Origin of the sequence: Metabacillus sp. KUDC1714 (assembly GCF_014217835.1) — a bacterium.
GTDB classification, from domain to species: domain Bacteria; phylum Bacillota; class Bacilli; order Bacillales; family Bacillaceae; genus Metabacillus; species Metabacillus rhizosphaerae.
In genome coordinates this window covers 5,065,732-5,181,074 of record NZ_CP055263.1, presented here as the reverse complement: position 1 = coordinate 5,181,074, position 115,343 = coordinate 5,065,732, and the positions used below count along the sequence as shown (strand labels likewise).

The following is a 115,343-nucleotide window of genomic DNA, read 5'->3' as shown; positions in this document are numbered from 1 at the left end:
ATTCCATAGATGGTCTGGAGAATTTATGATGAAATTCGAACCTAATAGCAAATAGGAGAATGGGTAGAAAAATAGAAGCTATTTACTATCCTCTATGAACAAGAAATATTTTTTAGAATTCTCAAAATAAATCTTGTTAATAGGAATAAATAACTAGTAATATAATGTATATACTACTATTGACGGAGGTGAATTTACATGGAAAGTAAACCACTACATTATGATGGAAGTATTCAAAACGTTGATGTAATTGAAAGTGAAGTAAGAGAAGCATTTGAATTAACTGATGAAACGAGAAAAAATATAAGTGGGAATCCTTATATTAGTAACTAAATGAATTAATACTACATAAAAAGGGATGATACTTTAACTAGTACATCCTTTTTTTATATGCAGTTATGCTTGTTTGAATTCTTAATATAAATTTAGCTCGAATTAAATATATGTTAAGTGAAGATAAAGTATATATTCTAATTTAACTACACAAAATAGGATGAACAATCTTAGAAAGAAAGGGAGTACGAAATGACAAAAATATTGTACATAACAGCTCATCCCCATGATGATACTCAGTCTTACAGTATGGCTGTAGGAAAAGCTTTTATCGATGCTTACAAAGAAGCAAACCCAAACGATGAGATTGTGAATGTTGATCTCTATAAAGAAAATATCCCTCAAATTGATGTCGATGTTTTTAGTGGTTGGGGTAAACTTCAATCTGGAAAGGGATTTGAAGAGCTTTCACCAGATGAGAAAGCAAAAGTTAGTAGACTCTCAGAACTATGTGAACAATTTATTTCAGCTGATAAATATGTTTTTGTAACACCATTGTGGAATTTTTCTTTTCCACCAGTAATGAAAGCGTATATAGATTCAGTATCGGTGGCTGGCAAAACATTTAAATATACAGACCAAGGACCAGTTGGTCTTTTAACTGATAAAAAGGCTTTACATATACAGGCTCGTGGAGGAATTTATTCAGAAGGACCTGCAGCTCAAATGGAAATGGGTCACCGCTATTTAAATATTATCATGCAATTCTACGGAGTACCTTCATTTGAAGGCTTATTTGTTGAAGGTCATGCTGCAATGCCTGACAAAGCAGAAGAAATTAAAGCAAACGCAATTGCACGAGCTAAAGATATTGCTCATACTTTTTAAGAATGACTAACGGAGCCAACAATTGTTGGCTTTATTTATTGATGTTATTGATGGAGATCATATCCAGAAGATTTTCATTATTAGAAATCCAGATAAATTAAAGCATTTAAGGGAATAGGCCATAACCTCTAAAATCAACTTAATTCTTGTATAAAAGTTATTATCCCGATTATTTCTGAAGCATAATAATTATTGGCATTATAAGAGTTTTATAAGTACATTCGTGAAATAGTAATGGTGAACAATATTTAGAGTTAAGGAGTTGTTTAAGAAATGGGTGCAGTGGAACGGAATGGCTATAGGTTTGAGCCCGAGTATAGTGTCATTAACCAAAAAGGAGCTATTCATGTATATAACAAAGGAGAATTTCTAGAAGAAATAAAATTCACCTTTTCGGGAGAATTTCCTCAGCTTGAGCAAATTGAACAGCTAATTGATACCTACTGTGATCAACGGGAGATATAAATTTAGGTTAAAACTTTTTTGTAAATATTATCTATATGTACTAGAGTTAATCGAAGGAGATGTGTCTTCTTCGATTACACGGATTAGGATGAAAAACAAAGTAAACAGGAAATATAATAAGAGAAACACATATTTTATACGCTTACAATAAAAATGTTTTCGCTAACATGAATGTTTTTTCCGTTTTCAATGACTTTGTATTTTTTAGGTAACACATACATAATGAAAGGAAAAGCTGAAGAGGGACGGATAAACATGAAAAAAATGATTGAATTCATCTCAAACGGAATGAAACAATATGGCAAATCAATGGATAGTTATGGAACAGCCCTTATAAAAGTAAAAACGAGATCTTAAAGAATGCATTGTGTATCAAAGAACTACACAGCAAATTCAACTAAGAAATCATCTTGCTTACACTCATAAAACACATACTCTAAACATGAAAAGCAGTCTAAATCTAAATTTAGACTGTTTTTTTCTTCGTTCAGGAAATTAAAATTCTTGAACTGTGGATAAGCGCACGACATCCAGCGCCTAGCCCTCTAGGGTCTAGCTAATTTAGATTTGAAGGCAAAGAACGCCTTCTATTCTAAATTAGCTTAATTGCCTGAGACTGATCAAGGCGTCCTGAGCTTTTGTTCATATAAACATATCTTCTGATCAATTAATATGGGCAAGATTGATTAAAAACGGAATCAGCAAGCTGCCCCAAGCCATCGTAATCCATGCAGCAAAGATCATCGCAAGCGTGGAAAATGTCGCTTCTTGCTCACCGTATTCCATTGCTTTTGATGTACCAACTCCATGTGCACTCATACCTAAAGCTAAGCCTTTTGCAATTGGTGATTTTATCGATAACCATTTAATTTCAAACGGGCCAATTATCCCACCTATAATTCCAGTTAGGATAACAAAAATTGTTGTTAACGTTGGTAGACCACCGATTTCTTTTGACACTTCAATCGCAATCGGGGTAGTAATAGATCTGGGTATGATACTAATAATAAATTCAGAATTTAAGTTAAGCAACATTGACAAAGCGAAGGTTGAGAAGATCGCAACTAATGTCCCTACAGTTACACTTAAAACAATATTTCCGATATATTTTTTCACTAAGTGGAAATGTTTATAAATCGGGATGGCGAAAGCTACTGTTGCAGGTCCTAACATATGTGTTATCCACTTAGATCCTTGTGCATAATGATTAGCAGGTATATGAAATAAGTAGATTAAAATGATTATGAAAATAGGACAAATTAATAATGGGTGGAAAAGTGGAAAAGTCCATTTTTTATAACTGAATTTTGTAAGCTTGTAAATGATAAATGTGATAACCGTAAATAAAAGAATACTCATCCTGATACACGACTTTTTCTCTTATGAATAAAATCAGATGTATATGCAGTCGCAGCCATAACAATAAAGGTACTTAAGCCAATTAATACCACTGTTTCAATTCCTTGCCAACTTAATATCTCATCATAATTAACAATTCCTACTGCAGATGGAATGAAAAAAAGGAGCAATTCTGCTAATAACCAGTTGCCGCCTTTTTCAATCCATTCGAGTTTCACAATTTTAAAAAACAATGCTCCTAAAAGGAAAACCAATCCAATCATTGAGGCAGGGAGAGGGATTGAAATGAATGACTTCACAGTCGCACCAATAAAAAGAAACAAATGGATAAATAAAATTTGTAAAATAATTGTGATCATTTTCATATAAAAAATCCTTCCTTTACTGAGGAAGGAGCATAGTAAAAGCTCCTTAATAACCAGTTTGTTTTGGTTGATAAAGACATATTACTATGCTTTTTGTTATTCGTATAATACATAATTTTTATCGCCTGCATAACTTTTAGTTATAATGAAGCTCAAAGGAAAAATTCAATAAATGTTCTTGCTGCATAAGAAATATACTTATTTTTCTTTGTAATAACAGCTAAATTCCATGGTGTAACAGGTTCCAAATTCATAATTTTAACTTGCTTGTTCTCAACTCGATTACAAATGGATTCAGGTAAGATCGTTACCCCTAGATTTGCACCAACCATTTCAGACATAAAATCCCATTGCGAACTTTTAAATAATATTTTAGGCTCAAATCCTTCAGCAATGAATTTTTTCCACATAATATCATGTAGTGCAAAGTCCTCATGATAGAAAATAAATTCTTCATTCTTTAATTCATGTAAGTAGATGACATCACGGTTTGCTAGACTATGGTTAAAGTGGATTAATAATTTCATTTCATCCTCGACAATCGGATAGATGTTAAATTCATTTTCATCAACTGGAAGTACAGCCACCCCAAGCTCGAATTCACTCTCCTCTACACCTTTAACAACCTTAGCCGCTCCATATTCTGTAATATTAATTGAGATATTTGGATATTTTTTATGAAATTCCGCCATGACACTTGGAAAGTAAAGACTCCCAATAATTGGAGGTAATCCAATGCTAATCGAACCTCTTTTTAAACTAGTCAAATCATTTAACGTAATCGACATTTCATCGATTTGTGATAACACTTTTTGAGCATATTCCATCACAATGAAACCACCATCTGTTAACTCACTCGTTTTATTAGTACGGATAATGAGTGTCATATCTAATTCTTCTTCAAGACTTTTGATCATTTTACTTAATGCTGGTTGTGAGATATGTAATGCTTCAGACGCTTTAGTGATGCTTTTATGTTTAGCAACCTCAAGAAAATAGGTTAATTGCCGTAGCTCCAAGGAATGCACCTCCATATTTTATTATTTCAAAGGCTCTTTTCTAAGAGATTGTTGTTTTTGAACAAAACTGATTAGGTTGATTGGTACGGATATGCGAGACTCCTGTGGGAGTAGCGGGACAGATGAGACCCAGCAGGCGCTTCGCGCTGAGGAGGCTCATCGCCCGCCCCACGGAAAGCGAGCATCCTGGAGCGCCAATCAACCAACCCAATACTATTTTAAAAGCAACAAAGTTTGCGAAAACAGCCATTTCAAAAGAGACATGGTCCATCCTATTATAAAATAATTTCTTCAAATGACAATTTGATTATGGTGAGTCTATCAGAAATATGTGAGTTGAGCATAAACTTTTTATCATTCCCCACAAGCGAATAAGCAGTTTTATATGAAAGTGAAAAAGTTGAAATGAGAAAGAATAACACGACTTGAAATAGAACTACTAAAAGGAGTAGAAGACATCGAAGACAGGAATATGGTACTATGAATACAGTTTTAATAACAAATTAATGTAATACAACAATCAGTTTATTTATCATAGTGTAGGAGTTAGTAAAGTGAAGTATTCAGGAAGAATTTGGTCTCTAAGTATTTTGTTTATTTCCGGAATGGTTTTTAAAATCATTTCATATGTAAAATTTGGTTTTATTCCTTTATCTGAATGGTTGATAAATGCTATTTTTATCGTCCCTGTATGGTGGGTAGGATTACAGGTTGACAAATCGCGCTATTACGCTAAGGAACTAAAGGAAAAAGAGCAAGAATTGAACCAGCTTTTTAATAGTGTGGATGCAGTTATTTTCTCATATGACCTTCGTTCAAATCAGTTGATAGTTTCTTCAAAAGTGAAGGAATTATATGGTTTTTCATCAGATGAATTTGAACATAATTTCCAATTATGGAAAGAGGTTGTTTATCATGAGGATCTTGAACAAGTCCTTGAGTTTGAACAAGCGTTATTAGCAGGAAATGGTGGGATGAGCGAATATCGAATTTTACTTCCAAATGGTGAAGTGAAATGGATTCAAAAACGTATTACACCTATTTTTGATTCAAAAAGGAAGCTCATAAAACTAAATGGAATCGATATCGATATTAATGAACGAAAAAAAATAGGGGAATTACTTCATCATACCCAAGAACAAAATCGTAAACTACTTGTAAAGCGTTTAGAAGAAACCGAACAACGATATAAATCTTTATTTGAACATAATTCTGAAGCAATTTTTACATTTTGTCTAGGACGACATTTAATCGATGCAAATAAAGCCGCTGAAAATTTACTAGGTTATAGTTTGGAAGAACTCAAACATATGGATTGGGAGTCAATCATTGTACCAGAAGACTTCGATAAGTATATGGGGCATTTTAATAGTGTAAATCGAATTGAAACGAGGGAAATGAACTTATCACTGATCAACAAAGATGGGAGTATACGAATCGTTCAGATGAAAATGATTCCTATCATTACAGATAATGAATTTAACGGGATATTTGAAATTGTTAAAGATGTTACTGAATCAAAGTTAGCTGAGGAAATGATCAGAAGATCTGATAAGCTATCAGCAGTTGGTCAGCTTGCTGCAGGAGTTGCCCATGAAATCAGAAATCCTTTAACGACGCTTAGAGGTTTTATCCAATTTTTAAAACAAGATATTGATAAAAACTATATTGAGATCATGTTAACCGAATTAGATCGTATAAACATGATTGTTAGTGAATTTCTTATTCTTTCTAAGCCTCAAGGTATAAACTATCAATTAATCGATATAAAGCTCATCGTACAAACGATTGTTTCGTTGCTGGACACCCAAGCAAAAATCAGCAATGTCCAGATTTTATCAGATATAGATGTAGATCATTCGCTCATAACTGGTGAACCGAATCAATTAAAGCAAGTGATTATTAATCTCTTAAAAAATTCAATTGAAGCAATGCCAAATGGAGGAGAAATAACGGTGAACCTTAAGCAAACAGATCCTAATGCTTTGAGTATCGTTATTCAAGATCAAGGTATCGGTATACCTGCAGATCTAATTCCTAAACTAGGGGAACCCTTTTTCACAACAAAAGAGGAAGGTACAGGACTTGGATTAATGGTATGCTATAAAATCATTGAAAATCATAGGGGCGCGATTAATATTTCAAGTGAACCAAATAAAGGGACATCTGTTGAAGTATCTTTACCTATTAATTTTAGATAATGAAAAAGTTTAACAAATGGCTTTGTATTTAATTGAAAAAGAAGAGGATTCAAAATACAAGAAAAAGTATGCAACTGTTTGGAAAAAGGCTTGAAGAAATCCTGAGTTACAGGAACGTAATAATTAAAATCGGATGACTTCACGGAAAAATAGAGTTATCATATCTCAATGATAGGTTACGAAAAAATACTTCCTATCTAAACCATTTTTTCGTTACAACAAGGAGGCACATAACATGACAATGAAAAAAGCATTAACAATTGCTGGATCTGATACGAGTGGTGGTGCAGGAATACAAGCAGATTTAAAAACATTTCAAGAGCTTGGCGTATACGGGATGACTTCATTAACTGTCATTGCGACTATGGATCCGAAAAATCACTGGCATCATAGTGTATTTCCAATTACAATAGATGCACTAGAGGCTCAACTAGATACAGCCCTTTCAGTGGGAATTGATGCAGTGAAAACAGGTATGCTTGGTACAGTTGAAACGATTGAAACAGCAGCAAAGAGAATCAAAGAAGCTGGGCTAAATAACGTAGTCATCGATCCTGTTATGGTCTGTAAAGGAGAAGACGAGGTTCTAAATCCAGAAACAGCTGATGCATTACGAGAAGTAATGGTGCCACTCGCAACAGTTGTAACACCTAATCTGTTCGAAGCGAGTCAGCTAGCAAAAACAGGTCCAATCAGAACGATTGATGATATGAAAAATGCTGCAGTTAAAATAAATGAACTTGGTGCCAAATATGTGTTGATCAAAGGCGGCAGCAAATTACAGCACGAAAAAGCAGTTGATTTGTTATTTGATGGCAAGGAATTTAAGCTATATGAAAATGAACGAATCGACACGACTTATATTCATGGGGCAGGCTGTACATATTCTGCAGCGATTACAGCAGAGCTAGCAAAAGGAAAATCGGTATTAGAAGCAATTGATGTAGCAAAAGCGTTTATTACAGACGCGATTCGTCATGGCTGGAAGCTAAATGAATATGTTGGCCCTACAATGCATGGTGCCTACCGTTTGTATGGCGCAGGTCGTTTGGAATCAGAGCAGTTTGCAAAGTAAAAAGTTAGTTGAATAAAGTTGAAGCCTTAGTTCTTGTTCCAGGGACAAGGCTTTTTTAGTTGGAAATCTATTTTCTAAGGGTAACATCTATAGCATATTTCCTTTTTGGAGCAAATACACTTCTAAGTAGTTCATGCAATATACCAAAATTCAATATTCAAACAACAAATAAACCACTAACGAGATAAAGAACGATTGCAATAACCCCACCTATGGCGGAAATTTTCAGTTTATAGCGGGCATAATCAACAATAGACAAATCAAGAATCGATGCAGTTGTAATGGTCGTATCACCCAATGGTGAAGTTAATGCACCAAATGCGCCACTTGCAAAAACTGCACCAACAGTTAACGGGACTGAAGCACCAGTTGAAACAGCTAATGTCAATCCTAATGGCATAAATAATCCCCATGTTCCCCATGATGATCCAATAAAGTAACCGACAATTGAACCAATCAGAAAAATCGTTGCAGGTGTCATAAAAGCTGGTAAAAATGATCCTAAGGTTGAACTAATGAAATCTGAAAACCCTAGATCCTCAGCAGAAAGTGTTAGTGCCCAAATCAAAACGAGCAGACTAATGGCCTCCATCATTTGATTACCACCATCATAAAAATGATATAAAATTTCGTGTAATTGCTGTCTGCGTACAATGTAAAAAATAAACGTAATGATTAGTGTGATAAAAACGGCTAACAACATGACAAATGTTGCGTCTGCCATTGAAAGAGCTTCAAAAAGGGTTTTCGCTCCTTTAGCCATTCCATCCTGCCATAAAAGAAATAATGATAATCCTAGGAGTAAAAAGACAGGGATAATCAAATTCCACGGTTGTGCTTTAACCAGCGATAATTCTCTCTTAATTCCAACTCGGTGAAATTCGTGCTCATCTTCATCTACTTTAACGTTGCTTTTGGTGGAATCATTTGTTTTTTTAGTAGGATTCCAGAATGTTTGAAGGATTCCAATAACCAACATTACAATTGCAAAAAAGTTAAACAAAATGCTAAGTAAGAAGACTCGGTATGGCGACATTTCTAGTTGAAGCTCTTGAATGCCAGCTCCGACTAAAGATACCATAAATCCGACAAATGCCGTAGCAACTGGCAAGAGGACGATAACGGACTCGGTTGAAATATCCATTATCAGACCTACCTTTTGCTTTGATAGGTTCATTTTTTTGATCAAAGATTTGACGACAGGACCAATCATCATGATTCGAAACATTGGCATCATAAACGTAAAAGGGAGTGTAAGCCAAATTAGTTTCAACAATCCGCGCTCCGTCTTTATTCTAGTGCCAACCCATTCCGAAATCCCCTTAATGCCACCTGATATATTCATCATTCCTACAAGTCCGCCAAATAAATATAGAAACCCGATAATTTTAATATTTGTTTCTTCAGACAATGTAGTAACGATATATAAAACAGATTGTTGCGACCCCGCCAAAAAATCAGATTTAACAATCATCGAACCAACAAGAAGTCCAACTACAAGACCTGGTAAAATATTTTTTAGCCATATAGACATTGATATGACTATAAGAAATGGTAACAGAGAAAGCCAAGTATGTTCCAAAGTCTGTTCCTCCTAACTCTGTTACAATTTTTCCCGTTATTTGGTTTATTCATTCAATGAACTTAATTATGAATGGTTAGAATTGGATAAAAAAAGCTTGAAAAAATAAATTGTTGTCAGCAAGACACAGTATTAAAAAATAGTCTCTGAGAATGAAATGAGTCAACAGGAGAAAGTAATAATGAAGTCATAGAAATGAACTTATTAGAGGGCAGAAAAAAAACATTTTAAAGGAATAAGATCACCACATCTCTAAAGTGCGGTGATCTTATTTAATACATTGCCGAGCTGTTATTAATCTATGAATCTTTTATCCTTTTATTGTTTGATAAGGATCGATCGTCTGAATTGTACCATCTTCGTTATATGTTAATTCGGTATATTTCACACTACGCTTGTGGTTAACGCCACCTGATAAAGAGCAATCATGATAAAATAAATACCATTTATCCTCAAATTTAACAATGGAGTGATGAGTAGTCCAACCTTCTACAGGAGTTAGGATTTTTCCTTTGTACACATAAGGACCTTGTGGATTTTCGCTTATGGCATAAACAATACAATGTGTAGTTCCTGTTGAATAGGATAAATAATAATAGCCATTATATTTATGAACCCATGGACCTTCGAAAAATCTTCTGTCTTCATCACCAGCAAGGATTGGCTTACCATCTTCGTCAACAATTTTGATCTCTTGGGGTTTTCCTTTAAAACTTAGCATGTCATCACTTAATTCAGCTATTATCGGTCCTAAAGCAGGTTCTGATTCAGCAGGACCAACTGCATTTGGATCAAAGGTACCTGTTTGCCATTTTTCTAATTGTCCGCCCCAGAGACCACCAAAATAAACATATGCCTTATTGTTATCATCTACTAAAACAGCGGGATCAATACTAAAACTACCAGGTATGTAATTTTCTTGAGGTGTGAAAGGTCCAGCTGGGCTTGAACTTGTCGCTACACCTATTCTGAAAATATCATTTTGATCCTTTGCTGGGAAAAATAAATAATACGTGTTGTTTTTATAAGCTGCGTCTGGTGCCCACAATTGTTTTTTTGCCCAAGGAATATCTTTAAGGTGAAGTACTTCTCCGTGATCAACACATGCTGATTCAATATTATCCATGGATAGGACATGATAATCTTCCATAGCATATTGGTCACCATTATCATTAGATGGACCATCATGGTCAAGATCATGTGAAGGATAAATGTAGAGTTTACCTTCAAATACATGTGCAGAAGGATCAGCAGTATAAATGTGTTCAACTAAAGGATGATTAGGTTTTGTGTGTTTTTCCATGTTCTGTTCTCCTTATCTAGTAAAAACTGTAATAGTAAGCGCTTTATTCTATTATATCAATGTTAATCTATCATTCAATTTAAATTTGAATATAATTCTTAATTTTCTAGTCAAAAGCATAGCTAGTGAATAGTTTAAGGATTTTGAAGCTCCTAAGGGAAGAAGAGAGCAATCGTTAGTCAACGACTATTTCTTGTTGTAATATAAACTAGACGAAAACATGAAGTAGGAGTGGTTTTAGTGGAGATAGGTGTGAGTACTTTTGTAGAGACAACACCAGATGTACAAACTGGTGAAGTGATAAGTCATGCACAACGAATACGTGAAGTTGTCGAGGAAATTGTTTTAGCAGATCGAGTAGGACTAGATGTTTTTGGTGTAGGGGAACACCATCGCGAGGATTTTGCAGCATCTTCTCCTGCGGTCATCCTTTCTGCGGCCGCGTCACAGACGAAACGAATCCGTCTGACAAGCGCCGTTACGGTGCTTTCTTCTGCCGATCCAGTGCGTGTGTTTCAAGATTTTGCTACACTTGATGCGATATCGAATGGTCGTGCAGAGATAATGGCGGGCCGAGGTTCCTTTATTGAATCGTTTCCTCTTTTCGGGTATGAGTTGAAGGATTATGATGAGTTGTTTGAAGAGAATCTTGAGTTATTATTAAAAATAAGAGAATCTGAGAAGGTAACCTGGAGAGGTGGGCACCGACCGGCTATTAATAATCTTGGTGTGTACCCACGTCCAGTACAAAATCCTCTACCTATTTGGATTGGCAGTGGTGGTAATCAAGAATCCGTCATCCGCGCAGGCCTCCTAGGTCTTCCTCTGGTGTTAGCAATTATTGGCGGTAGTCCTATACAATTCGAGCCGCTCGTGCAGCTTTATAAAAAGGCTGCAACCCACGCTGGCCATGATCTATCCAATTTAACAGTGGCATCACATTCACACGGTTTCATTGCGGAGGATACCCAAGTAGCGGCCGATAAATTTTTCCCTTCAACCCAGCAAGTTATGAACAAGCTAGGACGTGAGCGAGGGTGGGGGCCATATCATCGATCAAGCTTTGATGCCGCGCGTAGCTTTGAAGGCGCCTTGTACGTAGGAGATCCGGAGACTGTAGCCGAAAAAATTATTCACCTTCGAAAGAACGTTGGCATTACACGCTTTATGCTGCACGTACCAGTTGGCACAATGCCACATAATGATGTAATGCAAGCAATTGAACTATTAGGTAAAGAGGTAGCACCAATGGTTCGAAAGGAAATTGCTAAATGGGAAATGGAGAGTGAATAAGTATAAGTACAATGGATGATCAATGCCGACAACTTTATATGTCGGCTCCATTTTTCAATTACGAAATAGCCTCCAGACACATAATAGTCACTATTTTCGCTTACTAGGTAAAGGAATGAACAGATTATTAATGAATAATTGTTAAAAAATGTCCGAGAAATCTATTTTTTGAAAATTATTATTTTTCGATTTAATACTATCGGAATAAAATAATGAATTCTTCCTATTTACTCCTCTTTAAAGACAGAACCTTTAACTACCAACACTAGATCTTTCTTTAAATAATCATCTATTGAAATAAAGAATTATATCAATACTCCGAATGACTTTTCTAAATTTTACAACATTTCACTTTCGTATTCTCACCTATATATGACTATGATAAGATCGTAAAGGTTTTGGAATAATTGATATGTTCATGAGAGATACGAGTCTATCTGACTAAATTGAACATCTCCAAAATAAGTATAAAATAAAACGATGAGGTGCGTAATGAAAGCGGTTAATCACGTCCGAAATGAAAATATGGATCTATTATTGGAAATATATAATCTAAAAATGACTTTAAGTGATTTGTACTCTAAAAAAGGTCCGGCTAATGGTGAATATATATCAATTTCAATTAAATTAGATTTGCTATTAAAACAATATATCGAAGAGAAAATGACTATGTTAAATGATGAATTGATAGAAATGCAGAAACAAAATGGACTCTCTGCTTCATAAGTCTTTTCTGCCGAGTATTGAACTAAAGGTTCTCTTTATAAATCTAAACAATAAACTCTCTAAAAAAGAGAGTTTATTGTCATTATGGAAAATAAACTATAGGTAAGTAACGTTAAGATAAAAACAAGGGAATAGGGATTGACAAATTTAACATAAATAGGGATTATTATGTAAACGTTTATAATAATTGTGAGGTTATGAAAATGAGAATAACGATAAAGGATGTAGCCCGTGAAGCTAATGTTTCCATTGCAACTGTGTCTCGTGTAATTAATCGTAAGGATAAAGTGAAGGAAGAGACTAGATTGAAAATTATGAAGGCTATTGAAAAACTCAATTTTATTCCTGATTATCATGCGAGAACAATGGTTCAGAAAAAAACAAAAATGATCGGTTTTATGCCACCTGAATTGGCTAATGGGTATTGGTCTGAATTATCGGATGTTATTCAAGATGCCCTTTGGAAAAAGGGATATGCTTTACTTGTTGCTTCTCACAACATGGATGAGGAAAAAATCAATTCGATCTTAGATCTTTTTCAAGAAAGAAATGTAGATGGGATTATCTTAGGACCTTTAACCTCAAGAAAGAATATTTACTTGGAAAAATCAATTGAAAACCTGCGTAACAGAAGGGTCGCGTTGGTTACATTACAAGGAAATAATATTCCAGGAATTACTTCTGTAGATGTTGATCATCTAGGTGGTGCAATGAGTGCAGTGCAATATTTAATTAATTCTGGACATGAAAAAATTGCCTATATTGGTGCTGTTAGTGCATCTAGAGAAAGAGAATTTGGGTATAGAAATGCGTTAACTTTTAATCATATTCCTATTAATGAAGAGATTGTTATTTTAACAGATTATATTGAAAACTTTACTGAATTTGGATATGAAGCAGCCGGTAAATTAGTTTCTAGAAAGAAGTTTACTGCAATTTTCTGTGGAAACGATTTAATCGCATTTGGAGTCATAAAAGCGCTAAAGGAAATGGGAGTTTTAATTCCTGAGGATGTTTCGATTGTTGGCTTTGACGATATTAGCTCTTCCAAGATCATTAGCCCGATGTTAACAACTATTAAGCAGCCAATCAAGGAGATCGGCAGTACAGTAGTGGATGTGTTATTGGATCAAATGAGTGCAGAAACAGGCAGTATAACAAAAAAAATTGTCCTTCCAACAGAGCTAATTATTAGAGAAACATAGGTTACTTGCTTCGATGTTTTATGCATTTTAAAACACTATTTTACTAAATGTAATAACATATCATATTTTCGATAAAAACGTATTGATAAAAGTGTAAACGTTTTTATTGATATTGCCTCTATTTATGCAATTTTACTTTTGTTTAAAAGAACAATCCCTAATAAAACGCTACTAAACTTACATATAAATGATAAATCCCCAACGTAAAAATTTACATTCTATTATTCTAAATCTAAAAATTAGTACATATCCTATTTCTAATCCACGTTAAAAACGCTAAAACAGCTGTTTATTTCAAAATGTAAACGTTTTTATTTTAGAGGCTGTTTTCATTGTGAATGTTGTTTTTGTACCTAGTTCTTATTTCATGGATTTAGCCTGCCATTTGTTCTTTTCATTTGGCTCTTTTCTAAGCGATTGTTGCTTTTATAACAATCTTATTTGGTTGATTGGAACGGATTGCGAGACTCCCGCGGAAATCGATCAACTTTCGCTGTAATCAAACCTCACCGCACTATTTGGTAAATAGCAACAAAGTTTGGCGAGTCAGCATTTCTTTTTCACACATCCAGTTAGTCGTACTCTAAAAAGATGTTAACAGCCATTCAATAAAAAGCTTATGTTATGAAATTTTACCCAAGGTAAAATTTTCAAATAATAAAAGTAAAAGGGGGAATTTCAAAGAGAAGTATTCGGGGTTAAAAAAGAGGAAGATGTTTTTATTTATAAAATAAGGAGTGAAAAAAGATGGGAGTTAGAAAAAGTTATTTATTTCTAATATTTCTTTTACTTACTGCTTTAACCATTGTGGGATGTTCAAGTAATAAAGCAACTGATGGTACCACGACTGAAGGAAATGATGATACATCTAAAGGTGATAACACAAAGGTTGTAACCCTTGATTTTTGGGATATGGTCTGGGGGCCACCTGAGTATATAGAAACTGCAAAGAAGCAAGTGGAAAAGTTTAATCAAGAACACCCAAATATACAAGTGAAATATCAATCAACTCCTTGGAGCAACTGGTATCAAACATTTAGTACAGCCATTGCATCAGGAACTGCTCCTGATATTAGCACTGGAGCTGGTTATCAAGCATTTCAATTTTATGACCAAGGCGCCATTTTACCAATTGACGATGTAATCGAGGAATGGAAAGCGGAAGGGAAACTAGAAGACTTCTTCCCTGGAACAGTAGAAACGATGAAATATAATGATCATTACGTAGCGCTTCCATGGGGATTAGATTTACGAGTTTACTACTATCGCAAGGACTTCTTTGAAGAAGCAGGTATTGAAGTTCCAAAAAACTTTGATGAATTGAGAGCAGCAGCAAAAGCATTAACAACAGATAACGGAAGATATGGAATGATTACACCAAGTGATACTGGTGGTACACACTACCTTTTCCAATTAATGCTTAATAATGGCGGCGGGATATTTACAGAAGATAGAAAAGTAGACTTTATGAATGAACGAAATGTTGAGGCATTAAAGCTCTACAGTGATATGGTTAAAGATGGTTCTGTAAATCCAGCAGGTGCTGGAATGGTTGGTGATGACGCAATTAAATCATTTGGTCAAGGAGATGCAGCGATCATTCTTGAAGGTCCTGGCTTTAAAAATAGATTTCCAGAAATGGATGAGCAAATTGGGGTAATGCCACCATTAGAGGGTTTTCAAGGTGATAAAGGTACAGTCATGTGGGTAAATAACTTGATGATCTATAAGGAATCGAAACATCCTGAAGAGGCAAAAATATTCTTGAAATGGTGGTCAGAAAATAGCTTACCACTATGGAAAGATGGAAACTTAGAACAATTATCAGCGCGTATATCCTTCTCTGAGGATCCATTCTTTCAAGATAATCCAGTTACTAAAATTGTTTATGATGAGTATGTTCCGATAGGAAAAACAACTGGGTCAAATTCTACTGGTGCCTTCCCAGAGTTAAATGAAATTGAAGGTGAGGGGCTAATGCAAAACCTAACACAGCGGCTAATAATGGGTGATGATCCAAAAGAATCGATGGGGATTGCCGATCAAAAAATAAAAGAAATAATGAAGTAAAAGGTATTAAATTATCTGGAATTTTAATGGAGGAGGAATGGTTCTACCATTCTTCCTTATTCAAAAGGAGGTCTGAGATTGGGTATACCTCAAAGTAAAATGGAAGAGACAAGTACTAGCAAGAAATTTACCACTTCAAGCCAAAAGCGAAGACGAAAAATCAATTGGTTGCCTTATCAATTTTTACTTCCTACGATTCTATTACTTATGCTGATCAACTTTTACCCTTTTTTAACAGGATTATTCTATAGCATAAGGGAAGGCTCTTTGATTCAACTGGAAGACTTTGTAGGTCTTGATAATTATATAAAATTACTTCAAATGCCTGAATTTTGGAATGCCTTGCAATTTAGTTTTCTCTTTGGATTCTTTGGGGTAGCAGGAAGTTACCTGATTGGACTGGTATTAGCAGTCTTATTAAATAAAGATGTTTGGGGAAAAGGATTTTTCCGAGTTGCCTTATTGGTCCCTTGGATTATTCCTTCTGTTGTTTCGATTGTAGGTTGGCGTTGGATGATTGGAGATCAACACGGATTAGTGAACCAATTAGTTGGATTTCTAGGCATGGACCCGATCAATTTTTTAGGAACAGAAAATGGGGCAATCTTTTCTGTTATTTTAATTAAGATTTGGAGAAGCTTTCCTTTTATGATGGTGACAATACTTGCTTCACTACAAACGATTAACACAGATTTATATGAAGCAGCAAAAATAGATGGGGCAAATAGATGGCAAAGTTTTAGGTTTATTACGATGCCATCAATAAAAATGATTTCAATTATTTGTTGTATTCTTATGACTATTTGGTGTTTTAATGACTTTGATACGATCTGGCTATTAACACAGGGTGGCCCAGTTAATGCAACTGAGAACTTAATCATCTTAGCCTATAAGTATACATTTACAAAAAGTGATGTAGGTATTGGCTCTGCTGTGTCCATTTTTAGCTTATTAATCTTGATGATCCTAGCAGTGATTATGTTGAAATTCCAAGAAAAGGATTAGGGAGGAAGTATGGAAGTATGGATAAGAACATAAGACGAAAAAAGACGATACTGTTTATATCTCTTACTCTTGTTTCCTTATTAGTAAATTTACCGATTATCACAATGATCATTAATTCCTTAAAAAGTAATTCAGAGATCCTAACGTCAAGCTCTTTCTTTCCACAGCAGATTACGTTTGAAAACTATCAGCATTTACACACAAAAACAATGTTTTGGACACAAATGGGAAATAGTTTTATCGTTACTTTTTTTGGTACATTGCTTAGTATTTTAATAGCTGCCTTTGCGGGTTATGCGATATCACGATTTAGATCCAAATTTCTAACAGGGTTTTCTAGACTTTTATTATTGTTACAAATGTTCCCAATCATCCTAGCCTTAATTCCTCTATTCATCATGTTCCGTAACCTTGGTTTAATCAACACACACTTCACAGTTATTTTATTGTACACAACGCTTCATTTACCATTTTCAATATGGATGTATAAAGGCTATTTCGATGCGATCCCAACAGAATTAGAAGATGCTGCTAGTATAGATGGTTGTACTGGTTTACAAACATTTTTTAGAATCATACTTCCTATATCAGGGCCAGGAATTGCTGCAGTCGCAATCTTTTCCTTTTTGTTTTCGTGGAATGAATACTTAATAGCTAATGTCTTTTTACGTGATGAACAATTAATGACAATACCAGTTGGAATCCAACTGTTTATGCAACAATATGGGACAGATTGGGGAAGTTTAACTGCAGCTGCAACGCTAACAATGCTGCCTGTTTTTATATTCTTCCTATTCGTACAAAAATACTTTATTGCTGGTAGTGCAGCAGGAGCAGTAAAAGGGTAAATCATCTGATCAAGCGAGGAGAGAGTATAATGACTAAAAAAATAAAGGTTGGTTTAATAGGTTTAGGTGAAGTAGCTCAAATTATACATTTACCAATATTAGAATCTTTGTCTGATCGATATGAGATCACTGCTTTATGTGATATTTCAAATCAATTATTACAGGTGATGGGTGAAAAATACGGGGTAACAAATTTATACACTGATGCGAAACAATTGACAAGGCAAGCAGATTTAGATGTGGTGTTTGTGTTAAATAGTGATGAATACCATACAGAATGTGTGATTTCTGCAATTGAAAATAAAAAACATGTATTAGTTGAAAAACCAATGTGTCTCACAAAATCAGATGCAGACGATATCATTAATGCTCGGGACAAATATGGGGTCCAAGTCATGGTTGGATATATGAGACGTTTTGCTCCAGCTTTTACAGAAGCTGTAGAAGAAGTAAAAAAGTTAAAGAAAATTAATTATGCAAGAGTTCGGGATATTATTGGTCAAAACAGTTTGTTCATTGAACAAAGTAGTAATGTCTACCGTTTTAATGATATTCCACAAGAAGCGATGACTGATAAGACAGATCGAGCAAAAAGAATGGTGTATGAGGCAATTGGTCAGGACGCTCCTAAGGAATTAGTGTCAGCCTATCGTTTACTTTGTGGATTAAGCAGTCATGATCTTTCAGCGATGAGAGAAATCATTGGTATTCCAAATAGGGTTGTATCTGCCTCTCAATGGAATGGAGGGCGTTTTATCAGCGCAGTTTTCGAATTTGATAACTTTTTTGCGACTTTTGAAACAGGGGTAGATAAATTGATTCGATTTGATGCTCATATTGAGGTTTTTGGGGAGAATAAACAATTAAAAGTTCAGTACAATACCCCATATATTCGTCACTTACCGACTACTTTACAAGTAGGTGAGACACTGAATGGAAATTATCAAGAAAAGATTAATCGTCCAACCTTTAAAGATCCATATACTATTGAATTAGAAAACTTTTATGAGGTTGTAACGAAAGGAATCGTTCCTAAAACAACTCCTGAAGATTTTAAAGAAGATTTAAATCTCTTTAGTCAGATTATTGATGCCTTGAAACAAAATAACGTGAATACCTTTATTCATAGATGACAAGAAAGAAGTTTGAAGATGGAACGAGTAAGTATCTCGTATTCTTTTATTAACCAACTCTGGTAAAATTTCTAATAATAAATAAATGGGCCTCCTTTAACTTTATAGGTAAAAGGGGGCTTATTTTGTATAAGGCTCTGTAAATGTTCACTGTTTGTTGATTTTTGCATTTTATTTATTGGATCTGAAAGAGTATGTCTTCACAAGGATTTATGAAAGTGTTTGTTGAACTAAATAACAGTAAATCATTGATTTGACAGATTAATTTATTTTAACAGAGGGAAAAGGAGGAAAGGACAATGAGTAAATACAAAGTATTGGTTACTGACTATACATACAATACTCTGGAGCCAGAGAGAGAAATTTTAGAAAAGGTAGGTGCGACACTGATAACAGCTCAATGTTCCACCGAAGATGAAGTGATAGAGGCTGCTCAAGGAGTAGATGGAATCATGAATCAGTATGCACCAATTTCACGTAAAGTGATAGATACCTTGCCGAACTGCAGAGTGATTTCAAGATATGGTGTTGGTTTTGATACAATTGATCTAAATGCTGCGACTGAAAGAGGAATAATGGTATGTAATGTGACAGATTATTGTATTGACGAGGTATCAAATCATGCCTTCGCCTTACTCATTGCTGGAGCGAGAAAGATTGTTAAGCATAATAAAGAGGTTAAAAGTGGGAATTGGGATTATAAACTAGGCGGACCTGTTTTTCGATTAAATGGTCGTACTTTAGGGTTGATTGGTTTAGGGAATATCCCAAAAGCACTAGCTAAAAAAGCACAGGCATTTGGTCTAAAGGTAATCGCCTATGATCCATATGTTCATGTTGAAACTGCAGAAGCCATAAATGTTGACCTTGTAGATCTTGAAACGCTTTGCCAAGAGTCCGATTATCTTTCAGTTCATGCTCCGTTGAACAATAACACAATAGGAATGGTAAGTGATGCAGAGTTCAATTTAATGAAAACGGAAGCATTTATTATTAACACCTCTCGTGGACTTGTCATTGATGAATCAGCATTAATAAAAGCCTTACAAGCTGGGAAAATTGCTGGAGCAGGGCTTGATGTTTTAGAAACAGAACCGCTCTCTAGCAATAACCCACTAATAAAAATGGACAATGTAATCCTAAGTCCACATTCAGCTTATTATTCAATAGAATCAGAATTGGAATTGAAACGAAAAACAGCTCAAAATATAGCAGATGCTCTAATCGGAAAAATCCCAAAATACCTTGTAAATAAAGGTGTATGTAAAAATAATCAATCAACATTCTAATCGATTTAGGAAAGGAGATTATGTATGTCAGAACAGCTTGATTATACGAAATTAATTGAACAAAGCGATTATCAGAAAAAAATGGCAGCTGAAAAATCAGTTGAATTAATTGAAGATGGAATGATTATTGGGTTAGGTTCTGGTTCAACTGTTTACTGGATGCTTAAAAGATTAGGTGAACGGGTGAAAGAAGGGTTGGTAGTAAAAGGAATACCCTCCTCTAAAAGAACAGCAGGATGGGCAGATGAATTTGGAATACCTTTAACAGGTTTTCATGAAGCAATGCAGCTTGATTTAGCTATTGATGGTGCTGATGAGATAGATGGGGATTTGAATCTCATCAAAGGTGGCGGAGGATCACTAGTTAGAGAAAAAATAGTCAATGCTGCGGCCAATCGATTAATCATCATTGCTGACAAATCAAAAATGGTTTCTCATTTAGGAGAATCAGCTTTACCTGTTGAAGTACTCCCTTTTGGATGGGAGATAACTGCTAAGCATATTTCTCAACTTGGCTGTGTAACCACATTAAGAAAAAAGAAAAAGGAAGTATTCATATCAGATAATGGAAACTATATACTGGATTGTCAATTTGATCATATAGCAGATCCTAAAAGTCTTCATGAATCGTTAAAGCTACTAGTTGGAGTAGTTGAAACAGGATTATTTATTGGAATGACTGAACAAGTGATTATCGGTGAAAACGAAACTATCAAAATCATTTATTCATAAATAGTGTAATCATGGCAATTATTTAAGATCATTTAAATTAGATGCCTGTCCTAAATTTTTCAAAGAATTATTAAATGCCTCTGATCTGTTAGTTAGTTCTTGCTCTAAATGTACTTCTTCCGTATTTGTATCCCAGATGCTAAATTTAATTGAATCTTGTTGAAATTCTTCCTTGTTGGTCATTTTTTTCACTCCTGATATTAGTTTAGTTTGGAATAGGTTGATATAATAGATAGTATTTTGCAAATAAAGGCATTTTATTCTAATGTTTTTTATTGAGTGTTGATAATAGTAAAAGGTTGCTGTTGTTTTTAAACGGCAACCTTTTATCTATTTACGGAGGATGTATATCCTTCAGGACGGATAGAATAATGATCTTTCTTAGTTACCTTGAGAAAAGGTTAATAATTAAGGTCTGAAGATGGAATGTTAAACGAAAAACCTTATGACCGTATTTATCTCCAAGCAAAAAAGTTTGTTTCCACAGTTTTAATTGTTACGATAGTAAGGAATTTTGATTAAGAGAGGATAAAGTAACATGACAAATATACAAATACCCGTATCAGTCTTAAATCTTGCACCTATTCGCGAAGGGCAGGGAGCTAAAGCTGCAATTGAAGCGGTGGTCGATTTAGCTCAGGCGACTGAGAAAATGGGCTATACACGATATTGGATTGCTGAGCATCATAATACACCTACACTCGTGAGTTCGGCTACTTCGATTTTAATTAAACATACATTAGAACATACAGATCACATACGTGTTGGATCAGGTGGGATCATGCTGCCGAACCATTCACCTTTAGTTGTAGCCGAACAATTTGGAACGATGGCAGCAATCTATCCAGATCGATTGGACTTGGGTCTTGGTCGAGCACCTGGAACAGATATGAAGACTGCAGGTGCACTTAGAAGATCACAAAATGATTCTGTCTATACCTTTCCTGATGATGTGAATGCCTTGCTAACGTTTTTTGGTCCTGAGGAACATCAAGGTTTTGTAAAAGCTTATCCTGGTGTTGATTCGAATATACCAATTTATATCCTTGGTTCTTCAACAGATTCAGCATATTTAGCGGCGAAATTAGGCTTGCCATATGTATTTGCTTCTCACTTTGCACCAAGATATATGGAAGAAGCAATCTTAATTTACCGTAATCGATTCCAGCCCTCCGAATATCTGGATTCTCCATATATGATGGTATGTTTAAATGTAATTGCAGCAGAAACGGATGAAGAGGCTAAGTTTGAATCAACAACGATGCAACAATTTTTCTTAAATGTTGTACGTGGTTCTCAAACTCCATTACGTCCCCCAGTTGAAAGTATGGATCACATTTGGAGTCAGCCCGAAAAAGAAATGGCAACATCAATGTCAAGCGTGACATTAATGGGTGGAAAAGATTCGATCCGTGAACAACTGTCACGTTTTCAAGAAAAATATATTGTCGACGAAATCATGGCTGTTTCGTATATCTATGATCCAGACAAACAAAAACGCTCTTATGAAATATTAAAAGAAGTCGTTGATGGTAAATAAAGAATGAATTAAAAAGAGGGTGACTCAAAAGGGTCTGACACCTCCCAACATTACTAATATATAGTAGCCTTTAACTTTTAAGGTGCTATATATTGTGTTGGAGGGGTCTGACCCTTTGGTTTTGAGTCACCCTCTTTTTGTCGGAATTTAGGTTGGGAAATAAAGGACCTCGATGCTAACTAGATAAATCTAGAGTATAATTAGGAAAGGGGAATATTAGCTAACAGGAGTACAGACAAATGGACAAACAAAATAGCAAATTCAGGTGGATCGTTTTTGCCACTGTATTGTTTACTTATTTTATTATTGTAAGTCAAAGAACTGCACCAGGATTAATTTCAGATCAATTGATGAAAGATTTCAATGTAACTGCGTCAACCATTGGTTTGCTTGCAAGTATACAATTTTTTGCATATGCTGGTTTGCAAGTTCCGATCGGAATATTATCTGATCGTTTTGGGCCTAATCTCTTTCTAATTGTAGGGACACTTCTAACTGGTGTAGGGACGTTACTTTATAGTCTAGCACCTAATGAATCTATTTTATTTCTTGCTAGATTAATAGTAGGAACAGGAGATGCGACAATTTGGGTGAATGTCGTTTTAATTTTAAGCCAGTGGTTTAAAGGAAATGAATTTATTAAATTGCTTGGTATGGCAGGAATGACTGGGAGCCTTGGGTTCTTGATGGCAACTGTACCTTTTTCAATTTGGATTGCCTTATCAGGGTGGAGAGCGTCATTTTTTACAATGGGAATCATTTTATGTCTTTGTGGAATTCTACTCTATTTCGTCCTCGTTAAATATCCAAAACGAATGGTCAAAAACAATGCTATAACGAGTTCATCTTCAGTTAAATCTGAGCATAAACGTGAGAAAACGCTTGTTATATTGAATCGCATTTTTTCGAATCAGCAAGCGTGGGCAGCATTTCTCTGTCACTTTGGTGCTGTAGGAACATATGTAGGATTCATCGGTTCGTGGGCAGTGCCATATGGCATGGATATATTTGATATGACACGTTCCGGTGCAAGTCAATTTATTATGATTGGCCTAATTGGTGCATTAATTGGTGCTCCTTTAACTAGTTGGATTTCTAGTCGCATGCAATCAATTAAAATACCTTATATTACTGTGCATTTGCTTATTTTTCTAAGCTGGTCTGCTTTTCTTTTATTTAGCGGAAAGCCGCCTCTCATTATCCTTATGGTGCTCTTTTTATTGATCGGATATGGAAATGGCGCAAGCGCCTTAACATTTGCTATTGTTCGCCAGTCGTTTGATGTAAAAGAGGTCGGTGTTGCCTCGGGATTTGCGAATATGGGAGGATTTTTAAGTGCCGTCCTATTACCAAGCTTTTTTGGAAAAGTATTGGATCATTTTCAACTTGCAGAAAGTAATGTTGGTTATCTTTATGGCTTTATGATCCCAGTTATCTTTTCAATGATTGGTTTATTTGGTGGATTTCTTATTAAGGAACAGCATCAGGAAATAACACAAACAAAGGAATTAAGCGTTTAGATGTTCTTTCACCAAGGATCTGTTAAAGCTTTAACGCTCTTCTTTTATATAAAATAAAAGGGGAAATACAGTGTAATAAAGGGACTTTTAGTATAATAGAAAGTTCCTTTTTTACAATCGTAATTTTAGGTAGATAGTAACAGTGTATACTTATCTAGTAAACTTTTTCAAAAAGCAGGAGGAATCGTAGTGGAACAAAAAACAAAGACAATATTCTTAGATATGGATGGAACAATATTAAATCATCATAATAAGGTAAGTATACATACAAAAGAAATCATTGATGCCATACGGAATAAAGGAATAAATGTTTTTATTGCGACAGGAAGATCATTTGATGAAATAGCAGGAGTAGTTCCTGAAGGCTTTCAAGTGGATGGATTCGTTACTTCGAATGGTATGGCGGGATACTTGGGGAAGGAAGTCGTTTTTGAACATTCTCTATCACTTGAATTGGTAGAACACGTTATTGAAAAAGCGAGAAAAAACAAGGTATACTATGAGCTTTTCCCATATGGAGCATCCCGAATGACGTTAAAACAAGATCAACAATATGTTGAGGATGAAATAAGAGAACCAAAGCCAGAGAGTGTGGGTATTAATGAGTGGCTTTCACGTAAAGAAGCGATTAAAGAAGAGATTGCTTGGACAGATACCATAGAGGGAAATCGATTTTCTAAGTTTTATTTCTTTGCGAGAACAAAAGAACATATAAATAGTTGGAAAAATGAGCTTGAACAATTAAAACGAGAAATCGATTTTTCTACATCTATATCTTCAGAACACAATGTAGAATTGATGGTTGCAAACGTAAACAAGGCAACAGGAATTAAACAGTTGTTAAAACATTTGGATTTGTCTGAGGATGGAGTTATGGCGATTGGTGATAGTGACAATGATATCCCGATGCTACAATTTGTTCCTCATGCCGTTGCAATGAAAAATGCACCAGATCATATCAAAGAAATAGTTGATGAAGTAACAGATTTTACATGTGATGAAGATGGGGTATATCATTATTTAAAATCGAAATTTAACCTATAACTATCAATCTATTGGGGGACAGTCCCCAATAATCTAGTGGAAATGGGTATTAATGTTTAAATTTTTATTGAACGATTGGAAGAATATTACCGCTACCTGAAGTGGTTCCATTATAAGGTGGAACTCAACCACTTTAGGTATTTTTTTTCGCCCATTTTCACATATTGTCCTAAGTGATGAATTTAATAGTAGAAAGAACAAGGAATTATAAATCCAATGGAGAATACAAATATACATAGTTGTAAGTGCTTTCAATTTCGATAGTCTAAACAATTAGGGGGATTGGGATAAATGAAAAAGACCGTCTATATTACTGGGGCAGACAGAGGATTGGGGCTTGCTCTGTCAAAGGTTTTCCTTGAATCAAATTTTAAAGTGTTTGCTGGACGTTATATGCCGGATTGGACTGAGCTTGATGAATTAAAAAAGGAGTATGATCAGGACTTAGACATTTTTACGTTAGATGTAACGGATCAAGAATCTGTTAATGAGGCCGCGAATTATATAAACAGAAATGCTGGTCAATTAGATATACTTATTAATAATGCAGCGATTTACAAAGACCGTTCTGAGGATATTTTCGGTGAGTTTGTTTATGAGGATATGATGAAGCTTTATGATACCAATGCATTAGGTCCGTTGCGTGTATCAAAATCTGTTGTCCCATTATTAGTAAAAGGCACTAGTAAAATCTTAGCGAATATTTCATCAGAAGCTGGTAGTCTTGCAGATTCTTGGAGAAAAAAAGAATATGGCTATTGTATGTCAAAATCTGCATTAAATATGCAATTAACGATTATACAAAATCAAGTGGCGGAATATGGGATAAAGGTTTTAGCTTTTCATCCAGGTTATGTGAAAACATATATTATGGGTGATTTCAATCATGATGCAACCATTGATTCATCAGAATCGGCAACTGGAATTATGAAGGAAATATTGAAAGCACCAGCAATTGACGAACATATGTACATAGATTATCAAGGGAATAAATTGAATTGGTAGGTGAGAGGAAGTTGAAGAAAATTGTCGCATTACTAGGAGATTACTGGCATGCTGCAGATGATGCAAAGGCTGGTTTAGAAGCTGCATTGATAAGATTACCAATCAAAGATGAAATTGACCTACAATACATAACATATAAGGAAGTTTCACAAGTGCTTAGTGATAGACCAGACTTATTTATCAATGCTAAAATGGACCAACTAAACCCAAGGGATGAACAGGTAATTACTTGGTTAACCGAAGAATTGGATACGAAGCTCGTAAACTACGTAATAGAGGGAGGAAGTGTCCTAGCTTGGCATGCTGGAATGGCTGGATATTCGAGCGAAAGCAACTACATTCATATGTTGCGTGGATATTTTAATTATCATCCACCAGGACTTCAAGAGGTTACATACATGTTGAAGGATAATGAAAAAAGTGGAGAGAATACATTTTTCCTTTCAGATGAACAGTATTTTGTCCACTGTGATAAAGCAAATACAGAAGTTGACCTGTGGAGTACAGGTATCGATGGGGATTCGATCGCAGCCTGGAAGCATTCCTTTGGCAAAGGGAAAATATGCTGCTTTACACCAGCCCATACAAGAGAAGGGATGGTTAATGAAAACGTCTCAAGTTTGTTAGCAGAAAAAATAAATTGGATGTTATCTTTGTAGAGCATGAAGATGTTTTATTTTTAGAAAACCCAAAAACAAATGCAATGGCGTGTTTGTTTTTGGGCTTTTTCCTGTTATTGGTAAACCGCCATTAACCAGTTAATTACTTACTGTTCTTTTGATTGTCGTTTGTTTTGAATATATTCTTTGAAACAGCATTCAGCTTATTTAAAAACCTATTGAAACCAAAGCCAACAAAGAACGCAATGCTTATATGGGCATAAGGGGTGTTCTCATATTCTGTGAATTCAATTGAAAAGATACCACTTTGGATAATTGTTACAGCAACGACAGCTGTTCCTGTTGCAAAAATTGGATAAAAAATGTACATAATCCACTCTCGATAATCTTTTAATTCACCTTTCATATAATGAGAGCAAAACATATAAAGGTGTCGCAATGAGCCCCCAATTGCACCAGCGAAGAAATAATACAAAAAGATTTCTATATCAGAAATGAATGGCAGCGATTGTTCAAAAGTCCCCACCCATAATCCACCAACAGCTAAAAAGCTCCCAAAAAACAAGAATGAGAGATAAATCAGTATGACTGTCTTTAACCATCTCGTCACTACATCACCCCCAATTTATCCTATGAGGTTATGAAGGTGGGCGTGACAATTTCCAAGATTTGCATTTTAACCTAGAAGCCCCTATGAATTTGTCAATTTTGTAAGTTTGGTACACTTAATCTAGGAAGTGGAGCAATAAACCCAGAGGGGAATTTTTCAAACGAACATTGGTTAAGTAGTATTGGTTTAGCTAGTATAATATAACAAGAAGCGCCAAATGTTTTGGCGCTTTCTATTAATAGGTCAGGAACACTGAACCGAGTAAATAATTACACTATTTTATTTTTATGTATCACATTATTAACATCATGTCTTACCGTTTTATGACCAGCTCTTGTGCCTTTTCCAATAGCTATAAGCATAACGTCTAAATATCTATCAGAAATAGTTAAAGCCTCCTTTAGATTTTTAGAATTATAACCTGACATAGTGATCGTTTCAAAACCTGCTTCATTTGCTAATAAAATTAATGACATTGAAGCAAGACTTACGTCTCTAGTCAATTCCAGCTTCAAATCTTCATGTGATTTATCTGCATAGTAATTAATGGCAGCATTCGCAAGAAAATCTCTTAATGCCTCATTAAAATAACCTGCTTGATACCCTTCTTCATGTATCTTAATGATATTATCCTTATCAAAAGCTTGATAATCACCCAACATAACGATTAATACAGAGGCTTCAACTACTTGTTGTTGATTAAATGCTAAAGGTAACAATGAATCTCGTAATTTTGGATCTTCAATGATTAAGTATCGAGTGGCTTGAATATTATTTCCATTAGGAGACTTAGTTGCACTTTCAATTAAAGTAGTGATAATTTCAGAACTAATTGTATAATTTGGATCAAAATGTCTAACGGAACGTCTTTTTCTTAAAATGTCTTTTACACTCATTCATATCAACTCCGAAGATTTTATTTGTTGCACCTTTTATTATAGTGGGCAATAATTAATGAGAAAATAACGCACATTAATGTGGGTTAGCCACTTTTAAGTACCTATATAGGAGGAACAATAGAACATGGTTAAATATAATACTGGAATAAATATTTTTATGAATATAGTAGGCGGAAGATGGAAATGCTTAATTCTCTTTTACTTAAGTCAAAAAGCAACTCGAACAAAAGAATTTTATGAGTTAATGCCGGGAATTACACAAAAAGTCTTAACAGAACAGCTGAAGCAGTTGGAAAGAGATGGGCTTGTCTATAGAGAAGTTTATAAAGAGGTACCACCAAAAGTTGAATACAGTTTAACCGAGTTAGGTAACTCGTTTATACCTGTTTTAAACACGATGTGTACATGGGGGAATGAGTATGCAATTGTAAGAGATATTGATCAAGATGCACAAATTTGTTGTAAACATGATCAAAGATGAATGCCATATATTTGCCTTCTATAATAAGGTGAATTTATTGTGACAAAAAAACTATCCTTTTGTCTCGTGACCATTTTTGTCACATTAAAGCCTTTAGCGTAGTTTACTAGAGTATTATTATGTAAATTAAAGTATAAAAGGTCGACTTCTTTTTTATTAAAGATAAAAATACTTTGTTAGTTTAAAGAAAAATGAGTGGATCATTATAGGTTTGGATGAGATTGCATACATATATATAAGAACATAAAACAGAGGGAATGGATAAAATGAATGAAGAGTTAATAAAAAATGCTGATGCATGCTATCGGCTAGCTGAGCAGAAGGCGGCACAATATTTTAAATCACTTTCTGAGCAGCTCATGCAAAAGAGCTATGTTCCTACCCTAACAAAAGATTTCCAATCCTGGAAACAGAACCATATTCACCATACATTTTTATCCCTATTTTCGCGTAGAACAAGAAAACCTGATTCCAAAGGGTATCACAATTATATCCAATGGCTGAATTACACAGGTAAACTAGATAATTATCTAGATCGAAGCATTTCATATATTTTCATGCGTGATTTGGGCAAAGCCCTGGACTCACCTGATACACAAAAAAGTATTCAGCGTGTAGTTGATAGTTTAAAGAATCACCTGACTCGTTCAACTGTAAAAGAACAAGGGGACAAAACTGAGACGGTTAACATGGCATGGTTGTACCGGGAGGCTCAGAAGGAGGGCATTGAGTCCACTTTAATTTGGGTGCTAAACAAATTAAAGACAGTTTCCGCCAATATTCCTAAGGGAATGGATGCTGAGCAAGCCCAAAGAAAATTAATTAAAATCATTGCTGGGGTAATTATGCACGAGCTTGAAGAGATGAGCGCTGAGATATCGCAGGAAGAACGGACTCAGAGACTACATAAAGCAATAAGGATAGGTTATTCCTATGGTCTGACCTATCCGTTCATTGACGATCTTCTCGATGCCAAAATCTTATCTGATAAAGAGGAAAAACAATATTCCGATTTAATACGTACCACTCTAATTACTGGATCTGTGCCTGAATTGGGCGAGTGGACCGGAAAAAACATGGATTTGATCAGATATATTCATTCAGAACTCCGCGACGCTTTTGAGTATATTAAGGGACATCAGCCACTAGAGACTAGAAATAATTTTCTGGAGCAATCCTATGTGTTTTTTAATTCTCAGGAAGTGGACCGCGTAAAGGATCTGATAAATCCAAATTATACTAATGAGGAGCTTTATCTTCCTATAATTTTAAAATCCTCTTCGTCGCGATTGATTGTCCGTTCAGTAATCAATGCTACAGAGGATGAGGGATTTGACAATCGTACTTTCTTTTATGGTATATACAACCAGCTTGCAGATGATTTTGCAGATATGTTCGATGACATGCAGGAAGGAGCAGTAACACCTTATACTTATTATATGAAATACCATGATAAACGTTTGGATCTAATAAACCCCTTTGAATTATACTGGACGGTTATATTCAATTTGATCCATAACGTATATCATTCAGATCCCAAAACTTGTGAAGTAATTTTGGATCGTGCGATAAACGGTTTGAAACGCTTTAAAGAAAGAATGGGAACCAAAAAATACAATGAAGTGATGGAGCTATTCGCTTCTGGAAACCCACAATTCAATCGGGTTATTCAAAATATGGTGCGAAAAGCGAATGATGTGGATTTTTTTGATAAACTGCTCCGAGATCATATAATGACCATTCTGAAAAATGAACGGAAAGAGCGGGAAGACTTTGTAGATACGATCGAAAACGTACGCATACAGATAAACAACATTTTAAAAATCACTAAAACCGATCATGATTCTTTTATGAAAGAACCGATCATTGATGCTGCAAATTACAGCCTTGAGGGTGATGGAAAGCGATTGAGGCCCATCATAACTTGGATCATGGGCATTAAGGAATATGGATTAAAACGTTCAGCAATTGTACCACTTTTAAGGTCATTGGAATATATGCATACTGCATCACTAATCTTCGATGATCTGCCTTCCCAGGATAATGCGTCCATCCGTAGAGGACGTCCAACCCTACATCAGGTATATAACATTTCAATAGCGGAATTAACAGGTCTCTTTTTGACCCAGAAGGCGATTGGGGAACAAGCTTCTCTTGACCAGTTTGATGCGAAAACGGTGCTTAAATTGATTCAATATTCAGCCCAAATAACAGAGGATATGTGTAAGGGACAAGCGATGGACTTGGATTCCAAAGGGATACAATTAACACTAGATCAATTGAATATGATGAGCTTTTATAAAACTAGCATCGCATTCGAAGCTTCGCTCATCATGCCTGCTATTCTCGCTGATGCACCAGAATTGGAAATTGAACACTTAAGAAAATTCGCCTACCATGCCGGCATTGCATTTCAAATAAAAGATGACCTGCTTGATGTTGAAGGGGATTTAACTTTACTTGGCAAACCAATTGGAAAAGATGCTGAGAACAACAATTCGACTTTTGTGTCAATTTTAGGTGTAGATGGTGCAAGAAAAGCGATGTGGGAACATTACTGTCTAGCAATAGAAATGTTGCAAGAGGTGCCTCGCAATACCACTTTTCTAAAGCATTTATTGAACTATATTGTGAACCGGGACCATTAATTAGGAGTTTGTTCTAAATGGTTTTACCACAATTCTAAGCCTATTCCTTTTGGAAAGCGGGCTTTGAATTGTGGTGTTTTTCTCTGTGGAACAATATATGTGAATCAAGTTTTTTCGAGGAGTGACAGACTCGTAAAACGAACATTGCCGACTACAATCCCACTTAAAATGATCACAACTCCTAGCCATTGTGAAAAACTTACAAGTTCAGCTAAGATAATCGCAGACATTATTACAGCTACTGGAAGCTCAGATGCAGTTAAGATCGTGCCAAGTCCTGGACCGATATGCGGCATACCAATAGAAAATAAAAGCGGTGGTAAAGCAACACCAAATATACCAAGAAATAAACCATACGGTGCTACCCCGATTAAGACAGGTAAATCAAATAAAAACATTGGTGGGTATACTAAAAGTACGACAATTAAACCACCAGTGGATAAGAAAGCACTTTTAAGGATTGGTGAAGTATCATTTCCAACAGAACTACTGAGAAATATAAAAGTTGTAAACGTCAAAGCCGAAAGTAACCCCCAAGCTGTTCCTTGTAAAGATAGAGCAACTTCACTCTTTGCAACTAAGCCCGCAGCTAGAATTGAGCCGATAATAAGAAATCCGATTGCAATGATTTTCCCTTTCGTTGGTATTTTTTTATAAAAGATCCACTCGAAAAGTGTGCCAATCCAAACAAATTGAAATAAAAAAATGATTGCTAGAGAAGCATTAAGAGTTTGTAGCGCTTGATAATAAAACACACCTGTTAAGCCAAATGGAATTCCGGATAATAATAGTTTGATAGCTTGATTTAAAGATGATTTTTTCTTTTTTGTAAAGATAACTAGCGTCCATGTAAGTAATGCTCCAAATAAATATTGGCCACCTGTTACTTCTGTCACCGAATAACCTGCCGAATACGCAAGTTTGACAAATGTAGATAAAACTCCATAACAGCATCCACCTAAAAAAACAATTAAAGCATATTGCCAAGTTTTCATTCATTCTTCCCCTTTCTTAACACAAAAAAGCCACACAATTGTCAGTTGACAATTGTGTGGCGAAAATAGAGCTAACTCTAGAAAAATCCACGTCCAAAAAGGTTTTATTATTCAAGTTATATAAAAGTATAAGATCAACACAGCCAATTGTCAACGGCTTCTTTTAGTGCAACTCTATATAGCAAGATGCCACGAGTGAAGCTGACAAGACCTACTTTTAAATGCGACAAGTTTCTGAGGTTTAATAACTAACTTATAAAAAATTAAGAATAAGTAGACTGAATGAAAAAAGGAAATAAACTATCCGGGCGTTTGCTGAATTAATAAAGTATTTATAATCAATTAACATTAGCTAAATAAAACTATGTTAACTTTAAATTGTAACGATGAAGACAACAATATTCTATTGAGTATAGGGTGTGTTAGATAATATGGTTACTAGAGTGGGCATAAGTTTTTTACTTATAATGGTACATTTCTACTTGGTTTGAGTAGCATCTTAAATCTTTTCTACCAGTTGTTTAATTGCCGAGGGTAGCAATATTTATCTACTGTATATTTCCCTCTTGTACAAACGGAGCAGGGATTTGAACATTTTATAAATTGAATAGTTTTAAGTTTTATATAGCATCTCTTTGTATTGAGGGATGCTTTTTATTTTTGTCAAAAATAAAAAGATATTTCCACAATTGAACTTTTTTTGAGATAGTTAAGAGAAACACTATTGAATCCAAGGCTTTTAATTAGTAACAATATCTTATACAGTATTCATAGTATAAATCTTTGTTTGATTATCAATATTATTAGAATCAAATTGATCTAACATTATGGCTGTTTTCGCAAACTTTGTTGCTTTTAAAATAGTATTGGGTTGGTTGATTGGCGCTCCAGGATGCTCGCTTTCCGTGGGGCGGGCGATGAGCCTCCTCAGCGCGAAGCGCCTGCGGGGTCTCATCTGTCCCGCTACTCCCACAGGAGTCTCGCACCTTCCGCACCAATCACCCTAATCTGTTTTGTTCAAAAACAACAATCTTTTAGAAAAGAGCCAACATTATTAAGTAAGTAGAAATTCATTAGGAAATCAAATACTAAGGAGTTACTTTGATACCCCTTAATATTTGACTTTTAAAAAAAGAATTAATTAAAAAAGGAAGAATTTGATGAAAAGACCATTATTTTATTTTTTATTAGTAACTCTTATTTTAGTAGCCTCTTCTTTTTATCTCTTGCATAAGAAAGATATTAAAACACCAGATTCTTATATTCAGAATAAGAATACTGATTCAGGAAAGGAAATTAATACGGAAACATCTGAGAAGTCTCGAAAACAAGCAACAGATAAAACTTCTACTGCTACATTGTCTGCTATTGGTGATATTCTCATTCATGATCGGGTATATAATCCAGCACATGTTGCTAACGGACAGTATGACTTTATGCCTTTTCTTACACCGGTTCAATCTTATTTAGGTGAAGCAGATATTACTGTTGCCAACCAAGAGACGATGATTGGAGGTGTGGAGATAGGTCTTTCGACATACCCCTCGTTCAACAGTCCACATGAGGTGGGAGATGCATTAAAAGAAAGTGGTGTTGACCTTGTGACACTGGCAAACAATCATACGTTAGATCGTGGGGAAGAAGCGATTCGAAATGCGATTCAACACTGGAATAAGATCGGTATGCCTTATGTAGGTTCATACGTTTCATCAAAAGATAAAATGAAAATTAGAACGATAGAAATGAACGACATTATATTCTCATTTTTAGCTTATACATATGGTACGAACGGTATTTCAGTACCAAAGGATAAGCCGTACCTAGTGAACTTAATAGATATGGAGAAGATGAAACAAGAGATACTAGAAGCAAAAGAGTTATCTGACGTTGTAGTTGTTAGTCTTCATTTTGGGCAAGAATATCAAAGGTTACCGAATGATGAACAGAAGAAATTAGCACGTCAAACTGCAAATGCTGGTGCAGATATTATTATTGGACACCATCCTCACGTTTTGCAGCCGATGGAATGGATTGAAAGAGCAGACGGAAAACGTTCATTTGTAGCTTACTCACTAGGCAATTTCTTTTCCGGACAAAAAGGGGACTATAAAGATATCGGTGGTATTTTGCAGATTAAAGTTGAAAAGGTAGAAATAAACGGTGAAAGTATAGTTAAGTTAAATAACCCTTCATTTATCCCAACTTTTGTAGGTGAAGATTATACTGTGTCCCCTCTTAAAAAAGTGGCAGGTAAAGAGGCAGTATATAAAGTAATAATAAATCATATGAAGCAATGGTTGCCAGAGCTAAAGGTTCATTAATCATTGAAGAGAAGGATGAAAATACATTTTTGGTATCATTTTTATTTCTTTCACAGTTTCTACGGCACTGTAACTAACCGAACAAAATATTATAGAAAATACTTAAATATTCCGTTAAGGGCGTTTATCAGTAATGAAGATAAGCGTTTTTTTTTATAGAAAAAAGATTGAGTGAACGTCTAGATTTTAAATAATTGATAAAGATGCAGTTTAACATAACAGACTTCAAACAAAAACAGTTTACAACGTGCAGTTTAACAATCTACGAAAATTGGAAAAAAACATTCCCTTATTGCTCTAACAGCCTTTTACGATATGCCGACGGATTCATCCCATAACTAGTAGTAAATTGTTTTGTAAAATAGAAGGGGCTTGCAAAGCCTACTTCATTTGCGATCTCTGAAATGGGTAACTGGGTGAATTCTAGTAGTTTTGCTGCATGGGCCAATCTCATTGATAAAAGTGTTGCCATAATCGATGTGCCGACTTGTTCTCGGAATAAGTGAGATAGTCGTGAAGGGGAGAGACAGACTTGATCAGCTAAGGATTGAATTGTATGCGCCTCTCTTAACTCTTCATTCAATAAATGAATAACCTGTTGCACTCTGTAATCTATTTTGTTTGCTTTTGTTGTTTGTAGCCATTGATTGATAGCCAATAAAATTTCTTCAAGTGCATTCATCGATAACTCCAAAGAAAACTCTTGAAGCAACCGATTATCACGAATCATTCGCTGAAAGCTATTATTAACACGATCTTGTAGCTGTATATCATTAATTGGAAAATAGATAAAGCCTTTTGTTGTTTCAGGAAGATTGAGTAATTCTATCCAAGTTGGTCTTGGAAGAAAATGAGCCCAATAGAATTCCCAGTGATTGTTATTAGATCCATATTGATGAGCGGTTTTTGGTTTTAAAATAGCTAGCTCACCTGCTTTTACATGCTGTTCATGACCATCCACACTAAACAAACCTTTCCCAGAAAGAGTAAATGTTATTATCCATTCTTTCGCTCCATTTGATCGAGTGACCTTGTATTCATTTGACTGATGATAATGATCTGAAAAAAGAACCCCAGGTGATGAAGCATTTTTAAAAATAGCAGGATTGTTAAGGTTTATAGTCATTCTCTCTATTCCTTTCATTTTGAGATCTCTTATAATTTAATTATAGCAATTATTAATAAAAAAGAGGTGGATGATGGTGGAGAATATTACTGAGGCACAAAAAGAACAGTTTGATTCAGATGGATATTTGATTGTAAAAGGACTATTTTCAAGCGAGGAAATTGAGCAGTTAAAAAATCGGTTTATGCAAATACATTCCGAAGGACCGATACCAGGTTATTTTTCACCCCTTTCCGAGGAAGATGCAAAAGGCGATATATTGAAGATGTATCCAAGGATCATGCATCCTCATAAAATTGACTCACTATCTATGAAGTACTTGTTGGATTTAAGGCTATTCTCAATTCTGACAAAACTACTTGAAGAGGAGCCACTTGCAGCACAAAGTATGTTCTATTATAAGCCACCAGGTGCAAAGGGGCAGGCACTGCATCAGGATAATTTTTATTTAAAGATGGAACCAGGAACATGTATAGCAGCCTGGACCGCAATTGATCCATCTAATGAAGAAAACGGTGGACTTTATGTTGTTCCTAATTCGCAGCATGCTGAAATCCAATGCCCTCATAGAGCTGACCCAGAGAAATCGTTTACTCGTGAAGAGGTCGATATACCTGATGGGCTAAAGCCAATACCTGCGATCCTGGAGCCAGGCGATGTGTTGTTTTTTAATGGTAATGTAATTCATGGATCTTATCCAAATACTTCAAAAGACAAATTTCGCAGATCGTTTATTTGTCATTATGCAGGGATTTCCACCACAAAAGCTGGAAATTTCTACAAACCACTATATAAACAGGATGGTACGCCTGTTACGGATATTGAAACGACTGAATCGAATCCATGTGGTACAGAATTTACCCAAGCGGAAATACATTAACCTACATTAGGAAAAGGTGGAAAGATGAAAAAAATAAATAATGGAAGCAGTGCTCCACCACGATTAGATATTCAACAATCATGGTGGGCGATGAATGGGATAGGAAATGGCGTACGAGAATGGATAACAGAAGAAAAGGTAGAAAAAATTGCCGAAGCAGGATTTACAGGGATTAATGGTTTTCTTCCACCTCAAGAAAAACAGGAGGAGTGGCACAACTTACTTGAAAAGTATCAGCTTAGCTTTAGCATTTGTGCTTATCCTTGGAATCGTGAAGAGTTATCAACTCTTTTAAAGCAGGCACAAGACTTTGGCGTTCAGCATGTTAATTCACAAGTGATGGATAGTTTTGTCATCGGTGAAGAAGCGGTACAGCTACTAAAAGAGTTAACAGAGGAAGCTGAACGGTTTGGTACCACTCATTTTGTAGAAACACATAGAGGAAGAATTACACAGGACTTGTTGCGAACAGTAGATTATGTGAAAGCGATTCCTAATTTAAGTCTCACAATTGATTTTTCTCACTATGTTGTCTCTGGTGAGATGGTCGGGGATATCTTTAGAGCAGAGCCGTTTTTTAATGAATTGTTACAACGATGCGGATGTATTCATGGGAGAGTTTCAAATGGAGAACAGGTGCAAGTGGATATTGGACCAAATGGAGAGCATCCGATGTTGAATCGATTTAAAGGCTGGTGGAAACAAGGGATGGAAAATTGGCTGATGGATGCGAAAGTTGGAGATATTTTCCCATTCGTATGTGAATTGGGTCCACCAGGATATGCAATCACGAAAAACAGCTATAGTAAAGGGAATATGGAGGAAATTTCCGATCGATGGGAGCAATCTTTATTACTAAAACGAATTGCCGAAGAACAATGGGCAGAATGTGTGCAAGGGTTAGCGGAATAGATAGTAAATTTTATATATAGAAACAAAGAAAAACGAGTGTAAAATCAGAATGAACTGTACCCCATCAAATAGACAATTATAAAAAGAGTAGACATAAGAGGTGACTACATTATTAGACGAGACTGCTGAAAAAGTAGACAGAAATGTTGAGGGATGGTGCTACTATTAGAGGTAAGTTACGATAAATTCAGGTATGGTTTTACTGAGATCTAAGTGTAATAAATAAAAGCAACAATCTTTGAATATAAAAAGATTGTTGCTTTTATTATGAAAAGAAGACCTTTAGACTCGAATTAATAATACGGTGATATCATGAAGTAGACCAATACACCAGTGAAGCTTACATAAAGCCAGATCGGCATCGTCCATCGAGCAATTTTCCGATGCTTGTCTACCTGCATATTCAAGCCCCTGCCTAGCGTAATAAGTGCAAGTGGCACAATTGCTGCCGCAAGGAAAATGTGAGTGATCAAAACAAAATAGTAGATACTCTTTAATAATCCATCTCCGCCATAGCTAGTTGATTCAGCCATTGAATGATAGGTCAAATAACTAATGCAAAACAAAAATGTTGTCGTGAATGCCGCAATAATAAAACGGCGGTGCAGTTTAATATTTTTTTGCCTGATTGTAATCAAAGCAAGAACAAGAAAAAGAAATGTAAAGGTGTTGAAAATAGCATTCATTAACGGTAATACAGTTAACTCTATTCCCAAAATGCTACCATCATTGTTTTTAGGCAAAAAATACGTTCCGACTATCACACCTACAATGACAATTGACAAGATCCAAATCAATGAATTGTAATTTCGTTGTTTCACAGAATGATTATTACTCATGTTATTTGCTCCTAATATAATAGTGGTTTTCTTAAGAATAAAAAAAGAAACAGTAAAGATCAATTTATTTTTATTATAATACTGAATTTGTCATTATTCGGACAAAAACATATTGTAAGAATTTGTTTCAAAGTTACACCTAAAGCATAGCGCAAATGATCGTCGATACAAAATGGAAAAGTATATTTCGCTAAGAACGACTGCAATAATAGATTGAGTAGATTCAGTGAAACAGTGGATGATCTTATGAAAAGAAAAGGATTTCGAATACAAGTTGGGGTTTATTTTACAAAAAAGGACCAGGAAAAATGATTATTTTTCCTGATCCTTTGACTTATTATTGAAGATCAATTGTTTGTGTTTCTGTTCCCCAGAAACCAGATTGTACTTGGAGCTTGTATGCTGCTTTAGGATCCGCAACGTCAAAAACAACCTTTCCACGATTTTCAAGATTTGGATTAATTTCTTCTAAGAAAAATCCTTTTCCTGCTTCATTCGCGTAAAGTGTTGCAGAATCATCTGCATTATATTCTGTATCCCCTTGAAGTAACTTAAAGAAGGATGAATCTGTCATGATTGCTTCTTTTCCTTCATTTTTCACTGTGACATCGAGAATTAAGTAGGTTCCGCTTGCATTTTGTCCATATTCGCCACCAACATTATTTGCAGTTGACTTCCCATGAACAGTAAACACAACATCGCCAACTTTTACGGCATCACCGATTTTATACGTTTTTGTTTCTTCCTTCTTTTCACCCTCAGTTACATCCGTTCCTTCTTCAGTTTCTGGAGGTGCAGCATCCCCAGCATCGTTTGCTAAGTCGGTATCATCTTCACCGCCACCAGTCGCGATAGCTATCACCAATATCACCGCAATAGCCCAAAACCACCAACGTTTATAAAAAGGCTTCTTTATTCTTTCTTTTGCCATTTAATAAAGTCACACTCCTATATGAATTTTGTCACTTGAATATAGGTTTTACATGTGTTAAATAAAATATTTAAGAATTTGCTGTTAAATAATTTCAATCATTTAAGCAGATAATAACAATTACTTATTTATTTGCTCTTAACTCATAGAATCGAGGTAAAGCACTCATCATTTGAAATGCTTAAATCATACGTCGATCGATATATGATGAAGAATTCATTGAAGAGCAGTAATTAATTTAACTAGATAAAAAATGAAAACACTTTTATGCAGGTAAAAGAAAAAAGGAATAATAATTATTTTTGAATACTCTTAATTAGGGTTAGTAGAGGAAAATATTAACATGTTATTATAGATACATATAAGAATTTATAGGGTTATCTCAATGTTACTATATTAATTGTTTTTAATATTTGCATATTGATCTTGAGATTAGATTCATATTTTTATTGAATAAGGAGTTAAAATAATGTTTGATGTAATTATTATCGGTGCAGGTCAAGCTGGCCTTTCTATGGGATATCATCTTTTGAAGCAAACGAAAAACTTTTTAATAATAGATCAAAATAAGAAAATCGGTGATTCTTGGAAGAATCGTTATGAATCCTTAGTATTATTTACTACTAGAGAATTTAGTTCTTTACCTGGTTTACAAATGAAGGGAGATCCTCAGGGGTTACCAACTAAAAATGAAGTAGTTGAATATTTGGGGCTCTACGCAAGGACATTTGAATTACCAATTCAAATGGAAACGAACGTTCAAACTTTAGAAAAACAAGAAAATACCTTCATTATTAAAACGAATAAAGAAACCATGCATTCAAAACAAGTGATCATTGCAACTGGACCTTTTCAATTACCATCTATTCCATCAATCTCAAAGAATCTTTCTAATAATGTGTATCAAGTTCATTCATCTGAATATAAAAATTCTAGCCAATTATTACCGGGAAATGCACTAATAGTTGGAGGAGGAAATTCTGGTGCACAAATTGCGGTAGAACTTTCTTCTTCGAGAGAGGTGCATTTATCCATTAGCAAAGAAATCAGCTTTCTACCCTTATCTTTCTTCAGAAAGAGTATTTTTTGGTGGTTCAAGAAACTCAGGATATTGAATGCTACGGCAGAATCATTTATCGGAAAAAGGATTCGAGGTAATGGGGATCCTATCTTTGGAAATGAATTAAAGCAATTACTTCGAGATCAAAGAATTATCCTTCATCCCAGAACAATTCACTGTGACCAGGAGATTTTTCAGTTCGAAGATCAGGAAAAGATTGAAGTCAAAAATGTCATCTGGGCTACAGGGTTTACATCAAATTACGAATGGATTAATATCTCACAAGTCCTGGACAAAACAGGGAATCCAGTACATAGCAGGGGGATCACTCAAATTGAAGGATTGTATTTCCTTGGTTTACCATGGCAGCATAAACGCGGTTCAGCACTACTATTAGGAGTAGGCGAGGATGCGGAATACATTGCAAATAAAATGAATATTTGATGTAGTCTATCTCTACCTTCAATAAAAAACGAATTGTCTAGAAACAAATGAAGCAAGAAAATATTGGCTACAATTGGGTATTGAAGCTGTTTTTCAACTAGCTTTAAGATAATAGAATACTTTTTGTGTATTCGGATACTCTAAAAAGAGATGAAATTATAAAAGGTTAAGGTGAAATCCATATGTTATCCAAAAGGCACACTTTATTTAATGTAATTTTAATAGTAGTCCCTTGGTTATCGTTGATATGTATAGGAAAACATAATTTAAAACGTTTTTCTCTAGCGGGGATAGTCATTGTAATTCTGGAGATTATTAATCATAAGATTGGACAAAAACGTAATTGGTGGACTTTTTATGATAAGCGAAAATCATTTCTAACAAATGAACTCCCTTTTAGTATTGGTCCATATATGCCTCTTTCCTTGTGGTTACTTAAATTATCATATGGAAACTTTAAAAAGTTTGTGTTGCTTAATGTTATTGCTGACGGATTGTTTGCTTTTCCTATTATTAACTTTATTAAAAAAATAAAAATATTACGTTTAAATAAGTTGAATAATTTTCAATTTTTTCTATACTTACATTATAAAGCATATATATTATACGGAGTGCAATACTGGTATGATAATAAACTTAAGTATCAACTAGGAATAAAATAAGGATTGCTCTAGCGTAGGACCGGTTCTCTTTCTTCTAATTTAGAAGTTGAAGAACAGGTCCTTTGCTTTTTCATCTACTATAATAGCAAAAGTAATATGTAGTTACTTGTACCGTTAATTTTGGCTATTTCATCTGTGTTGATCAACAAGAATGAGATTACCATCTGGATCTTCAATTGTAAAATGTGCTGGTCCTTCACTTGATTCATCGGCTTCAGACAGCATGTTTATTCCATTTCCTTTGAGCTGTTTTTGAAGTTCGCGAACGTCCGTAAATGATTCGAGATTTTCAGCATTTTCATTCCATCCTGGATTAAAAGTCAGGATGTTCTTATCAAACATTCCTTGAAATAGCCCAATTATGCAATTTTCATTCTTCAAAATAAGCCAATTTTGGGTAATATCACCACCTAATGTTTGAAATCCAAGGTTTTCGTAAAATGATTTTGAGAGATTAATGTCTTTTACATTTAAACTTACAGAAAATGCGCCTAGTTTCATATTTCTACCACCTTTTTATTAATGATTAAAAGTTCAGACAGATGTTCGTATCGAGTTAAGCTTTTTATATGTATAAGTATAAATGAGCATATTGAAATGCACAATATTTACCATATTATTTTGGAGGATAAGTTTTTATGCAATAAACTACCTAAGTAGGCTCAACCTACTTTATGGTAAAATTATTTAAAGAACGGATCAGATTTTTTTGAAAATAGTTTAAAGTAAAAAAATGAATACATTACATAAACAATAGATTTTTTTGAAAGGATGAATAGTGTGACGTATGAAGAAATTATGCAAAAGCTTGAAGAATTAGGTTCCGAGCAAACGAAGCAAATTTATCTGAATCATGGGGTAAAGGAGCCTTATTTTGGGGTGAAAATTGGGGATTTGAAGAAGCTTGTCAAGTATGTAAAGAAGAATCATGAATTAGCATTAAAATTATATGATTCTGGTAATCATGATGCAATGTATTTAGCAGGCTTTTCAATTAATCCCAAGCTTATTTCAAAGGAAACCTTACAAGATTGGGCCAAAAAAGCGTATTGGTATATGGCAGCAGAATATACAGTTGCACAGGTAACTGCAGAGAGTGATTATGCTCTTGAATTGGCGAGGGAGTGGATGAAATCAGAGGACGAAATGGTTGCTGTTTGTGGCTGGAGCACCTATTCAAACTATTTATCCATAACCCCTGACGAAAAGTTAGATATAGCTGAAATTAAGACTTTGTTGAACCAAGTGAAAAATACGGTTCATGAAGAACGAAACCGTGTACGATATGTGATGAATGGTTTTGTTTTGTCTGTGGGTGCATATGTAACTGAACTATGTGAGGAAGCAAAACAAGTAGCAGAATTTATTGGCAAGGTACACGTAGACGTAGGGAATACGGCTTGTAAGGTACCTCTAGCATCAGAATATATTAAGAAAATAGAAATGAAAAATAGAGTAGGTATGAAACGGAAAACTTGTATATGTTAGGTATTATTAAAAGATCGGATTCGAGGTAAAACCTAATGAAAACATTTAGAGTCTGTAATTTTTTATGTAACAAGTATTCAATTAACTAATTAAAGGAGGACAATAATGGACAATATCAATAAAGCAACACAAGAAATTGATTTGCCCAATATTGGTAAACCAGCTACTCGAGCGCTTACCAATGCTGGGTATATTAATCTTGCTCAATTGACACAAGTAACTGAATTAGAAATTTTAAAGTTACATGGTGTTGGGCCGAAAGCGGTGAGAATACTGAATGAAGCACTTAAGGAAAAACAGCTTTCATTTGCAAAAAATTCATAAAATAATTGGAACTATAAGGAGTCAACCATGAAAATAAATTTACTGATTTTTATATCTTCCGTAAAAGAACAGCAAGAAAAGGTTAGACAAGAATTAATGGTGAAAACATTCAAATATTCGTCCAGTTAAAGGGGATATCATACATGATCCAGGATTCGATCCAGGATTTCATAATGGATATGAAGTTGTGAAAATCACTATTAATTATGATAAGAATGAATGCTTTGTTTCACTAAAACCTACAAACACATAAAAAAAATCGATTCCTTATCGTTCAGAGAATCGACTTTTTTAGATGAAAAAGCTCCTAGTTTTTATAGAAAAAGTAAAACTTGTATTAATGCTAATGCAGCGGTTCCCATTATTGGAGCAAGCTTTAGCAACAAAATTCCATTCGAAGTTGAAATGATTGAATCAAGTGGGTCTTTTGCTGGTGAAGCTAAAAGATTGATAAAACGTTCCCACTTACTAGGTTTCATTGGGAAATCGGGTATATCTACGTGATATTGTTCAAGTTTCGTATGCAGATGTTGATCCTTATCAAAGGGATCATGTCCCATATTCGTCTCCCTCCAATTCTTCCTTTAATCTTTTGATTGCGATGTGTAATCTTGATTTAACCGTCCCTTTTGGAATTCCAAGGATTTTGGCTATTTCCTCTTGAGGCATATCGTGATAGTAGAAGAGTAATATAACGGCACGCTGTATTTCAGGAAGCTTTGCAACGGCTTCCCGAATGGTCATTCTGTCTGAAAGATGGAATTCTTCGGTCCGTGTCGGCGTCAGAAAGGGCAAAAGATTCCTCCATTTCTTACGACGGTTTAATTTTGTTATCATCAATCGATATGCAATTTGAAAAAGATATGATTTTAGTTTTCCCTTGTTTGGATTGTAATCGTACTTATAACGCTGCAGTTTAACAAATGTGTCTTGAACGATATCAATGCTTAATTGCTCATCTCTTGAATAACGGAAAATAAACGAGTATAAAGACTGCTTTAATAGGGTGTAGATCCTTTCTAATGCTTCATTATCACCATTTTGATAAGCGATCATTAATTCATCTTCACGCTCACTCAATCTCATCGCCCCAGCGTTCCTTAATAGATTTTAGCGTCATAGAGACCCTGCAAATTAAGTAAAAAATTGATACAAGCGTCCAAACTTGTGCTTGGTTTGTAAAAAATTGCACAAAAACATTCTCAACTGTTTCACCACTAGAGACTAAAAAATTAAGTGCCTGAACACAAATAATGGAATATACGGCTAGACCAATCGTAAGCGTATCAAAAACATTCCATCTTAAATATATTTTCGTTTTTTTATAATTGATTTTACCATTTTCACGGACAACATATTTGCGATCCATTGGAATAGCAATCGCTAAAATAAAAATCATTAAAAAACCTGCAACAATTAGTGAAACAATCCAACCAGTATCCATTAATAACATCCCCCATCTACCTTCTTTTCTAACTATACAACTGAGAAAGCAAAAAGGTTCATTTAAATTAAAAAAGTTTTCAGCGGTCTAAAGTTTTTGTGGTGTTAAGGTTGTGGTGATTTATTAAATAAAGGCTGTTTTCGCAAACTTTGTTGCTTTTAAAATAGTATTGGGTTGGTTGATTGGCGCTTCAGGATGCTCGCTTTCCGTGGGGCGGGCGATGAGCCTCCTCAGCGCGAAGCGCCTGCGGGGTCTCATCTGTCCCGCTACTCCCACAGGAGTCTCGCACCTTCCGCACCAATCAACCTAATCATTTTTGTTCAAAAACAACAATCTTTTAGAAAAGAGCCTAAATAAAAGAGCAAGTTTTTTTATGTGATACTTCCATAATCATACAATATGTGTTATATTACGAATGTACGTTCTGTATGGTTGTTACATATGTTAAAAATTGAAAAAAGGGGTGTATTATATGATTTTAGGGGTTCATGCTTATTTAAGAATGAATGGTAATGGGAAAGAAGCTGTTAAATTTTATGAAAATTCATTGGAGGCAGAAGTTCTAGGAGTTCAAACATATGGAGAGTTGCCAGAAAATCCAGAATTCACTCTTCCTGATGAAGCAAAAGATCGTGTAATACATGCACAATTGAGAGTTGGTAATACGTTTCTTATGCTATCTGATACATTCCCAGGTCAACCATTTCAAACTGGATCACAAGTTGATGTAGCTATCACTTTAAATGATGTAGAAAAATCAAAAGAAGTATTCGGAAAACTTCTAGATGGTGGCGAGGTAATCATGCCAATTCAAGAAACTCCCTGGAGTCCATCTTATGGACAAGTAAAAGATAAATTCGGTATAACCTGGCAGATTTCAACAATCGTAGAAGACTGTATTTAATTATTTGAAAGCACATTTCTTTAGTTATAGAAAGCTATCGTTGAAGATTGCTGAGCTGTTTATGCAGCTCTTTTTTTATATACAGAAAGGCTAACGGTTGTAAGTTCAAGAATAACAACCTAATTCTTGATCTCTCAAGTTGCTTAATAAAAGAATATAAGATAGATTGTTACAATAAAATGAGCAAGATTATAAAGGAAGGAAGTGCAAAACGATGGATTTAGAAATAGTTATGCAGGAACTGGAAGCGCTTGGCAAGGAACGAACGAAAAAGACTTACATAAGCAATGGTGCACATGAGCCGCTTTTTGGGGTGGCTACCGGAGCAATGAAGCCGCTCGCAAAGAAAATCAAGAAAAATCAACCTTTAGCCGAGCAGCTTTACGCCACCGGGAACTATGACGCCATGTATTTTGCTGGCATCATTGCTGACCCAATGATAATGACTGAGGAAGATTTTGATCGTTGGATAGATGCAGCATATTTTTATATGCTGTCAGATTATGTAGTTGCAGTAACTTTAGCAGAAACCGAATTTGCGCAAGTTGTTGCCGATAAATGGATCGCAAGCGGTGAAGAACTTAAAATGTCGGCAGGGTGGAGCTGTTACTGCTGGCTTTTGGGTAATCGCCCGGACTCTGAATTTAGCGAAAGCTCGATTGCCGGTAAGCTTGATCAGGTGAAAAATACGATTCATGATTCTCCAGATCGAACAAAATCCGCTATGAATAATTTTATTTACACAGTCGGGATTTCATATTTACCGCTTCATGATAAGGCGGTTGAAACAGCAAAGGCAGTTGGCCCAGTCCAAATCAAGCGGGACAAGAAAAAAAGCAGCATCCTACATGCGTCCGAAAATATTCAAAAGGAATTAGATAGAGGAAAGCTTGGTTTCAAACGCAAATATGTAAGGTGTTAGTATAGTTTGTAGTGTAACTACATTAACCGAAATGAGAGGTCAGTACATCAATAAAAAGGTTCGTTGGGTATTCAGCAATCAGGCTTAATGATGAAATAATCAAAATTTTATTAAAAGCTCAGAGCATACAAGACCTTAGCAAATCTGTTAAGGTTTTTTTGTAATTAAGAAAAATATTTGGGCAGTGTATTTGATATTTCTTACATTAAAAAGCAGCCTTTGAACTAGTACTAGATGTCTAGTTATTATCGTAATAGATAGGTATATTTAGATTTTGCGAGAGGTTTTGTATAATTCCTTTCCAATTGAAAATATATAATTACCGAATTAATGAAATTTTTAGTTTTCTCTTATAATATAAGTATATAAATAAACTCTATTAGATGTATAATATAAATAAACACTGAAAGGGGATACATAATGTTGAATACAAAACACCTAGATTTACTGGCTCAAATCTATGATAGTGAAGAAAAAGTTGTGACTGAAATTATCAATCTTGAAGCCATTCTTAATCTACCAAAAGGGACAGAACATTTTGTTAGTGATTTACACGGAGAGTATCAAGCCTTTCAGCATGTGCTGAGAAATGGATCGGGGAAGGTAAAAGAGAAAATTGAAGACATTTATAAAAAGGTATTAACTGAAAAAGAAATTAAAGAATTTGCAACATTAGTTTATTATCCTGAAGAAAAAATTCAGTTACTTAAAAATAATTTTGACAATGATAGAGAATTACACCAATGGTACACAGTAATCATTGAGCGTATGATTAAGCTAATTTCTTATGCATCTTCCAAATATACACGATCTAAATTACGGAAAGCATTGCCTAATCAGTTTGTGTATATCATTGAGGAGCTTTTATACAAAACAGATGAATTCACGAATTTTAAGGAACCTTATTATTCAAAAATTGTTCAGCAAATTATTTCTCTCGGACAAGCTGATAAGCTCATTATAGGTCTTGCATATACTACTCAGAGATTGGTTGTTGACCATCTTCATGTAGTTGGGGATATTTATGATCGAGGGCCTGAGCCTGATAAAATTATGGAAGCTCTTATTAATTATCATTCTGTCGATATTCAGTGGGGAAATCATGATGTCCTATGGATAGGTGCTTTTGCTGGTTCAAAGGTTTGTCTCGCGAATATTATTCGGATTTGTGCTCGCTACAACAATTTAGATATTATTGAAGATGTGTATGGCATCAATCTTCGACCACTTCTTAATTTAGCGGAAAAATACTATGGAGACATCCCAGCCTTTAGACCGAAAATCCAATCAGACCTTAAAATTTCTGAAGAAGAACAACTACAAATTACAAAAATTCATCAAGCGATTGCGATGATTCAGTTCAAGCTTGAAAGTCCAATTATAAAAAGACGTCCGAACTTTAATATGTCAGAAAGACTATTGCTTGAGAAAATTGATTTTGATAAAAATGAAATCAAGATACATGGAAAAACATATCCATTAGAAAATACTTGCTTTGCAACAGTTAATCCAGAGCAACCTGATCAATTATTAGAAGAAGAAGAGCAAGTAATGGACAAGCTGTTATTTTCAGTTCAGCATTCGGAAAAGCTTGCTAGACATATGAATTTTCTGATGAAAAAAGGTAGTCTTTATTTGAAATATAATGGAAACCTATTAATACATGGCTGTATTCCTTTAGATGAAGAAGGAAATATGGAGAAAATGGTCATTGAAAATAAAACCTATGCAGGTCGTGAATTACTTGATGTTTTTGAACATTATTTACGATATTCGTTTGCACATCCTGAAGAGACAGATGATCTTGCAACAGATATGGTTTGGTATTTATGGACAGGAGAATATTCATCACTCTTTGGAAAAAGAGAAATGACGACCTTTGAAAGGTATTTCATTAAGGATAAGGCAACCCATAAAGAGAAAAAAAACCCATACTATTATTTACGTGAAAATGATGAAGTCTGTCGCAATATTCTAACAGAGTTTGATCTTAATCCTGATCAAGGTCATATAATAAACGGCCATACACCAGTTAAAGAAATTGAAGGAGAAAATCCAATCAAAGCAAATGGAAAGATAATTGTCATTGATGGAGGCTTTTCTAAGGCTTATCATTCAACGACAGGGATTGCTGGATACACTTTATTATATAATTCCTACGGTATGCAGCTTGTTGCACATAAACATTTTAATTCAAAAGAAGATGTTCTACAAAATGGAACGGATGTATTATCAGTAAAAAGATTGGTGGATAAAGAACTTGAAAGAAAAAAGGTACTTGAAACGAATGTTGGAGAGGAATTATTACAAGAAATTTCTATTTTGAATAGTCTAATGGAATATCGCTATATGAAATGAGAATATTTAATTAAAAATAGAGTTAATTTAAAGCACTATACTGTAAATGCATAAAAAAGGGAAACATTAAACAACTGCTCAGAGCTAATTCTGAGCAGTTGTTCATTTTTTAGGTCTTTTATAATGAATTTAAACTTACATATAATCGTAAATAGAATCTTCAAAGTAGAGCCAGTGATAATATTCAATCTGTGGATCTGTCATCTCTGAAATCTCTTTTTCATTGAATTTTTGTTTAGCTAATAGTTCCTTCACTTTGGATTCTCTCGCTAATTGGCTCATGTTAAATCCTCCTTAAATATGGGAAGCAACTTAAATAGTCTTTGTTTTCTTACATTTATTATATATCTCAATTTGAGATTATACCAATATCGATTCGAGATGGTTTTGTGGAAATTAATACATAATAGTTATTTATGATCATTGAGGATAGGCGCAGTATTTTGAAGTTAGTCACACTTCTTTTAAATTGAGCTGTTATTAATAGAACTTTTAAAGGTTTGAAACTTTTTCTTCATGTAATCGTATAGAAAAGTACAATGTTTTCTCATTAGGGGGTTACTTTTTTGGAAAACCATGGTGATCAGGTAAAAGCGATAATAAAGGAGCTCAGAAATGGAGTTAGTAAACAAATCGTAACGAAGCTTGATTTAAATAAATGTGAACGAGTTATTGAAAATTTAACTTCTCTTTCAGTAGGTTGTGAGGAATGTCAAAACCATCTGCTTGAATTAAAAAATCATTTTGAACATCTAAAAACGAATGTAGACCAGATTGAAGAAACTGACTTTAAACAACATAAACAATTAATAAATCAAATCGTTTCACATCCCCAGAAAAAACATAAGTTGGTGCCAGAGGGATATTATCTTGGAATATACATGTCGGTGGGTATGAGTTTGGGTGTTGTATTTGGATTAACAATATTTGAAAATATTGCTTTAGGTTTACCGATTGGAATGTGTATGGGGATAGCAATTGGAGCTAGTTTGGATGCGGATGCTAAGAAAAAAGGGAAAACGTTCTAGGGGAATGATTTTACTAGGCTTTAATACTGTCCACACGATATAAAAATATTAGAGAAGTAGGGAAAGTTACTATATTCCTGTATTGGACTTAATAATAATTACCATGTTTGATAAAATGTTGTATGAAGATCCTTGGACTGTTAATTCCTCTTTTTATTAAATATGTAGAAATAATCTTTGGCATTGAGTTTTAATTTTCACTAGATCATTGATTTTTTATGAAATAACACAAAAAATTCATAAATAATTGCACTAACATTGAAAGTCTAAATTTCGAGAATCAAGAGGTAACTAAATGAAAATTAATCAATTAATTTCGAACAATCTTAAAAATTTAGATGCAGAACTTCCAGTTGATAAGTCGTTAGGAATTGCGGGTTTGTCTGGTTCAGGGAAAACAACCTTTTGTCAAACGATTGGTGAAGAATCAAAGAAGCGTCTCGTTTCCTTATTGCCAAAGGCTGAATATCAGTATTTATTTTCTACTATTATGGAAACCAATTTCAGTGCCATTAAGATGGAAGAAATGCCTTTAGTGCTTTTTCTCGGAAAATCTTCAATTTCTTCCAATCCACGCTCTACGATTGGTACACATACAGGTGTATTTAAAGAGATTCGTGTTCGCCTTGCTGAAAAATTTAATCTTTCACCAGAATTTTTTTCATTTAATAATGCATTAGGGTGGTGCTCAGCTTGTAAAGGACGAGGTTATACCAAAAATGTAGAATGTCCAAAGTGTAAGGGCGACCGCTATAATCAAGAAGTTGAGCAATATGAAATGGAATTGTTTGAAAAACCTCATAATATCGCTGATATCAACAACCTGAGCATTGAATCAATTCTTTCGCAAGCTGAAGTATTACATATAAGTGAAGAGAAACAACATATTCTCCAAAACATTATCAATATGAATATAGGTTACTTATCATTAAATCGCATTATGGGTACGTTGTCTGGCGGAGAATTAACACGACTTTACTTAGCAGAATTCATGGCAACGAGTGAAAATACCGTTATTATTATTGATGAAATCTCCGTTGGTCTTGATCACGATACCCTATTGAAAATTTTAGAGCAGATAAAACAATTAGGCTATAAAAATCAAATTTGGCTTATTGATCATTCTGACACAGTGCTTGATACAACTGATGAGCAATTATTCTTTGGACCTGGTAGTGGCAAATATGGTGGGAAAATCGTTGAAGAATCCCCACGCCCAAAACCGATTCACTGGGAACGAAATCAGGCAATGCCAACAGAATACTATAAATTTCATGATCTTTACTGTCGTAATATTCAAATGGCAGAAATTCAAATTCCAAAAAATCGACTTGTAACCTTTACCGGCGAGTCTGGCTGTGGTAAATCTACACTTGTTAATGAATGTATGGCCAAGGATTTTGTGATGCGATATCCAAAGGATAAACTGGTTATGGTTGGACAGGATCGAAACAAATCGATTACCAGCCGCTCAACAGTAGCAACTTTTCTTGATATAAAAAGAAAGCTCTCAAAATACAGTGAAGAGATTGATGATATTTTTCAACGCTCAATTGAAGATATTATTGAAGAACTACCAAATGAAGACATCGCTCATAAACGCTTAAGTTTATTGATAAAGCTTGGACTTGGATATTTAACGTTAGAAAGAAAAACACAATCCTTATCTACTGGAGAATTTCAATGTGTTCATTTAGTTTCTGAGCTGTTTTCAAACTCAAGAAACCCAAATACGCTGTTTATTTTTGACGAGCCTTCAAAAGGGTTATCACAAAATATTTTAAACCAGTTCATAGATAGTATTAGGGTCATACTGCAGGATGAATCTGTCTCAATCATGATGATTGAACATAATGCTTATATGCTAGAAAGCTCTGACTTTATTGTTGATTTTGGTAAAAGACAAACTGCACCAGTGCAACATCTTGATGTTGTTAGTCACAATGATTATTATCGTCTAAAGAATAGTGAAGATAAAGCGGCTTCATTACAAATCCCTTCATCTCTAAGGTCAAAAAATGGCATTCATTACGTAAAAAAAAATCATATGAGCTATTTTAAACATGCAGAAAATGTTTATAAGGGTGGCATCTTAAAAAGCTTATCACCAATGGCCCGTTTGATTTATGGTGAATACGAGTCTGATAAAATTGCACCCGTTATCGCTATCGACCTTGAAAGACACTTGTACAGTCAATATAGCTTTCTCTATGAAATAGGTGGACTGATCAACCATATTGTGGCTGCACATCCAACCATTAAAGATACAAGAAGCTTCGATTTCTATCATCAAGAAAATCATTGTCCATGTTGTTCTGGTCGTCGGGTCATTGAAAAATTTGATATTGATGTTGTCATTCAAGATAAAACAGTGCCATTCTGGGATGGGTTATTATATCCAGACGTAATGGAGGTATTAAAATATTATCAATACCCAAAATTACAATTCCTCTTTGATGAGATAAAGAATGAGCTTGGTCAGGATATTAGTAAAAGCTATAATGAGATGACAGAATCAGAACGTCATACTTTCTTATATGGTTATTGGGAAAAGTCATTTTATGATAAAGCAGGAAAGACATCAAGAATCTGGGAGGGCTTTAATTTACTCATTAGCCGTTATATGTTTATTTCGAAATCGATGATTAAAGAGCAAATGAAAGCAACCAAAGAAATGATGATCTGTCCAGTCTGTGAAGGTACAGTGCTAAACCATCATAAAAAGCTAAAATTTGGTGACACTGATATTCGAGAGATCATTCAACAACCGATTGATCAAGTCATAAAAACAGTAGGGCAGCTACCAGAGCTGGAAAAACTAAAAGCAGTTGTTGGCGAAAAAATGGTACTTACAGAAGATGTCTCGTTACTACCTCGGGAAACTCAAGTAGCGCTGAAGATGCTTGAACTAGAATTAGCAAGCTTTGTAAACTATGACGTGGTTTTACAAAATGCTTTACCTTTCTGGGACAAGATTAAAGGTAATATTGAAACAATAAGTAGTAAAAACCTACTTACAATCTGTGATTTTGCCAATATTAACGAAACGAGAGAAACCATTATTGATAAGTATTTCACTAATGGAAAATACAAAAAACTAACCTATGTTTATGAAGCATTTGGATACAAAAAAATTGTTACGCAAATTAATAAGGTAAAAAAAAGTCATCCATGTCCATTCTGTAACGGGAAGAAAGTTATTTCAGAAGATGGACTTCATGATGGCGTGCAAAAATTATCGGTACCGTGTGTTAGTTGCTATGAAAGTGGCATCAATGATGAAGGGCGTAAGGAAATCGTCGATGGCATAGACGTGCAAACATGGCTAACGGGCAAGGTAAGTGATGTTGTTGCTGAAGGATTATATACTGAGGCAGTAGCAGATATTCAAATATTCAGTCGCATTCGTGAGTTGAATAAACAAGAAATGATAGATGTTTATCAATGCCTAGAGAAAAATAATTAACATATCTTAATTGAAGGTTAAAAGGATCCAGGGAAGAAGAGTAGCCATCCCTGGATCCTTTTGTTTAAAGAACTGGAGAACATTCATAAATTAAATGTTCTTATGAAGTCTTCTGAGGTTCTTATTGTTAAAACCACAGTTACAAGCAACGTTTATAGAATTGATTAAATTTCTATATTTTGTCATACTGTAGAAGGAATATGAAAATTTAGGAAGAAATTACATACGAAGAGATTAAATGAAATCAAAATTTGGATGAAAATATTAGGAGGATGAAATATGGGAAGATTAGTTCATTTCGAGATTCATGTGGATGACATGGAACGTGCAAAAACGTTTTATGGAGAGGTATTTGGCTGGAAGTTTGAAGATTGGACTGATTATGCAGGAATGCCATATTTTGGTGCTGTGACTGGAGATGCAAATGAGCCTGGAATTAATGGAGCTTTGATGCAACGTCAAGGCCCACCACCAGAACCAAACCAACCCTTAAATGGTTATGCTTGTACAATGGGAGTGGAAGATTACGATTCAATTGAGGCTAAAATTACGGCTAATGGTGGAAAGGTCGCAATGCCAAAATATGCTCTGCCTGGAATGGCTTGGCAGGGATACTATGTTGATACAGAAGGGAATATCTTTGGTATTCATCAACCAGACGAGAACGCAAAATAGAATCAATGATAGGTGAATAAAAAATGAAAACACAAGACACGACAGGTATGCTTACAAATGTCCGTAATATCTGTCTTGCACTGCCTGAAGCTGTTGAACATATAGACGGTTTCGGTCACAATACTTTTAAAATCAATGGAAATCATTCGGGATAAAGGTTTCAATACTATTCACTCTGCTTAGTACGATTCATGGACTATTCATGTAAATATTCTATAAACAATAGAGAGGACAAACTAATATTTGTTCTCTTTATTGTTTATAGAAACTAAGTATTAATATGTATCCTTGCGGTTTATCGAATTTTAACAACAGGAATCGCTGTAATGGGGAAGAACTCTCAACTGTTTTTAACATTTGTCCGACCCTAAGGTTTATTCAATAATCTAAATAAAGAAGTCGATTCATCGTTGGAATCGACTTCTTTATAAGTGAAAACTTCCTTAGCGTTAGTTATGACCTAATTTTACTACGCCAAGTTCGACTTTTTAAATTGTTTCAGCCTTCAATTGTGTGTTCCCTTGCTGATTTAACTTCTTCACAGCTTCATTACTAGTATCAACACGTTTAACAAATAGGGCTAATAATAGAGCGACGATATTAATGCCTAGCGCTACGTAGAATGAATATTGGATACCAGCTAATAAAGCTTTCTGTGTTAACACAGCTTGAGCAGCTGTTGTCATTGTTGTTGGGTCAACACCAGTCATTAGGCTTTCAGCTTCTGTTTTTGTCACTGAATTCATAATAGTAACAAGGACAGCTGTACCAATCGAACCAGAGACTTGCTGTGCTGTATTGTTAACGGCTGTTCCATGTGGATTTAATCGTGTTGGTAATTGATTTAACCCATTTGTCATAATTGGCATCATTACCATTGACATACCTAGCATACGCAGAGTGTAAACAAGAATAATAAAGGTGTGACTAGAGTCAATTTGTAAGTTTGCTAACATGTAAGTTGAAACTCCTGTAATCGCAAGTCCTGATACGGCAAGAAGACGTGGACCAAATTTATCGAATAATTTACCTGTTATTGGCGACATTATTCCCATTATAATCGCACCAGGCAACATCATTAACCCTGAATCAAGCGGAGAAATTCCTCTTACATTTTGAACATACGCTGGTGTTAAAATCATCCCAGAGAACATAGCAACTGCATTGACAATGGCAATAACAGACCCAAGCGCAAACATCGGGTACTTGTATACACTTAAATCCAATAATGGTTCATCCATTTTAAATTGGCGATAGATAAAGGCGATTAAAGCAATTGCCCCAACAATTAAAGTGGTTAAGACAATAGCATCGGTCCAACCATCTGAGCTTGCTGAACTGAACCCATATAATAATCCACCAAAACCGATCGAAGATAAGACAACTGAAAAGTAATCAAGCTTGGCATTTTTGTTTTGTTCCATCACATTATCAAATTTCCAAAAGGCTAATAATAAGGTAATAACAGCTAAAGGTAAAATCATTTCGAAAAGTAAACGCCAGTCATAATGCTCGACAATATAACCCGATAATGTCGGTCCAATGGCTGGGGCAGTAATCATAACTAATCCGAAAACCCCCATAGCTGTTCCACGTTTTTCACGAGGGAAGCTGACAAGCATAATATTCATCAATAAAGGCCCCATGACCGAAGACCCTGCTGCTTGGATCATACGCCCAGTAAGTAAGACACTGAAGTTTGGTGCAAAAGCTGCTAACGCAGTACCTAAAGTAAAAATGGACATTGATGTCAAATATAATCTACGGTTCGAAAACCGCGTTAATAAAAAGGCTGATGCTGGAATTAAGACACCGCTGACCAGCATATATCCAGTTGCAAGCCACTGGATTGTTGAATAATCTTTAATATTTAAATCTACCATCATCGAAGGCAGTGCCACATTTAAAAGCGAGTTATTTAAAAAAGAAACAAACGCACCGACAAATAAGATCGCAATCATTAAATAGGGTGGTTTCTTTTGTTGTAAATCTGATTCCATATATATATTCCCCTTATTCCCTAAAATTTTATCAATTTTTTCTTAAGGATTACTTATGCATTCTTTATTCGACATGTTTATAAAGGTAGGTCGTTTACATAATTGTGCATGTATTCCTTGTTTTCTAAGTCTCTTAACTATTTTTTTCAAATCAATCGAATCTTTTTTCGTTCCATTAGGTGAGTTCATTCGTGTAATCCTTTTGAAGCCCTCTTTTAAGCAGATCAATTTGTTCCAAATAATTTCGTAAAGCTTCTTCATCAGTTGAATCCTTAACAAACACCTGAATAAGGTTTTGAAAGGTGACAGCACTAATAATTTTCATGACATGATGGAGTTCTCGTTCATCTTGAATGTTCAATTTTTCTCGATTAATTAAGTTAATCGTACTTAAATACTGATTTTTCTGATTCTCCATGTAAATATTATTTGCTAATGTATTTTCTTGTTTATAGTTCATATTTAAAAAAACATTTTTAAAAAAGTTTTTGTGTTCTGCCTTTCGGTGGCTCTTTACCATAAATTGAAAGTTGTCAATAAAGGTCTCAAATAAATCTCCGTTCTTCTCCTTCAAGATGGATAGAAATCGCTCATGATTTTTTTGCGCAAGCTGATTTAATAGGTAAAAGAATAAATCCTCCTTATCCTCAAAATATTGATAAAAACTCCCTCTAGGTATTCCCGCATTTTTGATAATATTTGCAATTGATGCTTCATGTAAGGGAACCCTTGAGAATTCTTCTTTGGCAGATTGAATTAACGTGTCTTGTTTATCTTTAGCTAAGTGAAAAAACGTTTGTTTTGGCATAATAACTCTCCTTATATTTCACAAGTGACACTGTGTCATATTTAAGCACAAACAAATTATATATGACACCATGTCATAAGTCAATACCATAAGTGACACTGTGTCATAATAAAGTTAAAAATATAAAAAAGACAATAATATCGTTGAGATTTTTGGAAGATAAATATTTGAGGATGATTTATGATGTAGTTTAACTTAAAACACAAAAGTCTTGTCTCAAAAGGGGAGGAGTCCATGTTTCCAAATCATCTAAGTAAGTTTAAACGCATTCAATATGATTCATACCCTACTAGAGAAGGAACAATGTTTCAAAACATAAAGCCAGGGGAAAGGTACGATTTCCTTTATCGATCACTCATTCCAAAAAAGATCGACAATCTCATCGTTGGTGGTTAACATTTAAATTCATTGCTGATTCCCGACAGGCTTAAGCGTTAGCCTGACCGAGGTCAGGCATCTTTTATAGTATTTTATTTTATTTAAGATATAAGTAGATTGTAAATAAACTCATTGAGTCTAAAGTATTATTCTTGAAATTTAACAAATAAGTCTCGAAGTCCTGTGGATATGCTGGATTAATTATAGAGGGTGGTTTCATAATAAGGTGCATTAATTGATAAATATAATAATAAACCAATGCATTGACCATAAAGTAAATCTTTATATCGCCACCATAAGTTGTAGTCATACATATTTTTTCTCTAACGAACTATGCTTTCCCATTACTACCAAAAAGCTGAATCTTTTCTCTAACAACAGCTTGCATGGCTTCCCGTCCAATACGTTGGTAAGCTCTAGGGTCTGTTGTATGTTTGTCTGCTTCAAGGAAATTCCGAACAGCTTTTGTATAGGCTACACAGTTTTCTGTATTCACATTAATCTTACCGATTCCTCTTTTTATAGCTTCTTCAATTTGTTGGTCGGGAACTCCGGAGCCACCAACGTTAAACCTCCAACCACATGGGATGAATATCTTAAAGCTAGTATTGCGTTAACGGATTCTAGTAAAAATCAATATGCCTTAACCGGAAACATCGCATCAGAGCCAGCATCTACAATTAATACTGAAGTCTGGCCGTTAATTTACCAAGCGGGTGGGACGTTAATCGAAGATGGGAAAGCAGCGTTCAATTCATCTGAGGGAGTAAAAGCACTCGAGTTTTATAAAAGTATGATTAAAGATCATAAAGTCGCAACCCCTGGTGAATTATCGGCAACAGAACAAGATAAACGAGCTAATTTCAGTGCCGAAAACACGGCCTTTATGTTTGATGGACCATGGGGAATTGGGATCCAACAATCTGCTAATCCAGACTTAGACTTCGGTATAATCCCAATGGTTAAAGGAGAGACAACTGGCACAATTGCTGGTGGAGGGGCTCTTGCAATTACCACTAACAGTAAAAATAAAGATGCAGCATGGAAGTTTATTGAGTACATGGTACAGCCAGACATTCAAGAGGCATGGGCAAAATCAGCTAACCAGCTTCCACATAACAAAGCCGCATTGGATGCTGACTTTATCCAAAATGATCCACTGTTAAAAGTATTCGCTGAACAGAGTATAGAAGTTAATCCAATAAATCCAGATTTACAAATGCCTGAAAGTACGAATATGAGAAAAATCATGATTAACGAGGTTCAAAGCTATCTAATGGGTGACAAAACAGCACAAGAAGCATTGGATGATTCTGCTGCAGGATGGAATGAAGTGTTCGACAAATACAAGTGAAACTGAATAATGGGGGGGCTATGGCCCTCCTTATTTCGATAAAAGGAGGTTCGATATGAAAGGACAATCTTGGATGACTTCTCTTATTAGACTATCCTTTGTTGCTCCAGCGATGGCACTATTACTTTTGCTTACCTTATATCCTTTGTATTTAGTATTAGAGATGAGCTTTTTTGATTTTTCGAATTATACCAAGCCGATATTTACTGGAATCTCAAATTATCTAAATATTTTACAGGATGAAGTCTTCTGGATCGCGTTAAAAAATACATTAGTCTTTACTGTTTGTTCGGTAACGCTAGTAATTATCGTTGGAATGACTTTTGCTGTTTTACTAAATCAAGATATAAATGTGAAAATTAGAGGTTTTTTCCGCTCCATCATTATGTTTCCATGGCTTTTATCTAGTGCCGTTGTTGGTTCGATCTGGGTCTTGATCTTTTCCCCATTTGGTTTGTTTAACTGGTTTTTACAAAATCTAGGTATTCTAAATGAAGGAATACCATGGTTGAGTGATTCTCGCTTTGCCTTGTTAGGATTGGTTGTTGCAAACGTTTGGAGAGGATTTCCGTTTGCCATGTTGATGATACTTGCTGCATTTCAAACGGTTCCAGAGGATACATTAGAAGCAGCAGAAGTAGATGGTGCAAATCGCTTTATTCGTTTTTTCTATATTGTCATCCCGCAAATAAAAGGAATGCTTTTGACGGTTATTTTGTTAGAACTTATATGGACCTTCAGAACATTCGATTTAGTCTACATCATGACAGGCGGCGGTCCAGTCCATAAAACTGAAATTTTATCGACTTATGTCTATTTTAACGCGTTCCAATCACTAGATTTCGGTCATGCCTCAGCAACATCAATTTTCATGCTTGTAGCCATGCTACTGATCTCGATTTTCTATTTACGAACAATTGTAAGTAAGGAGGACGAATAAAATGAAGATGAAGAGAAAACGAATCGGCTATTATTTCCTTCTCATTTTTATGACGTTTCTAGTATTGAGTCCTCTATTATGGATGCTTTCGATCTCTTTAAGAAGAAATGTAGAAGTTTTCTCTATTCCATTACAATTGATACCAGTGGAGCCAGTACTCGAAGCATATGTTAAGATTTTTCAAAACCCAGAATTATTCAAGCTGTTTATAAATAGTTACATTGTTGCCTTGTCGGTTACCTTTCTATGTGTAATGCTAGCTGCATTAGCTGGATATGGATTATCCAGATTCCGGTATAAAGGCAAAAAATTTATGATCATGTACACGCTTCTCACACAAATGTTCCCAATGGTTCTACTCGCCATCCCATACTTTCTCGTCATTTCAAAGCTAGGACTCTATAACACTTATATCGCGCTTATTATTGCATATACTTCCTTTGCCTTACCATTTTCAATTTTAATGATGCGAGATTTTATAAATAGTATTCCAACCGAACTAGATGATGCTGCAAAAATTGATGGGTGTGGCCCATATGGCACCTTCTTTAAAATTATTTTACCTCCAAGTTTGCCGGGATTAATTGCAATGGGAATTTATACATTCATTTTAGCTTGGAATGAGTATTTGTTTGCGATTGTATTAACACAAAATGATGCTGCACGACCACTAACAGTTGGAATTGGCATGATGATCGGTGAATTCACAACCGATTGGAGTCAGTTAATGGCCCTCTCGATCATAGGTAGCTTACCGTTAATTATCTTCTTTATGTTTGTGCAGAAATATTTTTTACAAGGGTTAACTGGTGGAAGTTTAAAGTGATTGTGATAAAGGGTGAAAAATAAGTTTTCCCGAAAATTTCATAAGTATGTTTGTTTAGGGTTATAAAAGGATGGCGTTTCTACTAAAAGTGGAAAGGCTTTTTCTTATTGTCAAAATAAAATGAAACCAAAAGAATCGGTATTTCGTAGATAGGTATTGTACATATTTTAAGGTGGGATGATAGTGAAAGTTTTATATTCTTTGCTTTTAATTTTAGTTATATCTATTATTGTAGGCTGTCAATATTACCAAGAAAATACGATGGTTCTTTTAGATGAAAAGGTGAAAGAAATAAACATAGCTAAATCAAATGGAGTTGGTGACATGAACCAAGATATTTTCCTTTCCATCGATGATAGAAAATCAATTAAAGTGTTTGAGAAAGCAATAAAAACTGCAATTATACAGAAATCAGATTTGAAAAAAGCTACACCTGATTATGATGTAATGGTCGAATATGAAGAAGGATTTCCTACTCATGCAATCCATCTATGGTTAGAAGAGGAAAACGAAGAAAGTATCCTTATGTATATGGTTGGTGAAGGAGAAACTTACCTAACATCTACTAAAACGACAAATGATTTAAGGGAATTAATACTATCGGAATAATAAGCCAAGATTATCAGGGGTGAGGTGAGAACACTTGAACTGTTGTTGTAAAAAAGGAGATACAAATGATTTGAAAATAGAAGCAGATGTTGGAGCAGATCCGATTTGGTGTAAAAGATGTGGTTGCAATCTTGATATAGAAGACGTTCCGATTTCAGATGTATTAGCAGAGGAATTATCGTCTTTGGCAAGGAATTATGGGAAATGGATTAATTGGGATAAAGATACATTACTTCCTAATGGGCTTGAAATGGAAGATGAGTTTAATCAAAAGGGAGTGACATTAGTGGAAAAGCTAAAACAAGAGATTGAAGGAAACTATAAAATTAAGTTCATACCATCTACTAGTGCGAGATTTTATGCAAAAAAACAAAATGGTTTTAGCTAACTACTATACTTTCAAATAGGAGTGAAGTACATGAATGATCAAATGTATTTTGATACGAAAAATTATACTGGGAATCATTTGCATGTAGATAATTATAAGAATGAATACACTCGATTTGTCGAAGGGATAGCTTGGGTAAGACAGGATGATTCGATGGATTTGTTTTTTGATAATTTTGAAACTGATCGCGAAAGGCAAGAGCTCTTTGTTGATAATGGATATTATTACGAAACGTTTAAAGGCGGATATATAGGCAATGTGAAAACAGATGAAGAAGCATATGACATGTTTCAAAGATGGGTTGATGAAGTATTATCTCCTTATCGAAAAAAGGATATAAAATCGCGTGAGGGAGCAGAATGAAACAAATCAGTCTAATGAAGTGGTTGTTAAGAGTTGATATAAATAAGACAAAGGAATTCTATAGTAAAGATATTGAGCTTTGCGATTGTTTAAACTGCGTAAATTATATGGAAGCGTTTCAGTATAATCTTACTACACGATGATTTTCCTCTCCCCGTTCTGCAATTAGATTTTGAAGCTCGAATTCCTTGGGTATTAAACGAAAAACCAGAGAACTAATAATTTATAAGTGAGGTCATATCTATGAATTCAAGGATAGAGGAAATAATTGAGTTTACAAAGACAAAATTTAGATTAGCTAATTACTACTTAGAGCGACATAGTCTTTATCGAAATGTCAACATCTTCAATGATACGGTTTATACACTTTGTATGGAGTGGTTTCCTAATCATGTAACTGAACAAGAGGTTGATGAAAACCCTGAAGGTACAGCAGTTATTGAGATAAATGTAAATACTCATAAGTTTGAGAGTGCTATTTTTGTAATGGGTGAGACATATGCAATAGATGGGATTACGTTTGCTAATCTAGATGCAAAGACAATAATAGAATGGGTTGAACGTGAAACAGGACTGACATATGGGAAACAATTTCAATTACATAAAGAAACTGAGGGAGAACTTCAATTTAAAGAATGTTTTGAAGGTATAGCGGTGTCTCCTTCTGGGTTTATTGACGTTAAATTTAATCAGGAAGGGAAACTCACCTCGTTCTCTGTCCATGGACAATTTCCTCCAAAAGAAATGGTTAAGGAAGGGACGTATACCCTTTTGTTTGAAGAGGTGGAACATTTGGCAAAGGAACAATTGAAATTGATTGAATTTCCTTCTTATGAGCAGAAAAAATTAGTTAATGTTTATGCGGTAGAAGAGATCTATGTCATGAATGATGGAACGTCAACAATTCCATTTGAAATTATAGCGGATGTAAGGTCATATTTAAAAATAAATAAAACACTTCTTTGGGACGAGCCAATTAATAAACCGTTTAATAGGAAAGAGATTAGTTGGGTTGAAGATATAACTGTAGAACAAGCATTTTCAGCTGAGCCATCTCCGGTATCATTTCCAATCACAAAGGAAGAGGAAGAGAAATGTGTGATGGCAGTCGAGGAATTATTACGTCAGGAATATCCGAATGACACTGGAAAATGGATGCTTAAAACCCTCCATCGTGACAAAGGGTATATTCATGCAATAGTAAGGGCCAACCACCAGAACAATCATGTCTTTCAAAGAAAACTGATGATTATGATTGATACGCAGAGCCTGCAAGCAGTAAATTACATGGATAACAAACCAATGTTGGAGATTTATGATCAATTTCAAGAACCTGATAAAGTAACGATAACGAAAGAAGAAGCGTTTGAAAAAATCAAAGACTTGTTTGAGCTAAAACCGTACTATGTATATGACTTTGAACAAAGGAAATATGTTTTATGTGGAAAATTAGACTGTCAATTCGGAGTGAATGCGGGTAGTGGTAAAGTGATTTCATTAGATGATTTGTAGGTTTCTTAGTCCAAAAGGTTTAGAAGACTTCATAAAAAGTAGGTGGTTTTTTGGAATATAGCATGGACTTGGTATCATCGCTTAGAAATAAAAAGGTAAAGGTTACTGAAATTCCAAAATGGGGAAGGTACTTGCGTAAGAAATGGGAGAACAATTTTGCCAACAATCTTAGTGATAAAGAAAAGAAATCTATTTATCTTTATGACGATGGTTAATTATGGCACATATTTAGTTATGAAAAAGGAATTGTATATCTATTGCACAAAAAGCTTTTCTCTATTAAATGGATAATCATTGCTGGAACTAGACTGTTATACGTTCAAAGATCGCTTTGTTAGTTAAATGATACAGTTTATGAAATAATAAAAATACATTCATAGCTTCTACTCCTGCTTTTCCAGTCTTACAAGCTATTGGTTGATATGTTCATTACTAGTAGACTAGAAAATTCAACTTACCAACGATAACTCAACTAGTTTATAATATTAATATAATGATGTGCATATTGGGTAGTAAGGTCTATACCAATGAATTAAGAGAATGTAAGTAGGTGGGTACAATCGATATAATTGAAACAAGGGTAAGAGGTTTTATTGGAGATATTCAACACCCTAAACAAAAAAAGAGAATAAATATAAACGATTTAGAACATCAGTTGCGCAAGCTTTTGGATGATTATTATGAAATGGACGGGTATTCGTTGTTTTATCATGCAATTGAAACATTGCAAACCGAAGGACAACTGATCCCAATTCTAAATAATCAATACAATGGAAGAACACCAGCGCTTGCCTTATATTATTGGGTCAATATTAAAGTTCAGGAAGCTAAATGGGATCGTCTCGAGATGATGAAATTAAGTGATCAGTTTGATTTTTCCTATTATGAACGTCATCCACAGTGGCAAACGAAAGAGGAATGGACTCGAATTCGAAATGTATATACGTTTCTCCAGTCTCATCAGGAACGGGAAATCGTGTCAGTCGAAGAAAGATGCCTAGAGCTCTTTGGTCATGAAAAGTTCTTATTAGACAGTGATCACTTTCCTGACGGAAAAGGGTTTTTAACTAGAATTAAAATATCAGAAGATAAACTTAAAATGGTGAACTATGGGGAGCCTTTTGTATTTTGGATGAAACAAGGGAAAGAAGTAAGTGATATACAACGGGTCCTGATCGTTGAAAATCTATCTTTCTTCCATACTTCTATTAAATTATTGCAAGCAAATCAACTTGATTATGAACCTGAACTGATTATTTATGGTGAAGGAACAAAAATTGAACAGAGCTTTTCCTTTTTCTTCAGTATGTTTCCGCCAAAATCCTATCTTTTCTATTACGTAGGAGATCTTGATGCCGCAGGATATGGTATCCTCATTCGACTTATCGAAAAATACCCGGATTGCTGTATTCAGCCTGCCTTAAAAATTTACCGCAAAATGCTTGAATGTATGGAGCAAATGAATGATCAGAAAATCGGTCAAACACAGAACATCAAATACCGTGATTTATTCATTCAATGGTTTACTGAAGAAGAGCAAGCACTATTACTGCAATTGTGGCAGGAAAATAAGCGAATTCCACAAGAGGTCTTAACAATCGAATCATGGAGGAGATGGATGTGAACGAATCATGGGAAGGATTTGCCCAGCGAATGCAACGATTAAATCCACTGTTTGAGCTTGGGCGGGGAATGGAAGTCGGTGAACTGAAACCACATATCCAAACCATTCTCATGCAAGTGCTCCTAACAATCTTTTATAGAGAATTAAATGATGATGATCATAGACACAAATCCGATATTAAGTATATGGTAGAGGATTCAATTAAGCAGATGAAGCTTTTAGCTGACGATAAACAAGTTGAACGTATTACTAGTGGGCTTTTATATTCAGGAAAAGAAGAGTTTAGTAAACCGTTTGAAGCCTTATATTACGATGAAATCAGCCAATCCTGGGAGACTCAGGTCTTCCGATATGTCACAATGGATGAATTATATACGAATTTAGAAATGGGTGGGTCAATTGTTTATAAACTCACAGATGTTGCTCAGGAAATGATTTTTATGAGCAGGGAAATGGCTGAGGAATTCTCGATAACGATTGAACAACTCTATAGTATGCAGTTGATTAAAAATGGTAATTTTAGAAAAGCTATTCGAAACCTCGATCACCTCATTTCACGAGTAAACCGCTTAATGGCAAATGAATTCACCTTTCAAAAGGAAATGATCAATAATCCCAAAATCTTATTGATTGAAGAGGAATGGCAAAGGGCCGACAATCGTGTTGAAATTGAAAAGCAATTTGATGAAGAAAAAAACCATTTCCGTACAATCACTAGTATGATTGAAAAAACGAAACGAAGAAATGAAGAAGATGATTATATTCAGAAAGAATTGATGCTTCTCCAAGAAAAAATTGGCCATACAAGGCAATTGCATGATCGGTTTGCGAAGCTAGTCATTCAAAATATTTCATATGAGATGAAATTAAAAGCGGAAAACCCTTCATTGTTTTGGGAAAACAGCCTAGTTTCATTTCGAGAGCATTTTTATGAAAATTGGTTTATGAAGGAAGGAGTTCGTCGTATATCAGAAATAGAAAGAGTTCTTTCTCCATTATTTTCACCGAAGAATGAATTTATTTTACCGCTTGATTGGATTTGGGGAGAGCAAGAATTCGATGAAAAACAACAAATGAATCTTGAGATGGAAGAAGAGGCAGAAGAAAGAATAACGCCTCAGCGAGTAACGAATTGGGAATCAGTTATTAAGGCATGGAGTTACGTTTTTCAATATTTACAAACATACAATGAGTTTTCGTTAGCTGATTTAGCGGACCTGCCATTGGAAGTGCAGGATTTATGGCTTGAGGAATATGAAACGATAGATTTATGGATGATGTTTGATAAAAAACCACTCAAGGTTCAAGTGCTACACCGGAAGGAAGAAACATTAAGCGATGAGAGGGAAATTCTTCTTCATAAATTAATGAAGGAATATCCCCAATTTCAAGTCTTTGAAGGGATGAAGATCTTTACAGAGTTTGATCATCGAGCGGAGCCTTTTCTCTGGCAACGAATGAAAATGACCCCTTTTAAAATATGTGTACAGGAGGAGAAAAGATGAATGCAGAAACGATCAAAAATGCATCAGCTGTCTATTTTTCCTTATTAAAGGATAAAGTAATCGACGAAAATAGTGAACACTTCCAGACGTATTTTGATCCGGAAGTGAGACAGACTGTTCTTTTATTAGCAGACGAATCAGGTACATATATCATTGAATCACCTAAACGCATTCAATTAGTTGTTCAGCCAACCGGCTCTGTCTTTGCTACGAATTTTACCCACATGAAAGAAAAGCATCGGCAAATTGAAACGAAAAAACACTTCCATCTTATTAGCGTTGTCATTATGTCTTTTTTAGCAACAATTGACCGTAATCAGGCTGCTAAAGTCCGCACAAAGCGGGAGGGGATTAGTTATTATGCATTAGAAAGGCAAATCAACGATCTCATTTTGAATTGGGAAAGCATTCTTAAAGCGAAACCTACCTTTGGCGAAGAAGAACGAATTGATATGAAGGATGTTGTGACAACATGGAAATACATGGAGGTTGACACAGAGGATTATGGGGTTAAAAAAGGCAATCGTCGAACCAGAATCGGTTTAATTGCGGGGGCGATGCGATTATTAGAGACAGAGGGACTGATCGTTATTCTTGATCGTGACGATATTCCCAAGGTGATTCCTAAGAATGAGCTATTTGAGCGAATTGAATACCTATATCACGACTATGACCGATATGAAATGTTTAAAAAAATGATGACAACAGAGGAGGATGAGCGTGCCGAAAATCCATCGAATTAGAATTGTTGGCCTGAAATATGATGGCATGCAAAAGCAATATAAAGATACAACGTTTAATTTCCATAATGATGAAACTTCAACCAATGGTCTCATTGCGATGATGAATGGTGGGGGAAAAGGTGTGTTCCTTCAAACGATCTTCCAAATCCTCAAACCTGGAACTTCGTGGGGAAAACAAAACAATCGATATTACCAGCAGTTCTTTTTTAATAATAAAGAGCAATTTATTCCATATACCTTTCATGTTGTAATTCAATGGGAATTGGATGGCGCTGACCGTAGGCACCTGATTACTGGAGGGATGTTCTCAGCTGAACAGCGGATTTCAATGAGTGAAGAGAATGGAAATGATAGCAAAACATTAGAACAGGAAGCAAAGATCCTCCCGAATATTTCCTTTTATACTAGAGAATATGAACGGAATGAAGAGGCAGCACTTGAACATATTCCACTTTATGAAAATGACGAAGTCGCCGAAACGGAAAGCTTAAAGGACTATTTAAAATGGAATGGATATGATGTTTACCGAGATACGAAGAAACATTATCGAATTCTTGATACATACGGAATTAATCGCAAAGACTGGGATATTATGAAGGACATAAATAAAGATGAAGGCGGAGTTGGAAAATACTTTGAAGGAGCAGAGGATGACCATTCTCTGTTCCAAAAACGAATCATTCCTACTGTAAGTCAAGTCTTACATCGAACTGAACATCAAAAGAATGATTTGGTGGAGATTTTTAAAAGCCAGGCCAGTATTGCAAAGGACCTGCCAGTACTATTAAAAAGAGAGCAAGCACATAAAGAGTTTTTAGAAGACATAGTTCCATTTGAAGAGCACTTAGCAAAAGGAGTGGAACATAAAGAAATTGTTGAAGAAAGCATTAAGGTAGGAAGACAATTTCTTGGTGCTTTAGAGCATTTGAAGCAATCGGAAGCAGAAACGCTCCTCAGTTTAGAAAAAGATATTGACAAATTAACCTTAAAACAAGCGGATTTACGATTTCAAAAAGACAATTTAGAGTATGCAAAAGCCCACAGAGAGGTATTGAATTGGGAAAAGAAATTAATAGAAGAAAAGAAGAAACATACTTCTTTAGAAGAAGTCGTTCAAGAAAAACTGGAACGAAAAGATGAACTTGCTTTTCAGCTATTATTGAAAGAGTGGAGTGAAAACGAACAAACCATCCGTTCTCTATCACAGCAGATTGTGAAGCTAGAACAAAATAGTGGCTTAGTGCAAGTGAATCAAAGAATGGATGAAATTAAATTACAAGCAGTAACTGAGTGGGAGCATTCCTTTCAATCTATACAAGAAGCTGTTAAGCAGTACTCCGGGTATCAAAAGTTCATAAAGAAAAAAGAAACTGAGCTGTCTCGCCAAGATAAACAAAAGACAAAGGACATTGCTCAGCTTAGTACGGAAATTGACTTTTTATATACACAAATGCATAGCTTTGAATCAAAGGAAGCGGCGCTCATCAAAGAGTTTGGTGACCGCTTAACCTATGACTTAAAAGGATTTATTGAAAGTCTTTCTAAACAAATTGAAGATAAAAAGGCTCAGTTAGAAGAACTGCTAATAAAAGATAAACAATCTAGCGAACACCAAAATCAATTGGCGAATTCACGTGGTACACTCGGACAATCGATTCAGTTTTCAGAGGAAAAATGTGAAGAACTAAAGGCAGCAAATGAAGAGCAAAAGAAAAAAGAAGCAAAACTAGTAGATAAGCTTCATGGTTTATTAGATGATGTCACTGTGCCGTTTACTCACTCGCTTTTATCGAAGTGCTCACTACAGATAGAAGAAATATTGGGTCAAAACCTGCAACAAGGTGAACAAATTAAAAAAGACCTTTGGGAAACACAACTCGACCACTCTTTAAATGATGAACATTTCTGGATTCCAAATAAAGATGTGAAAGAATTAAAGGAATGGATCGATGAAAAGACTGGTATTGATGTGTTTTACGGAAGCCAATTTCTCCAATCATTAAGTACAGAGGAAATGGCGAATTACCTTATGACATATCCGCTCCTTCCATATGGGTTAGTCGTCAGCCAGCATCAATGGCAAAAAATTAATCAACAGATTCTTTCAGGGAGAATGTATAAAAGTCCTGTTCCGATTTTCTTGCGTGAGGATATGAACAAGGAAAATCAACAACCATCCTTTGTGATTATTCATGGAACAGAGAAAGACCTGTTAACCGCTAAAAATCAATTTACCAACTGGAAAATACAGATTGCTAAACAAATAGAAGAAAAGAAAGATACATTGATTGAAATTGAAAAAACAGAAACTTCATTACGTCGTATTTTAAAAGATCTCGATCGATTTTTATCAAATGAGCTGTCTAGTGATATCGAAAAAGCTTTAAATCATGAACAGAACGACCTTTTTTCTAAGAAAACAAAATTACAGGAAATGATCACACAAGAGGAAAAAGAAAAAGAATTACAGCTTCAGCTAAAAAATCAGTTAGAGATGACGAAGCAAAAGATCGAAAAGCTTTCAAAGGATGTAGAAACTCTAGAAGATTTTGAGAGGGAAAAAACTCTTCATCAAGAAAATAAACGGGTGAAACTGGAGAAAGAGAAACAAAAGGAAGCCTTAAGCATTGAGCAGCATGAAATAACCATAGAGCACCAAAATATCGTTGATATGCAAACCAAGTGGAGTCAAACGTATGTAGAATGGAAGCTTACAATCGAACAAAATATAAAAGAGATTGCCTTCTTTATTGAAGGAGCGACTTTTCCTACTGATGAAAAAGCAGATCAATATGAAGAGGTTCCGCGTTTATCCCTACAAGTAGTAGAAGAGATAAATGGAAGCATTGAAGAGCTAAAACAGCTCCAAAAATCAAAAGAAGAACAGTCTAGAGAATCACTCGTTATCCAGGCAAAAAAAGAAGCCGAACAAAAACAGCAAAAGAAATTAGAGAAAAAACTCAATTCTCTTAATAAGGACTGGAATCAAGCACACGAACCAGATGAACCTATAAGTATATTAGAAAATATGCTGCAAACCGCCCAGAAGGAAGCAAAAACTGCTGAAAAAGAAGAACGAGAACAAGGAACGGCTGTTACGGTAGCTGAAACGTCCTTCCAGCATGCAACCGAACAGCGAGAAAAGTTAGCAAAGAAAGTTGCCAAGCATGAAAAACAGCCCGAAGATTGGGAGTCCCTTGACTTAGAAGTAAAGGCTGTAGAAATTAAAGACATAACGAAAATAACGAAAGAAGAGATAAAGAACTCTGAGAAACGCCTAAAAGAAACAGAAACGAATATTACTGGATATGAGGGAGATTTGCTAACCTTGTCTGTAATCCTAAAGGAGGAAGCATCGGCATTTACTGAGCAGGATATAGAAAAAATTAAGAGTCAAGGTAAAGCTTGTATCCTATTCTGGTGTGAAGAACATCAAACTATTCAAGTAGAAGGACAGGAAAAACACGCGAAAATAGAGCAATCTCTGCGTAATGTAAAGCTCACAATTGAAGGAAAAGATTGGGAGATTCGTTTTAAAAATGAAGTTTTAACAACACTAGATCATATGGATACACGGCATTATACTCATATTCAAAGTGTTGTTAAAAATATGAAGCGTTTTTCGCAAAGTGGTTTAGAACAATTAGAACGCGACAAAGAAAGGGCAGAAAAGGCGCAAAACTTCTGGGCTAGCCGTGCAAGTATGAAGGTGATGAGCATTTCAGAAGCGATTCGTTCAATGATTGCGAAAATGAAGGTGAAAAATGAGCGAGGATCTTTTCCACTCGTCCAGCTAAAAGAGGATATTTTACCTAAAAAGGCTGAAGATATAGAGCCACTACTGAAGCAGCATTTTGTTACGGCCATTAACAAAATAACCAAACAATTTGATTTAATTGATGATCATAATCGAGCCCTTGACCAAGAAATAAACCAACTCATAAGTGATGAGCAAATTTTATTTGTCTCACTTCGAAACCGATATCCTGAGTTACTCGTTTATAATATGCGAACAGATAATGCCTTCATGTACGGGAAACCGCAACGAGAGCATTATTCAACCTGGCAGACAATTAATCAAGGCTCTAAGACTAAATCTGATGGTAGTGGCGGACAAAAGCTATCGGCTCGAATGGTGATGATGATGATGTTATTATCGGTTAAAAGTGAAACAGATCAAAGCTGGGTTCCATTAGTCTGTGATAATCCGTTCGGACAAGCTGCATCAGCACATGTCCTTGACCCGATATTCGCAGTTGCCGAAAAACTGAAGTTTCAATTCATTGTCGTAACTCCGCCAGAACTAGTGAAAACGGAAATCAGCCAAAGATTTGATTCCTATTATAAATTGGACTTCATTCGTGAAAAAGGAAAAGAAATTGTTTCAGACACGATTGTTCCTGCATTTAGGATTTACCAAGGAGAAGAAGTCGTTCAATAAGGGAATTCACTGAAAAAGAAGAAGAATTAAACAATAAAATCTCACTTTCAAATAGAAGTGGGATTTTTTTGTTTAAGAATAAGGTTTGATTTCGCATTTTTTGCTAGTATAAAAAAAAGTTGTGCAGGAACTACAGAATGAAACAAATATAACTTTCTGAGAAAAAACTAGATAATGTGACAGAGTTCGTTTTAGTTGATTTAGAGGATAAAAATACTTAAACTGCTAATGAAAGTAAAAATTTGTATAAAGGTGGATTCTCATGAGTGAAATACAAATAAAACAATTTCGTCAAGCTGATCATGACATTGAACAAGTTTATTTGGATCGGTGGTCTCCTCGTTCTTTCCAAGAAAAAGAGGTGCCAGAAGAAGTACTAATGCGTATATTTGAAGCTGCACGTTGGGCTCCTTCCGCAAATAATTTCCAACCATCGCGGTTCATCATCGCCAGAAATAAAGAAGATAGAGAACAATTTCATACCTTTATTAATGAAGGGAATCGTCTATGGTGTGAAAAAGCGCCAGTATTAGCTGTTCTTATCTCAAATAAAGAAAACTCAGTACATACATTTGATGCTGGTACGGCATGGGGATACCTATCTTTACAAGCTACAAAAGAAGGGTTAATTACTCATGCAATGGGTGGATTCCAAAGAGAAAAAGCACGAGAAGTATTAAATATCCCAGACAACTATGATGTTCAAATAGTTATAGCGATCGGATACCAAGGAGAAAAAGAAGCATTGCCAGAAAACTTTCAAACTCGTGAGCAACCATCAAACCGTAGACCATTAAAAGAATCAATTTTTGAAGCAAAGTTTAAATAAGTACGAGAAAACTTCCATCCAAAAAATGGAAGTTTTTATTTTGTTTTCTGTCATAAGCTATATCTTATTTTTGCTTCCAATTTGACATATCGAGAAATTCAGATATATAATTATACCCATGGAACCTATCAGTGTATTCAAGGCATTATCCAATGAAACTCGACTCAATATCCTAGAGTGGTTAAAGGAACCCGAGAAGCATTTCCCAAAACAAGGCGCTCACCTGCCAAAGGAGGTAAGTTACAAAGGAGGAGTATGTGTTGGGGATATTCAAGAAAAAGCCAAAATTTCTCAATCTACCGTTTCTAGCTACTTAAATATGATGCAAAAAGCTGGTCTGCTTGAATCGATACGACATGGCCAATGGACTTACTATAGGCGCAATGAAGAATTTCTTCAACAGTTTGCTGAATATTTTAAAACAGAGATCTAGTTTGTGTTGATTTCTGTTTTTTTCACCACATTATATCTACATTTCTAGATATATAATTATACGAAAAAGGAGATATTATCTATGCGCTTTATATTTTATTTACTAGCCCTTCTAGCTGGAGCAGCACTTAGCTTTGAAGGAGCTATTTATGCTGAACTAGGAAAAACAATTGGACAAATTGAAACAAGTTTTTATAACTTCTTTATGGGGTCTATAATCATGGGGCTATTGTTGCTCTTTGTTGGAAAGGGAAAGCTTTCCTATACATTTGAAGCACCTAAGTGGACATTACTTGGAGGTGTTTTGGGGGTTGTTTATCTAACATCAATCGTGATAAGTGTTCCATTTGTTGGTGTTGGAATCACAATGGTTGCAGTAATTATTGGACAATTAGTAATGAGTATGGTTATTGAACATTTTGGCTGGCTTGGTAGTACGAAAACCAGAATTAATAAAGAAAAAATATATGCAGTTATTTCAATGATTATCGCACTTATTTTAATTAACTAGGGGGTCTATACTAATGGGTCTATTTATGATTTTATTCACATTGATTGGCGGTATTACATTGAGCGCACAATCATCGATCAATGGTACTTTTAGTCGAAAAGCTGGAACAATTGAAACAACATTTTTAACCTTTCTCACTGGAACAATGTTTCTTACTATTTTCATCATATTTTTTGGCAGTGGAAATTTACTTGCACTTTTAGAAGCACCAAAATGGCAATTAAGCGCAGCATTCTTGGGTACGATGTATTTGCTTCTAACTGTCATGGCAGTTCCAAAAATAGGAGTGATCGCAACCAATATTGCGGGTATAACGGGTCAACTTGTGATCGGTGTGATGATTGATCATTTTGGATGGTTCAATAGTTTAGTCATTGAACTAGATATTAAACGTGCCTTCGCATTATTATTTATGATGATTTCCCTTTACTTTATCTACAAAGGAAATAAACGCTCAAGTAAAGAAATCCAAGCACAAAATAGTTAAATAAACGCACACAGTAAAATTTAAAAATAAAATTTTTTGGTATGCAGAGAGAACTTAGTGAGAGAGAATTACAAGATAGGGTGCATTGCTATTAAAAAGAGTCATGCACTTTGTTTTATTATGAACAAATTACTTGTTGTATAAATCGTCAATCAAGTCCTACAGCCTTGCGTGTGATATTACTATTTATATTAATTTGTATTACTTTTTAATTTTTTAGTTGCCACAAACCCAGCAGAAAGAAAGCAGACAAAGCCTAGAAGCCACCCAAAAGTAGGGGAGTATTCAAATGTAGATTTTAATGCCATCCCGCCAGATATACTGGATATAGCAAGCATTACTAATAAAACAGTCCAGTTTGTCTTTTTAAACATTGAAAATCATCTCCTTAACTCATTATATATTTACGAATGGAAAAAGAAAAAGTTTCACTACGATATGTATGTATAAGGAAACGCGAAAGGGAGTCGAGGTATTTGGTCCTTTCATGAAGGAAGCATTAGACAAAGGGGAAGGCCACGAGCCGTACTATGGTAAAGACTCTAAATAAGAGGGTAAAATGAAAAAGGTTAGGCAGAACATACTCTGCCTAGCCTTATTTATTTGATTATAGATGACAATCCTTCTCTCAACATCGTGTGTCAATTACAGCACCGCCCTCTCTAAACCATCATACATTAAGTCACTGGTACATTCATTTATTGTTGTATAAAGTCAGTTTTTGCGCTTGCCCAGGAAATGTTTATTCTTTTAACATTAACATTTATTCAGACTGGATGTTTAATTGGAAAACATTGAAAAAGTTTAGAATCGTGAAGATTAATATGATTAATTAGAGGTACCATTTGAATTTGTAGGGTTTATAAACAAACGTTTAATTAATACTGATAGATATACAATCAAAGATTGATCCTAATTATACAATTAAGTATAAATACATGAAGCTGTTAAAGATGGTGTCTAAGGAGAATAATTTTCCTAAAACACTTTACATAGGGTGGGGGGGTATGGTAAATTATAAATATGAAGGAGGTCAAATAGATGGCTGAAAATCAAGAAGACGTGGTAGAATTTGAACATTGTGGCACAAGCCACTCTGAAAGGCAAAGTCATCACTCAGAAAAAGTTAAGCAGGCCCTTACAAGTCGATTAAACAGAATTGAAGGTCAAATTCGCGGGATTAAAGGTCTTATTGAGAAAGATACTTATTGTGATGATGTCATTACACAAATCTCGGCTGTTCAATCGGCATTAAATAGCTTTTCGAAAGTGTTATTAGAAGCGCATCTTAAAAGTTGTGTAACAGAAAGAATTCAAGCTGGTGAGTTAGAAGTAGTAGATGAACTACTAGTTACGATTCAAAGATTAATGAAAAAGTAAATTTAAAGGAGAGAATCAATTATGGAAAAAGTAACATTAACAGTAAGTGGTATGTCTTGTGGTCATTGTGTAAATGCAATCGAGGGTAATGTCGGCAAATTAAACGGAGTATCAAATGTTAAGGTTCACCTATCTGAAGGAAAAGTAGATGTGGCATTCGATTCAGCTGTTATTTCATTAGCTGCGATAAAAGAAACAATTGATGACCAAGGATATGAAATAGTTTAAGCTCACTGAAAATAGTGAATGAAACAAGTATACTATTGTGAAACGTGCTGTTCGTTAAGCACGTTTCATTTTGAAAACAAATATACCACCACCAGGTATATAGGAGGTCATGATTATGACACAAGGAGCAAAAGAAGAAGCCGTTCTCCCTATTACAGGAATGACTTGTGCCGCATGTGCGGTTCGAATCGAGAAGGGACTTAAAAAGCTAGAAGGAGTAGAAGAAGCAACCGTTAACTTTGCTCTAGAAAGAACATCCATTAAATACAACCCAAGTGTTGCTGATATAGATGATTTTAAAAAGAAGATTCATGATTTAGGGTATGAGGTGACAGGTGAAAAGGTAGAGCTGAATATCATCGGTATGACATGTGCAGCCTGCGCAACTCGAATTGAAAAAGGGCTAAATAAAATAGAAGGTGTAACAAAAGCATCGGTCAATTTAGCCTTAGAAAATGCAACAATTGAGTATAACCCATCGCAAACTGGTCCTAACGACATGATGAAACAGGTTGAAAAGCTCGGCTATCAAGCCAATTTAAAGGATGAACAGCAAGAGAGTCTTGCCGAAATGAAGGCTAAGGAATTAGAAACCCAGCAGGGCAAGTTTTTCTTTTCACTTATTTTATCTGTTCCACTTTTATGGGCGATGGTCAGTCACTTTAGCTTTACATCATTTATTTATCTACCTGAGATGTTGATGAATCCTTGGGTGCAATTAGCCTTGGCTACACCTGTTCAATTTATCGTAGGAAAGCAGTTTTATGTAGGAGCTTTTAAGGCGCTGCGAAACAAAAGTGCAAATATGGATGTTCTCGTTGCATTAGGTACATCTGCAGCCTATTTTTATAGTTTATATTTATCGATTGTCTCAATTGGTAGTGGCAGCCATATGATAGAACTTTATTATGAAACAAGTGCGGTGCTTATTACATTAATTATTTTAGGTAAATTGTTTGAGGTGAGAGCCAAGGGGCGTTCTTCTGAGGCTATTAAGAAGTTAATCGGGCTTCAAGCGAAAACAGCTACAGTCATTCGTAATGAAATTGAACAAGAGGTCCCATTAGAGGATGTATTAGTTGGGGATATCCTTATTGTAAAGCCTGGAGAAAAAATACCAGTGGACGGCGAAATCATTGAAGGACGTTCTGCTCTAGATGAATCAATGTTAACTGGTGAAAGTGTTCCGATCGATAAAACAATTGGCGACTCAGTAATTGGAGCGACGATAAATAAAAATGGTTTTTTAAAAGTAAAAGCGACAAAAGTAGGTCGTGATACAGCTCTTGCTCAAATTATTAAAGTCGTAGAAGAAGCCCAAGGTTCGAAAGCACCGATTCAACGCTTAGCAGATCACATATCAGGAATTTTTGTTCCAATCGTTGTGGGAATTGCGATCATTACATTTTTTGTTTGGTTCATCTGGGTAGCACCAGGTGATTTTGCTGAAGCACTGGAAAAATTAATTGCCGTTCTTGTGATTGCTTGTCCTTGTGCATTAGGGTTAGCAACACCAACGTCGATAATGGCCGGTTCAGGAAGGGCTGCAGAATTTGGAGTGTTATTTAAGGGCGGAGAACATCTTGAAAGAACTCACCGATTAACAACAATCCTGTTAGATAAAACAGGAACCGTTACAAATGGAGCACCGATGTTAACAGATGTTTTAGTAGAAGAAGATTTTAATGAAGAGAAGTTTTTACAACTAGTAGGTTCGGCAGAAAAACAATCAGAACACCCACTTGCTCAGGCGATTGTAACTGGAATAAGTGAGAAAAACATTGAGCTTTTAGATGTAGAAGAGTTTGAAGCGATTCCCGGCTATGGTATCCAAGCAAAGGTGAATGACCAAGTTGTTCTAGCTGGTACAAGAAGATTGATGCAACAAAATAACATCAAGATTGACCATGCTCTTCGGACAATGGAAGAGCTAGAAGAAAAAGGGAAAACAGCGATGCTTATTGCCATTAACAATCAATATGCTGGCTTAGTAGCGGTGGCTGATACCATTAAAAATACGTCAAGGGAAGCTGTAAAACGCCTCCAAGAAATGGGTCTAGAGGTTGTTATGATTACAGGGGACAACAAACGTACAGCTACGGCGATTGCAAAAGAAGCAGGAATTGATTCAGTAGTAGCAGAAGTTCTACCAGAAGGAAAAGCAGAAGAAGTGAAAAAACTTCAAAAGCAAGGGAAAATTGTCGCTATGGTTGGTGATGGCATTAATGATGCACCAGCATTAGCGACCGCCGATATCGGAATGGCGATCGGAACTGGTACAGATGTTGCCATGGAAGCTGCTGACATTACATTGATTCGTGGGGATCTTACTAGTATTGCGGATGCGATTTTTATGAGTAAAAAGACGATCCGAAACATTAAACAAAATCTCTTCTGGGCGTTTGCGTATAATGCGCTTGGGATCCCAATTGCAGCACTAGGCTTTCTAGCACCTTGGTTGGCTGGGGCAGCAATGGCCTTTAGTTCAGTATCTGTCGTCCTTAATGCGCTTCGATTACAGAGGGTAAAACTTAACGTAAAAGGAGATACAAACGTATGAAAAAATGGATGCTTTCAGCCATTGTCTATCTTGGGATTGTCATTGTAGGATACTTTACCTATGAGGCAATTTTTATGGAAGATAAGAGTGTTGATACCCATGGTACTTCAGTAGATGAAACGGAAGAGAAGTCGGAAAATCACACTTCCCATTCATCAGCAGAAAATGCACATGAACATGGTGAACAAGCAAATTCAGAAAGTGCTGTGAATGTGACAGTAAAAGAAGAAAATAAAACAATAGTTTTGAATCTAGAAGACCATTCAGGTAATCCAGTCACAGATTTAGAAATAAATCATGAAAAACGTCTTCATTTAATTGTAGTGGATGATCACTTAGATCAGTATTTTCACTTACATCCGGAAGAAACAGCACCAGGTCAATTTGAAATCGCAAGTCCATTAGAAGAGGGAACGTACAAGGCTTTTGTTGATATTAAACCAAAGAACCTAGATTATGAAGTTCAACCGATACCAGTTACAGTTGGAAAACCTAATACAGATGATCATAGTCATGGATCATTGGAAGTAGACCAACAGCTAGAAAAAACAATCGATGGAAACAAGGTAACGATGTCGACAACCCCATTGTTCGTAGATGAGCCTGTCACATTAACATTTGATGTTCACGGTGCTAAACTAGAACCATATTTAGGTGCTCTGGGCCATGTAGTCATTTTAGATGAACTAGGTGAAGAATACCTGCATGTTCATCCTTTAGAAGAGGAAAATCCAGTTTTTGAAACGCAATTTTCTCAGTCTGGGATATATAAAATTTGGGCGGAATTTCAAGAAAACGGTAAGGTTACTGTCTATCCATTTGTTGTGGAAGTTAAATAAGATGGGTAAGGAGTTATTCTTTAAAGGGGATAGCTCCTTATTTTTATATGCCTTTAATTGAGTTTTGAATGTTCAGTTAATTTTAATACTAGTACAAAACACAAAATATCGCCATTTTATTAAACGATGAAAAGTCGATTATTATACAATATTTCCAATTTAATAGTATAATAATTATTGATTTTATGACAATTAAAACCTTTTCATTTATTGGAGATTGTATAGGTTCATAGACAAAACAATGGTAAAGGAGAATGTTTATGCAACATATTGTTAGTAGTGAATGGCTTGCTGGTGAAATTGAAAGAAATAATAAAAATCTGGTCATTGTAGATACACGATTTAATTTGAGCAATCCTGAAGAAGGGTATAAACAGTATTTAGAGGGACATTTACCTGGTGCTGTTTATGTAGACCTGGAAAAGCATCTTTCAGAGCCCATTGATAAACATGGAGGGCGTCACCCATTACCCCAGGTTGACAAGTTGGCGAAAAAGCTAGGTGATCTAGGAATAAGCAATGATTCGCATGTAGTTATCTATGACGATCAAGGAGGAATGAATGCTTCAAGGCTATGGTGGCTGCTAAACTACATAGGAGTTTCTAATGCAGTTGTTTTAGATGGAGGCTTTAAAAAATGGACAATCGAAAACAACTCAGTAACAGCTGTTGTTCCTAATCCTTCACCAAAAACGTTACTTCCGCAATTAAATAATGAATGGAAATGGGTAGATCATTTTGAAGTTCAGAAAAAGCTTAATCAAACAGACACAATTTTAATCGACTCAAGAGAAAATCCACGCTATCTTGGCGAATTCGAACCGATTGATGCTGTAGCCGGCCACATACCAGGTGCTAAAAATTACTTTTGGAAAGACGTCTTGAATAAAGAGGGTTCATGGAAAGAAATAGAAGAGCTGATCACTCATTTTTCCGACATTCCTTTAAATAAAGAAATAATCGTATATTGCGGATCAGGTGTTTCAGCATGTCCGAACATATTAGCTCTAAAAGAAGCAGGCTACTCAAATGTAAAACTGTACGCAGGGAGCTGGAGCGATTGGATTTCGTATCCAGATAATCCAATTGCAGTAGGGGAGGAAAAAGTAGGAGATAAGTAGAAACGCTATATTGCAAGAATGAAAGGATGAAAAAGAGAAAGAAGCACTTGAATTCTTCCTTTAAAATAGAAAAAGGTGATGTGGTGGGAATAAAGACGTCAAGAGGATTGTAGCATAAAATACATTTTAAGAGATTTAGGTAGAATAACTGTTTGAAGGTCTAACCTACAATGGCTTTAAAAAACACAGAAAATTAGAATTATAAGGGATAATAGAGTAGATTATTTTCCTATAAACGCTGAATCCTTTTGACTAAGACCTGTAATTGAAAGAAAATTTATTACAAAGCTCCACTTCGTCTTTTTTAATGGCTGTTTTCTAAAAGATTGTAGTTATAATACAAATAAATGTTATAGTTTTCTAATAAAAAAACGAAGGTGATATGTTGTATAAACATCTATTCCTTTTTGGAGGCAGTCCTCCATTCACATTAAATATGGCAAAACAGTTTGTAATAAAGGCTTCAACAAATGATTCTGTCTCAATTTTATTTGTAGAGAGGGATGGCTGGGAACAATATATGCCCAGATATACACAAGCGTTGGAAGATTTAGGATTAAATGGATTCTATTATTTACCCCTTCCTTCAACACCAATTGAAAAAGTTGTTGATTGTTTAAAAAATAGTTCAGGAATCATTATTGGGGGAGGGGATACGAATTTATATGCTGATTACATTGTTGAGACCTCGATTTCCAACACAATAAAAGAAAGGTATGATTTAGGTATTCCTGTTGCTGGATTTTCGGCAGGTGCTTTAATAAGTCCTGAATTTTGTATTATTTCCCCTAAAGATAATGAACAAAACGAATTTCAATTTAGAAAAGGATTGGGATTAATATCCGATGTATTGATTGCTGTACACTTTACACAATGGAATGATGAAACCCATTTAAGAAACTCAGTCAATAAATTTAATAACCATTTAAATTATGGTATAGATGAAAATACTTGTGTTTACTTTCTAAACGGACATCTTGAATCTATTGAAGGTAAGGGTGTTTATAGTTTAGAAAATGACATAATACGAAAAATAAATTAAAAGCATTATCTAGCCGTACATAATCATCTATTGTACGGTTCTTTAATCTTCGTTGATTAACTGAGCGTCAATCTATTAATTTATGTATTTTTTTCAGTATATATAACTACATTGTTTTTATCTAAAATCATTTTTTAAAAAATGAAAGCGCGTTCAAAATATTGTTCGAAAATTTTAAAAATTCATTGACACTATGTAATTATAGGTTTAGAATAAAACCAATCAATAAACGCGTGTTTACGGAAGAGGGAAGAGACATGAAAAGAAATAAAATGAATAGCACACAAATTGCCCAACTCGCTGGTGTATCTAGAAGTACGGTAAGTAGAGTGATCAACAATTATCCAAGTGTTCCGCCAGAAACGAGAGAAAAGGTAATGAAGGTTATCAAGGAACACAACTACTTCCCAGATATGTCCGCCCAGGTTCTCGCGGGGAAAAATATGAGGAATATTGGATTATTTATCATTGATAAAGGTAGTGTATCAAGTGACCCAACAAGTAATATGCTGATTGCTAGTGTAATCGAAGCAGCATCAAATCATGATTACTATGTGTTAACAAATATAATTCGAGATTGTAAATCTCCTAAAAATATTGAAAGAGTGAAAACTGTTTTTTACCAAAATCGAATTGACGCCGGTATTTTTATGGGTGCGGATAATCACGAACCTTTCATCGAAGAACTCATTGGAGAAGGTTTTATCATCGGAATTGTTGACCAGAATTTACCTGGGCGTAATGAACCAAATCGAATTGTCTATAGCTTTGACAATGAAAATGGGGCCGTGAAAGCCATAGATTATCTAGTTAGTTTAAATCATCAAAGAATTGGAATCATCAATGGTGATCTAAAAAGACACGCTGGGTCTGCTAGATTAGAAGGCTACCTTAAAGCAATGAAACATCATTGTCTACCCGTTCGAAAGGAATGGATTCTACAATCAGATTTTAGTAGCGCAAATGGATATAACACGATGAAAAGCTTTTTAAAAACAAATATTGAATTACCAACAGCCTTTTTTGCTGGAAACGATAGTATTGCATTTGGTGCAATTCGAGCTCTTAATGAAAAACAAATTAAAATTCCAGATGACATATCCATTATTGGTATAGATGATCACGTGTTAAGTAGTTTATTTCATCCACCTTTAACGACTTTTAAAGCAAATTTTAGCAAAATGATGCAAAGTTTAACCTATGATGTGATCAAAACAATTGAACAAACAAATAATAAGGGGATTAAGCTTACGATGGATTCTGAATTGATTATAAGAGAGTCTTGTCTTTCTCTTTAATCTCCTTTTTTTACTCTATATTTTTTAGAATACTCAGAAATGTATACGCTTGCTTATTGTGTTTTAGTCTGTGATGTTAACCATTCATCAACTATACTCTGAAATAAACGCGCGTTCACGTGTTTATTATAAAACACTTTAATTAAAGGAGGTGTGTAGCAAAAAAAGGGGATTCTTTAAACCATTAACTTTACTTTTTTATCCGGGAGAAATTTTTCATTTAAATTAGGGGGTTTTGTAGTGAAGAAAATCGTCTCAATGAGTTTGATTTCGTGCTTAGTCCTTATTTTAGTCCTTACAGGTTGTTCAAGTTCCAATTCCTCATCCTCATCAACATCTAATGAAAACTCCAAAGAATTTACATACTGGTATCCATGGGGTGGAGATTCTGAAAAATGGGATAAAGAAAGAATTGCTGATTATGAAGAAGAAGAAGGTGTAAAGGTTAATGCAGTATACGTACCGGATGGTATAACAAATGGGAAGCTTTTATCTGCAATTTCTGGGGGAAACCCACCAGATTTAGTATTAGGAGATGGAAATGACTATCAACTTGCATATAGTCTAGCTTCCCAGGGTGCTTTAGAACCTCTTGATCAGTATTTAGAAAACGCAGGTTTTGATGAGAATACAGTTCTAGATGGTTTTCGCTCTTTAATGAAACAACCTGATGGAAAAACATATATTCTTCCACAGGATTCCAACGTCAACCTGCTGTATTATAATGTCGATATGTTTGAGGCTGCTGGATTAGATCCGGAAAATCCGCCAACTACAATTGAAGAACTAGATCAAGTAGCTGAAGCTTTAACGAAATTAAATAATGATGGATCGATTGAAACATTAGGTTTTATTCCTTGGATTGATGCAGGTGAGGATCCTTATACATGGCCATGGGCTTTTGGTGCTACAATGTATGACCCAGAAACGAAAAAGGTTTCATTAAATGAAAAATCGATGATTGATTCATTTAAATGGATGGATAGCTATGCTGTGAGATATAATCCCGAAAAAATTAAATCCTTTACATCAGGATTTGGAGGGGCCTTTTCTCCAGACCACCCATTTATGACTGGAAAAGTAGCAATGACAGTTAGTGGGAACTGGTTTGCTAATGCCCTTAAAATCTACTCACCAGACACCAAATATAAAGTAGCAGCGATTCCTAGTCCTCCAGAGGGAAGAAAAGATTCTTCTGTATTTGGAACAAACGTATTTTTTGTTCCAAAAGGGGCAAAAAATCCACAAGCAGCCATAAATTTTGCTTTATACGGCAACCAAGACAAGGTGCTAGCGGATAACATAAATATTTGGCGATCCATTTCGATTTGGAAGGAAAAATCAGATGCCATTCAATGGGAGAACGACCAAGTTTATGAAACCGTGTTAAAAGTGGCGGAGTCACCAGATTCAGGTCACCCTGCATTAACCTCTGTAGCCAGCGAAATGGGTGATGAACTTACAAGTATTCGTGATAAAGTGATTTATAATCATGAAGACCCATCACAGCTTCTTCAAAAATCTCAGGATAAATTACAAGAAAAGCTAGACAAAAAATAAACCTTTATAACCGGATTTTGCCTTGCGGTAAAATCCGGACCATGAAAAAAGGTAAGGAGGGAGCCTTATATGAAGATGACACTCCCAGTCGAGCAATCAAAACATCAACGAAACATTCTTCCCAATCAAAGGCAAACGACAACACTGAGTAAAGTAAACAAAAATATGAGTAAGCTTTTCGTCTACTTGATTTTGATCTTATTTTCATTAGCATTTGTTGTACCATTTCTTTGGCTGATATCTGGTTCGTTAAAAGATAGTTCGGAGCTCTTTGCTAATCCACCCGTTTGGATTCCTGAAGCGCTAAATTGGTCAAATTATAAGGAAGCTTTCTCGGCATTTCCGTTCTTTTTATATTTAAAGAACACACTCATCGTTGTTGTTTTTACATGTATTGGAGCGGTGCTTTCTAACTCTTTAATAGCCTACGGTTTTTCGAGAATTGAATGGAAATATCGCGATGGTATTTTCATCATTGTTTTGGCAACATTGATGCTTCCTTTTCAAGTAATAATGATCCCTTTATTTCTCTTATTTAAAGAAATTGGCTGGATTGGAAGCTTCTATCCTTTGATTGTTCCACACTTTTTCGGAAATGCTTTCTTTATTTTCCTATTAAGACAGTTTTTTAAAGGGATACCGAAAGAATTATCTGAAGCAGCGAAAATGGATGGAGCTAGTGAATTCACCGTTTTTTGGAAAGTTATTTTACCATTATCAAAGCCCATATTAGCTACAGTCGTTATCTTTCAGTTTATCGAAGCATGGCGAGACTTTCTTGGACCTCTTATCTTCTTAAGTGATAATAGCCATTACACACTATCCTTAGGTGTTCAGCAAATTATGTCACAAAATGATCCAAGGTGGGGCTTACTCATGGCGATCGGTGTGGCCATGACACTACCAATTATTATAATCTTTTTCTTTCTGCAAAGATATTTCATTGAAGGTATCACATTCACAGGTTCAAAAGGATAAGGTGATGTTTGAATTCTAAAAGCAAATTATCACTATTCTCTTTAAAAAACAGGGGTGAATAAATATGAACATACAAAAAAGAAATTTGAGAAATGGTCTGCTTTTCATTTCTCCTTGGATTTTCGGTTTTCTCTGTTTTACAGCTTATCCAATGTTTAGTTCTCTTTACTATTCCTTGACTGAGTATAACTTAATTGCTGATCCTAAATATATTGGATTTGCTAACTATAAGCAGCTACTATTTGAAGATGAATTGTTTTTAACAGTGCTCGGTAATACCTTGTACATGATTTTTGTTGGTTTAACGATCACAACTGTTGTTACGATCTTCATTGCTATTCTATTAAATACAAAGAATATTAAAGGAATTTCCTTTTTTAGAGTTGTTTTCTTCATACCAACACTGGTTCCTTTTGTCGTCCTGGCTATTTTGTGGATTTGGGTATTACAGCCTGATTCTGGTGTTGTAAACTCGATTCTGGGTATTGTTGGGATTGATGGACCTGGATGGTTTTCAAGTCCAACATGGGCAAAGCCGGGATTCATCTTAATGTCAATTTGGATGTCTGGAAATATGATTTTGATTTATTTAGCAGCTTTAGGTGATATCCCTAAATCTTTGTATGAAGCTGCTTCCATTGATGGTGCCAATGTGATTCAAAAAGTCTTTCATATTACATTGCCAGGGCTACGACCCGCGATTCTTTTTAACTCCATTACTGGAATGATCGCGGTATTCCAATCCTTCGCAGAAGCCTTTATCATCACCGATGGGGGTCCGGACAACTCCACGTTGTTCTATTCTCTCTATCTCTATCGAAATGCTTTTCAGTACTTCGATATGGGTTATGCTTCTGCACAAGCATGGATTCTCTTGATCATTGCCTTACTCATGACAACGGCCTTTTTCAAGCTGTCGAAAAGATGGGGATTTGAAGATTAAACTGTTTAAGTGTGAACGACAATGGATTAACCATTGTAAATATATAAATTACCTTCAAAAAGGAGAGGAAGTATTTTGACTAATAAAACTCAATTTGAAAATGGTGTGTTAGGTACAAATGTTATTGCGCAAATCGGTATTTTGGTTCATGATATCGACACGGTTTCACAAGCTTATGCAGATTTCTTTGGTGTTGAAAAACCACAGTGGAATTGGACAGACACAGTAGATGTTGCCCAAACAGAATTTGAAGGAGTCTCTTCAGAAGCCCGTTCAAAATTAGCCTTTTTCGATATGGGTTCACTGCAATTGGAATTAATTGAACCTGATCAGCATCCTAGCACTTGGAGGAATCACCTCAATGAACATGGCGAAGGCCCGCACCATATTGCCTTTATTATCAATGGGATGAAAGATAAAGTTACTTTGATGGAATCAAAAAATATGCGTTTGGTACAAAAAGGGGAATATACAGGTGGACGCTATGCTTATATGGACACTTTCAAAGATCTAAAGATAATGTTAGAGCTTCTTGAAAACGATAAATAGGGGGAAGCGGTTTTGAATAAAATTGATAATAATAATCTTATTAAAGTAGGGTTAATCGTTGATGACATAAACGCTGCTGCCAAAAACTTTTCAGAACTATTTGGTATAGAGATGCCTGAGATTATTTTACCACCTGAAGATTACACCCCGGATCCAACACGTGAAACCTATACCGTTTTCCGTGGGGAACAAGTTCCGGCGCGAGTGAAAATAGCGAACCTTCAAATGGGGCCAGTCACAGTTGAGCTATTAGAGCCATTTAATGAAGTGAGTCCTTATACTGAGTTCAAGGAAAAGCATGGGCAAGGGGTTCAATTTATTACATTTACAGTGAATGGTTTTGAAGAACATATTAACTTTGTCGAAGAAAAAGGGATTCCTTTAGTACATAAAGGAGAATACGGAGTTGGTAGGTATTGCTTCTTTGACTCCGTTCCTCAGCTGGGTGTTATGCTTGGTTTACAAGAGTTAGGACATAAATCGTAAAGAATGAATCGAGGAGGTTTATATGAAACTATTAATCACAGGTGCTAACCGTGGTCTAGGTCTTGCACTGACGATCGAAGCAGTCAAAAGGGGACACACTGTTTTTGCTGGGATCAGAAACCCTGAAAAACAAATGGATCAATTAGCACAACTACGTTCACTTTTTCCAAATCAGGTTTCTCTTCTATCACTAGATGTTGCCGAGGAAGCAACCTGCCAAGCGGCCCTTGAAAAACTAGAAGCGGAAAACATCACTCTCGATGTGATCATTAACAATGCAGGAATTTTGGATGAACGATCAAAAACAATTGAAGAAATAGATATTGCAAAGGTGGAGCAGACGTTTAATATTAACCTTTTTGGACCGATGCGTGTCATTAAACATTTCTTGCCACTACTGTCCAAAGGATCTAATTCTACGATTATAAATATCTCATCTGAAGCCGGAAGTTTCCAAAATGCATACGGCGGGGATTATCCTTACGCACTTTCTAAAGCAGCTTTAAACATGTTTTCCCAACAACTAAGAAAATATCTAGCTGATGATCAGGTATCTGTATTTGCTGTTCATCCTGGATGGATCAAAACAGACATGGGTGGAGAGAAAGCCCCTGGTACACCAGAGGATTCAGCAAGAGGTATTATGGATATTATCGAGAAAAAACAGAAAATTACTGGTACCTCCTCGTTTATTAATACACAGGGAGAACCAATGCCATTTTAAATCTACAGACACTCAAACGATTGTTTGGGGGTCAAATATTAATCAAGTCCAATTCGATTCAACCAAAAGGTTAAATTGTAGGTAAATTTAGAAACGTGGAGTGATTGATGTGAAAAAAATCGTGGCCCTTTTAGGTGATTACTATCATTCGAAAGAAGCGATTCAAGCTTCCTTAAATCGGGCATTAACCATACTAAACGAAAACGAAAAGGTTAATTGTATCGAAATTCAAACGGGCCAGTTAATTGAAGAATTGGCGAAAAAACCAGATGCCGTTATCTTATTTAAAGAGGATCGGGTCAATCCAACCGACCAAAAGGTAGATACCTGGATGACTGATGAGATCGGTGAAGCGATTGCACAGTATGTCGACCAAGGTGGCGGTTGGTTAGGCTGGCATTCAGGACTTGCCTCTTATGCCGCCGAGAGTAGCTATACTAAAATGTTAAAAGGCTATTTTGAATATCATCCTGAACTTCATTATCAAGTGAAATATACAAGTGTAATAGGAAACGATGAATTTGGACCAGTATCTTTTGAAATAAAAGATGAGCATTATTTTGTTAACGTAAATATAGAGGAAACGAATATCTTTTTAAAATCAGAGTCAGAAGTGGGTCAATCCATCGCAGGATGGTTTCATGACTATGGAAAAGGGCGGGTATGCTGTCTTACTCCTGCCCATAATAAAGAAGGGCTTTTAGATAATCATTTTACTGAACTCCTTTCGAAGACGATTAAGTGGGTGAGTAGGTAAGTAGGGTTTAGCCTTGGATTTGAATGATGTAGCATGGGCAAGTTCAAGAGCATGGGCACCGGGTGTGAATAAATACAATGGAACGTATTATATGTATTTTTCTGCAGAAGCACAAATAGGTGTTGCTGTTCGTAAAATAGACTTTATTGATAACAGACCAGTTGTTAATGTGGAAAATAACTTTTAAACTATTATAAAGAAGAATGATTGAGATTAATTTGCGGGCAGCGCTGTAGAAGTTATTAATGTTATATTGGCTAAAATCGAGGAGTAATTGAAATGGAACTTAAATTATTTGAAGAAAAGAACCTCTTAGAATGTACGAAAACATTTATCGATGTGTTTAATCAAGAACCTTGGAATGATGAATGGAAGAACGAAACGGCAAAGCAATATTTACTAGACTTCACGAATACCCCTGGATTTATGGGCATTGTTGCTGTTGACGGAGAAGAAATCATCGGATTTATTTTTGGTACTCGCAAGTATTGGTGGAGTGGTGACGAGTTCTTTATCAATGAAATGTGTGTAAGGATAAAGGAACAAAATACTGGCGTGGGATCTAAGCTTATGAATTACTTACTAAAAGAACTAAAATCAGATGGAGTAAGTACCATATCATTATTAACCGACAGAGGTATTCTTGCCGAGGAGTTTTATAAGAAAAATGGGTTTTCAGAAATAAAAAGATTAATGTTTTTAAGCAGGGACGTTAACTAAAACTGAACCTGTCATTAAAGGGCTGTGATTAATTCTCCCAACTAAACTGATACTATATTAATACCACTTTAAGCAAGATGGTGAAGTTGTCAAGAAAATATATGACAAGTGCTCAGGTTTAACTTATCCCATATCACTCGAATGTCTTCATTTTTTGGTGGAAAAAGTCAGTTTATGCGCTTGCCCAGGAAATTTTGATGACAAAATAGCTTTTACTGTTGTGAAAGGGTACTGAAAATACCTATAAAAAACAGGGGCCTGAAAAAAGGCTCCTGTTTTGTTCTGAATTCACATCTTATTTTGCCGCTTGACTCATTTCAGCACACATGAGAATAAACGCTCCAGCTCCATGAAGATCATTCTCGCTGGTAGGGCGGGCAATATAGTGATTATAGTCGCCGATTCCTGTTCCGATACAAATATTGCCGATGAGTACGTTTCCATTTTCATCAAACTTCAACGTATCAATTACACCCTGATAGCCTTTCCAAGCATATTCCAGATACTTGTCGTCCAGGTAGCCTAATCGGACTGCTTTGGCAATGGCTTGAACAAATAGTGAAGAACAAGAGTTTTCCAACCAATTATCGGACAGATGTCCTTTGTCAACTACTTGAAACCATAAACCGGTGTCTGGATCTTGGTATTTCGTTAGGGGAATGAGAAGGTCCTGAAGGATAGTTGTCAACGTTTTCTTATCTTTATGATCCTCAGGAAGGTGATCGAACATTTCCAACAGTGCCACAGGGTACCAGCCGATTGCGCGTCCCCAGAACTCCGGAGCCAAGCCAGTAACAGGATCTGACCAATTGGTTGCTTTCGTTTCATCCCACCCATGATACAGCAAGCCTGTGTCTGGATCCTTTGTATGCTTCTCCATGAGGATGGCTTGATATGCCATCATGTCAAAATAATCGTATTCTCCAAAGGTCTTACCGAATTGAACTGCGATTGGTCCGGCCATATATAATCCGTCCAACCACATTTGATTCGGGTAATGCCCCTTGTGCCAGAACCCGCCCGATTGATTGGTTTCCCATGATTTTAACAGAGGAACAAGGTTATACAACGCTTTCTTATACCGTTCATCACCGGTTTGCTCATAAAGAGTAAAGAGAAGCACACCCGGCTGAATGTCATCAAGTTCATCTGTTTTACATTTTGGAACGCTGCCATCTACGAGAATATGGCTGTCCACCCAACGCTTGATATAGTCGAAATATTGTTCTTTTTGAGTCAGCCTCCAGACTTTCTCCATACCAGATAGAAAGACTCCCTGATGATAGTGAAATCGCTCTGGCGGAAGGAGTTCCGGTTCAAATTTTGCCATTAATGTTTCGCAAGCCTTCTCAGCCCATTGAATAGGGGTTAGTGCCTCTGTTGGTATCTTATTGGTACTAGATTCAGAAACATTCATAGTGAAAATCCCTCCTATATGTATTTAAGATTAGGTTAGCATAAAAATATGTACATTTTTTGCAGAATTAATTGAAAACCTCTTATATCTTGCAGAAAAGGAAACAGAGGCCTAAAATAAAAGAAAATCGAAATGTGAGGAGGCGAACAGTCTGAAAAGCATTTTATTTCAAAACGCTGATGAGACATTTACGGTGTCACACAGGAAAGCGCTAAGCCACCATATGCCAGCCAATCACTTTCACAGTACGTTTGAAATTTTTTATCTAATTTCAGGCAAACGGGAGTTTTTTTTAAAGGATCGGACATTAGTGATTAACGAAGGGGATATTGTTATTATTTCACCTAATATCCTGCATCGGACAACCAATACAGAAATACATAAGCATGAGCGGCTTATCGTAAATATTCATGAGATCTGCATGGCTGCAGGGAATCCTTCCTATAGGAATATTCTTCAGCCTTTGTTCGAACAGGAGTACATAATTGTTAGATGTCCTCTCCAAGAGCAGCTTTTAATTGAAACGCTTTCGCAATCGATTATTCAAGAGATTCAATTGAAAAAACCGGGCTTCGAGATGTATGCTCAAACATTGGTGTTGCAGCTGCTCATTATTTGCTGCCGGCATGTCCAACAAACTAGCATCGAGCAAATAGAATCTCCAAGCACTATGCATGAAAGAATCTCAGAGGTTGTACGCTATATCAACAACAATTATATGTACGAACTGTCGCTACAATCAGTGGCAGATAAATTCTACGTAAGCCCATACTATTTAAGTCGTTTTTTTAAAGAAGTGACAGGTTTTACATTTGTAGAGTACCTGAACAATGTTAGGATCAAGGAAGCGAAGAAGCTCTTGGAATCCTCATCCATTAAGGTCAACTTGATTTATAAGAAGGTCGGCTTCGGCAGTGTGACCCATTTTGGCAGGGTGTTTAAGGCGGTTACCGGCTATGCTCCATTACATTATAGAAAAAGAGAGTAAAGGGATTATTTATTGATAAGTTTATTTTTAGATGATAAGAACTGATTTTTAACGTTTGTTTATCAGCGCATCCTTATTTTCAGAGTATCTAAAAATGAACTCTTTTACTGCTTCTTTTCAGTTATAGAATACAGAATGCTTTTTAAAATTGAGTATTCATGTTCTGCATTGATTATTCTTACATGGTTTTTTACACTTTGGACATAATGAGATATGTATTTCATAAATAGTTTTTGGAGGTGCCTATATGACCAATCAAAATAATCTCAATCATTCCACAAATAATTCTATCCAAGAAAAAATGGAAGGAATATGGCGGTCAACCTGTGGAACTTGGGAGAACTGTAATGCATCGACAGTTCAGTCTTTTTTATCGGAGTGTGAGCAGAATAGCATTGATCCGCAATTTTGTATGAGCTGGATTCAAGAACATGCGAACATGATTCCAAACTGGTCAAATATTGCTGATATGACACGTGAATGGGTGGTTGAACACACATCTACTGGATCACCAATATCAGGTATAGGTAATGAGACATCCTAGGAAATAAGATAATTAGTCCATTTTCTTTCAAGAAGAATTCTAAAATGAAGAAGGAGTGTAATAATGGAAGAGAATCCAAGCGCAAGGCAGTTTCAGGATGATTTGGAACAATATAAAATGCCAGATTCGTTAAAACAATCGACACAACCAACTTACAAGGTTGGGTATGAAACTTCAACAGGAAACAGAACATCACCTGATCATGAAATTGGTAAAAAGGTCGAATAGAATCATTTAAATAATGTTATTAATGCCTTTTTTTATGACTTTAATTTTTTAACACCGTTTGCGAGGGAAACGGTGTTATTTTTAGTTTATTATGGATAAAGACTACGAAGGAGAGTGTTCTCATATTTCCGTATCTTTTAATTTTTGATAATCTATAAAACTTTGCCCCCTTTTTTATTTCATAACTAGCCAACTTAATCTTTGTGAATTTCTGTTATACCTTGTACTATATAACTAATCGAATTTAAATATAGGTGATCACATGCTACCCGAAATAAAGCTCTCTGTACGAACATTAGTTGAATATGTGTTTCGTAGTGGAAGTATTGATAATAGTTTTAGAACTGCTACAACCCTTACAGAAGGGACAAAAACCCATAAGGCCATACAAAGTACGTATCAAGAAACAGATCAAAAGGAAGTTTTTCTTAAAACGGAAATTGAATATGAAAAGATGCTGTTCATGATTGAAGGTCGATGTGATGGGTTGCTTTTTCGTGATGATGAAATCCTTATCGATGAAATTAAGTCAACCTCAAAAGACTTGAGTGGAATAGAAGAGGAAACATACCCTGTACACTGGGCACAGGCGAAAGTGTATGCCTATATATATGCAAAAGATCATGAACAGCAAGAAATGATTGTTCAATTAACATACATACATGCTTTTACAGAAGAGCAAAAGAAATTTCAAAGCCATTTTACTTTTGAGGACCTCGAAGAGTTTGTAAATGAACTAGTGAAGGAGTATTTTCCCTATGCATCTCTCATGCAAGAGCATCAAATAAGAAGAGATCAAAGCATTAAAAAGTTACCTTTTCCGTTTGCAACATATCGAGAGGGTCAACGTAAGTTCGCAGGGGCCATTTATAAAACCATAGCAGAGGAAAGTAATATTTTTGCAAATGCACCTACTGGTATTGGAAAAACCATTTCTACAATTTTTCCAACAGTGAAAGCGATTGGCGAAGGTAAGCTTGAGCGAATGTTTTATTTAACCGCAAAAACAATCACAAGACAAACTGCCGAAGAGGCTTTTTCACATATGAAAAATAAAGGTTTGTGTATGAGCGCTGTGACAATTACTGCAAAGGATAAAGTATGTTTTAAAGAAGAAACCCTTTGTCAAAAGGAGTATTGCGAGTTTGCCAATGGATATTACGATCGAATAAATGGAGCTGTTTTAGATATTTTTTCTCATGAAACCTTTATTAATCGATCGACAATTGAGGAATATGCGAGAAAGCATACGCTTTGTCCATTTGAATTTTCCTTAGACTTAGCATTTGTGGCAGATGCCATTATTTGTGATTACAACTATATTTTTGACCCGAAAGTGTCACTGAAACGATTTTTTGATGAACATAAAAGACAGTCTGCCTTATTAATCGATGAAGCTCATAATCTAGTCGATCGAGCTCGAGAGATGTTTTCAGCTGATTTACAAAAGTCAGATTTTCTTACATTAAAACGTGAATATAAAGGGTCGAATTTGCATGATTCTGTTCATAAACTAAATAAATATTTTATTGAAATGAAGAAAAAGTGTTCCGAGAAAGGGCATCTTGTGTTGAAGGAAATAGATACGGACCTCATCAACATGCTTGAAGAATTTGTTCATAACGCTGAGATCGAATTATTACAACCAACAAAATCAGTAGACCAAACATTGCTGTTGGATACCTATTTTGCCGCAACTGGATTTGTTAAAATCTCAAAGCTCTATGATGAACGGTATGTAACATATGTGGAAACGGAGAAAAATGAGGTTCATATTAAAATGTTTTGTTTGGATCCTTCTTATAACTTGCAACAGATTAGTAAAAAGTTCCGAACTACTGTCTATTTTTCTGCCACACTATTACCACTTCAGTATTTTTTGGATATGCTAGGGGGTACGTCAGAGGATTATACCATATCGATTCCTTCACCATTTGCAAAAGAACAAACAGAGGTCTTTCTGCAACCTTTATCGACCAGGTACCATGACAGAGACCATACAAAAAAACAGATCATTGACATGCTCGCAACGCTTTTGAGAGAACGAAGTGGAAACTATCTGATTTTCTTTCCTTCCTATCAGTATATGAAAAGTGTTTATGAAGACTTTACCGCTAGCGAACCTGAAATCCGCACGATCCTTCAAAATAACAGGCTAACTGAGGATGAACGGGAACAATTTTTACAAGAGTTTAAAGAAGATAGTATGGAACCACTGATTGCCTTTGCAGTATTAGGTGGTATTTTCTCTGAAGGAATTGACTTAAAAGGGAATAGATTGAAAGGTGTCGTAGTTGTTGGAGTAGGCTTACCACAGCTTTGTCTAGAACGAAATATTATGAAAGATTATTTTCAAACTACGGGAAAAAATGGATATGATTACGCATATACCTTCCCTGGAATGAATAAAGTGCTACAGGCAGGCGGCCGATTAATCAGGTCTGAGACAGATACAGGAGTGATTGTACTCGTAGACGATCGTTTTCTTACTCAGAAGTATCAAGGACTTTTACCAGGAGAATGGAGGGACTTTACTAGGATCTAAAGAGCCTTTTTACTAAATTTTAAAGTTGTCTTTTATCCCCAACAACTCGTGTCTGATTAAGATTTAAAAGCGTAAATAATCCCGTTTCTTACACATTGTAGGGAACGTTTTTCATTTTTTCAATATATGTTTACTTATAAGGGAATCGGGTACTTATCCAAACAGAAGGATTAATAAAAATTGGAGGGATTTATCTATGGCTACAAAGGACATTGCTATGCATGAAAAATTAGAAGTACATGAAGTATTGTTATTTAAAACGTCCTGTGTAAAGAAAGGCACAGCTATGTTAGAGCTTGTAGAAGATAAAGATTTAAAGAAGATATTAGAAGAAGATGTCGAAGCTTCCACTAATGCGGTCAAAAAACTATCAAAAATTTTAGAAAAAGCATAAAGGGAGGATATATATGACTACTAAAACAGAAAAATTAAATACTCTTAAAGATATTATTGATGATCAGACAATTGCAACCGACCTGCTGCTGTCTGCCAAATCCGGTGTAAGATCATTGGCGGTGGCTATTACAGAGACAGCAACACCAGAAATTAAAAAAGTATTAAAAAGTGAACTCGAAACTGCGATAGACCTGCATGATAAAATTGCCCAATACATGATAGAAAAAGAGATGTACCATGCATACGATATCAAAGAACAAGTTTCTCAAGACCTCAAAAATGCGGAAGAAGCATTGAAAATAGGACAAGATTAAATAAAATAGAGCCGAGTGGTCTTTCATTCGGCTCTATTTTATTTTTTGGGGGAAAATCAACATCCCATATTTTTATCATTCGACTTACCCTCAACTTGACGCGATCTTGTATTTAGCGCCAGATCGAATTTGTATACAGTCTGTACAGTTTCTAACACATTGTAAGGAAGGTCTGAGACAGATACAGGAGTGATTGTACTTGTTGACGATCGTTTTTTTCTTACTCTTAAGGCTGATTACGCTTTTGTACTTGATAAATAGAAGTTATAAGATCCCATCTAATTTGAATATACCTAGGTATATACTGTAAATGGAGGGCTGTTTATGGCTTTAGTTTCAATTTATACTGTTGGTAAGCTAAATCACCCCTATGACCACCCTAAATCTCGTGAGTTTTATGAAATGGGATATAAAGTAATGCGTCAGGCATATGTATCAGGACATCTTGTAGAGGAGTTTTCATCAGATGGAGTGTCTTTCCCTGAAGAAGCTAAAGGGAAAGGTTACCCTGTTCAGACATTAACGATATGGAAAAGCCTACAATCGTTATATCGTTTTACCTATTCAGGTAAGCATAGCCAAGCATTGCGAAATAGGAACAGATGGATGGAGCCAGATCAAGAGAAACATCTTTCATATGTAGTGTGGTGGACAGAGAATGTGGAGGATGTTTCATGGGAGGAGGCTTTCAAGAGATACAACTATTATATTCAAAATGGCCCCACTCTTTTTGCGTTTGACTTAAAGCTCGCTTTTGATGAAAAAGGGGAGATGTGTATGATTAAGTAGCAGGATGATTTCTTGTTAACGTTTATGATGCTAAAAAACTCACTTTTCTTCTTTCTTGACCTATTTGTTGAATCAAATAGGTGAGTATATAAGAATAGATACTCTTGCTATAGTTAATAGGTATGGAGACGACAAGTACCCTCTTATTATCTAGTTATGTGACTTCTACAATTGGTGTTGGCCACTAGAAACTTTCTAGTGGCTATTTTTGTGATACCTTCGAAATGTTAAAAAGCAAGTGAGGCGTAAAGGTCTATTAATGAATGATAGATCATAAAGATTATCAAATAAGATAAGAAATGTCTGGTGTGGACATTGTTATAATGTCGTTCAAAATGAACATATCACCATTAGTGAAACAAAGTTTGAGATTTCTCTGTATGGGAATGTAAACGATTTGGGTATAAAAGTGACAAGACGAATAGATGATTAAGATTATACGATAGATTAGGGTGATAAAAATGGAAGCCATCGTCTTAGCTGCTGGATATTCAAGCCGAGCGAATGCATTTAAAATGACTTTGCAACTGGGGCAAATGACCGTGTTGGAGCAAACGATTTCTAAATTTGAAGGATTATGCAGCAGAGTAATCGTTGTAGCTGGCTTTAAAATGGAACTCATTCAAGAGGAAATGGCAAAAGTATGCAATAAAAATGCCTACTCATTTCAGGTAAAGGTTGTTTATAATGAAAACTTTAACCAGGGGATGTTTACTTCCATTCAAAGAGGCTGTAAAGAAATAAATGCCCCAGCCTTCTTTATAACACCAGGAGATTGTCCACTTGTTAAAAAAGAGACCGTTCAGCTAATTTCAAAATACAAAGGGAATGTAGTTATTCCCAGCTTTAATTATAAAGGTGGTCATCCCATCAAATTATCAAGCGAAGTGAAACAGAAAATTCTCGATACCAACCCAGAAAGTAGTTTGCGTGAGGTCCTGGGAGGTTTCGAAAAGGAATACGTAAATGTAGATGACCCAGGAGTAATTATGGATGTTGATACGCTGGATGATTACCAAAAAGCCATTGATTATTATCATTTTCGCTAGGTGAATTTAATTGATGAAGACGGTAATGTATGACACATAATTATATATTTTTGCTTTGCGAAGGAACACTAAACATACGGTTACTTAGAAACAATCAAAAAGCTCCAAGCAGCTAATCTCCTTTACATCAAATTAGGTTTCCATCAACTTGAAAGAGCACTAGATGGTTCAGAGCATAATACAATGGACGCTTGGTAAATAAAAGAATTATCGTAAATAAGTAATATTGAACAAAGATTCTTATTCTACAAAGGGTACGATAGTCAAATATTGATTACAGGCATTCCTTCTGGATATGGCTGTTTTTTTATACCTTTCGCATATTTTTCACTGTAATTAAATTTGAAATAAATAAAAAAACGATATTGTTGAATGAAATTAATCATAAAATATCATTCTTATATATAAAATCGTAGGAAGAGGTTTCTATTAATCATATGTCTATTAAAAAATGAGTCGAAGGGTGTTGTTGCAATGAATCTAAAAGACATAAGCACCTCTGTGCCCAAAAAGGACCATAAAGGTAAAGTATCTGGCCAGTTGCCCTATATTAGTGACGTGAAAGTAGAGAAGATGGTTTATGGTGTTTTATATCGGTCGCCAATTGCTTATGGGAAAATCATATCTATTCAATTACCAATTCTTCCGGATAATTATGAAGCTGTTGGTGCAGAGCATATCACCGGACCGAATTATGTCAAAATTATCAAAGAAGATCAGCCCATTTTTGCCAATGAGTGGGTCAATTATATTGGTGAGCCGATTCTCATGCTCGTTGGAAAAGATCTGAATATCTTGTACAGTTTGTTAGATGAAGTGAAGATTGAATTTGAAGAACATCAGGCTATTTATACATTGGAAGAAGCAATCAAACAAAAATCAACATCCACGTGTATGGCAAGTTATGAATTTGGAGAGAGCTTAGCGAATATTTCAGCAATTGAGCAGGGAGCTCATCAAATCATCGAAGAAGAATATGATACGGGCTATCAGGAGCATGTGTACCTTGAGCCACAAGGAATGCTCGCCATTTATAAGGATGATGAAATTATTGTCCAGGGATCGATGCAATGTCTTTATTATATAAAAAATGCATTGCTAAGCGCTTTAGCATGTGGTGATGATGAAGTCAGAGTTGTTCAAAGTCCTACCGGCGGAGGTTTTGGCGGCAAAGAAGATTATCCTTCAATGATGGCGTGTCACGTAGCCGTTGCTGCTAAAGCAGTCAAAAAATCGGTGATGCTCGTGTTCGATCGATCTGAGGATATGGTGGTTACGACGAAAAGGCATCCTGCCAAACTAAAATATCGAACAGCCATTGATAAGGAAGGAAATATTTTGAGCATGTGTGTTGACATTTTTCTTGATGGAGGAGCGAATGTTGGATTGAGCTCTGTCGTGCTGCAACGTGCATTAATAAACAGTGCGGGTGTTTATAAAATTCCGCATTTTCATGCAAAAGGTTATGTTTTAAAAACCAATACAGTACCGAACGGTGCCTTTAGAGGCTTTGGTGCTCCACAAAGCTTTGCCGGAATCGAAAGTCATATTGGACATCTTAGTAAACTGGCAAACATCGAATCACTTGAATATAAACTTAAATTTCTCGTTAAACAAGGAGACCCCACTATTACAAAAGGAAAATTCCGAGACCCAATATTAATGGAAGAAATGGTTGAGGACCTACTCAACGTGTCAGATTACAAGAAGAAAAAAGAGCAGTTTCAGCGTTTCAATCAGCAAAATCAGCGCTATAAAAAAGGCATAGGAACTTCGCTTTTCCTCCACGGATGTGGATTTACAGGGAGTGGTGAAAGAGATCATATTAAAGCAACGGTGAAGCTGATTAAATCAAAGGACGATAAGGTATCGCTAAAAATTTCAAATTCAGATATAGGACAAGGCATTTTGACGACGCTTTGTAAAATTGTCGCCAAAGAACTAGACCTCCCGTACGAAGAAATTTTGTATCCTTATCCCGATACAAAAGAGGTTCCCGACTCCGGTCCGACAGTAGCCTCCAGGACGACAATGATCGTGGGAAAATTGCTTGAACGTGCCGCAAAAAAACTTAAAAATCAGTGGCAAATAGGAGTGGAACAAGAAATAGTTGAGAACTATGTTCACCGTGAAATGATTCCTTGGGACGAAACGACATTCACGGGTGATGCCTACCCGGCTTATTCATGGGGCGTTAATTTCGTTGAAGTAGAAGTTGATCGATTAACAGGAAATGTAAAGTTGGAAAAAGTATACGGCAATTATGAAGTTGGAAAGGTCATCGATGAACGGATTATGAAAGGCCAGATTGACGGGGGTTTAGCTCAAGGATTAGCGTACGGTTATCTAGAAAAGATGACGTCAAAGCAAGGGAAAATCCAACAAAAAAGCATATCAGATTATGGGCCCCCGACTTCATTGGACGTTGTTTCAATCGGCAGTAAGGTATTTGATAATCCCTATGCTGATGGTCCATACGGGGCAAAAGGGGCAGGAGAATTGACTTTGATCGGCGGCGCTCCAGCAGTCCAAGCTGCGATTGAGGATGCACTGCAAACTTCTTTTCAGCAAATCCCAATTACACCAGAAGTCATTATTGAAAGTCTTTGGATGAGAGAAGGTGAAGAGGTTGATTAAATTTACGCTTAATGGAAGAACCGTTGAAACTGACGCCCCTGCCACAGAAAGATTACTAGATTTAGTAAGAGATGAGTTTGAGTTAATCGGAACAAAGGAAGGCTGCGGTGAAGGAGAATGTGGAGCCTGCAGTGTTTTTGTGAATAACCTCCTGCAAAACAGCTGCCTTATTCCAATTGGCTCGATTGATGGAGCTGATATTCAAACGATTGAAGGGATCATGGAAACGGAAAAATTTAAGATTTTAGATGAGAGCTATTCCACTGCCGGAGGAGTACAATGCGGTTTTTGCATTCCTGGAATGGTCATGGCAAGTGCAGATTTATTATCCAAAAATCCTCATCCTTCAGAGGTTGAGATTCGTGAAGGTATTTCCGGAAATCTGTGCCGATGTACGGGCTACAATATGATTGTTGATGCAATTAACCTGGCAGCTAAAAAAGGGGACGGCATATGGCAGAGAAAATAACTACGTATCGCTTCGATTGTTTAGACCAAACTTTGAGCCAATTGAATCAAGAAGACTGTACGATCATTGCCGGTGGCACCGATGTCATGGTCCTTCACAAAAGTCGAAGGGGAGTCCCACCAAAAATTCCTAAGCCGGTTGTTTTTATTGATCACTTTTCTGAGCTAAAGCGGGTGTATCAAAATCATAAGGATCTCCACATCGGTACCTGCTGTACCTATAGCGAGTTACTTGAAGACCCGCTTATTCCAATCCCATTAAAGAACGCAATTAAAACGATTGCGGCACCGGCCATTAGAAACAGAGGGACATTGGGCGGAAATATTTGCAACGCTTCTCCAGCTGGGGACACACTGCCATTATTATATGTATACAACACAAAACTTTTGCTGCGCTCCGTTAATGGTGATCGTGTAGTAGCTATTAGTGATTTTATTCAAGGTCCACGAAGGGTTCAACGTCATCACAATGAAATGTTGATTGAAATTATATTGCCATCCGTATTAGAAGAAGGTTCTCATGTCGTTTTTGAGAAAGTCGGCAACCGCAACGCAGATGCAATTGCCAAAGTATCGTTTGCAGGATATATCCGGTTAAATGGTTTTCGAATAAAAGATGTTCGCTTTGCATTCGGGGCTGTCGGGCCTACTATGGTTCGTTCCATTGATATTGAAAAGAAGTTGCTTGGATTGACCATACCATTAGCAGATGCAGACATCGCTCAGATTGTGGCAGCTTTCGATAAGATCATAAAACCAATCGACGATCAGCGCTCTACCGCTTTATACAGAAAAACAGTCGCCTTAAATCTTTTACGTTATTTTCTTTGCATGAAGCAATATCAATCGAATTAATTTTAAAAAAAGGGGAGCTATTCATGCTGTTGATGGAAAAAGTGGCCAAGCTGACACGTCAAAACGACACCTTTGCTTTAGCCATGATTATTGAATCGAAAGGCTCGACTCCCAGCCATGTTGGAAAAATGATTGTATACCGTGATGGTACGATTGAAGGAACTGTCGGAGGGGGCTTGGCTGAACACTATATTATCGAAGAGAGTGTAAAGGCGCTCGAAAAGGGTCAATCAAAAATCGTTGAATACAAACTGAATAAACATGCAAAAGACGGGATTCAAATGAATTGTGGCGGAACGTTGCGGGTGTTTATTGAAGTCTATACAAGCAGGCCTGAACTCGTTCTGGCTGGTGCCGGTCATTTAGGCTATGCGTTAGCAAAGCTTGCTGATTTTCTTGAATATCCTTATTGTATTGTCGATGATCGGATTGGTTACTGTACGAAGGAACGTTTTCCTAATGCGTCCAACCTTTTTGTGAATGAGGATATTGGAGAGGCAATGCTTGCAGCCAACCTCAATGAAAAGTCTTACGTGGTAATTGTTACAAAAGATCGTGATGATATCGCATTAAAAATGGCACTACAATTTCCGATTGCATATATTGGGATGGTCGCCAGCAAGCGAAAGGTCATAAACATATTTGAAAAATTAAAAAGTGAAGGAGTCACACAAGAACAGTTGGAGCAGATCCATTCTCCAATCGGATTGGAAATTGGCTCGGAAACAACAGAAGAAATTGCAATCAGTATTATCGGGGAAATCATCAAACTTAGCAGGGAAAATAAGCCTATAAAAGTGAAACAATTAAACAGATAAGACTCAATGACAGCGACCTTAAATGGCTTTCCTTCTTCAGGGATTCTTATCATAAAACAAACCACCTGTCCTTCAGATCAACAATTATGAAGGGCAGGTGGTTTTTCAGTTAGTTAAAAATTCCCTATTTTGTTATTCTTATGAATATCTTCCGTTCCTGCGTCCAAGGCGGTCATGTAATAGTTGCATTTATGATTTATGAGTTCCATTGTTTTATTCAGTTCTTCTAACTGTGCTTCTACTGTAGCTTTTCGCTCCAAAAACAAGTCATATCTTTGCTGCAAAGTGGAATCGCCCTCAGAACACCATTCAATGAAACCTTTAATTTCCTTAATAGGCATCCCGGTAGATTTTAGACATTGAATAATTTTTAATGCTTCAATATCGGATTCTTTAAATAATCTGGTTCCACTAGGGCTACGCTCTACAAAAGGCATTAGGCCCTCCTTATCGTAGTAACGTAAGGCATACACTGTGAGATTTAATTCTTTTGCAACTTCGCTTATAGAATATGTCATATTAATTTACCTCCTTTTTCTCGATATAGACTTCGAGTTAACTCTATGTTTTGATAAAATTTTATCATTTTGTTTGCTTAATGTAAAAGTCTAAAGAATTCATTTTTTTGGTTTGTGTCGTATCCTGTACAAACTTAATGCTTGACCTAGAGTTAACTATAGGGATTATTCTAGTTTTGCAAGAGAAAATGAAAGAAAAGAATCAAAGGGAAGTTAAGTATTTATACCTGATCCCGACTCAATTCTCTTGAAAGAACGAATTATATTGGAGGTTAAACAAATGACAACAGCTAAAGCGCGAGCAGTCGACGGTCCAGACAAGCCGTTCCGAGTTGCTGAAATTAAAAGACGTGATCTTGATTTACATGATGTTCTAATTGAAATTAAATATGCAGGCATATGTCACTCTGACATCCATACTGCTCACGGTGAATGGGGTCCCGTGAATTATCCTCTTGTACCTGGACACGAGATCGCTGGAGTTGTCACAGATGTTGGAGCTGAGGTGACAAAGTATAAAGTCGGTGACCGAGTAGGGGTCGGATGTATGGTTGACTCATGTGGAAAATGTGACAACTGCATTAAAGGGGAAGAACAATACTGTCTCAAAGGAAATGTTCCTACATATGCTGGTGTTGACAAATATGGTGAGCCTACACAAGGTGGCTATTCTACCCATATTGTCGTAACTGAGGATTTTGTTGTCAGAATTCCTGACAATATTGAACTTGACGTCGCAGCACCATTACTTTGCGCAGGTATTACGACATATTCACCATTAAACCATTGGGGAGCTGGTCCAGGTAAGAAAGTTGCGGTTGTTGGTTTGGGAGGTCTTGGTCATATGGCTGTCAAGATTGCACACGCCATGGGAGCAGAAGTTACCGTCCTGTCACAAACATTGAATAAAAAGGAAGATGGTTTGCAATTCGGCGCAGACAACTACTATGCTACAAGTGATTCTGAGACATTTAATAAACTTGCTGGTACTTTTGACCTGATCATAAACACGGTAAGTGCAAAAATCGATATTAGTGCATATCTCTCACTGTTAACGCTAGATGGTACTCTAGTAAATGTTGGTGCCCCTGCAGAGCCATTGGCAGTAAATGTGTTCTCTCTCATCGGTCATCGTCGTTCATTTGCAGGTTCAATGATTGGAGGCATTCGTGAGACTCAAGAGATGTTGGAGTTCTGTGCAAAACATAATATTGCTCCTAATATTGAAATAATTTCAGCTGATCAAATTGACGAAGCCTATGAACGTGTCTTAGCTTCAGATGTAAAGTATCGATTCGTGATTGATATCAGTACAATGTAAGTTGTGACAGCGATAAATTGAAGATACTATCAAGGATGTCCTAAAAGAGCCAGCTTTTGGGACATCTTTTTTTCTCTATTTATAATGCTTTCCCTAATTGTAATTTAGCGGAGGTAGTGTTTACAAAATGATTAATCGTCTTACTCTAGAAAGAAGGAAATCGAAAGGCTGTTACCTAGTTATCACCGTTAAGGCGTTCTTATTGAATTGAACCAGTTTATCGAAAAGAATTTGTGAGAAGGAGATTTTTTTTTGTTAAGAAAAAGGGGATGAATAGTTAAAGCAGATTTCAACTAAATTTAATCAAACATGAAACCACCACCCAAAGGTGGAGGTTTCTTATTGAGAAACACTTGTGAAATTACTGCTCATTTAAGCTTGTTACAGAAACACTTTGTTTATTATTTGGTTCATCAAGGGAATGGATTGTAGCTATTCCATTTTGTTTATCCACATGCTCAATGTAAATACTATCTCCATTATAAGTTACATTAGCCATAATTGGCGAAGAAGCAATTTCTTGTGCTCGTTGTGCGTTCATTGTAGACACCTCCTTTTGATTTTCAATAGTTATAATATTTGTTCAAAATTACTTAGATATACTTTTTGTAATTGAAACTTCTTCCAAGTTCAAGTTAAATCCATTTTAACACTGACGATATAGATGAGGCTTACCATTTCATATAAGTGTAGTTGAACTTATTACAGATATAGAGAATGGCCATTGGTTTAATTTTAAGGCTCTTTTCTAAAAGATTGTTGTTTTTGAACAAAACTGATTAGGGTGATTGGAACGGATATGCGAGACTCCTGTGGGAGTAGCGGGACAGATGAGACCCCGCAGGCGCTTCGCGCTGAGGAGCATTCCTGTTTAATATCCTTAAGGCTTCTTGCAAAACAAAAAGTCCTCTTGTATGATGCTTGAGTATCAACGACTAAATTGACTCATCACCATACAGGAGGACCATATGATGAATAGTAATATGAATACCAAAATTAATCAAGTATCTGAAAAAACACTTGTTATTGGAATAGACATTGCGAAGAAAAAACATTACGCATGCGCTATCGATGATCGTGGACGAATTTTGCAAAAACCGTTTCCGTTCATACAATCCCTTGATGGGTTTGAGCAACTACACAATATGATTCATTCTCTACTAGAATCACATGAAAAGACAGATGTCTTAGTCGGCTTTGAGCCCACAGGGCATTATTGGATGAACTTAGCTGCTTATTTAGTCGAAAATAATATTCAATTTGTCATGGTTAACCCTATGCATGTGAATAGAACGAAGGAATTAGATGATAACCTTCAAACTAAGAATGATCAAAAGGACGCTCGCGTTATCGCTTCTTTAATCCGCGATGGCCGGTTCAACTATACACGAATTTTAGAAGGGACAGAAGCCGAACTTCGTAATGGGGCGAGTTTTCGGACTAAAATGCAGGAAGACATCGTATCACTTAAGAATCGAATGATTCGGTGGACAGATCTTTATTTCCCTGAGTTCCATCATGTATTCAAAAGCTTCGGTAAAAACGCATGCGCTGTTCTCGAGGTGACACCTTTGCCAATCGATTTTGATGGGAAAAATGATGAAGAACTTATCTCACTTTACAAAAGGGTTGAAGGAATAAAGTGTCTTTCCGTTTCTAAAATACAAAAGCTAAAATCAATAGCCGGTCAGTCCATTGGTTTAACTGAGGGGCTAGAAATGGCCCGATTTGAAATGGATACATTACTTTCTCAGTACAAAGCTCTTTCAAACCAACTGGAGGTCTTATCATCAAGGTTAAATGACCTCGCTCAACAATTGACAGACTATGAGTATATTTTATCTATTCCTGGTTTAGGCGAAAATACTGTTGTTGAACTACTCTCTGAGATAGGTTCTCTTAGGCAATATCAGCACCCACGCCAATTAATTAAATTAGCGGGGCTCACGCTTAGAGAAAACTCTTCTGGCCAACACAAAGGTCAAAAGAAAATTTCCAAAAGAGGTAGGAGGAAGTTACGGGCTATATTATTTAGAGTCATCCTCCCTATAATTCAACACAACATAGCGTTTAAATCTTTGTACCATTACTATACGACTCGTACTGTCAATCCATTAAAGAAGAAAGAAGCCATGGTTGTTTTATGCGGGAAATTACTAAAAATTCTACACGCTTTGTGTACAAAACGAGTGCACTTTAATGTAAATCATATGTTAACAGATCTCCATTGCCTCAAAGAGGCAGCCTAAGCAACTTCCTAGTTTGTAATCTAGACAATAGGATGACACGGAGAAGTTGGCACGAAATGAGCCATTAGACTAAGAGTCCCTCGAGGAGCATAGCCAGCCTCTGCCTTATGAATAGACCGAACGAAGGAATGTACGCGTTAGACGCCAAGAGACATGGGAGGGTACGTCATCATAAGATTCGCAGAGATCCGAAGTGCATCATATAAGCACTTAGAGTTAATCATTTCCAATTAACTCTAGCGAAGCGTAACCTCAGAATAACAATATTTTGAACTTTTGGAAATTGATGATAATCTGTAGTGAAAATCAGTAAGTGAAAATTTTTTTTCTGTCTATTAAAACAGTTTTAAGCGTTGATATACCAACATTTCTAGAGGGAGGCTCATCGCCCGCCCCACGGAAAGCGAGCATCCTCTCGCTGCAATCAACCAACCCAATACTATTTTAAAAGCAACAAAGTTTGCGAAAACAGCCAATTTTAAAGATCCAGATGGGGAACATGTTGATGATTTGTAAATGTTAAGAGAGATTCAAAAAAACTATGTATTCAACAACGGGACATGATAGTCAAAGAGTGTTATAGATATGATATATGAAAGCCGGCCTTCCTTAGGATACAGGAATCCGGCTTTTTAGCTTTAAATATAATGCTTAACGTACAATTTTCCCAAAATGACTGTATATATAGGTTCAATCTCTAAATAAAGATCAATTGATTCATAAGTATGATAAAAATAATTAAATTATCAGGAGGTTTTTACCTTACATCCCAGAGATTTACATAATAAACTAAAATTTGGTTCAAGAAATTTTAGTTTAGGGAGGAAAGGAGAAAAAATGAATTTATCCCCCAAGGAACTATAAGAAATAACTGTTACCGTTTATTTTATGCTTTTCAATGTTTTTGCATTTTCGCCACAGTCTAAGGACCAAAAAGCATCATCCCCTGACACGTTTCATATAAACGGTTGGGGAGCGAAACGGAATCCATTCATTGGTTTACAGACCGAAAATATATTGGTCAAAGATTTATTTATGTTCGGTAAATTTAAAAAGACAAGACACTAAAAAATTAGGTGTCTTTCTGATTTAAAAATTTTTAGAAAATTCAGTATTCGTATTGTTTGTAATATATTCCTATTTTGTACTTTTGGTAGGTACCCACTAGTTGCTATTAGAAAAATAACACTTGTCAAAGGGGTTGATTTAATGACATTAGCTCAAGGATTTTGACAATATTTCTTTGGGTGGGAACCACGATATCGTAGATAGGTTATATTAATATTTTTATAGAGGAGATTATCACGATGAAAAATAAAGTAAAAAGTATGTTGAGTTTTTTATTGATCTTTGCAATGATTTTCGGCGGATCTGGGCAAGCGGTGGTTGCAAAGGGAAATAACGAGGCTAATCAAGGAAAACAGAAGAATTCTAGTGAGCAAAATGTAAAACAGTGGTTAAGTGAATATGAATTCTATGAGGACACCAGAATTGCAAAAATCTATGATCAGATTGCAATAAATGAATTAAAGCGTTTCGTGACAGTCATAAAAGAAACTAATGCTAAGTTTGATTCTAAACTGATAGCGGAAATTGATGAAACCGGAGACTTTAAACAAAAAGATATGAATGAATTTGATGTACTTCAACAATTGATTAACCAATATGAACAAGCTGTTCAAGAGGAGTACATACAAGAGGTGGTACTTAAAAGTGATCAGCTCTTGAAAATCAAACATACGTTAACCATATGTCTATGGGGGTATGTAACAAAAAACGATTTTAATGAAGCAACTGAGGTATTACTTGCAGATATACTCTTTAATTTTTATTTATCGGATAAAATTGTCAATAAAAATGCTATCGGCATCTTAAAGGATATCTCCGATCAAGCAGATCACAAAGGAAATAAACTAAAAGCTCATTTGAATAACGCTGTGAAAATGTCTGAAAAAGCTAATGAGTTTCTAGAAAAAGATCTAGCTATCCCTGCATCAAAATCCTATCAAAATGCATATAAACAAGTGTTATTCGGACTTGAAAAAGCAGGCTATTTATTTAACACAGAATTCTTTGAATCTACCTCTGACACGGATGGTGACACTATAACAGATGGAATAGAATTCCTAGAGGGAATAAATCCATTTAAAAAGGATACTGATGGTGATGGATTGCAGGACAATATTGAATATGAGGTTATATCATTTATTTCCCCGACAAAATATGATTCAGATCGTAATGGCATAAGTGATGCAGATGAAGATATCGATGAAGACGACCTGAGTAATAAAGACGAGCAAGCTTATCAAACAAATTTGATTAAGGAAGATTCAGACCAAGATGGTTTAACTGACGGATTTGAAGTACATCAGTTCGATTCATTACCTAATAAGTATGATACAGATAACGATGGGTTAAGTGATGGAGATGAATATGCTTTAAAGACAAATCCGAATGCTGCAGACAGCAACAATGACGAAATCGAGGATTCACAAGAACTCTATAAACAATCGATTAGTAAATCATTGATTCAGCCTGATAAATCAGAAATTAAAAGCGTAGAAGTTGGGTTTAGTGCAAAGGATAACATTAATAAAACGACTAGAATTAACAGCACAAACAACGTAAATATTAAAACAACTAATTTACACGGTATTATTGGTTCTCCTGTAAGCATCAATACGCAATCAGAATTTGAGAAAGCAAGCATTAAGTTTACTTATGATGAAGCGAAGCTAGGAGACACGTTGGAAGATGATCTAGCCATCGTTTGGTACAATGAAGACGAGGAAATGTTTGAAAGCCTTAACGCTGTGTTAAATCCAAGTAAAAATACAATAAGTGTGGAAACTACTCACTTTGGTGAATATCTGGTTGTTGATAAGACAAAATGGTTGGAGCTTTGGAGTAGGGAAATAGACTACTCAAGTACGGATGGTGTAAATGAAACGCTGTTTCAAAATATTGCAACGAAAACAGGTGAAGAGAACGATCAAGCTGCAAGCAGCGATAAGTTGAATGACATTGTCTCTAGCGATGATTCAGGTGATGGAGGGATAGATACAAAAGATTCAGATGGTGATGGCTTATACGACATCTATGAAATTGAAGGAATGAAAACACCATACGGTATAATTTACGCAGATCCTACCAAGAAAGATAGTGATGGAGATGGATTAACCGATGGGCAAGAAATGGGTCCATTCAAAACATTCACGATAGAAATTTTTGGAATTACTATTCATTTTGAAGGTTTCTTTCCAACTAGTTATCCTGACCAAAAAGATAGTGATGGAGATGGAATTTTTGATAATGAGGATTCGAGACCGTTGTACTCTGATTTATCCAATTTAATAATTCATCAATCAGATAGACCAGAAGGCCATGATGAAAATGGAAATGTAGCGAATGATATGAAAACAAATGATTATACTGGAGATGAAATGACTGACATTAGCTGGATGTTCAATTTCCAATTACTTGAATCTTATTTCCCAGGTATTCTCTTTGATGAGTTCGAGACAATGTCAACAAGCATATTTTCTACGGGAGATATGGAAGATGTTGTTTTAGATATGATTGATCATTTTGAGGATGGAACTGCAACAGAGTATAGCAATCAGACTTTAACTAAAAAAGCGAGTGAGCATGAGACAACAAAAGACTATGTTGAATTTGTCAAAAATGCCTTAGTTGATGAGCTAAAGAAAAATGGAGGTAATTTGGGAGCACTTCAGTTTGATAAAAGTACAAAGGAAACTAATGAATTTTATAATTTTATACAGAGAAATGCTAGTTACCCGACGTTTAGCACTTGGAGTGATAGAATAGGAGGACTTACAATTACAGTAAATGATACTTGGGGGAATACAGTATCCGTAAAAGATTTTTCAGTAGAGAACAATCACTTCAAAGGTGTCATGCATGTTCGTTTATATGATCATTTTGGGTTAGATCAGCCAGATGTTGAGAAGATGTATGTCAATTTAGCAGGATTCCGTTCCTGGTTTGTCTTACAGCATTATAATGAATATGATGGGGAATATAAGCCCTTTGTTACTGTAATGGAAATGGATATACCATTCGAGGGGGAATTGAGTGAATAAAGGTAATTTAAAAATTATAGTTTTAATGATTGGTATATTCTTAATTTCATTAAACTTAATTGGATGTAAAAAGAATGAGGAGTCAAGTGGGGAAACAAAGATTTTCGAAATTGACAATACAGAAGAGATCTTTGGTAAAAAGGATGATGAAGTGGTGACTGTTAAAAAGCACTATATGATTCTAAATCCACCGAAAGATTTAATACAATTGAAAGAATTAATTGAAAAATACAGTAAGGATCATCCAGTTGAAGAAGAAATGAAAGTAATAGAAGGCAAAAACAGGATTTTTGATATGTCCTTATATAGGGAAAGTGAGGATTTGCCAAGAGACTGGCAGCCTGATGAAAGTTACATGAATACAGATCGGCTAGAACATCATAAGAATGATCTAATTGCATATATAATTTGGTCAGATGCTGAACCACAAAAAGAATTCAATGTTTATGATAAAAATAAGGAAGGAAACGTAATTAAGAGGATGCGTTTTATTGAGGATCAGCTTGTTGAGTGATACACTATCCATACCCTAAAAAAAAAGAAATGGAAATTGTTAGAAACTACAACAGGAACACTACATGACTGGGGATCACTATGAATATTTTCCATAGTGGCCCCACATTACTTGAATCGTTTCCATACCCTATTAAAACTTTAATATTCCATAATACCATTTAATATAATTTTTTCTTTGTTTCGTTAAAGGATGCTTTCCTGGAATAAGAGAGGTAATTATGAATAATATGAAAAAATGGTACCGGTTACTTTTTATTTTCACTTTTATTATGATACTAGTTCTAATCGGATGTAAGCAAGCTTCCAAACATTACATGGAAGAAAATAATTCTGAAGAATCTCCGCCTGATGCAGTAACGGATCCGATAAAAGAAATAATGGATTCTATGTCGATAGAGGAAAAAATTGGCCAAATGCTTATGTTTGGATTAGAAGATACTCAGGTCAATGATGAAACTAGAAAATTAATAGAAGATTATCATGTTGGAGGCGTCATATTATTTAAGAAAAATATTTTAGGTGCTCAACAATTATTGGATCTGAATAATAAAATAAAAGAAATAAATTCCGGCACACACGATACTCCGATCCTTATTTCTGTAGATGAAGAAGGAGGCTTAGTATCAAGAATGCCACCTGAAATCATGAACCTACCGGACAGTAAAGATATAGGAGATGCAAATAATGCAGCACTTGCCTACCGGGTCGGGGAAGCCATTGGTGAAAGGGTAAGTTCCTTTGGCTTTAATATGACGATGGCACCTGTTCTGGATATTAACAGCAATCCAGACAACCCAGTAATTGGAAAAAGGGCTTTTGGAGATAATAAGGAAATTGTTTCAAAGATGGGAATCGAAGAAATGAAGGGCATCCAATCCAAAAATATCATTCCGGTCGTAAAGCATTTTCCGGGTCATGGGGATACAGATGTGGATTCCCATTTAGGTTTACCGATTGTGAATCATGGTACAGAAAGGCTCCGACAATTGGAATTGGTGCCGTTTCAACATGCTTTTAATCAACAAGCAGATATGACGATGGTCGCACATATATTGTTGCCTGAAATTGACCGCGACTATCCTTCCTCTTTATCCAAAAATGTGATCACGGACATCTTAAGAGAAGAATTGAACTTTGATGGGGTAGTGATCACAGACGACATGACAATGGGGGCTATTCTGGAAAATTATGATATTGGAGAAGCTTCTGTAAGAGCCGTTCAATCAGGAAACGACATTGTCTTGGTATCCCACGGCTATGAAAATAAAATGAAAGCTGTCAGCAGTTTGACTAACGCAGTAAAAGACGGGACTATAAGCAAAAAGAGAATAGATGAAAGCGTTGAAAGAATTTTACACTTAAAAAAGAAATATAACTTATCAGATAGTCTGTTGGATAATATCGATATAAATAAGATTAATCAATCATCGGAAGAAATCATTGGGGCTCTTCGATAATTATCCTGAAAGTGCAGAACTTGACAAAATGAATCTTAAAGTTTATTACATTTTTATCTAAATCATACAAGCTATCCAGTTATTCCATTAAAGGGCGTAATTCTGTAAGAGTGGTTTTTTCTTAGTAAAATTGTAATTGCACATTGGAGGTGTAATAATGAAAATAAGATTAGTTAATAAAGAAGAATATAGTGTTATTGAAGACTTTGTATATGAGATATTCAAAAATACCGATTATTCGGACGGAGTAGCTGAAAAAGCTTTAGTAAGAGAGATCCGAGAAAAACACTATTACATTCCCCAGCTTGATTTAGTTGTTGAGGAAGAAGGTGCGATTATAGGACACTTTATCCTTTCAAAACTTCCAATTAGTAATAAGTATGAAAATGAGATATTGATGCTATCACCAGTTTCAGTAGCAATAAATCATCAACGTCAGGGTGTTGGTAAGTATATGTTGCAGGAAGGAATTAAATTAGCTGCTAAAATGGGATATAAGGGAATAATTGTTGAAGGAGATTATCGTTACTATCAACGCTTTGGATTTAGAATATCAACTGAATTTGGAATATATGCCTCCAAGAAAAATCTTCCACCTTCTGAGGAGAATTTGATGGCTATGGAGTTGTGTGAAAATGGTATGGCAAATATTTCAGGAGAAGTAGATTATTCGATTTATGATACCTTGAGACATTAACAGGAAGTACGAATGTTGACTGTACCCCATAATGAAAACAAAAGGAGTAACTTATGTGCCGAAACATTAGAACATTATTTAATTTCGACCCACCAGCTACCGATGAAGAGATTCATGCAGCATCTCTTCAGTACGTCAGAAAGATAACGGGCTATAACAAGCCCTCAAAGGCGAACGAGGAGGCTTTTAATCGTGCAGTCAATGAGATAGCAATGGTTTCTAGGAATCTATTGAACACGCTGGAAACCATTGCCGAGCCTCGTAATCGCGAGGTCGAAGCTGAGCGTGCTCGCATCAGAGCAACTAAAAGGTTTGGAACGAATTAGTGAGGACTAAAGAATAGAATAGCGTTTGAAAAAGTAAAGAGCGCCAAGTTTGACGCTCTTTTTTACTGATTAATAGTGTGAGAATTAAAGTGGTACAATTTGACCTCTAATCTCCCCTGCGGGATTTTGTTCAGTATGAGCATTTACATACGTTAGCTCCTGTTCCATAAAATTTATTAAATCTTCTACAGAATCTATTCCGACCTCATTTGGTACAATGTCATCATCAGTGATAGTGCCAGTAACTATTCCTCTCTGAGTCGTGATACCATTTTGTTCCTCAAGGGTTTCGAGGTTGGCCCCAAATAGGAAAACTACGACGGGGCCATTTACTCCACGTTTACCAAAGTGGATGTGCGCCTGAATAAAATTTTTAATATTTCTAACTTCAAGGGAAAACTTTAATTTAGTTCTTGTTTTATTTGCCACAAATTTTGCAATACCAAAAGCATCAGTTTCAACCGGAGGGACTTCGTTATCTCCTTTCAATCTAGCGCTAAAGAATTTTAGCATGTTATCATCTTCCTTCTGTGTAATTACTACAGTTTATGTATGGTTATATTGGTCTGTATAGTTTTAAGCCTAATATTGGAGTGAGTATGTTGCCATGCAAAAGAGACTACTTCAATCGATAAACGAAACTTACCTAATGTATCTACTAATTTAGTATCATCTGCAACGATTATAAGTCGTTTTGAGGCTAAAGCAACTAATTTTTCACGTAGTAGCGCTCCTCCACACTTAGTACAACGGATTTATCCGACTGGCTTGAAAAACTTAAAGCAACATTCGATGATTTGGAGTTGGAATTTAAAGGAGGAGAGTCTAGTAAAGAAGCTAAGAACCGAATAGTAAACGTTGTAAATCAGTTAACGTGGCTGAGGAGTGGGAACGTTCATTTTTTTTATTTCATCCTCCTAATACTAGGCAAGTTGCCTTGAGAATTGCAATTGTATTAGGTACAGGTGGTGGAGTTATGATTCCTTACAAAAACTTAGTTAGGTTAGGACTGGAAGGAGTTCAGGGTTCGGGTAACCAAATGTTTAGTTGGATTCATATAGAGGATTTATTTAATATTGTCCTTTTTCTAAAAGATAGATCCTGAAGGCTTTTAGAAATTAAACTGTTTGACTATTGGAGATTTCTTTTATAGGGGCTATAATTAATTGACAATTTAGATAAAGAGGTGCCTATTTATATAAGGTTTAAATACACAGTTTGCTTTGTGAAAAAAAATAGAATACTAATGCTTAATCGGGAAAAAGCTCCCATTATGGGCGTTTGGAACGGAGTAGGCGGTAAAGTAGAGAAATATGAATCATCTGATAAAGGTGCATTACGTGAAGTATTTGGGGAAACAGGCATAAAATTAGAAGACTTTTTTTCTAAAGGTACTATAACCTGGGAAACTACCAATGGTGAACTTGATGGAATATATGTTTATTTGTAGGAAGTTGATGACGATTTTACATATGACACACCCCTAAAGACACGTGAAGGTATTCTAGAATGTAAGTCTATTGATTGGATACTCAATCCTCATAATCTTGGAATCGCGGAAATGGTTGCTCAATACTTACCAGTTCTATTGAGGAAAGAAGGAAGCCATTTATTCAAATACAAAGATGGTCATACATTTATTTCTTAAATAATTTCTATTCAAGGATTGGTGAATTTTCTTGAATATAACTGCAACAGTATTTATTGGAGCGTTCTTCCGTTATCGGCGCGAGTCTTGAAGATCTAATTTTACATTATTTATAACTAAAATGAACGCTTATCCAATTATTTATAATAGTGAACGGGTTTTAAAATAGAGGGAGGAAACTCCCTATTATTCTCATACTCTAACCTCGTGTAAAATATCTATTAACACAACTAAATCGAGTAGTTAAAACGTCTTAAATCCTTGACAGTAATGGGATTGAGGCGATTTTTTGTTAAGATAGGAACTATAGATAAGTGTTATTAACACGTCTTTAGGGATGAAACACTAGATTCTAGCCAAATCTCTTTCTTAAGCAAACGGGCCAGATTGTAGCATAACAAATAAGGAAATTATGTTAAAATTAGGAAGAGGATGTGAAGTTAACTTCTTATACTATAGAATTAATGAGTTAAATAAATTCAAGACTGTATTTTGGGGGAAATGTTTTTTAACTGTATATAAAAGGTTTAAATTTTTATTTAAGG

The 115,343-nt window shown here is 35.5% G+C and carries 114 protein-coding genes and 1 pseudogene; 89 read left to right on the top strand and 26 right to left on the bottom strand.

The window, feature by feature from the left end; translation table 11 throughout:
- Positions 1-198: 198 nt before the first annotated feature.
- The 3 genes from HUW50_RS27305 (at position 199) to HUW50_RS23895 (ending at position 1,626) form a co-directional block, all read left to right on the top strand.
- Positions 199-333 (top strand): hypothetical protein, encoded by a 135-nt coding sequence (locus HUW50_RS27305; RefSeq protein ID WP_260445597.1) that lies wholly within the window; start codon positions 199-201, stop codon positions 331-333.
- Between the two features lie 192 nt (positions 334-525).
- Positions 526-1,161, top strand: coding sequence for an FMN-dependent NADH-azoreductase (locus tag HUW50_RS23900; protein ID WP_066339311.1), 636 nt, complete (start codon positions 526-528; stop codon positions 1,159-1,161).
- Between the two features lie 273 nt (positions 1,162-1,434).
- The gene (locus HUW50_RS23895) at positions 1,435-1,626 is read left to right on the top strand and encodes a YbxH family protein (RefSeq protein WP_066339309.1); all 192 of its coding nucleotides are present in this window, start codon (positions 1,435-1,437) and stop codon (positions 1,624-1,626) included.
- Between the two features lie 663 nt (positions 1,627-2,289).
- On the opposite strand, the gene HUW50_RS23890 is transcribed toward HUW50_RS23895, so the two are convergent.
- The 3 genes from HUW50_RS23890 to HUW50_RS23880 all read right to left on the bottom strand — a co-directional run bounded on the left by HUW50_RS23890 (position 2,290) and on the right by HUW50_RS23880 (position 4,378).
- Entirely contained in the window at positions 2,290-2,985 is a 696-nt protein-coding gene (locus HUW50_RS23890) for an LrgB family protein (protein ID WP_066339307.1), read from the bottom strand.
- Positions 2,982-3,350 carry a CidA/LrgA family protein gene (locus tag HUW50_RS23885; RefSeq protein ID WP_066339305.1) on the bottom strand — a complete coding sequence of 123 codons (369 nt, stop codon included), beginning with the start codon at positions 3,348-3,350 and terminating at the stop codon, positions 2,982-2,984. The genes HUW50_RS23890 and HUW50_RS23885 overlap by 4 nt, the downstream gene beginning before the upstream one ends.
- A gap of 152 nt (positions 3,351-3,502) precedes the next feature.
- Entirely contained in the window at positions 3,503-4,378 is an 876-nt protein-coding gene (locus tag HUW50_RS23880) for a LysR family transcriptional regulator (protein WP_232329097.1), read from the bottom strand.
- A gap of 545 nt (positions 4,379-4,923) precedes the next feature.
- Between HUW50_RS23880 and HUW50_RS23875 the strand changes: the two genes are divergently transcribed.
- Both HUW50_RS23875 and pdxK read left to right on the top strand, forming a co-directional pair.
- Positions 4,924-6,570 (top strand): PAS domain-containing sensor histidine kinase, encoded by a 1,647-nt coding sequence (locus tag HUW50_RS23875; RefSeq protein ID WP_066339300.1) that lies wholly within the window; start codon positions 4,924-4,926, stop codon positions 6,568-6,570.
- Between the two features lie 235 nt (positions 6,571-6,805).
- Complete coding sequence (pdxK, locus tag HUW50_RS23870; RefSeq protein WP_066339297.1) at positions 6,806-7,645, top strand: pyridoxine/pyridoxal/pyridoxamine kinase; 840 nt, start codon at positions 6,806-6,808, stop codon at positions 7,643-7,645.
- Positions 7,646-7,802: 157 nt separating this feature from the next.
- Here pdxK and HUW50_RS23865 read toward each other — a convergent pair whose 3' ends face one another.
- Both HUW50_RS23865 and HUW50_RS23860 read right to left on the bottom strand, forming a co-directional pair.
- On the bottom strand, positions 7,803-9,227 hold the full coding sequence (locus HUW50_RS23865; protein WP_083964788.1) for a Na+/H+ antiporter NhaC family protein: 1,425 nt from the start codon (positions 9,225-9,227) through the stop codon (positions 7,803-7,805).
- A 310-nt stretch (positions 9,228-9,537) separates the two neighbouring features.
- Complete coding sequence (locus HUW50_RS23860) at positions 9,538-10,530, bottom strand: glycoside hydrolase family 43 protein (protein ID WP_066339294.1); 993 nt, start codon at positions 10,528-10,530, stop codon at positions 9,538-9,540.
- A gap of 240 nt (positions 10,531-10,770) precedes the next feature.
- On the opposite strand from HUW50_RS23860, the gene HUW50_RS23855 reads away from it, so the two are divergent.
- The 9 genes from HUW50_RS23855 (at position 10,771) to rpiA (ending at position 20,831) form a co-directional block, all read left to right on the top strand.
- Positions 10,771-11,823 (top strand): LLM class flavin-dependent oxidoreductase, encoded by a 1,053-nt coding sequence (locus tag HUW50_RS23855; protein ID WP_066339289.1) that lies wholly within the window; start codon positions 10,771-10,773, stop codon positions 11,821-11,823.
- A 492-nt stretch (positions 11,824-12,315) separates the two neighbouring features.
- A complete protein-coding gene (locus HUW50_RS23850) occupies positions 12,316-12,549 on the top strand; it encodes a hypothetical protein (protein WP_066339286.1) in 234 nt (77 codons plus the stop codon).
- A gap of 203 nt (positions 12,550-12,752) precedes the next feature.
- Positions 12,753-13,754 carry a LacI family DNA-binding transcriptional regulator gene (locus HUW50_RS23845; protein ID WP_066339284.1) on the top strand — a complete coding sequence of 334 codons (1,002 nt, stop codon included), beginning with the start codon at positions 12,753-12,755 and terminating at the stop codon, positions 13,752-13,754.
- Positions 13,755-14,501: 747 nt separating this feature from the next.
- Complete coding sequence (locus tag HUW50_RS23840) at positions 14,502-15,824, top strand: ABC transporter substrate-binding protein (RefSeq protein ID WP_066339282.1); 1,323 nt, start codon at positions 14,502-14,504, stop codon at positions 15,822-15,824.
- A gap of 78 nt (positions 15,825-15,902) precedes the next feature.
- Positions 15,903-16,829 carry a carbohydrate ABC transporter permease gene (locus HUW50_RS23835; RefSeq protein ID WP_232329091.1) on the top strand — a complete coding sequence of 309 codons (927 nt, stop codon included), beginning with the start codon at positions 15,903-15,905 and terminating at the stop codon, positions 16,827-16,829.
- 17 nt (positions 16,830-16,846) lie between these two features.
- On the top strand, positions 16,847-17,677 hold the full coding sequence (locus HUW50_RS23830; RefSeq protein ID WP_083964786.1) for a carbohydrate ABC transporter permease: 831 nt from the start codon (positions 16,847-16,849) through the stop codon (positions 17,675-17,677).
- A gap of 29 nt (positions 17,678-17,706) precedes the next feature.
- Positions 17,707-18,810, top strand: coding sequence for a Gfo/Idh/MocA family protein (locus tag HUW50_RS23825; RefSeq protein ID WP_066339280.1), 1,104 nt, complete (start codon positions 17,707-17,709; stop codon positions 18,808-18,810).
- A gap of 299 nt (positions 18,811-19,109) precedes the next feature.
- On the top strand, positions 19,110-20,099 hold the full coding sequence (locus tag HUW50_RS23820) for a C-terminal binding protein (protein WP_185653417.1): 990 nt from the start codon (positions 19,110-19,112) through the stop codon (positions 20,097-20,099).
- Positions 20,100-20,123: 24 nt separating this feature from the next.
- On the top strand, positions 20,124-20,831 hold the full coding sequence (rpiA, locus tag HUW50_RS23815) for a ribose-5-phosphate isomerase RpiA (RefSeq protein ID WP_066339274.1): 708 nt from the start codon (positions 20,124-20,126) through the stop codon (positions 20,829-20,831).
- Between the two features lie 18 nt (positions 20,832-20,849).
- Here the strand turns inward: rpiA and HUW50_RS23810 are convergent, their stop codons facing one another.
- On the bottom strand, positions 20,850-21,014 hold the full coding sequence (locus HUW50_RS23810; RefSeq protein ID WP_157094514.1) for a hypothetical protein: 165 nt from the start codon (positions 21,012-21,014) through the stop codon (positions 20,850-20,852).
- 355 nt (positions 21,015-21,369) lie between these two features.
- Between HUW50_RS23810 and HUW50_RS23805 the strand changes: the two genes are divergently transcribed.
- The 5 genes from HUW50_RS23805 (at position 21,370) to HUW50_RS23785 (ending at position 26,599) form a co-directional block, all read left to right on the top strand.
- Positions 21,370-22,371, top strand: a complete 1,002-nt coding sequence (locus tag HUW50_RS23805) for an LLM class flavin-dependent oxidoreductase (RefSeq protein ID WP_066339272.1) — start codon at positions 21,370-21,372, stop codon at positions 22,369-22,371.
- Positions 22,372-22,610: 239 nt separating this feature from the next.
- Positions 22,611-23,891, top strand: coding sequence for an MFS transporter (locus HUW50_RS23800; protein ID WP_066339270.1), 1,281 nt, complete (start codon positions 22,611-22,613; stop codon positions 23,889-23,891).
- 222 nt (positions 23,892-24,113) lie between these two features.
- Positions 24,114-24,935, top strand: coding sequence for an HAD family hydrolase (locus HUW50_RS23795; RefSeq protein WP_066339644.1), 822 nt, complete (start codon positions 24,114-24,116; stop codon positions 24,933-24,935).
- A 291-nt stretch (positions 24,936-25,226) separates the two neighbouring features.
- The gene (locus HUW50_RS23790) at positions 25,227-25,940 is read left to right on the top strand and encodes an SDR family NAD(P)-dependent oxidoreductase (RefSeq protein WP_185653416.1); all 714 of its coding nucleotides are present in this window, start codon (positions 25,227-25,229) and stop codon (positions 25,938-25,940) included.
- Between the two features lie 11 nt (positions 25,941-25,951).
- Complete coding sequence (locus HUW50_RS23785; RefSeq protein WP_066339259.1) at positions 25,952-26,599, top strand: ThuA domain-containing protein; 648 nt, start codon at positions 25,952-25,954, stop codon at positions 26,597-26,599.
- 103 nt (positions 26,600-26,702) lie between these two features.
- On the opposite strand, the gene HUW50_RS23780 is transcribed toward HUW50_RS23785, so the two are convergent.
- Both HUW50_RS23780 and HUW50_RS23775 read right to left on the bottom strand, forming a co-directional pair.
- On the bottom strand, positions 26,703-27,170 hold the full coding sequence (locus HUW50_RS23780; protein WP_066339257.1) for a hypothetical protein: 468 nt from the start codon (positions 27,168-27,170) through the stop codon (positions 26,703-26,705).
- A 269-nt stretch (positions 27,171-27,439) separates the two neighbouring features.
- The gene (locus HUW50_RS23775; protein WP_066339255.1) at positions 27,440-28,066 is read right to left on the bottom strand and encodes a nitroreductase family protein; all 627 of its coding nucleotides are present in this window, start codon (positions 28,064-28,066) and stop codon (positions 27,440-27,442) included.
- 127 nt (positions 28,067-28,193) lie between these two features.
- Between HUW50_RS23775 and HUW50_RS23770 the strand changes: the two genes are divergently transcribed.
- Together HUW50_RS23770 and HUW50_RS23765 are read left to right on the top strand one after the other, a co-directional pair.
- Complete coding sequence (locus HUW50_RS23770; RefSeq protein WP_066339253.1) at positions 28,194-28,550, top strand: winged helix-turn-helix transcriptional regulator; 357 nt, start codon at positions 28,194-28,196, stop codon at positions 28,548-28,550.
- A gap of 257 nt (positions 28,551-28,807) precedes the next feature.
- Entirely contained in the window at positions 28,808-31,198 is a 2,391-nt protein-coding gene (locus HUW50_RS23765; RefSeq protein WP_185653415.1) for a polyprenyl synthetase family protein, read from the top strand.
- Between the two features lie 104 nt (positions 31,199-31,302).
- Here HUW50_RS23765 and HUW50_RS23760 read toward each other — a convergent pair whose 3' ends face one another.
- A complete protein-coding gene (locus HUW50_RS23760) occupies positions 31,303-32,193 on the bottom strand; it encodes an EamA family transporter (protein WP_066339244.1) in 891 nt (296 codons plus the stop codon).
- A 1,160-nt stretch (positions 32,194-33,353) separates the two neighbouring features.
- Between HUW50_RS23760 and HUW50_RS27455 the strand changes: the two genes are divergently transcribed.
- The gene (locus tag HUW50_RS27455) at positions 33,354-34,514 is read left to right on the top strand and encodes a CapA family protein (protein WP_185653414.1); all 1,161 of its coding nucleotides are present in this window, start codon (positions 33,354-33,356) and stop codon (positions 34,512-34,514) included.
- 289 nt (positions 34,515-34,803) lie between these two features.
- Here HUW50_RS27455 and HUW50_RS23750 read toward each other — a convergent pair whose 3' ends face one another.
- Entirely contained in the window at positions 34,804-35,640 is an 837-nt protein-coding gene (locus HUW50_RS23750; protein WP_066339642.1) for a helix-turn-helix domain-containing protein, read from the bottom strand.
- A 70-nt stretch (positions 35,641-35,710) separates the two neighbouring features.
- Here HUW50_RS23750 and HUW50_RS23745 point away from each other — a divergent pair, with 70 nt between their 5' ends.
- On the top strand, positions 35,711-36,520 hold the full coding sequence (locus HUW50_RS23745) for a phytanoyl-CoA dioxygenase family protein (protein WP_066339227.1): 810 nt from the start codon (positions 35,711-35,713) through the stop codon (positions 36,518-36,520).
- Between the two features lie 24 nt (positions 36,521-36,544).
- Positions 36,545-37,432: a sugar phosphate isomerase/epimerase family protein gene (locus HUW50_RS23740; protein WP_066339224.1), complete on the top strand. Its 888-nt coding sequence runs from the start codon at positions 36,545-36,547 to the stop codon at positions 37,430-37,432.
- A 293-nt stretch (positions 37,433-37,725) separates the two neighbouring features.
- On the opposite strand, the gene HUW50_RS23735 is transcribed toward HUW50_RS23740, so the two are convergent.
- Together HUW50_RS23735 and HUW50_RS23730 are read right to left on the bottom strand one after the other, a co-directional pair.
- A complete protein-coding gene (locus tag HUW50_RS23735; RefSeq protein ID WP_066339221.1) occupies positions 37,726-38,271 on the bottom strand; it encodes a DUF420 domain-containing protein in 546 nt (181 codons plus the stop codon).
- A 337-nt stretch (positions 38,272-38,608) separates the two neighbouring features.
- Positions 38,609-39,202: a DUF4352 domain-containing protein gene (locus HUW50_RS23730; protein WP_066339219.1), complete on the bottom strand. Its 594-nt coding sequence runs from the start codon at positions 39,200-39,202 to the stop codon at positions 38,609-38,611.
- 469 nt (positions 39,203-39,671) lie between these two features.
- Between HUW50_RS23730 and HUW50_RS23725 the strand changes: the two genes are divergently transcribed.
- A complete protein-coding gene (locus HUW50_RS23725) occupies positions 39,672-40,706 on the top strand; it encodes a flavin-containing monooxygenase (RefSeq protein WP_066339217.1) in 1,035 nt (344 codons plus the stop codon).
- A gap of 182 nt (positions 40,707-40,888) precedes the next feature.
- On the top strand, positions 40,889-41,368 hold the full coding sequence (locus HUW50_RS23720) for a hypothetical protein (protein ID WP_066339215.1): 480 nt from the start codon (positions 40,889-40,891) through the stop codon (positions 41,366-41,368).
- Between the two features lie 129 nt (positions 41,369-41,497).
- Here HUW50_RS23720 and HUW50_RS23715 read toward each other — a convergent pair whose 3' ends face one another.
- Entirely contained in the window at positions 41,498-41,869 is a 372-nt protein-coding gene (locus HUW50_RS23715; RefSeq protein ID WP_066339206.1) for a VOC family protein, read from the bottom strand.
- Positions 41,870-42,148: 279 nt separating this feature from the next.
- On the opposite strand from HUW50_RS23715, the gene HUW50_RS23710 reads away from it, so the two are divergent.
- On the top strand, positions 42,149-42,856 hold the full coding sequence (locus HUW50_RS23710; RefSeq protein ID WP_066339203.1) for a DNA alkylation repair protein: 708 nt from the start codon (positions 42,149-42,151) through the stop codon (positions 42,854-42,856).
- 105 nt (positions 42,857-42,961) lie between these two features.
- Positions 42,962-43,180, top strand: a complete 219-nt coding sequence (locus HUW50_RS23705) for a helix-hairpin-helix domain-containing protein (RefSeq protein ID WP_066339200.1) — start codon at positions 42,962-42,964, stop codon at positions 43,178-43,180.
- Positions 43,181-43,494: 314 nt separating this feature from the next.
- On the opposite strand, the gene HUW50_RS23700 is transcribed toward HUW50_RS23705, so the two are convergent.
- From HUW50_RS23700 to HUW50_RS23690, 3 genes are read right to left on the bottom strand one after another with little or no spacing between them, the layout of a single operon-like run.
- Positions 43,495-43,740 carry a hypothetical protein gene (locus tag HUW50_RS23700; RefSeq protein ID WP_066339198.1) on the bottom strand — a complete coding sequence of 82 codons (246 nt, stop codon included), beginning with the start codon at positions 43,738-43,740 and terminating at the stop codon, positions 43,495-43,497.
- The gene (locus HUW50_RS23695) at positions 43,730-44,236 is read right to left on the bottom strand and encodes an RNA polymerase sigma factor (RefSeq protein ID WP_157094520.1); all 507 of its coding nucleotides are present in this window, start codon (positions 44,234-44,236) and stop codon (positions 43,730-43,732) included. The genes HUW50_RS23700 and HUW50_RS23695 overlap by 11 nt, the downstream gene beginning before the upstream one ends.
- A 16-nt stretch (positions 44,237-44,252) precedes the next feature.
- Positions 44,253-44,624, bottom strand: a complete 372-nt coding sequence (locus HUW50_RS23690; protein ID WP_232329089.1) for a group-specific protein — start codon at positions 44,622-44,624, stop codon at positions 44,253-44,255.
- Positions 44,625-45,096: 472 nt separating this feature from the next.
- Here HUW50_RS23690 and HUW50_RS23685 point away from each other — a divergent pair, with 472 nt between their 5' ends.
- From HUW50_RS23685 to fbp, 3 genes are all read left to right on the top strand, one after another.
- Positions 45,097-45,528, top strand: a complete 432-nt coding sequence (locus HUW50_RS23685; RefSeq protein WP_066339190.1) for a VOC family protein — start codon at positions 45,097-45,099, stop codon at positions 45,526-45,528.
- 214 nt (positions 45,529-45,742) lie between these two features.
- The gene (locus HUW50_RS23680) at positions 45,743-46,450 is read left to right on the top strand and encodes a DNA alkylation repair protein (RefSeq protein WP_066339186.1); all 708 of its coding nucleotides are present in this window, start codon (positions 45,743-45,745) and stop codon (positions 46,448-46,450) included.
- Positions 46,451-46,873: 423 nt separating this feature from the next.
- Positions 46,874-48,808 carry a fructose-1,6-bisphosphatase gene (fbp, locus tag HUW50_RS23675; RefSeq protein WP_066339640.1) on the top strand — a complete coding sequence of 645 codons (1,935 nt, stop codon included), beginning with the start codon at positions 46,874-46,876 and terminating at the stop codon, positions 48,806-48,808.
- A 135-nt stretch (positions 48,809-48,943) separates the two neighbouring features.
- Here fbp and HUW50_RS23670 read toward each other — a convergent pair whose 3' ends face one another.
- Positions 48,944-49,090 (bottom strand): BH0509 family protein, encoded by a 147-nt coding sequence (locus tag HUW50_RS23670; RefSeq protein ID WP_157094512.1) that lies wholly within the window; start codon positions 49,088-49,090, stop codon positions 48,944-48,946.
- Between the two features lie 284 nt (positions 49,091-49,374).
- Here HUW50_RS23670 and HUW50_RS27295 point away from each other — a divergent pair, with 284 nt between their 5' ends.
- The 4 genes from HUW50_RS27295 (at position 49,375) to HUW50_RS27290 (ending at position 54,132) form a co-directional block, all read left to right on the top strand.
- Positions 49,375-49,836: a glycine zipper domain-containing protein gene (locus HUW50_RS27295; RefSeq protein WP_066339184.1), complete on the top strand. Its 462-nt coding sequence runs from the start codon at positions 49,375-49,377 to the stop codon at positions 49,834-49,836.
- 295 nt (positions 49,837-50,131) lie between these two features.
- On the top strand, positions 50,132-53,302 hold the full coding sequence (locus HUW50_RS23660) for an ATP-binding cassette domain-containing protein (RefSeq protein ID WP_185653412.1): 3,171 nt from the start codon (positions 50,132-50,134) through the stop codon (positions 53,300-53,302).
- A 279-nt stretch (positions 53,303-53,581) separates the two neighbouring features.
- The gene (locus HUW50_RS23655) at positions 53,582-53,977 is read left to right on the top strand and encodes a VOC family protein (protein WP_066339171.1); all 396 of its coding nucleotides are present in this window, start codon (positions 53,582-53,584) and stop codon (positions 53,975-53,977) included.
- A gap of 23 nt (positions 53,978-54,000) precedes the next feature.
- Positions 54,001-54,132 carry a hypothetical protein gene (locus HUW50_RS27290; protein WP_260445596.1) on the top strand — a complete coding sequence of 44 codons (132 nt, stop codon included), beginning with the start codon at positions 54,001-54,003 and terminating at the stop codon, positions 54,130-54,132.
- A gap of 333 nt (positions 54,133-54,465) precedes the next feature.
- On the opposite strand, the gene HUW50_RS23650 is transcribed toward HUW50_RS27290, so the two are convergent.
- Both HUW50_RS23650 and HUW50_RS23645 read right to left on the bottom strand, forming a co-directional pair.
- A complete protein-coding gene (locus tag HUW50_RS23650) occupies positions 54,466-55,977 on the bottom strand; it encodes a DHA2 family efflux MFS transporter permease subunit (protein ID WP_066339167.1) in 1,512 nt (503 codons plus the stop codon).
- 175 nt (positions 55,978-56,152) lie between these two features.
- Positions 56,153-56,785 (bottom strand): TetR/AcrR family transcriptional regulator, encoded by a 633-nt coding sequence (locus HUW50_RS23645; protein WP_066339164.1) that lies wholly within the window; start codon positions 56,783-56,785, stop codon positions 56,153-56,155.
- Between the two features lie 234 nt (positions 56,786-57,019).
- Here HUW50_RS23645 and HUW50_RS23640 point away from each other — a divergent pair, with 234 nt between their 5' ends.
- On the top strand, positions 57,020-57,181 hold the full coding sequence (locus HUW50_RS23640; RefSeq protein ID WP_157094511.1) for a hypothetical protein: 162 nt from the start codon (positions 57,020-57,022) through the stop codon (positions 57,179-57,181).
- Positions 57,182-57,494: 313 nt separating this feature from the next.
- On the opposite strand, the gene HUW50_RS27285 is transcribed toward HUW50_RS23640, so the two are convergent.
- A complete protein-coding gene (locus HUW50_RS27285; RefSeq protein ID WP_232329096.1) occupies positions 57,495-57,665 on the bottom strand; it encodes a class II fructose-bisphosphate aldolase in 171 nt (56 codons plus the stop codon).
- Positions 57,666-57,698: 33 nt separating this feature from the next.
- Between HUW50_RS27285 and HUW50_RS23630 the strand changes: the two genes are divergently transcribed.
- The 16 genes from HUW50_RS23630 (at position 57,699) to HUW50_RS23555 (ending at position 73,727) form a co-directional block, all read left to right on the top strand.
- Positions 57,699-58,517, top strand: coding sequence for an extracellular solute-binding protein (locus HUW50_RS23630; protein WP_185653411.1), 819 nt, complete (start codon positions 57,699-57,701; stop codon positions 58,515-58,517).
- 55 nt (positions 58,518-58,572) lie between these two features.
- Positions 58,573-59,457, top strand: a complete 885-nt coding sequence (locus HUW50_RS23625) for a carbohydrate ABC transporter permease (RefSeq protein ID WP_185653410.1) — start codon at positions 58,573-58,575, stop codon at positions 59,455-59,457.
- A 1-nt stretch (position 59,458) separates the two neighbouring features.
- Complete coding sequence (locus tag HUW50_RS23620; protein ID WP_066339152.1) at positions 59,459-60,283, top strand: carbohydrate ABC transporter permease; 825 nt, start codon at positions 59,459-59,461, stop codon at positions 60,281-60,283.
- Between the two features lie 183 nt (positions 60,284-60,466).
- Positions 60,467-60,892 carry a YhfM domain-containing protein gene (locus HUW50_RS23615; protein WP_066339149.1) on the top strand — a complete coding sequence of 142 codons (426 nt, stop codon included), beginning with the start codon at positions 60,467-60,469 and terminating at the stop codon, positions 60,890-60,892.
- 70 nt (positions 60,893-60,962) lie between these two features.
- On the top strand, positions 60,963-61,280 hold the full coding sequence (locus HUW50_RS23610) for a hypothetical protein (RefSeq protein ID WP_260445595.1): 318 nt from the start codon (positions 60,963-60,965) through the stop codon (positions 61,278-61,280).
- A 30-nt stretch (positions 61,281-61,310) separates the two neighbouring features.
- Entirely contained in the window at positions 61,311-61,643 is a 333-nt protein-coding gene (locus HUW50_RS23605; RefSeq protein ID WP_066339143.1) for a hypothetical protein, read from the top strand.
- 243 nt (positions 61,644-61,886) lie between these two features.
- The gene (locus HUW50_RS23600; RefSeq protein WP_066339140.1) at positions 61,887-63,155 is read left to right on the top strand and encodes a hypothetical protein; all 1,269 of its coding nucleotides are present in this window, start codon (positions 61,887-61,889) and stop codon (positions 63,153-63,155) included.
- A gap of 50 nt (positions 63,156-63,205) precedes the next feature.
- Positions 63,206-63,370, top strand: a complete 165-nt coding sequence (locus HUW50_RS23595) for a DUF4275 family protein (RefSeq protein WP_260445594.1) — start codon at positions 63,206-63,208, stop codon at positions 63,368-63,370.
- 335 nt (positions 63,371-63,705) lie between these two features.
- Entirely contained in the window at positions 63,706-64,779 is a 1,074-nt protein-coding gene (locus HUW50_RS23590) for a Wadjet anti-phage system protein JetD domain-containing protein (RefSeq protein WP_157094510.1), read from the top strand.
- The gene (locus tag HUW50_RS23585; RefSeq protein WP_260445593.1) at positions 64,770-66,284 is read left to right on the top strand and encodes a hypothetical protein; all 1,515 of its coding nucleotides are present in this window, start codon (positions 64,770-64,772) and stop codon (positions 66,282-66,284) included. The genes HUW50_RS23590 and HUW50_RS23585 overlap by 10 nt, the downstream gene beginning before the upstream one ends.
- Complete coding sequence (locus tag HUW50_RS23580; protein WP_185653408.1) at positions 66,281-67,027, top strand: DUF6063 family protein; 747 nt, start codon at positions 66,281-66,283, stop codon at positions 67,025-67,027. Before HUW50_RS23585 ends, HUW50_RS23580 begins: the two co-directional genes overlap by 4 nt.
- The gene (locus HUW50_RS23575) at positions 67,005-71,468 is read left to right on the top strand and encodes a coiled-coil domain-containing protein (protein ID WP_185653407.1); all 4,464 of its coding nucleotides are present in this window, start codon (positions 67,005-67,007) and stop codon (positions 71,466-71,468) included. Before HUW50_RS23580 ends, HUW50_RS23575 begins: the two co-directional genes overlap by 23 nt.
- A gap of 262 nt (positions 71,469-71,730) precedes the next feature.
- Positions 71,731-72,297 carry a nitroreductase family protein gene (locus HUW50_RS23570; protein ID WP_066339129.1) on the top strand — a complete coding sequence of 189 codons (567 nt, stop codon included), beginning with the start codon at positions 71,731-71,733 and terminating at the stop codon, positions 72,295-72,297.
- Positions 72,298-72,415: 118 nt separating this feature from the next.
- Positions 72,416-72,730, top strand: coding sequence for an ArsR/SmtB family transcription factor (locus HUW50_RS23565; protein ID WP_066339124.1), 315 nt, complete (start codon positions 72,416-72,418; stop codon positions 72,728-72,730).
- An 81-nt stretch (positions 72,731-72,811) separates the two neighbouring features.
- On the top strand, positions 72,812-73,240 hold the full coding sequence (locus tag HUW50_RS23560) for a DMT family transporter (RefSeq protein ID WP_066339121.1): 429 nt from the start codon (positions 72,812-72,814) through the stop codon (positions 73,238-73,240).
- Between the two features lie 13 nt (positions 73,241-73,253).
- Entirely contained in the window at positions 73,254-73,727 is a 474-nt protein-coding gene (locus HUW50_RS23555; RefSeq protein ID WP_066339117.1) for a DMT family transporter, read from the top strand.
- A gap of 191 nt (positions 73,728-73,918) precedes the next feature.
- Here the strand turns inward: HUW50_RS23555 and HUW50_RS23550 are convergent, their stop codons facing one another.
- The gene (locus HUW50_RS23550) at positions 73,919-74,101 is read right to left on the bottom strand and encodes a hypothetical protein (RefSeq protein ID WP_066339115.1); all 183 of its coding nucleotides are present in this window, start codon (positions 74,099-74,101) and stop codon (positions 73,919-73,921) included.
- Between the two features lie 667 nt (positions 74,102-74,768).
- Here HUW50_RS23550 and HUW50_RS23545 point away from each other — a divergent pair.
- From HUW50_RS23545 to HUW50_RS23470, 16 genes are all read left to right on the top strand, one after another.
- The gene (locus HUW50_RS23545; RefSeq protein ID WP_185653406.1) at positions 74,769-75,107 is read left to right on the top strand and encodes a metal-sensitive transcriptional regulator; all 339 of its coding nucleotides are present in this window, start codon (positions 74,769-74,771) and stop codon (positions 75,105-75,107) included.
- Positions 75,108-75,128: 21 nt separating this feature from the next.
- Positions 75,129-75,335, top strand: a complete 207-nt coding sequence (gene copZ, locus HUW50_RS23540; protein ID WP_066339110.1) for a copper chaperone CopZ — start codon at positions 75,129-75,131, stop codon at positions 75,333-75,335.
- 115 nt (positions 75,336-75,450) lie between these two features.
- On the top strand, positions 75,451-77,895 hold the full coding sequence (locus HUW50_RS23535; RefSeq protein ID WP_185653405.1) for a heavy metal translocating P-type ATPase: 2,445 nt from the start codon (positions 75,451-75,453) through the stop codon (positions 77,893-77,895).
- A complete protein-coding gene (locus tag HUW50_RS23530) occupies positions 77,892-78,734 on the top strand; it encodes a hypothetical protein (protein ID WP_185653404.1) in 843 nt (280 codons plus the stop codon). Before HUW50_RS23535 ends, HUW50_RS23530 begins: the two co-directional genes overlap by 4 nt.
- A 260-nt stretch (positions 78,735-78,994) precedes the next feature.
- Positions 78,995-79,855 (top strand): sulfurtransferase, encoded by an 861-nt coding sequence (locus tag HUW50_RS23525; RefSeq protein ID WP_185653403.1) that lies wholly within the window; start codon positions 78,995-78,997, stop codon positions 79,853-79,855.
- 382 nt (positions 79,856-80,237) lie between these two features.
- The gene (locus HUW50_RS23520) at positions 80,238-80,897 is read left to right on the top strand and encodes a Type 1 glutamine amidotransferase-like domain-containing protein (protein ID WP_260445592.1); all 660 of its coding nucleotides are present in this window, start codon (positions 80,238-80,240) and stop codon (positions 80,895-80,897) included.
- Positions 80,898-81,154: 257 nt separating this feature from the next.
- Complete coding sequence (locus HUW50_RS23515; protein WP_083964781.1) at positions 81,155-82,195, top strand: LacI family DNA-binding transcriptional regulator; 1,041 nt, start codon at positions 81,155-81,157, stop codon at positions 82,193-82,195.
- Between the two features lie 240 nt (positions 82,196-82,435).
- Entirely contained in the window at positions 82,436-83,755 is a 1,320-nt protein-coding gene (locus tag HUW50_RS23510; protein ID WP_232329087.1) for an ABC transporter substrate-binding protein, read from the top strand.
- Between the two features lie 69 nt (positions 83,756-83,824).
- Positions 83,825-84,733, top strand: coding sequence for a carbohydrate ABC transporter permease (locus HUW50_RS23505; RefSeq protein WP_232329086.1), 909 nt, complete (start codon positions 83,825-83,827; stop codon positions 84,731-84,733).
- Positions 84,734-84,797: 64 nt separating this feature from the next.
- Positions 84,798-85,676: a carbohydrate ABC transporter permease gene (locus tag HUW50_RS23500; protein ID WP_066339091.1), complete on the top strand. Its 879-nt coding sequence runs from the start codon at positions 84,798-84,800 to the stop codon at positions 85,674-85,676.
- Positions 85,677-85,751: 75 nt separating this feature from the next.
- Positions 85,752-86,225 (top strand): VOC family protein, encoded by a 474-nt coding sequence (locus tag HUW50_RS23495; protein WP_185653402.1) that lies wholly within the window; start codon positions 85,752-85,754, stop codon positions 86,223-86,225.
- A gap of 12 nt (positions 86,226-86,237) precedes the next feature.
- Positions 86,238-86,711 (top strand): VOC family protein, encoded by a 474-nt coding sequence (locus HUW50_RS23490; RefSeq protein ID WP_066339088.1) that lies wholly within the window; start codon positions 86,238-86,240, stop codon positions 86,709-86,711.
- 22 nt (positions 86,712-86,733) lie between these two features.
- Positions 86,734-87,435: an SDR family oxidoreductase gene (locus HUW50_RS23485; RefSeq protein ID WP_185653401.1), complete on the top strand. Its 702-nt coding sequence runs from the start codon at positions 86,734-86,736 to the stop codon at positions 87,433-87,435.
- 109 nt (positions 87,436-87,544) lie between these two features.
- Entirely contained in the window at positions 87,545-88,192 is a 648-nt protein-coding gene (locus tag HUW50_RS23480) for a ThuA domain-containing protein (RefSeq protein ID WP_066339082.1), read from the top strand.
- A 13-nt stretch (positions 88,193-88,205) separates the two neighbouring features.
- Entirely contained in the window at positions 88,206-88,379 is a 174-nt protein-coding gene (locus tag HUW50_RS23475; RefSeq protein WP_157094509.1) for a hypothetical protein, read from the top strand.
- A 92-nt stretch (positions 88,380-88,471) separates the two neighbouring features.
- Positions 88,472-88,912 carry a GNAT family N-acetyltransferase gene (locus tag HUW50_RS23470; protein WP_066339075.1) on the top strand — a complete coding sequence of 147 codons (441 nt, stop codon included), beginning with the start codon at positions 88,472-88,474 and terminating at the stop codon, positions 88,910-88,912.
- A 295-nt stretch (positions 88,913-89,207) separates the two neighbouring features.
- Here HUW50_RS23470 and HUW50_RS23465 read toward each other — a convergent pair whose 3' ends face one another.
- Positions 89,208-90,329 carry a glycoside hydrolase family 88/105 protein gene (locus tag HUW50_RS23465; protein ID WP_185653400.1) on the bottom strand — a complete coding sequence of 374 codons (1,122 nt, stop codon included), beginning with the start codon at positions 90,327-90,329 and terminating at the stop codon, positions 89,208-89,210.
- Positions 90,330-90,552: 223 nt separating this feature from the next.
- Between HUW50_RS23465 and HUW50_RS23460 the strand changes: the two genes are divergently transcribed.
- From HUW50_RS23460 to HUW50_RS23405, 12 genes are all read left to right on the top strand, one after another.
- Positions 90,553-91,317: an AraC family transcriptional regulator gene (locus HUW50_RS23460; RefSeq protein WP_232329085.1), complete on the top strand. Its 765-nt coding sequence runs from the start codon at positions 90,553-90,555 to the stop codon at positions 91,315-91,317.
- A gap of 247 nt (positions 91,318-91,564) precedes the next feature.
- Positions 91,565-91,861 (top strand): hypothetical protein, encoded by a 297-nt coding sequence (locus HUW50_RS23455; RefSeq protein ID WP_066339068.1) that lies wholly within the window; start codon positions 91,565-91,567, stop codon positions 91,859-91,861.
- Between the two features lie 63 nt (positions 91,862-91,924).
- On the top strand, positions 91,925-92,089 hold the full coding sequence (locus HUW50_RS23450; RefSeq protein ID WP_185653399.1) for a hypothetical protein: 165 nt from the start codon (positions 91,925-91,927) through the stop codon (positions 92,087-92,089).
- Between the two features lie 262 nt (positions 92,090-92,351).
- Positions 92,352-94,634: an ATP-dependent DNA helicase gene (locus HUW50_RS23445; protein ID WP_066339065.1), complete on the top strand. Its 2,283-nt coding sequence runs from the start codon at positions 92,352-92,354 to the stop codon at positions 94,632-94,634.
- 196 nt (positions 94,635-94,830) lie between these two features.
- The gene (locus tag HUW50_RS23440) at positions 94,831-95,028 is read left to right on the top strand and encodes a spore coat protein (protein ID WP_066339062.1); all 198 of its coding nucleotides are present in this window, start codon (positions 94,831-94,833) and stop codon (positions 95,026-95,028) included.
- A gap of 13 nt (positions 95,029-95,041) precedes the next feature.
- Positions 95,042-95,344, top strand: a complete 303-nt coding sequence (locus tag HUW50_RS23435; RefSeq protein WP_066339057.1) for a spore coat protein — start codon at positions 95,042-95,044, stop codon at positions 95,342-95,344.
- Positions 95,345-95,668: 324 nt separating this feature from the next.
- Positions 95,669-96,133 carry a DUF3291 domain-containing protein gene (locus HUW50_RS23430; RefSeq protein ID WP_066339048.1) on the top strand — a complete coding sequence of 155 codons (465 nt, stop codon included), beginning with the start codon at positions 95,669-95,671 and terminating at the stop codon, positions 96,131-96,133.
- 461 nt (positions 96,134-96,594) lie between these two features.
- Positions 96,595-97,182 carry a nucleotidyltransferase family protein gene (locus HUW50_RS23425; protein ID WP_083964780.1) on the top strand — a complete coding sequence of 196 codons (588 nt, stop codon included), beginning with the start codon at positions 96,595-96,597 and terminating at the stop codon, positions 97,180-97,182.
- 474 nt (positions 97,183-97,656) lie between these two features.
- A complete protein-coding gene (locus HUW50_RS23420; protein ID WP_185653398.1) occupies positions 97,657-99,819 on the top strand; it encodes a xanthine dehydrogenase family protein molybdopterin-binding subunit in 2,163 nt (720 codons plus the stop codon).
- On the top strand, positions 99,812-100,288 hold the full coding sequence (locus HUW50_RS23415) for a (2Fe-2S)-binding protein (protein WP_066339042.1): 477 nt from the start codon (positions 99,812-99,814) through the stop codon (positions 100,286-100,288). Before HUW50_RS23420 ends, HUW50_RS23415 begins: the two co-directional genes overlap by 8 nt.
- Positions 100,273-101,142, top strand: coding sequence for an FAD binding domain-containing protein (locus HUW50_RS23410; RefSeq protein WP_066339039.1), 870 nt, complete (start codon positions 100,273-100,275; stop codon positions 101,140-101,142). The genes HUW50_RS23415 and HUW50_RS23410 overlap by 16 nt, the downstream gene beginning before the upstream one ends.
- Positions 101,143-101,165: 23 nt before the next feature.
- On the top strand, positions 101,166-101,960 hold the full coding sequence (locus HUW50_RS23405) for an XdhC family protein (RefSeq protein ID WP_066339037.1): 795 nt from the start codon (positions 101,166-101,168) through the stop codon (positions 101,958-101,960).
- 113 nt (positions 101,961-102,073) lie between these two features.
- Here the strand turns inward: HUW50_RS23405 and HUW50_RS23400 are convergent, their stop codons facing one another.
- Positions 102,074-102,478: a MerR family transcriptional regulator gene (locus HUW50_RS23400; protein WP_066339035.1), complete on the bottom strand. Its 405-nt coding sequence runs from the start codon at positions 102,476-102,478 to the stop codon at positions 102,074-102,076.
- A gap of 280 nt (positions 102,479-102,758) precedes the next feature.
- Between HUW50_RS23400 and HUW50_RS23395 the strand changes: the two genes are divergently transcribed.
- Complete coding sequence (locus HUW50_RS23395; protein ID WP_066339033.1) at positions 102,759-103,799, top strand: NAD(P)-dependent alcohol dehydrogenase; 1,041 nt, start codon at positions 102,759-102,761, stop codon at positions 103,797-103,799.
- A 361-nt stretch (positions 103,800-104,160) separates the two neighbouring features.
- Here HUW50_RS23395 and HUW50_RS23390 read toward each other — a convergent pair whose 3' ends face one another.
- Positions 104,161-104,340, bottom strand: a complete 180-nt coding sequence (locus HUW50_RS23390; protein ID WP_066339030.1) for a small acid-soluble spore protein H — start codon at positions 104,338-104,340, stop codon at positions 104,161-104,163.
- A gap of 430 nt (positions 104,341-104,770) precedes the next feature.
- On the opposite strand from HUW50_RS23390, the gene HUW50_RS23385 reads away from it, so the two are divergent.
- From HUW50_RS23385 to HUW50_RS23360, 6 genes are all read left to right on the top strand, one after another.
- On the top strand, positions 104,771-106,048 hold the full coding sequence (locus HUW50_RS23385) for an IS110 family RNA-guided transposase (protein WP_185654056.1): 1,278 nt from the start codon (positions 104,771-104,773) through the stop codon (positions 106,046-106,048).
- Positions 106,049-107,355: 1,307 nt separating this feature from the next.
- On the top strand, positions 107,356-110,154 hold the full coding sequence (locus HUW50_RS23380; protein ID WP_185653397.1) for a DUF3289 family protein: 2,799 nt from the start codon (positions 107,356-107,358) through the stop codon (positions 110,152-110,154).
- On the top strand, positions 110,147-110,668 hold the full coding sequence (locus HUW50_RS23375) for a hypothetical protein (RefSeq protein WP_066339024.1): 522 nt from the start codon (positions 110,147-110,149) through the stop codon (positions 110,666-110,668). Before HUW50_RS23380 ends, HUW50_RS23375 begins: the two co-directional genes overlap by 8 nt.
- Before the next feature lie 220 nt (positions 110,669-110,888).
- Positions 110,889-112,127 (top strand): beta-N-acetylhexosaminidase, encoded by a 1,239-nt coding sequence (gene nagZ, locus HUW50_RS23370; RefSeq protein WP_066339021.1) that lies wholly within the window; start codon positions 110,889-110,891, stop codon positions 112,125-112,127.
- Between the two features lie 157 nt (positions 112,128-112,284).
- A complete protein-coding gene (locus HUW50_RS23365; protein WP_185653396.1) occupies positions 112,285-112,824 on the top strand; it encodes a GNAT family N-acetyltransferase in 540 nt (179 codons plus the stop codon).
- Positions 112,825-112,877: 53 nt separating this feature from the next.
- Complete coding sequence (locus tag HUW50_RS23360; protein ID WP_066339012.1) at positions 112,878-113,150, top strand: DUF2277 domain-containing protein; 273 nt, start codon at positions 112,878-112,880, stop codon at positions 113,148-113,150.
- Positions 113,151-113,234: 84 nt separating this feature from the next.
- Here HUW50_RS23360 and HUW50_RS23355 read toward each other — a convergent pair whose 3' ends face one another.
- Entirely contained in the window at positions 113,235-113,663 is a 429-nt protein-coding gene (locus HUW50_RS23355) for a CHRD domain-containing protein (protein ID WP_185653395.1), read from the bottom strand.
- Positions 113,664-113,689: 26 nt separating this feature from the next.
- Positions 113,690-113,833, bottom strand: coding sequence for a ribose-5-phosphate isomerase A (locus HUW50_RS23350; RefSeq protein WP_396652655.1), 144 nt, complete (start codon positions 113,831-113,833; stop codon positions 113,690-113,692).
- A 182-nt stretch (positions 113,834-114,015) separates the two neighbouring features.
- Here HUW50_RS23350 and HUW50_RS27280 point away from each other — a divergent pair.
- Positions 114,016-114,249 (top strand): annotated as a pseudogene (locus HUW50_RS27280) (epimerase); the annotation flags it as partial.
- A gap of 87 nt (positions 114,250-114,336) precedes the next feature.
- A complete protein-coding gene (locus HUW50_RS27275) occupies positions 114,337-114,600 on the top strand; it encodes an NUDIX domain-containing protein (RefSeq protein WP_311774007.1) in 264 nt (87 codons plus the stop codon).
- Positions 114,601-115,343 lie beyond the last annotated feature (743 nt).

Excerpts from the sequence above, each read along its gene's own strand:
- HUW50_RS27305 (WP_260445597.1), top strand. The coding sequence starts at position 199 with ATGGAAAGTAAACCACTACATTATGATGGAAGTATTCAAAACGTTGAT.
- HUW50_RS23900 (WP_066339311.1), top strand. The coding sequence starts at position 526 with ATGACAAAAATATTGTACATAACAGCTCATCCCCATGATGATACTCAG.
- HUW50_RS23895 (WP_066339309.1), top strand. The coding sequence starts at position 1,435 with ATGGGTGCAGTGGAACGGAATGGCTATAGGTTTGAGCCCGAGTATAGT.
- HUW50_RS23890 (WP_066339307.1), bottom strand. The coding sequence starts at position 2,985 with ATGAGTATTCTTTTATTTACGGTTATCACATTTATCATTTACAAGCTT.
- HUW50_RS23885 (WP_066339305.1), bottom strand. The coding sequence starts at position 3,350 with ATGAAAATGATCACAATTATTTTACAAATTTTATTTATCCATTTGTTT.
- pdxK (WP_066339297.1), top strand. The coding sequence starts at position 6,806 with ATGACAATGAAAAAAGCATTAACAATTGCTGGATCTGATACGAGTGGT.
- HUW50_RS23860 (WP_066339294.1), bottom strand. The coding sequence starts at position 10,530 with ATGGAAAAACACACAAAACCTAATCATCCTTTAGTTGAACACATTTAT.
- HUW50_RS23850 (WP_066339286.1), top strand. The coding sequence starts at position 12,316 with ATGAAAGCGGTTAATCACGTCCGAAATGAAAATATGGATCTATTATTG.
- HUW50_RS23845 (WP_066339284.1), top strand. The coding sequence starts at position 12,753 with ATGAGAATAACGATAAAGGATGTAGCCCGTGAAGCTAATGTTTCCATT.
- HUW50_RS23840 (WP_066339282.1), top strand. The coding sequence starts at position 14,502 with ATGGGAGTTAGAAAAAGTTATTTATTTCTAATATTTCTTTTACTTACT.
- HUW50_RS23830 (WP_083964786.1), top strand. The coding sequence starts at position 16,847 with ATGGATAAGAACATAAGACGAAAAAAGACGATACTGTTTATATCTCTT.
- HUW50_RS23825 (WP_066339280.1), top strand. The coding sequence starts at position 17,707 with ATGACTAAAAAAATAAAGGTTGGTTTAATAGGTTTAGGTGAAGTAGCT.
- HUW50_RS23820 (WP_185653417.1), top strand. The coding sequence starts at position 19,110 with ATGAGTAAATACAAAGTATTGGTTACTGACTATACATACAATACTCTG.
- rpiA (WP_066339274.1), top strand. The coding sequence starts at position 20,124 with ATGTCAGAACAGCTTGATTATACGAAATTAATTGAACAAAGCGATTAT.
- HUW50_RS23810 (WP_157094514.1), bottom strand. The coding sequence starts at position 21,014 with ATGACCAACAAGGAAGAATTTCAACAAGATTCAATTAAATTTAGCATC.
- HUW50_RS23805 (WP_066339272.1), top strand. The coding sequence starts at position 21,370 with ATGACAAATATACAAATACCCGTATCAGTCTTAAATCTTGCACCTATT.
- HUW50_RS23800 (WP_066339270.1), top strand. The coding sequence starts at position 22,611 with ATGGACAAACAAAATAGCAAATTCAGGTGGATCGTTTTTGCCACTGTA.
- HUW50_RS23795 (WP_066339644.1), top strand. The coding sequence starts at position 24,114 with ATGGATGGAACAATATTAAATCATCATAATAAGGTAAGTATACATACA.
- HUW50_RS23790 (WP_185653416.1), top strand. The coding sequence starts at position 25,227 with ATGAAAAAGACCGTCTATATTACTGGGGCAGACAGAGGATTGGGGCTT.
- HUW50_RS23775 (WP_066339255.1), bottom strand. The coding sequence starts at position 28,066 with ATGAGTGTAAAAGACATTTTAAGAAAAAGACGTTCCGTTAGACATTTT.
- HUW50_RS23770 (WP_066339253.1), top strand. The coding sequence starts at position 28,194 with ATGGTTAAATATAATACTGGAATAAATATTTTTATGAATATAGTAGGC.
- HUW50_RS23765 (WP_185653415.1), top strand. The coding sequence starts at position 28,808 with ATGGATAAAATGAATGAAGAGTTAATAAAAAATGCTGATGCATGCTAT.
- HUW50_RS23760 (WP_066339244.1), bottom strand. The coding sequence starts at position 32,193 with ATGAAAACTTGGCAATATGCTTTAATTGTTTTTTTAGGTGGATGCTGT.
- HUW50_RS27455 (WP_185653414.1), top strand. The coding sequence starts at position 33,354 with ATGAAAAGACCATTATTTTATTTTTTATTAGTAACTCTTATTTTAGTA.
- HUW50_RS23750 (WP_066339642.1), bottom strand. The coding sequence starts at position 35,640 with ATGACTATAAACCTTAACAATCCTGCTATTTTTAAAAATGCTTCATCA.
- HUW50_RS23745 (WP_066339227.1), top strand. The coding sequence starts at position 35,711 with ATGATGGTGGAGAATATTACTGAGGCACAAAAAGAACAGTTTGATTCA.
- HUW50_RS23740 (WP_066339224.1), top strand. The coding sequence starts at position 36,545 with ATGAAAAAAATAAATAATGGAAGCAGTGCTCCACCACGATTAGATATT.
- HUW50_RS23735 (WP_066339221.1), bottom strand. The coding sequence starts at position 38,271 with ATGAGTAATAATCATTCTGTGAAACAACGAAATTACAATTCATTGATT.
- HUW50_RS23730 (WP_066339219.1), bottom strand. The coding sequence starts at position 39,202 with ATGGCAAAAGAAAGAATAAAGAAGCCTTTTTATAAACGTTGGTGGTTT.
- HUW50_RS23725 (WP_066339217.1), top strand. The coding sequence starts at position 39,672 with ATGTTTGATGTAATTATTATCGGTGCAGGTCAAGCTGGCCTTTCTATG.
- HUW50_RS23720 (WP_066339215.1), top strand. The coding sequence starts at position 40,889 with ATGTTATCCAAAAGGCACACTTTATTTAATGTAATTTTAATAGTAGTC.
- HUW50_RS23715 (WP_066339206.1), bottom strand. The coding sequence starts at position 41,869 with ATGAAACTAGGCGCATTTTCTGTAAGTTTAAATGTAAAAGACATTAAT.
- HUW50_RS23705 (WP_066339200.1), top strand. The coding sequence starts at position 42,962 with ATGGACAATATCAATAAAGCAACACAAGAAATTGATTTGCCCAATATT.
- HUW50_RS23700 (WP_066339198.1), bottom strand. The coding sequence starts at position 43,740 with ATGGGACATGATCCCTTTGATAAGGATCAACATCTGCATACGAAACTT.
- HUW50_RS23695 (WP_157094520.1), bottom strand. The coding sequence starts at position 44,236 with ATGATCGCTTATCAAAATGGTGATAATGAAGCATTAGAAAGGATCTAC.
- HUW50_RS23690 (WP_232329089.1), bottom strand. The coding sequence starts at position 44,624 with ATGGATACTGGTTGGATTGTTTCACTAATTGTTGCAGGTTTTTTAATG.
- HUW50_RS23685 (WP_066339190.1), top strand. The coding sequence starts at position 45,097 with ATGATTTTAGGGGTTCATGCTTATTTAAGAATGAATGGTAATGGGAAA.
- HUW50_RS23680 (WP_066339186.1), top strand. The coding sequence starts at position 45,743 with ATGGATTTAGAAATAGTTATGCAGGAACTGGAAGCGCTTGGCAAGGAA.
- HUW50_RS23670 (WP_157094512.1), bottom strand. The coding sequence starts at position 49,090 with ATGAGCCAATTAGCGAGAGAATCCAAAGTGAAGGAACTATTAGCTAAA.
- HUW50_RS23660 (WP_185653412.1), top strand. The coding sequence starts at position 50,132 with ATGAAAATTAATCAATTAATTTCGAACAATCTTAAAAATTTAGATGCA.
- HUW50_RS23655 (WP_066339171.1), top strand. The coding sequence starts at position 53,582 with ATGGGAAGATTAGTTCATTTCGAGATTCATGTGGATGACATGGAACGT.
- HUW50_RS27290 (WP_260445596.1), top strand. The coding sequence starts at position 54,001 with ATGAAAACACAAGACACGACAGGTATGCTTACAAATGTCCGTAATATC.
- HUW50_RS23650 (WP_066339167.1), bottom strand. The coding sequence starts at position 55,977 with ATGGAATCAGATTTACAACAAAAGAAACCACCCTATTTAATGATTGCG.
- HUW50_RS23645 (WP_066339164.1), bottom strand. The coding sequence starts at position 56,785 with ATGCCAAAACAAACGTTTTTTCACTTAGCTAAAGATAAACAAGACACG.
- HUW50_RS23640 (WP_157094511.1), top strand. The coding sequence starts at position 57,020 with ATGTTTCCAAATCATCTAAGTAAGTTTAAACGCATTCAATATGATTCA.
- HUW50_RS23625 (WP_185653410.1), top strand. The coding sequence starts at position 58,573 with ATGAAAGGACAATCTTGGATGACTTCTCTTATTAGACTATCCTTTGTT.
- HUW50_RS23620 (WP_066339152.1), top strand. The coding sequence starts at position 59,459 with ATGAAGATGAAGAGAAAACGAATCGGCTATTATTTCCTTCTCATTTTT.
- HUW50_RS23605 (WP_066339143.1), top strand. The coding sequence starts at position 61,311 with ATGAATGATCAAATGTATTTTGATACGAAAAATTATACTGGGAATCAT.
- HUW50_RS23600 (WP_066339140.1), top strand. The coding sequence starts at position 61,887 with ATGAATTCAAGGATAGAGGAAATAATTGAGTTTACAAAGACAAAATTT.
- HUW50_RS23585 (WP_260445593.1), top strand. The coding sequence starts at position 64,770 with ATGGATGTGAACGAATCATGGGAAGGATTTGCCCAGCGAATGCAACGA.
- HUW50_RS23580 (WP_185653408.1), top strand. The coding sequence starts at position 66,281 with ATGAATGCAGAAACGATCAAAAATGCATCAGCTGTCTATTTTTCCTTA.
- HUW50_RS23570 (WP_066339129.1), top strand. The coding sequence starts at position 71,731 with ATGAGTGAAATACAAATAAAACAATTTCGTCAAGCTGATCATGACATT.
- HUW50_RS23565 (WP_066339124.1), top strand. The coding sequence starts at position 72,416 with ATGGAACCTATCAGTGTATTCAAGGCATTATCCAATGAAACTCGACTC.
- HUW50_RS23560 (WP_066339121.1), top strand. The coding sequence starts at position 72,812 with ATGCGCTTTATATTTTATTTACTAGCCCTTCTAGCTGGAGCAGCACTT.
- HUW50_RS23555 (WP_066339117.1), top strand. The coding sequence starts at position 73,254 with ATGGGTCTATTTATGATTTTATTCACATTGATTGGCGGTATTACATTG.
- HUW50_RS23550 (WP_066339115.1), bottom strand. The coding sequence starts at position 74,101 with ATGTTTAAAAAGACAAACTGGACTGTTTTATTAGTAATGCTTGCTATA.
- HUW50_RS23545 (WP_185653406.1), top strand. The coding sequence starts at position 74,769 with ATGGCTGAAAATCAAGAAGACGTGGTAGAATTTGAACATTGTGGCACA.
- copZ (WP_066339110.1), top strand. The coding sequence starts at position 75,129 with ATGGAAAAAGTAACATTAACAGTAAGTGGTATGTCTTGTGGTCATTGT.
- HUW50_RS23535 (WP_185653405.1), top strand. The coding sequence starts at position 75,451 with ATGACACAAGGAGCAAAAGAAGAAGCCGTTCTCCCTATTACAGGAATG.
- HUW50_RS23530 (WP_185653404.1), top strand. The coding sequence starts at position 77,892 with ATGAAAAAATGGATGCTTTCAGCCATTGTCTATCTTGGGATTGTCATT.
- HUW50_RS23525 (WP_185653403.1), top strand. The coding sequence starts at position 78,995 with ATGCAACATATTGTTAGTAGTGAATGGCTTGCTGGTGAAATTGAAAGA.
- HUW50_RS23520 (WP_260445592.1), top strand. The coding sequence starts at position 80,238 with ATGTTGTATAAACATCTATTCCTTTTTGGAGGCAGTCCTCCATTCACA.
- HUW50_RS23515 (WP_083964781.1), top strand. The coding sequence starts at position 81,155 with ATGAAAAGAAATAAAATGAATAGCACACAAATTGCCCAACTCGCTGGT.
- HUW50_RS23505 (WP_232329086.1), top strand. The coding sequence starts at position 83,825 with ATGAAGATGACACTCCCAGTCGAGCAATCAAAACATCAACGAAACATT.
- HUW50_RS23500 (WP_066339091.1), top strand. The coding sequence starts at position 84,798 with ATGAACATACAAAAAAGAAATTTGAGAAATGGTCTGCTTTTCATTTCT.
- HUW50_RS23485 (WP_185653401.1), top strand. The coding sequence starts at position 86,734 with ATGAAACTATTAATCACAGGTGCTAACCGTGGTCTAGGTCTTGCACTG.
- HUW50_RS23470 (WP_066339075.1), top strand. The coding sequence starts at position 88,472 with ATGGAACTTAAATTATTTGAAGAAAAGAACCTCTTAGAATGTACGAAA.
- HUW50_RS23465 (WP_185653400.1), bottom strand. The coding sequence starts at position 90,329 with ATGAATGTTTCTGAATCTAGTACCAATAAGATACCAACAGAGGCACTA.
- HUW50_RS23460 (WP_232329085.1), top strand. The coding sequence starts at position 90,553 with ATGCCAGCCAATCACTTTCACAGTACGTTTGAAATTTTTTATCTAATT.
- HUW50_RS23455 (WP_066339068.1), top strand. The coding sequence starts at position 91,565 with ATGACCAATCAAAATAATCTCAATCATTCCACAAATAATTCTATCCAA.
- HUW50_RS23450 (WP_185653399.1), top strand. The coding sequence starts at position 91,925 with ATGGAAGAGAATCCAAGCGCAAGGCAGTTTCAGGATGATTTGGAACAA.
- HUW50_RS23445 (WP_066339065.1), top strand. The coding sequence starts at position 92,352 with ATGCTACCCGAAATAAAGCTCTCTGTACGAACATTAGTTGAATATGTG.
- HUW50_RS23440 (WP_066339062.1), top strand. The coding sequence starts at position 94,831 with ATGGCTACAAAGGACATTGCTATGCATGAAAAATTAGAAGTACATGAA.
- HUW50_RS23435 (WP_066339057.1), top strand. The coding sequence starts at position 95,042 with ATGACTACTAAAACAGAAAAATTAAATACTCTTAAAGATATTATTGAT.
- HUW50_RS23430 (WP_066339048.1), top strand. The coding sequence starts at position 95,669 with ATGGCTTTAGTTTCAATTTATACTGTTGGTAAGCTAAATCACCCCTAT.
- HUW50_RS23425 (WP_083964780.1), top strand. The coding sequence starts at position 96,595 with ATGGAAGCCATCGTCTTAGCTGCTGGATATTCAAGCCGAGCGAATGCA.
- HUW50_RS23420 (WP_185653398.1), top strand. The coding sequence starts at position 97,657 with ATGAATCTAAAAGACATAAGCACCTCTGTGCCCAAAAAGGACCATAAA.
- HUW50_RS23410 (WP_066339039.1), top strand. The coding sequence starts at position 100,273 with ATGGCAGAGAAAATAACTACGTATCGCTTCGATTGTTTAGACCAAACT.
- HUW50_RS23405 (WP_066339037.1), top strand. The coding sequence starts at position 101,166 with ATGCTGTTGATGGAAAAAGTGGCCAAGCTGACACGTCAAAACGACACC.
- HUW50_RS23400 (WP_066339035.1), bottom strand. The coding sequence starts at position 102,478 with ATGACATATTCTATAAGCGAAGTTGCAAAAGAATTAAATCTCACAGTG.
- HUW50_RS23395 (WP_066339033.1), top strand. The coding sequence starts at position 102,759 with ATGACAACAGCTAAAGCGCGAGCAGTCGACGGTCCAGACAAGCCGTTC.
- HUW50_RS23390 (WP_066339030.1), bottom strand. The coding sequence starts at position 104,340 with ATGAACGCACAACGAGCACAAGAAATTGCTTCTTCGCCAATTATGGCT.
- HUW50_RS23385 (WP_185654056.1), top strand. The coding sequence starts at position 104,771 with ATGAATAGTAATATGAATACCAAAATTAATCAAGTATCTGAAAAAACA.
- HUW50_RS23380 (WP_185653397.1), top strand. The coding sequence starts at position 107,356 with ATGAAAAATAAAGTAAAAAGTATGTTGAGTTTTTTATTGATCTTTGCA.
- nagZ (WP_066339021.1), top strand. The coding sequence starts at position 110,889 with ATGAATAATATGAAAAAATGGTACCGGTTACTTTTTATTTTCACTTTT.
- HUW50_RS23365 (WP_185653396.1), top strand. The coding sequence starts at position 112,285 with ATGAAAATAAGATTAGTTAATAAAGAAGAATATAGTGTTATTGAAGAC.
- HUW50_RS23360 (WP_066339012.1), top strand. The coding sequence starts at position 112,878 with ATGTGCCGAAACATTAGAACATTATTTAATTTCGACCCACCAGCTACC.
- HUW50_RS23355 (WP_185653395.1), bottom strand. The coding sequence starts at position 113,663 with ATGCTAAAATTCTTTAGCGCTAGATTGAAAGGAGATAACGAAGTCCCT.